Genomic DNA, 114,528 nt, shown 5'->3' with positions numbered 1-114,528 from the left:
AGTGGACCCGCCGGCGATATGCAACCAAAAGTTGCGGGTCGGAAGAACGGCGAGACCTGAAGTGTTGTGAAGGTTCACCAGTGGTGGGCGGAGAGGGTTGCGAATGTCGAACATGATGCGGATGGGTGGCGGCGCGAGTAGCTGGCGCCGGCAGGATTCGTCCGTCGTCGAGCAGAAACTGGCCAAGGGGACGCTGCGGCGGATCGTCACGTTCGCGAAGCCGTACCGGCTGCACATCACCGTGTTCCTGTTCCTGGTGATCGTGTCGGCGGTCCTGGTGATCGCGTCGCCGCTGCTGTTCAAGAAGATCGTGGACGACGGCATCATCAAGGGGAACGGCGGTCTGGTCACCGCACTGGCCTTGGTGGTCGCGGGGCTCGCCCTGGTCGAGGCGGTGCTCGGGCTGATGCAGCGCTGGTTCTCCGCGCGGATCGGTGAGGGACTGATCTTCGACCTGCGGACGAAGGTGTTCGCGCACGTGCAGCGGATGCCGGTCGCGTTCTTCACCCGCACCCAGACCGGCGCGCTGGTCTCCAGGCTGAACAACGACGTGATCGGCGCGCAGCAGGCCTTCACCTCGACGCTGTCCGGCGTGGTCTCGAATGTGATCAGCCTGATTCTGGTCGTCGGCGCGATGCTCGTCCTGAGCTGGCAGCTGACCCTGGTCGCGATCCTGATGCTGCCGATCTTCCTGATCCCGGCCCGCATCCTCGGCCGCCGACTGGCCTCGATGACCCGCGACCAGATGAATCTCAACGCGAGCATGTCCACCTCGATGACCGAGCGCTTCAGCGTCGGCGGCGCGCTCCTGGTGACGCTGTTCGGGCAGCCCGCGATCGAGAACCGTGACTTCGGCGAGCGTGCCGGTCAGGTGCGCGACCTGGGCATCCGGATCGCGATGCTCGGCCGAGTCTTCTTCACCGCCCTCACGCTGGTCGCTGCGCTGGCGACAGCTCTCGTGTACGGCGTCGGTGGCAACCTCGCGGTTCGCCAGACCCTGACCGTGGGGACGCTGCTGGCGTTGGTCGCGCTGCTCGGCCGGCTCTATGGTCCGCTGACCGCGCTGTCCAACGTCCGCGTCGATGTGATGACCGCGCTGGTCTCGTTCGAGCGCGTCTTCGAGGTCCTCGACCTGGAGCCGATGATCAAGAACGCGCCGGATGCCAAGGACCTGCCGAAGGACGCGGCGAGCGTCGAGTTCGACCATGTCGCGTTCGCGTATCCGACGGCTGAGCAGGTCTCACTCGCCAGCCTGGAGTCGGTCGCCGTACTGGACAAGCGCGTCTCCGCGCAGGTGCTCGAGGACGTGAACTTCGTCGTGCAGCCCGGCCAGATGGTCGCGCTCGTCGGCCCGTCCGGCGCGGGCAAGACCACGATCACGAACCTCGTCGCCCGCCTGTACGACGTGACTGGGGGAGCCGTGCGGATCGGGGGAACCGACGTACGGGAGGTGACGCTGCAGTCGCTGCATGACCGGATCGGCTACGTCACCCAGGACGCGCACATGTTCCACGACACGATCCGCGCGAACCTCGTCTATGCGAAGCCGGACGCGACCGAGGAAGAGATGATCGAGGCGCTGCGGTCGGCGCAGGTCTGGGACCTGGTCGAGTCGTTGCCGGACGGCCTGGACACTGTCGTCGGGGATCGCGGTCACAGGCTGTCCGGTGGTGAGCGGCAGCGGCTGGCGATCGCCCGGTTGTTGCTCAAGGCACCGCAGATCGTCGTACTGGATGAGGCCACGGCACACCTGGACTCCGAGTCCGAGGTGCATGTCCAGCAGGCGCTGGACACGGCCCTCGAAGGCCGGACGTCGTTGGTGATCGCGCACCGGTTGTCCACGGTCCGCAACGCCGACCTGATCCTGGTCGTTGACCACGGCAACATCGTGGAGCGCGGGACGCATGAGCAGTTGCTCGCGCGCAACGGCGAGTACGCCGATCTCTATCACACGCAGTTCGCGGAGACCGCGCTACCGTTGACCTGACACGTCAGTGAGGGAGGGCCGTCACGTGATCAAGCTCGCGCTGGTCCTCCTCGCGGGGTACACCGGCTACAAGGTTGCCTACCACTCCGAAGACGGCGAGCACTACGGCAAGGTCGGCGACCGCGTGCTGCGGACGTCGCTGTCCCTGCTGATCGGGCTGCTCGCCGCGGGCATCACCTACGCGGCGCTCCTAAGACACTAGGAGGCAGGCTCCTTCTGCGGATCCTGCTCGAGCAGATGCAGGACCGGGACCTTGAGGTGCCGGCGGGCCGAGTTCGTCCAGTCCAGGTGGAAGAACTCCGCGACGACGTGCGGCCGGGTCAGGATCACGACCTCCTGTCCCTGCGAAGCCTCGACCGTCGCGATCAGTGCGTCGATCGGCCGGTCGTGCGTGATCCCGCCCTCGGCGGTCTGCCCCAGATCGCGCAGCCGCTGCACACTCCGGCCGCTGCAACCCTTGGCCTCGCTGTCGATCGCCTTCTGCGCCTCAGCCAGATCCTCGCGTTGGGTGGCCAGGCCGGGCCCGTACAGATCCGCGGTTCCCAGCGCACTGATCGAGGCCTCCACGCCGGCCTCGGCGTTGTGGCACGGCACCAGCACGTGGTACTTCACCTCGTCGGGCATGTCCTCGTGCAGGTCGACCACACGCTTCGCGTCCGGCTCCGACAATTCCTGTTCCACGAGCAGTACGACGTCGTACATCCCGCACCTCCAGGTCGGTTACTACCCATAGTGCCTCAACTGGATCGATCGAGTACCCGCTGACCATACGTCCGAAGCGCCCGCAGCAAGTCGACCTCGCGGAAGGCCGGCCAATAGAGGTCGCAGAACTCGATGTCGGAGCGGGTCGCCTGCCAGAGCAGGAAGTCCGACATCCGGAGCTCACCGCTGGTGCGGATGACCAGGTCGGGATCGGGGAGGCCGGGCACGTACAAGTGCCTGCTGATGTCGTCCTCGGTCAGGTCGGCCGCGACGTCGGTCAAGTCGCGGCCGGCTTCGGCTGCCTCGTCCAGTACGCCGCGGATCGCGTCGAGCACCTCGAGGCGGCCGCTGTAGCCGATGGCAATGGTCAGATCGCCGGCGCCAACCCGGTCACGCGTGGCCTCGACGGCCTCCTTCAGGGCGTGGGCGGTCGAGTCCGGGAGCAGGTCCAGTTGCCCGGCGACATGCAGTCGCCAGCGGTGGTCCCGCCGTACATGGTCAGCGAGGACGGTCTCGGCGAGTTGCATGAGGTAGTCGACCTCGGCCGAGTCGCGGCGCCGGATGTTGTCGGCCGACGCGACCCACGCGGTCACGCAGTTCACGCCCGCGGCGGCGCACCAAGTCAGGAACTGCTCAAGGTGCTGCGCGCCGAAACGATGACCGAGCCGTACGTCGTCCAATCCGGCGCGGCGTGCCCACCGGCGGTTGCCGTCCATCACGATGGCGATGTGCTGGGGCTGGGGGAGCGTGGTGAGCTGACGGCGGAGCCGACGGGTGTAGAGACCGTAGAGAGGGTTCATCAGCTGGTCGCACTCGTCAGTACGTCGGCCAGGTCGAACTTCACCGGCTCTTCCAGCTGCTCATAGGTGCACGACTCCGGCGTACGGTCCGGGCGCCAGCGAACGAACTGAGCGGTATGGCGGAAGCGCACGCCCTCCATGTGGTCGTACCGCACCTCGACAACGCGCTCCGGACGCAGGGGAGTGAACGAGAGATCCTTCCCGGCCTGCCAACGACTGCCTTCGGCGTTGCGCGGCGTCCGCGTGCCCTCTTCTTGCTTCGCCCACGCCCAGGGGTGGTCGTCGAACGTGGTCACCAGCTCCTGCATCTCTTCGAACAGTTCCTTACGCCGCTCGAGAGGGAACGCGCCGATCACACCGACGCTGGCGAGCGTGCCGTCGGCGTTGTGGAGACCGAGCAGCAGCGAGCCGATCCGGTCGGGTCCGCTCTTGTGCAGGCGATAGCCGGCCACCACGCAGTCCGCCGTACGCTCCGGCTTGACCTTGAACATGGTCCGCTTGTCCGGGATGTACAGCCCGTCGAGCGGCTTCGCGATCAGCCCGTCCAGTCCGGCACCCTCGAACTGCTCGAACCACTGCTCGGCCGTGTCGTGGTCGCTCGTGGCCGGCGTGATGTGGATCGGCGCCTTCGCCTCCGCGAGCGCCCCCAGCAACGCCGTACGGCGCTCCGCGAACGGCCGCTCGGTGAAGTCCTCGTCGCCGAGCGCCAGCAGGTCGAACGCGACGAACCGGGCCGGCGTCTTCTCCGACAACATGTTCACCCGGCTCGCCGCCGGATGGATGCGCTGCTGCAGCGCCTCGAAGTCGAGCCGGTCACCGGACTCGCCGATCACGATGATCTCCCCGTCGATCGCGCAGCGCTCCGGCAGGTTCGCCTTGATCGCCTCCACCAGCTCCGGGAAGTACCGCGTCATCGGCTTCTCGTTCCGGCTCCCGATCTCCACCTCGTCCCCGTCCCGGAACACGATCGACCGGAACCCGTCCCACTTCGGCTCGTAGCTGAGCTCCCCGCGCGGAATCCCCTTCACAGGCTTCGCGAGCATCGGCTTCACCGGCGGCATCACAGGCAGGTCCATCCCGCCATTCTGTACCCACCGGGGCCCAGAGTCATTGAGGTGAGCTCGTGGCCCCGGTGCGGCTCACAGATAGGCGGCGAGCCAGCTCGAGCACTTGTCACGGGTCGGCAAGGACCTGTCCACGCAGACGCGCCAGTAGACGATCTCTCCATCGCCCATCGGCACGTACCCGCCGTCGGAGGACCCGCAGCCGTTGTTGTTCCGGATCCGCTGGACCTCGCCGGGGATCGTCTTCCACTGTGCATAGACGGAGTCGTCGTCGCAGAGCGTGTCGTACACGGTGATGTGCTTCTCGCCGATGTCGAACACGCCCTTGACACCGGGGACGTCGTCGATCGTCTGGGCGGAGGCCGGCAGGGCGACAGACAGCAGGAGGGCGGTCGCGATTCCGGTGCCGGCGAGAACTCGCTTGGTGCGCATGAGGGTCTCCCAGGTCGAGTGGATGGGGACTGCGGCGGCTGACGGTAGTCGAGGGTGCGAAGGCTCGGCCAGGTGTTCTGCAGCAACGTGCAAAAACCCACTACGGGTGGCTGAATCGCCTTATGCTGCTGGCGACCTGGCCGGGTCCGCTCGGGGGAGTTGACTGGTTAGCTGGGGGTCTCGTGCGCCGCTTCCGCACTGTCGTTCATCTTGTCCTGCTCGCTTTGATCGCCGCGCTGCTGGCGGTCGACACGTCTCCGCGTCCTGCTGCCGCGGTGCAACCGCCCAAGAGCCCAACGGCTGCTGTCGCGACGCCGGAGCTACAACCCGCTGCGGGGCAGTTCGTGCCTGTGCCCAGCGCCACGGTGGTGAACGCCGTCGCTGTCGCCGCCGGTGGCACAACGACCGTGACGGTGACCGGCGCCAACGGCGTACCGGCCGCTGGACAGGTGAGTTCCGTCGCGATCCAGATCAGCGCGATGGGCGCGACGACGCCCGGCTGGGTGCAGAGCTTCGCGGCCGGCACGACGCGTCCCGCGGACAGCACGAACAGCTTCGTGACGGGTAGATACACCGCGTCGTACGACGTGGTGCCCGTCTCGGCGAGCGGTCAGATCAGCCTGTACTCCAGCGCGGCCTCGACCGTGTATGTGCGCCTGCGTGGCTACTACACGTCAGCCGCCACGACGACAGCCGGTGCGACCTTCGTACCGCTCCCGTCGACGACGGTCGTCAACAACGTAGACCTCACCACGAACGGCGTGCACACGCAGACCATTGCCGGCGCCAACGGTGTTCCGGCGGTCGCCAACGTGGCCGCGGTCGCACTCGACGTCGTCGCCTCCGCGGCGACCGCGGCCGGCTACGTCCGCACGTACCCAGCTGGAGCCGCCGCTCCGGCCGATGCCACGGTCTACTACCCGCTCACGGTGAACCAGGGCAACTACGAGACCGTGAAGCTGTCAGCATCCGGGCAGGTCAGCTTCGCCGTGACCGGTGCGACCCACCTGATCGTCCGCCTGCGTGGCTACTACTTGATGCCCACAGCAAGCACTGCCGGTTCGTCGTACGTCCCGGTGGCCCGGGCCACCGTGGTGAACGGGACAGCCCTCGCGGCCGGCGGTACGACGCCGGCGGTGGCCCTCGCCGGAGCGAACGGCGTACCGGCCGCGGCAGCGGTCTCGGCTGTCGCCGTGAACGTGAACGCCTCCGCCCCGACCGCGGCGGGCTCCATCACCGGATACCCGACCGGCGCGACCCGTCCGTCGGACGCCTCGCTGTACTACGGCAACGGGCTGAGCACCGCGTCTCATGACACCTTGGGATTCTCGTCCGCGGGCCAGACAACCTTCTACGCCAGCGGTGCCACCAAGCTGTTCGTCCGGCTGCGGGGCTACTTTCTCAAGGCCACCGCACCGGCGGCACCGACCGCAGTGACGGCGACCGGTGCGGACCAGTCCGCGACCGTCGCGTGGGCCACGCCCAAGGACGGCGGCGCCGCGATCACCGGCTACACGGTGACCGCGAATCCCGGTGCGATCAAGATGACCGTCGGTGCGGTGAACACGGCAACCATCGGCGGATTGACCAACGGCATCCCGTACACCTTCACCGTGCAGGCGACCAACGCCGTCGGTACCGGCCCGAGCTCCGCCGCGTCGAAGGCGATCGTCCCGATGGGCAGCGAGGTGCTCTACGCCCACGACCTCGCGGGACGGGTCCGGGCCGCGTTCACCTCCGAGGGCACCGGCGTGGAGTACGTGTACGACGCCGTCGGCAACATCACCGCGACCAAGTCGCTGCCGGCCAACGTGCTGAAGATCGTCCAGACCGGCAACCCGGAGGTCGCGCCCGGCGACGAGTACGAGATCTACGGCACCGGGTTCGGCCTGGACCCGGCGCAGGTGAGCGTGTCGATCGGCGGCGTCAACGCACCGGTCAAGACGCTGCGCCGCAACCACCTCATCGTGACCATTCCCAGCGGTACGTCGGGCAGCGCGGTCACCGTCACCGTCGGCGGGACCACGATCGCCGCCGGCAGTGTCGGCGTACTGGTGACGCCGCAGATCAGTTCGTTCGGCCCGCTGGTCGTCAACCGCGGCGCGACGGTGACGATCACCGGCTCCAACTTCGCGCCGAGCACCCCGGGCAACACGGTGACGGTGAACGCGATGAAGCTCCAGGTCCTCACCGCGTCGCCGACCACCTTGACCGTCAAGGCGCCGACCTTCGGCCTGGCCGGGAAGGTGGTGGTCCGCACCAAGGGCGGTACGGCGACGTCGACCGGCCACCTGGCCGTCGTACCGGCGCCCTTCCTGGCGGCTGATGTGGCGGGTGCACCACACACCACGGTCGGTACGCCGGCCACGGTCAACCTGACCACCTCGAACCAGATCGCGCTCTTCACCACCGACGGAACCCCGGGCAAGCGGTTCGGGTACAAGATCGACGAGACGATCACCGGTTGCTACGAGGCACACATCTGGGCACCCGACCGAAGCGCGGTCTACGCCGAGGAGTCGTTGTGCGGGACCCAGTACATCGACCTGCCGCGAAGTGCGACCGCCGGCACCTATCTGCTCGAACTGGACCCACGTGATCCGACCACCGGCGGCTTCACCGTCACCGCTCAGGAGAGCACCGATGTCGCCGCGCCGCTGACGATCGATGGACCGGAGGCAAGCACCACCACGACCCAAGCAGGCTCACACCCGCTCTTCACCTTCACCGGCACCAAGGGCCAACTGGTCTTCACGACCCTCAGCGCCGCCGTACCGAGCCAGGTCGTCGACCATGCCGTCCTCTGGGGGCCGTCGGGTCAGAAGCTCAAGGAGACCAGCTTCGTCGGGACTTCGCCGAACAATTACCTGCCGGCCGTTTCGTTGCCCGAGACCGGTACTTACACCTTGGACTACGACCCGGCCAGGTTCGACGTCGGGACGTTCAAGGCCCGCGTGACCACCGTGCCGGCCCCGATCACCGCGACCACGACGATCGACGGTACGCCGGGGCGGTTGACGATCGCCAAGCCCGGTCAGAACGGATCGGTCAGCTTCACCGGCCAGCAAGGGCAGCTCGTTCACATCGACTTCCTCACCAGCACGATTCTGAACGGCCGGGTGTCGGTGCGGGGACCGGACGGTTCGTTCCTCTACCGGGACGAGTCCTGGGCGGTGTTCCTGCAATACCAGGCCGACCGCTACACCCTCCCGCAGACGGGTGAGTACATCGTGCTGCTCGAGCCGGGTGGCTCGACGACCGGCACGATCGACGTCAAGGTGAACACCATCCCGGCTGACGCGGTGTACACGACGACCGTCGACGGGCCGGCCAAAGCGGTCGCGAACACGGTCCCTGGTCAGTCCGCGCGCCTGACCTTCCCCGTCACCGAAGGCCAGCGGGTCATGGTCACCTGCGTTCGGGACAGCGCGCACGACAGCGACATCTTCTACCAGTTGCTGGATCCGGCAGGCCAGCGCGTCGAGTCCGTCACCTGCGCCGAGTTCGATCGCGGAATTCTCTTCGACACCCGGGTGATGACCGCCGGGACCTGGACGGTGGTGGTCGACCCGCAGGCGTCGGTCGTCTACGGCCCGACGCTGCGGGTGGTGTCGGTCCCGGCCGACACGGTGGTGAACTCCGCCCTCGGCTCGAACCCGGCCGTGAGCCTGGCCCCCGGCCAGAACGCGACGGTGACCTTCCCTGTTGCCGCAGGCAAGCGGTTCTTCATCGGCTGCACCCTCCCGGACCCGTCGCAGGACTTCGGTATCACTTTCGAACTGCGCCGTCCGGACGGGACCCGTGAGCGGTCGACGAACTGCCTTGCGGGCAACAAGGGGCAGCTGTTCGACACCACCACGTCCGCGACTGCCGGGACGTGGACGATCGTCGTCGATCCGACGCTGAACGCGACCGCCGCGGCCACCGTGCGGCTGATCGACGTACCGGCCGATGTCGTGAAGCCGGCGACCGTCGGCGGCGCCGGCGTGGCGGTCGCGACGACGACCGGGCAGTCCGGACGAATCACCTTCACGGGTGCGGCGAACCAGAAGATCAAGGGCACGATCACCGCGCAGAACTATCCGAACATCGGCGGCCGCCTCCTGTTGCTGGATGCCGCCGGTACGACGCTGACGTCGACGTCGTTGCTGACGAACAATTCGCTGACCTACACCCTGCCGACGGCCGCGACGTACACACTGCTGGTCGATCCCATCTACGCCGATACCGGGTCCGCGACCGTGACGGTGGCGACCACGACGCTGGCTGCGTCACCGCGGGCGGCGGACGCGCCTGATCGCCGTACAGTGCGCCCGGCAGCGGACGAGCCTGACGAACCCGAGCAGCCGCCGGTCTATCCGCGGCGCCGGGACGCCGCGCTGACCGGCAAGATCCTGCGCACCGACGGCAAGCCGATCGCCGGTGTCACTGTGCGGGTTGCCGATCGTTCCGTGAAGACGAAGCGAGACGGATCGTTCGTCCTGACCCGGCTGCCGCAGGGCACTTTCCTGTTCGTGATGGACGGCCGGACGGCCTCGACACCGACGACGAAGTACGGGTACTTCGACGTCCAGGTGAACCTGCGCAAGGGGACGCAGAAGCTCTTCTACCAGCCGTACCTGCCGATCCTGGACACCGCGAACGAGGTGCCGATCACGAGCCCGACCACCGCGCCGATCGTGATCAAGACGCCGAAGGTGAAGGGTCTCGAGCTGCATCTGCCGAAGGGCGTCACGATCACCGACGCCGACGGCAAGCCGGTCACCCGGGTGGGGCTCACGCCGATCCCGGTCGATCGCACGCCGATCCCGATGCCGAAGGGTGTGCAGGTCCCGGTCTACTTCACGATCCAGCCGGCCGGTGGCGAGATCCACGGTGGCGAGGGGCAGCTGTATTACCCGAACTATCTGAACCAGAAGCCCGGCACCGAGATGAACTTCTGGACCCACGAGAAGTACGCCGAGGGCTGGGAGATCTACGGACACGGGAACGTGACGCCGGACGGTTCGCAGGTCAAGCCGTCGTACGACACCGGGATCGAGAACTTCGACGGCGCGATGATCAACGTGCCGGGCTGGCTCGAGGCCCTGGTCAAGGGCGTCCTGGAGGGGCTTGGCTCGGCCGGCGATCCGGTCGACCTCGGTACCGGCAGGTTCACCTACACGCAGTCCGACCTGTCGCTGGGTGGCTTCATCCCGATCGAGGCGCAGCGCGCCTACAGCTCCGGCGACGGCCAGGCCACGAGACCGTTCGGCATGGGCACGATGGGGACCTATGACACCTTCCTGACCTCGAAGCGGCAGTGGGAGGAACTCGACCTCAACCTGATCGACGGCACCCAGGTGCACTATGTTCGGACCTCACCAGGCCGCGGCTACAGCGACGCGGCCTTCGCGGCCACCGGAACCTTCGGTCAGTTCGCCGGCTCCACCGTGGTCTGGAACGGCAACGGCTGGGACCTGCGGCTGCGTGACGGAACCACCCTCGTGTACGGCGACCTCGCGCCCCTGCAGTCGATCCGCGACCGGTTCGGGCACTCGGTCAAGATCCGCCGGATCGCCAAGAACAGCTGGGGCAGCCAGATCGGCGCCATCGTCTCGGTCACCTCGTCTGAGGGCTATTGGCTGAGCTACGACTACAACACCGCCGGCCAGATCACCGCCATCCACGACAACGCGGGACGAACCGTCTCCTACACCTACGACACCGGCCTGCTGAAGACCGTCACCGACGTCAACGGCGGCGTCACGACCTACGGCTGGGACGCGTCCAAGCGCCTGACCACCATCACCGACGCCAAGAACCAGCTCTTCCTCACCAACACCTACGACGCCAACAACCGCGTCATCCAGCAGAAGCAGGCCGACGGTGGCCTCTACAAGTTCGACTACGTCCTCGACAGCTCCGGAAAGAAGGTCGTCAAGGCAACGGTCACCGACCCGGCAGGCGCGGTCCGGGTGACCGAGTTCGACTCCTCCGGCTACCTGTCGAAGAGCACCAGCGCGGCCGGTACGACGGCCGAGAGCGGCTACAGCGTCGAGCGGGAACCGTCGAGCCATCTGCCGCTGAAGACCAGCGACTCCACCGGTCGGTCGATCGTCAGCATCTACAACGGCGATCAGCAGGCGACGTCGACGACCGTGAGCCTGGGCACGTCCCAGCAGCAGTCGACAGCGACGTACAACGGTCCGGAGGGTGCGATGGACTCGACGACCGATGCCCTCGGCAACACTTCGCGCTACACGTTCGATGCCGCCGGCAACGTTGCGACGTCGACGGACGCGGAAGGCCGCAAGACGTCGTACGAATGGAACAGCGACGGCATGCTGACCAAGCGGACGCCCGAGGGCGCCGGCCCGGTGAGCTACGAGTATCTGGACGACGTCGTCTCGGCGGTCACCGACGCGGGCGGCCGGCGGACGTCGTTCAACGTCGATGCCGCCGGGCGGGTCCAGGAGACGGTCGCACCCGATGGCGGGGTGTCCAGCGTCCAGTACGACGCGGCGAACCAGGTGCTGTCCGCCAAGGACGCGCTCGGGGTGGTCACGACGTACACCTATGACAAGAACGGCAACCGGGAGTCGCTGAAGGATGGCCGAGGAGGGACGAGCCGGTGGACGTATGACGCGATGGACCGGGTGCAGCAGGCGACCGACCAGGTTGGAGAGTCGAGCACCTACACCTACAACGCGCTCGGCCGGCCGGTGACGATGACGGACCGGCGCGGGCTCACCCTCGAGCTCCGGTACGACGACTTGCAGCGCAACGTGTTCACCGGGTTCGGCCGGACCGGGACGCCGGGCGCGTACCAGTACCAGTCGACGTTGATCTCGCTCTACGACGAGAAGGGACGGCTGAAGTCGCTCACCGACTCCACGCCGGGCGCGGGATCGGTCGCGTATACGTACGACGACAAGGATCGGCCCGTCACCGAAACCACGGCCCAGGGCACGATCACCCGGGAGTGGGACGAGGCGGACCGGCTGGCGAAGCTGAAGGTGCCGGGACTGCCGGATACGACGTACACATACGACAAGACCGATCTGCTCACTGAGGTACAGCGCGGGACGGTCAAGGCGTCGTACGGGTACGACTCGGTCGGTCGGTTGAAGACGTTGAATCAACCGGGCGGAGTGGTACGTACGGCTGCCTACGACCTCAGCAGCATGCTGACCGGCCTCACCTACGCGTCGGGTTCAGAGGTGCTGGGCGACGTGACCTACCACTACGACACGGGCGGCCGACTCGACCGGACAGGCGGTTCGTGGGCGCGTGCGGACCTCCCGCCGCCGGTCGCGTCCGCAGTGTTCGATCCGGCGAACCGGCTGACCGCACTGGACGGCGTGAGCCGGCACTACGATGCCGAGGGCAACCTCACGTCGGACGGCACGTCGACGTACACCTGGAATGCCCGCGGTGAGTTGACCGCGACCACCGGCGCCGCGGGTGACTCCCAACTGCGGTACGACGCTCTGGGACGCCGGATCGGGACGACCATCGGCGCCGACACCTGGAACCTTCGGTACGACGGTTCGGAGCTGATGGTCGAGGACGGTCCGGGGTCGACCGATGCGACCTACCTGGCCGGGTCGGGCACCGACTCGGCGGTCGCGCGGATCGACGGGCTCGCGGGAACCGGCGGCGCATCGTCACTGCTCACCGACCGGCAAGGATCGGTCCTCGCCCGGACAGATCCCGACGCGTCGACGCTGGCTGCCCAGTACACCTACAGTCCGTACGGCGAGGCGCGATCGAGCCTGCCGAACGACCCCAACCCGGTGCGCTACACCGGACGCGAGTCGGGGGCGGGCACCCCCGCGGGTCTGCAGTTCCAGCGCTCACGGTGGTACGAGCCGGGCACCGGCCGTTTCCTGTCCGAGGATCCGGCGGGCTTCGGGGCGGCAGGTCCCAACCTCTACTCGTACGTCGGCGGGAATCCGGCCGACCTGACCGATCCCAGCGGCGCGATCCCGGCGATCGTCGCGGCCTGTGTCGGCGACGCGCTCGTGAACACGGTGGCCGGTGCGCTGCTCGGCCGCAAACACACCGCCGGCGACTACCTGCGGGGCCTGGCCAAGGGCTGCGCCGACGGCGTGCTGATGTTCGGGGTCGGCAAGTTCCTGAGCATCGGTCTGCGCTCGGCCAAGCCGGCCGCCAAACTGCTGGACGATGTCGCCGAGCGAGTCGGGAAGGCCTGCCGGGTCGGTCCGCGCAGTTTCACCGGGGACACCCTGGTCCAGATGGCCGATGGGTCGGCCAAGCCCATCTCCGAGATCAAGGTCGGCGACGAAGTCCTTGCCGCCGATCCGCGAACCGGCGAACAGGGACCACACCGGGTCTCCGCGATCTTCGAGCATCCCGACGAGGTGACCGACCTCGACGTCGACGGCCACGTGGTCACCACCACCGAGGATCACCCGTTCTGGAATGCCACCGATCAGCGGTTCGAGGAGGCCCAGGAGCTCGACCGGGGCGATCAGCTGCAGTCACCCGACGGCAGCCGCCCGACGGTCGGAGGCCTGCGCGCCGGGACCAGTCGCACCGCGCAGGCCTACAACCTCACTGTCGACGGCGTGCACACCTACTTCGTGTTCGCGGGCGCCGAGGCAGTGCTGGTGCACAACGTCGGAGAGTGCTCGATCGACGGCATCCCGCACGGCGAGCTCGGTGAGTTCGCCACCCACCAGCTGTTGCAGGACTCCGGCTACTCCAACATCACCAAGGAGGTCTACTTCACCAACAGCAACGGTGATCTGTTCCGCGCGGACTTCGTCGCCCAGAACCCGGCCGGCGAGTGGGTCGCCTTCGAGGTGAAGACGAACAGTGGCGGACTGACACCGAACCAGGCCCTTGGATATCTTGACCTGGGCAGCGGCAATGGTGCTGTTGTCCGTGGCAATCGCCTGCCGGGTATCGCGAAGGGCACGTTGGTCAAGATGAAGGTCGCTGTAGAACTCTGGACCTGTGGACTGTGTTCGTAGGCGGCACCCTGACGAGTGACGAGGTTCCATGGGTTCGAGAGCAGCCGTGATCATGTTCGCCGACCAGGCTCCCCGGGAGGTGTTGCAGGCGGAGCCGGTCATCGACGAAGGGCGGTCGCGGCGGCTTGCCGAGAGCCTGCTCGGGGGTGCGGCCGAGCAGGTGGAGGCCTTGGGGCTCGACCTTGCGCTCTGGCCGGAGCGAGGGCTCGTCACCGCGGCCTCGGCGTCTGGTGTCGACATCGTCTGTTCGCGGGAGTTCGCCCGGAACCGGCCCAGCGAGTTGACCGCCGACGTGCTCAGGCTCAGCGGTGGGCGGGACGCCTACGGCGTGTTCCTGGAGAGCTCGGAGGACTGGACCGGATTCGCGACCTGGTCCGGTGGGACGTTGACCCGGTCGCTGAGCTTGGGGGTGGCGACCGGGGTGATCGAGGACATCGGTGAGCGGCTGGCGTTCGAGGAGGCCTTCTGGGCCGGCGGGCATCCGGTCAGCCATCTGCCGGACTACCCGTTGCCGTTCCATCCGATCGAGCTCGGCAACGAGGCGTTGAAGGCCTTCTTCGGATTCGTCATCGAGGGGAGTCTGCGGGGGACCTCGGTCGAGCCGGACGAGATCGAGGTCTCCACGTTCCGCCCGGTCGGCCGGGAACAGCGGGCGCCCGACACCTCCCGCCTGGTCCGGCGAGAAGTTCCGCGCAGCGAGTGGGCAGGCACGCTGGACGAGGGCTCCTGTTGAATCTGAACAGCTTCAGCCTGGCGGACTTCCTGCAGGATGTGAGTGCGGCCGGCGTGAAGATCATGATCAAGATCGATCACGAGCGGTCGCGGGCGCGGGGTAAGCCGTGGACGGTGCTGTTGGCGGCACCGCAGCTCGGGGGGTCCGGGATCGTTCACTGGGACCTCAGGACGCTGGAGGAATGCATCCGCGTCGTCGTCGCGCGATTGCAGGAGCTGCCCGGCGACTGGGATCTGCTGGGTCTGTACGTGGCGGCGGAGTGACGGGCGGGACCTCTTGATGGAGCTGACGGCGGCCGAGGTCGAGGAACTTTTCGAGAAACTGGGCCAGGCCGGCGTGAACCTGTCGATCCTTGTCGAGCCGCAGGTCCCGGTGCCGGTTGCGGGTTCGTGGCATGTGTACATGTCGGGACCCGGTGCTGGTGCTGAGGGGTTCCAGGCCCGGGGCTGCCACTCCTTCGCGGAGTGTCTGGACAAGGCGTTGGCGGCGCTGCGTCACGGGCCTGGAGACTGGCACTGGCTGGACCTCTATCTCGATGGTGAATAGCGCAAGGCCAACTAGTTCTGGTTGCGATGCGTCCTACCGGGTGAACAGATGTTGACCAACTCGGGAGGTTGATCATGCACATCAACGGTCAGAAGAAGATTCTCGGTACGGCGGCGGCACTCGCTGTGAGCGTGCCGTTCGTGCTCGGTAGTGCGGCGCCGGCGACGGCTGCCGTGTCGTGCGGGAAGTCCGTGGCGAACGTTGACGCGGTGACCTATGCGGACCGGCTCGTGCGGGCGTGGGGTAGTGGTGAGCAGGCGACTACGTCCTGTTACGCCAGTACGGCGGCCGCTCACGCGCTGACCGCGCAGGCGACACCGGGCGGGATCCACTGGCGTCGTACCGGCACTGAAGGTGCGGCCGGGACGATCTACGTGACGTATCACGACGACGCGCGGGGCGGGAACCTCACGGTCGGCGTTCAGAACGTGGGTCTGCGGGGTGCCGGCGGCTGGCATGCCGCGACGAGCGCCAAGTTCGTTGGTGAGCCGAAGGCCTACGGCGCGTTGGACTGGTCGGACAACCTGATCCGCGCCTGGGGCCGCGGGGACACGAAGTGGATGGCGTACTACGCCACCCCGGACGTGGCGAAGGCACTCACGAAGATCTCGAAGACCGGTGGCTCGCACTGGCGCCGGATCACGGCTGACGCGGGCGCAGGATCGACGTACGTGACCTACCGGAACGACGCCACCGGGCACCAGTTGGTCATCGGTGTGTCGAACGTCGGGCTGGCCCAGGGTGACGCGCACGCGGCCGATCGCGTGCAGTACAAGTAGGGCACGACCCGCGAGGTCTGTGGACAGTGAGCCGGTCCGCACCGACAATTTCGTTCATGAGTCCGCTCCCGCTCACGAACGCGCGTCCGTCCGACGCCGAGCGTGATCGCGCGCTCGCCGTGCTGCGTGACGGCGCCGGTTCGGGCCGGCTGTCGCACGACACGTTCATCCGCCGGATGAACTTCGTGCTGAAGGCGCAGAGCCGTGGCGAGCTCGACTCGGTCCTGACCGACCTGCCGCGCCCGGAACCGCGAATCGCCGTCTGGATGCGCACCGTGCGCACCCGGCTGGCGCGGGTCGACGTCTGGCGCCGCATCGAGGATCTGGTCGGGATCCCGCTGGCGCGGCGCGAGCTCATCGCCGTACCGGCTGCTCAGCTCGCACTACCACCGGCCGGCTCGCCGACCGTCCGGATCGGCCGCGGCGACGGCGCCACCCTCCGCCTCGCCGACGTCTCCGTCTCGCGCCACCACGCCGAACTCCGCCACGTCGGCGACGGCTGGATGGTCCGCGACCTCGGTTCCATGAACGGCACCCAACACAACGGCCGCCGCATCACCACCCCCGTACGCGTCCGCCCCGGCGACCAACTGAGCTTCGGCGCCGTCGCCTTCATCCTCACCTGGACCGAATAGTTGCATCCGGTACCGGGGTACGGGTTTACCGTCGAGGGATGAACTGGGTCCCCGACGCCTGCACCCTCCCGACCGCCGAGCAGCCCCTCCGAGTCGCTGAGTTCGACCAGCTCTTCGCCGATCACCTGGTGACCGCCGATCGGGTCGATCCGCTCACTCTGGACCTCGTCCTCACAGCCGACTCTCACGCCGTTGCCGCCGACCTGATTGCCCGAGAGAGCGCATGCTGCACGTTCTTCACGTTCACTCTCGATGCTCAGGCCCGCCTGCGCATCCAGGTCTCGGCGAACCGGACCGCCGTTCTGGATGCTCTCGCTGCGCGGTTACCCGAGTGAGCGCTCTCCGAGCCGGTCAGCTGGCGGCTGCGAGCGGCGTCAACCGGCAGACCCTCCGGTACTACGAACGCCGCGGCCTGCTTGATGAGCCTGAGCGGACGCCCGGTGGGCATCGCCTCTATCCGGAGGATGCGGTCACGACACTACGGATGATCAAGGCAGCGCAACGCCTCGGGTTCACGCTCTCCGAGGTCGCCGAGCTGCTGGACGGGGCTCGGCATCGGCATGGGTACGGCGAGGGAGCGGGGCTGCAGGCGAAGACGCGCGCGAAACTAGCCGACGTGGAAGCGAAACTCGCCGACCTGACCGAGATCGCCGCAACCTTGCGGACCGCGCTGGCCGCTGGTTGCGATGATCTCCAGACCTGCGCAGGCACTCCGGGCTGCCCGTTGCCGTTCACCGGATCGGGGCGCGGATGAACGTCGTACGGTCGATAGCGTTGTTCGTGCTGGCCGCGATCGCCGAGATCGGTGGGGCGTGGCTGATCTGGCAGGGGTGGCGTGAGCATCGGGGGTTGTGGTGGATCGCCGGGGGAGTGGTTGCCCTGGGCGCCTATGGTTTCGTGGCGACGTTCCAGCCGGACCCGAACTTCGGGCGCATCCTCGCCGCGTACGGCGGCGTCTTCGTCGCCGGGTCGCTGGCGTGGGGGATGGTCGTCGACAAGTTCCGCCCGGACCGCTGGGACGTGATCGGCGCCGCGATCTGCCTGGCCGGCGTGGTCGTGATCATGTACGCACCGCGACAGAACTGAAACTCAACCTTCGCGCCTGATCACGTCATCCCAACGATGTCGCCCGGTTTCGGGTGGTGTCTGGGGATGCGTGGAGGACGAGATGAAGCAGCGCTGGATGGCGGTCGCCGTGGCGGTGGCTGTTGCGGGGGCAACGGTCGGGGTGGTGGTGGCCGGGAGTGGCGCGGATGCCGCTCAGGAGGCCGGTACGACGAAGTTGTCGCTGCCGGTGGGTCCGAAGGACAAGGCGGTGACGTTGATCACGGGGGACAAGGTCGTCCTGCGCGACGGTGATCCGGCCAAGGTCCGGATCGAGCGCGGCCCGGGCCGGGACCACGTGGTGTTCTCGATCCAGCGCTCCGGTGGGAAGCTCGTCGTGATGCCGTCCGACGTGACCTCGGATGTTGCCGAGGGCAAGCTTGACCGGCGGCTCTTCGAGGTCTCGACGCTGCTGAAGTTCGGGTACGACGACGCCAAAACGCAGTCCACCCCGTTGATCATCTCGTACGGCGGTGCCCGGGCGACGTCGTTGCGCGCGGCAACCGTTCGTCAGGAGCTGCCGGCGATCGACGGCGCGGCGGTGTCCGCACCGAAGACCGGTGACTTCCTGCACCAGTTCGGAGCGCGGTCGGCGAATCCGGTCGCGAAGATCTGGCTCGACGGCAAGCGGCACATCACGCTCGACCAGAGCGTTCCGCAGATCGGTGCACCGGCGGCATGGAAGGCCGGCTACACCGGCAAGGGCATGACGGTCGCGGTTCTTGACACCGGGATCGACGCGACGCACCCAGACCTCAAGGGCAAGATCGTTGCCGAGAAAAACTTCACCACAGACAACGCTAACGACAACATCGGCCACGGCACCCACGTCGCCTCGACGATCGCCGGTACCGGCGCCGCGTCGAAGGGCAAGTACAAGGGCGTCGCGCCGGACGCGAAGCTGCTCGACGGCAAGGTCTGCTCCGGTGACGACTGCCCGGAGTCCGAGATGCTGGCCGGGATGCAGTGGGCCGCGGTCGACCAGAAGGCCAAGATCATCAACATGAGCATCGGTGGCCCGGACACCCCGGACATCGACCCGCTCGAAGAGGCCGTCAACCGGCTCTCCGCCCAGACCGGAGCCCTGTTCGTCATCTGCGCGGGCAACGAGGGCGAGGATGGCGGCAAGGTCGACTCACCAGGTAGCGCGGACTCGGCGCTCACGGTCGGCGCCGTCGACAAGAAAGATCAGTACGCGCCGTTCTCCAACCCTGGTCCGCGCGTCGGCGACGGCGCCCTCAAGCCCGACATCACCGCGCCGGGCGTCGACATCGTGGCCGCGAAGTCCAAGGACTCGACTATCGGCGACCCGGTCGGCAAGTACTACCTCAAGATGAGCGGTACGTCGATGGCGACGCCGCACGTGGCCGCGTCAGCTGCGCTCCTGCTGCAGCAGCACCCGGGATGGACGGGCCCGGAGCTCAAGTCGGCTCTGATGGGTTCGGCGAAGGCGCTGCCGAAGCAGACCGTGTTCCAGCAGGGCGCCGGCCGCGTCGACGTTGCCAAGGCGATCACGCAGACCGTAGTCGCGACGACGGGCAGCCTGTCGTTCGGCACCCAGTTCTGGCCGCACACCGACGACAAGCCCCTCGTGAAGGATCTCGAGTACAGCAACCTAGGTACCAAGCCCGTCACGCTGACGCTGACCAGCAGCGCCACCAAGACGTTCACGTTCAGCCCGACGACGCTGACGATCCCTGCGGGTGGTAGCGGCACGGTCAAGGTCACCGCGGACACGCGCAAGGCCGCGGTCGGCATGTACACCGGGCGCTTGGTGGCGACCGGCGGCGGTCAGACGGTCGGGACGCCGTACGCGATCGAGAAGGAGCAGGAGAAGTACGACGTCACGATCAAGCACCTGCTCCCGAACGGTCAGCCGTCGAACAACTACGTGACCGGGATCGTCAACGTCGCCAACGGCAAGATCACCGAGGTCTTCCACGGCGCGGACGGCGTCGCGAAGGTGCGGCTCCCGAAGGGCCGGTACGTCGTCGACGCGACCATCAACGGTGACGCGGACACGCAGTACCGGCTGGTCTGGCCGACGCTGAACCTCGACCACACCGCCAACCTGGTCGCGGACGCACGGCTGGCCAAGCCGTTCGGGATCAAGCTACCTAAGCAGGACGCCAAGCTGACCGAACTGCAGGTCGGCTACTCACTAACCTACCCGGGCGGCGTGTTCGAGAGCGCGGACAGCACCTCCGACCTGAGCAAGCTGTACGCCGCCTCGCTCGGCACACCCGCTGCGACGAAGGACTTCGTCGCCTACTCGTACTCCCGCTGGGGCAAGCAGGACAAGGACGGCCAGTTCGTCGACTCGCCGTACAGCTACAACTTGATGCAAGGCGTCCGCGGTCGCTACCTCACCGGCTACAACCGGATCGTCGACCAGAAAGCGCTGGCCACGGTGACCTCGCAGTACACCGCGGGTCAGCCGAGCGGTGTCGCGACCGATCTGCGCCTGGGCGGGCTGCCCGGCATGCAGCAGCCGACCGATCCAGAGCCCTTCTTCTACCACCTGCCGGCCAAGACCGTGCAGTACTTCGACGCCGGCGCCCGCTGGTCGGCCAACATCGACCAGGACCGGATCGAGAAGGGCGAGCTGGATCCCCTCGTGACCTGGCTGTCGGAGACCACCTACCGGCGCGGCAAGGCCTACCGGGAGCGGTGGGGTGCGTCCGTCGCGGCTCCGTCACTCAACGGCAGCGTCAGCCGGACCGGGAACGAGATGTTCATCGAGGTGAACCCCAACACCGATCAGGACGGGCACCCCGGTGAGTCGGCCAACGAGAGTGGTACCTACAGCACTCGGTTGTTCCGGAACGGCAAGCTCGTCTCGACCGATGACACGCAGGTCGACGTGCCGGCGGCCAAGGCGTCGTACCGGGTGGAGAACACGCAGAAGGTTCCGGCGATGCAGCTCTCCACGCAGCTGAGCAACGTCTGGACGTTCACCTCGGCCGGTACCGGCAAGAAGACGCTTTCGCTGCCCTTATGGGGTACACAGTTCAGGCCGGCTGTCGACCTGAACAACTCGGTCAAGCGGACGACGATCACCAAGCTGCCGTTCGTGGTCAAGTTCCAGCCGAAGGCACCCGTCGGCGCACTGAAGAGCGTGCAGGTCTGGATCTCCGGCGACGGCGGCAAGACCTGGACGAAGGCGACCGTCGTCTCCCAGCGGAAGGGGAACTACGTGGCGTCCTTCACGACGCCCGCGAAGACGATCGCGCTCAAGTCGGTCGTCACCGACAAGGCCGGCAACACCGCCACCCAGACGGTGACCAACGCCTACCGGCTGCGCTGATCAGTCCGGATCGATCACGGTGGGGTGGGCCTCGGGCCGCCCGCTCCACCAGGGGCGGGCGGTCGCGTGTTCCTCGATGGTCTCGCGGTAGGTGTCGACGAAGGTCTGGTGGATGGCGTTGACCGTCTCCTGGCTGACGTTGTCGACGCGCCAGCGCAGAGTACGGCGCCAGGACAGGGGCTGACCGGCCAGCGGCTTCACGACGGTGCGGGGCAGCTCCCGCACCGTCGGCGCGCACAGGCAGATGCCGCGCCCGGCGCCGATCAGCTGCTCGATCTCGGTGGTGTCGAGGTTGCCGTACCGGAACTGCGGCGTGAAGCCGGCGTCCTCGCAGACTTCGCGCAGATAGGCGAGCTCACCGTCCTCCTTGCCGGCCGGCGGGCAGATCCAGACGTCGTCGGCCAGCTCGACGAGCTTCACCTCGTCGGCACCGGCGAGGTGGTGATCGGCGGGGAGCGCGATCGAGAACGGTTCGGGGAAGACCATCGTCTGCTCGCGGATGCCTTGCGGGCACGGCGGCGCGTAGGCGTCGTCGGCGCGGCCGATCATCGCGATGTCGAGGACGTCGGCGGCCAGGAGCTCGGTCAGTACGGCGCTCGACGAGTCCACCTGGGTCGCGATCTCACGACCGGAGAGCGCTGTTTCGAGGCGCGCCAGCCAGGCGCCGAACATGACTGTGCGCGACGAGCCGAGCCGGAGCGTGCCGGAGCCAGAGGTATAACGCCGGCTCGAACCGATCAGTTCGTCCATGTCCGCGAGCATCGCCCGCGATCTGCTCAGCACGTGTTTGCCCAGCGGTGTCGGTACGACGCCCGTCGTGGCGCGTTCGAACAGAGCCCCGCCGACCGCCTCCTCGATGCGGTGCAGCTGGGCGGTCAGTGACGGCTGGGAGACGCCGAGCGCCGCCGCGGCCTTGGAAACGCTGCCCGTGTCCGCGAGCCGGCACACCACGCGGAGATGGCGAAGTTCGAGCTCCATAGCGGCGAGGTTATGCCCTGCTGGGATATCACAGCCATCACGTAGAGGTGTCAATGTCGTCGGACAGAGGATGCCGGACGTTCACCTGCCTGCCCTGCAAGGAGCCGGCGTCCTCGATCTTCCGCCACCGGCCGGACCGGACTGCAGCCCCAGCGGCCGGTGGCGGGATCTCCGCCCCCATCCAGTGAGGACGTGTCCCAGTGAAACGCACTGCCCTGCGTGCAGCGACAGTCGGAGGCGTGCTGAGTCTCGCGCTTCTGGCCACCGCTGTGGTCACCACCAAGCTCCCGGCGGCCACCGCCGACGAGAGCGCAGCACGAAAGCCCGATCCGCGGGCTGCCGCGATCCGTACCGCCGACCGTCTGGTCGAGGGACGGGCCGCCGAGTTGAAGGCCGGATCTGGGGACCGGTTCATCCGTCAGCAGGACATCAGTACGCCGTGGGGTCTGAACTACGTCGCCTACCAGCGCACGTACAACGACCTCGCCGTGGTCGGCGGCGACTTCGTCGTCACCACCGACAACGCCGGCAACGCGAAGAGCATCACCGTCGCGCAGCAGGCACCGATCTCCGTCGACCGCACACCCACGGTGACGAAGGCGGCCGCCCAGAAGGCGGCACAGAAGACGATCGCGCAGGCCGACCCCGTCCCAGGTCAGCCCACGCTCGTCGTGTACGCCGGTGGCGCCAAGCCCGTGCTCGCCTGGGAGGCCCGTGTCCAGGGCCGCGACCACGGTGAGCTCACCCGGCAGAAGGTGTACGTCGACGCCCACACCGGCAAGGTCGTGCACAAGATCGAGGAGAGCGCGGCCGGAACCGGCACCGGGATCTGGAACGGCTCCAACCTCACCATCGGTACGACGCAGTCCGGGTCGACGTACACGATGACCGACCCGGCGCGTCCGTCGCTGCGCTGTGGTGACTCCGCGAACGGCCAGACGTACTCCGGCTCCGACGACACGTGGGGGAGCACGTCGAAGACCGACAAGGAAGCCGGCTGCACCGACGTCATGTACGTCGCCGCCGGTGAGTGGGATCTGCTGAAGAACTGGTACGGGCGCAACGGCCTGGACAACCAGGGCAAGTGGGCCGACGCCCTGGTCGGGCTCGGTGACGTGAACGCCTACTGGGGTTCGCAGTACAACTCCGACGGCGTGATCTTCGGTTACAACAACGCCCGCCAGTGGATCACCGCGACCGACGTCGTCGCCCATGAGTACGGCCACGGACTGGACGCCTACACGCCGGGTGGCATCTCCGGCTACCCGTCACAAGAGGCGGTCGCGGACATCTGGGGAGCGCTCACCGAGGCGTACCTGAACAACCCGAACGACGCGCCGGACTACGAGGTCGGCGAGAAGATCGACCTGACCGGCAGCGGCCCGATCCGGGTGATGTACAAGCCGTCGAACGTCTCCGGACACCCCGACTGCAACTCGAGCAGCCTGCCGAACGAGATCCACGCCTCGGCCGGCCCGATGAACCACTGGTTCTACTTGCTTGCCGAGGGCACCAACCCCGGCAACGGCAAGCCGACCAGCCCGACGTGTAACAACACGACGCTGACCGGGATCGGCATCAAGGACGCCGGCAAGCTGTTCTACAACGCGATGCTCGGCAAGACGTCGAACATGTCGTATGGCAAGTGGCGTTCGACCACTCTGACCGCTGCCAAGAACCTGGACAGCAGCTGTGCGCTGTTCGGCAAGGTCAAGGCCGCCTGGGATGCGGTGACGGTCCCGGCCCAGTCCGGTGAGGCGACCTGCGCCCCGACCGGCAACGACTTCACGATGTCGGTCTCGCCCGCGAACGGCTCCGTGAAGCCCGGAGAGAGCGCTTCCGCGACCGTGAACACCGTGATCGGCAGTGGATCGGCGCAGTCGGTCCAGCTGTCCGCGAGCGGTCTGCCGTCCGGCGCGACCGCGTCGTTCGACCCGGCCTCGATCCAGTCCGGCAACTCGTCGACGCTGAAGATCAGCACCACCTCGAGTACGCCGGTCGGTGCGTACGACATCCAGATCACCGGCGACGGCGCCACTGTCGACCGGACGGCGACGTACCGGTTGACCGTCGGCGGCTCCACCCCGCCCGCCGACGTACCGAACATTGACGTCGAGAAGGTGAAGGCGCACCTGGCGGCGCTGCAGTCGGCGGCCGACAACAACGGTGGTAACCGGCGGGCCGGCAGCGCGGGCCACACCGCGTCGATCAGCTACATCGAGCAGAAGCTGCGCGACGCCGGGTACACGGTGGCCAAGCAGCGCTGCACGAACTGCCAGTACCCGTCGGACAACCTGATCGCCGACTTCCCGGGTGGGGACGCGAACCAGGCGATCATGCTCGGCGCGCACCTGGACAGCGTGAGCGCCGGTCCGGGCAGCAACGACAACGGTTCGGGATCGGCCAACATCCTCGAGGTCGCGCTCGCCCTGGCCCAGGCCAAGCCGTCGCTGGCCAAGCACGTGCGGTTCGCCTGGTGGACCGACGAGGAGCAGGGCCTGAACGGCTCGAAGTTCTACGTCGGCCAGCTGTCGTCGGCCGACAAGTCGAAGATCAAGGCCTACCTGAACTTCGACATGGTCGCGTCCACCAACGCGGGCTACTTCGTCAACAACATCACCACGGACACCGGCAAGGTGCTGAAGGCGTTCTACGACGGGCTGAACCTGGCTCCGGAGGAGAACACCGAAGGTGCGGGACGTTCGGACGACGCGTCCTTCAAGAATGCCGGGATCCCGACCAGCGGTGTCGCCGCCGGGGCAAGTGCCCGCAAGACCAGCGCGCAGGCACAGAAATGGGGCGGCACCGCTGGCTCGGCGTACGACTCCTGCTACCACTCGGCGTGTGACAAGTACCCGTCGAACATCGCGACGACGGTGCTCGACCGCAGTGCCGACGCCACGGCGTACGCGCTCTGGAAGCTGGCTGTCGGCGACCAGCCGCCGGCGGGCAACGACTTCAGCCTGAGCATCGACCCGGCCAGCGGATCGGTTGCCCCGGGCAACTCGGTGCAGACGTCGGTCAAGACGGCGACCACGAGCGGTGACCCGCAGTCGGTGCAGCTGGCCGCCTCTGGCCTGCCGACCGGCGCGACCGCGACGTTCTCGCCGACCAGCGTGACGTCGGGTTCGTCGGCAACGCTGACGATCGCCGCCTCGGCGTCCACGGCGGCCGGTACGTACGACATCGTGGTGAAGGGGACCGGTGCGGTCAGCCACGAGTCGACGTACCGGCTGACGGTGACCGGAACACAGTCCGGCACCGTGACCGTGCAGAACCCGGGTAGCCAGTTCGGGTTCGTCGGGTGGCAGAGCTTCCCGCTCCAGGTCCGGGCGACCTCGAGCGCGGGCCTGCCGGTCACCTTCAGCGCGACCGGTCTGCCGCCGGGCCTCGTGATCAGCTCGTCCGGGTCGATCACCGGCATGCCGACCACGCGTGGCACCTTCTCGGCGACCGTCACCGGGACCGACTCCGGTGGGGCCTCCGGCAAGGCGACCTTCAGCTACACCATCTATTAACCAGCGGGGCTGCGGAGGAACCCACCAGGTCCTCCGCAGCCCGTCCCCGCACCGCGGCCTTCTCCTGTTGAGGTGGGAGAAGGCCGCGGTGTGCGCGGGGTGATGCCCAGCGTCCGAAAACTCGCCGACCACGCACTACGGCTGTTCGGACGTTAGGGGAGGAGGACGACCTCGCCCACGGTTCGGCGTTCCTCGAGGGCCCGGTGAGCGGAGGGTGCCTCGGAGAGCGGGAACGTGGTCGAGAGCGCTCTCCAGCGGCCCTCGACAGTGTCGTCGAGGGCCGCGCCCTCGAATTCGCGGAGCCGGCTGCGAATGTCCCCGAGGGCGGCGGTGACCGTGACACCGCGGGAGGACAGTTCAGGGGAGTCCTCCGGCAGTGGATCGCCGCCCGACCACCCGAACGTACCGGCGAAGCTATGACCTCAACTTTACTTGAGGTCAAGCCAGTAGCGCGGGTCCGGCAGTAGCGCATCCAGCTCGTCGACGAGCTCCTGCGGCAGATCGGCCTCCAGTGCGGTGACGAGTGCGTCGACCCGGGCCGGCTTGGTGATACCGACGACCGTCCCGGTGATCCCAGGACTGTCCACCGAGTGCCGCAGCGCGGCCGTCGCCAGATCCGTCCCGTACGACCGGCACAGCGCATCCATCTCAGCGATCGCCCGCAGGACGGCGTCCGGTGCGTCGCGATACCCGTACTTGGTGGCGCCCTGCGGGTTGGCGAGGATCCCGCCGCCGTAGATCGCCGCGTTGACCACGGCGAGATCGTCGGAGAGCGCTCTCTGGATCAGCGCACCCGCGGAGTGGTCGACCAGACTCCAGCGGTTGTGCACGAGCAGCACCTCGAAGCCACCGAGATCGAGATACCTGCTGAGTTCGCGAGGGTTTCCGCCGGCCAGACCGACGTGCCCGATCTCACCGTCGGCGCGTAGTTGCATCAGCGTGTCGACCGCCTCGCGCATCGAGTCGAAGTCGTGGAACTCGGGATCGTGCAGATACACCAGCGGCAGGTCGTCCAGCCCGAGCCTTTCCTTGCTCTCGGCAACACTCGCCCGGACGCGAGCGCCCGAGTAGTCGGCGCCGAGCGCATCGACCTTGGTCGCGACCAGGAACCCGTCCGGCAGACCGCCGTACTCGCGGATCGCCTGGCCGATCCGGCGCTCGCTCTCGCCGTCGCTGTACCCGTTCGAGGTGTCGATCCACGTCAGCGGGCCGGCGAAGATCCGCAGCACGACCTCGATCGCCTGCTGCGCGGTGACGTCGTACCCGAAGACAGCCGGCATACTGCCCAGCCCACTGCCGCCGGCACAGACAGCAGAGACGGTCAGGCCGGTGGTGCCCAGTGGTCGCAGGTCCATGACGTCGACCCTACGACTAGGGTTGGCGGCATGGTGATTCGGCTGAGCGAGCGGTGGCCGGAGGTCAGCTCGGATCGGCTGCTCTCGGAGTGCGTGCCGCCACCCCGCTTCGCGGAGGCCCGGTTCGCGACGTACCGGCCGAACCCGGACGAGCCGTCCCAGGCCGCGGCGCTCGCCGTACTGACAGAGCGCGCCAAGCACTTGGCCCAGCCCCGGCAGGCGCCGTCGCTGTGGTCTCGTTTGCGCGGCGCCAAGGCGGAGGCCGGCAAGCCCGGCGTCTACCTGGATGGTGGGTTCGGGGTCGGGAAGACGCACCTGCTCGCCTCGCTCTGGCACGAGTCCGCGGGTCCGAAGATGTACTGCACGTTCGTCGAGCTCACCAACCTGGTCGGCGCTCTCGGGCTCCGCGCGGCCGTCGAGGCGCTCTCGTCGTACCGGCTGATCTGTATCGACGAGTTCGAGCTCGACGATCCCGGCGACACGATGCTGATCAGCCGGCTGCTCGGTCAGTTGGTTGCTGCCGGCGTCCAACTCGCCGCGACCTCGAACACGCTGCCCGACAAACTGGGGGAGGGCCGCTTCCAGGCCGTCGACTTCCTCCGCGAGATCCAGGCGCTGGCCGCCAACTTCGACGTCCGGCGGATCGACGGCCCGGACTACCGGCATCGCGGTCTGCCGGTCGCGCCCGAGCCGTTGACCGACGAGCAGGTCGAGCAGACCGCGGCCGAGCGGCCCGCGACCTCGTGTGACCACTTCGTCGATCTCCATCACCACCTGGCCCAACTGCATCCGAGCAGGTACGGCGCTCTGCTCGACGGCGTACAGACGGTCGCGATCACCGACCTCCGCCCACTCGACGACGAGAACGTGGCGCTGCGGATGGTGGTTCTCGCCGACCGCATGTACGACCGCGACCTGCCGTTGCTGGCCAGCGGCGTACCGCTGGACCAGCTGTTCTCCGCCGCGATGCTCAAGGGCGGCTACCGCAAGAAGTACCTCCGGGCCTTGTCACGACTGATCGCGCTGTCCCGATGAAGATCCTGCTGCGGTTCATCGGGTACGTCGGCGGCACAGCAGTCCTGGCGTACGTCGCGTTCCTCGTCGGTACGGCGTACTACGACCGGAACATGTGTGCAGGCGATGACACCACCGACTGCCTAGCCGCCCTCGGCGGATTCTTCTGGAGCATCGGGGCGATCGCCGTCTGCCTGATCGCGGTCGTCGTGACCGAGGTCGTCCTGTGGCGCCGGCGGCGGCGCGCCGCTGAATCCACACCGTCCTAAGGCGAGCCGTACTTTCGGCTGGTACGCCGGGCGCTTCCGCTGTCTACGCTGAGGCCATGGCGACGAATGCGGTGCGAGCCCTCTGGCGTGAGCCGCGTGCGCCGCAGCCACCGCGACGGGTCTGGCGGGACTGGGCGCTCGTCGGGCTGTTGCTGCCGACGGCAATCCTCGAAGGCCTACTGCGGGCCGATGTCGTATGGCGTCCCGTTGCGATCGTGCTCGCGGTGATCGTCATCGTGGCGCTGCTGTGGCGGCGTACCCATCCGTTGACCGTGGTGGTGATCGGGTTCGGGGTCGCCATCCTCGGATCGGTGGTCGCCCTGGTCTCAGACTTGCCGCCGGTGGGTCTGAACACGATGGTCGCCCTGGTGTTGTTGCCGTACTCGCTCGCACGGTGGGGCTCCGGCCGGGAGGTCGGGGTGGGGTTGGTCATCTTCCTGACCGCGCTGGTGACGGGGACGGCCGCGGAGTACACGGGGATCACCAACGCGATCTTCGCCGGGGTGTTTCTGCTCTCCCCGGCGGCGATCGGTGCCGCGGTCCGGTATTGGTCGGCCACGCGGTCTCGCGAACTCGACCGGATGAGATTGCAGGAGCGGGCCCAGCTCGCGCGCGAACTGCACGACACCGTCGCGCATCACGTCTCGGCCATCGCGGTCCGTGCGCAGGCCGGCCGGGTGGTCGCCGCGTCGCATCCCGAGGCGGCGCTGGAAGCCCTGGGCGTGATCGAGGCGGAGGCGTCGCGGACGCTCGCCGAGATGCGATTGATGGTCGGTGCACTCCGGGCCGAGGAGGTGGCGGCGCTCGCCCCGCAACAAGGAGTGGCCGACCTCGAGTCGCTGGCCGGCAGCGTTGGGGACGGGCCTCGGGTCCAGGTGGAGTTGGCAGGTGACCTGACCGACCTGAGATCACCGGTTGGCGCCGCGATCTATCGGATCGCTCAGGAGTCGATCACCAACGCGGCACGGCACGCGCGGCACGCGACCCGCATCGACGTGCGGGTCGTCGGAGACCAGGAATGGATCCGGGTGACTGTGGACGACGACGGCGATGGCGGCTCGGCAGAGCGGAACCCATCGGGGTACGGGCTGATCGGAATGACCGAGCGGGCGACCTTGCTGGGCGGCACGTTCGTCGCCGGCCCAGGGACCGAGCGGGGCTGGACCGTCGAAGCGGTGCTGCCGCGAACGGGGGTGGCCCGATGACCATTCGAGTCCTGGTCGCCGACGACCAGGAGATCATCCGGACCGGCCTGTCGATGATCCTCGGTGTACAGCCCGGGATCGAGGTGGTCGGCGAAGCGGCGGACGGCCACCAAGCGGTGGAGATGGCTCGCCGGTTGCGGCCGGACGTCTGCCTGTTCGACATCCGGATGCCCGGGCTGGACGGGATCGGCGCGACCCGTGCGCTCGCCGGACCGGGGGTGACCGATCCGTTGGCCGTGGTGGTGATCACCACCTTCGACTTGGACGAGTATGTGCACGGTGCGCTGAAGGCTGGTGCACGGGGGTTCTTGCTCAAGGATGCCGGGCCGGAGCTGCTGGTGCAGGCGATTCGGGCCGCGGCCGAGGGCGACGCGCTGATCGCGCCGAAGATCACCGCCCGCCTGCTTGCAGCGTTCTCCGACACGAGTCTCGGCCGGCCGGCTGTGCAGCCGACCGAGCCGCTCACGGGGCGCGAGGAGGAGGTGCTGATCACTGTGGCCCGAGGCCGGACCAACTCCGAGATCGCCGCGGACCTTCACATCAGCCTGAGCACGGTCAAGACCCATCTGGCCGCCGTGATGACCAAGCTCGGCGCCCGCAACCGGGTCGAGATCGTCATGTGGGCTTACGAAACCGGCCGGATCAGTCGCTGACCTCCGCGGTCCCGGTGGCGGCATAGGGCAGGATGGGCGGATGGCGAAGCAGAAGAAGCAGAAGGCGGAGGAGGCCGGGGGGCTGCTCGAGCAGTTGCGCGTCCCTGCGGGCCCGGTGGACCTGACGGCGTACGACACGCGGGCGACGACCGGGTTCGAGGGCGCCAAGGACGACGGCAAGCTCGCACTGGAGAGCCTCGGCGCCGAGGTGTCGGACTGGCAGGAGCGGCTGTTCGCCGAGGGCCGCAAGGGCGGCGAGCGCAGCATTCTGCTGGTGCTGCAGGGGATGGACACGTCCGGCAAGGGCGGCGTGATCCGCCACGGCGCCGGACTGATGGACCCGCAGGGGCTGAAGATCACCTCGTTCAAGGCGCCGACGCCGGCCGAGAAGCGCCGCGGGTTCCTGTGGCGGATCCGGCAGGCCGTCCCGGGGCACGGGATGATCGGCATCTTCGACCGCTCGCACTACGAGGACGTGCTGATCGCGCGCGTCCGCAACCTGGTGGCGCCGAACGTGTGGGACCGGCGCTACGACCAGATCAACGAGTTCGAGACCGAGCTGGCCGAGAGCGGCGTGACGATCCTGAAGTGCTACCTGCACATCTCGCACGACGAGCAGAAGGCACGGCTCGAGGAGCGCCTCGACAACCCGACCAAGTACTGGAAGTACAACCCGGGTGACGTCGACGAGCGCCAGCTCTGGCCTGACTACATGGACGCCTACCACGCGGCGATCGAGCGCTGTAACACCGATCAGGCGCCGTGGTTCGTGATCCCGAGCGACCGCAAGTGGTACCGCAACTGGGCCGTCACGACCCTTCTCCTGGAGACGCTGAAGAACCTCGACCCGCAGTGGCCGGCGGCCGACTTCGACGTCGACCAGGAGAAGAAGCGCCTGGCCGCGACCTAACCCTCCGGATCGATGTCGTGCTTGCGGAGCAGGTCGCGCAGCCTGGCGACCTGCTCGTGCAGCCGTTCGTTCTCGTCCAGTACGGCGTTGAGCTCGGCGATCAGGTGATGCCGCCGCCCGTACGACGTCCAGCCCGCATCGCCGGCGACCATCGCGGCGACCGCCTCCTGTGACCGTTGGCGGCGATCGATCCGCCGCTCGGCCTGACTCCGTAGGTCACTGACCTCGACGCCGAGCCGGGACAGCACCTGAGCCGCCACGCCGTCGGTGTCCTTGAGCAGACCGAGCAGGAGATGCTCGGTGTCGATGTTCTCGGAGTCGAGCCGCCGTGCTTCGGTGAACGAGTCTTCGAGGATCGACTTGGCCCTCGGTGTGAACGGGATGGGCCCTTCGGGGGCGTGCTGACCACGGCCGACGATCTCGATCACGAGCTCCCGTACTGCCGGTGCACCGACCGTGGACAGCAGCTTCCCGGCGCCACCTTCAGGAACATTGATCAGGCCGAGCAGCAGGTGCTCGGTGCCGATGTAGCTGTGGTCGAGTCCCCGTGCCTCATCCTGCGCGAGGATGACCACCTTGCGCGCCTGCTCCGTGAATCGTTCGTACATAGCGACTCGCCTCCCAATCCAGTCATCGATCGCTGATTCGAGCGCCGCGTCGAAGCCGAGCTGCTGCTCCAGCATGGCCTCGAACCCGGTGCGTTGCAGGCGTTCGCGGACGAAGTCGGCCACCCCGGTGGAGTCGCCGGCCGCGACTCGGTCGAGGAGTTCGTCGACCTCCTCGACCGGTTCGAGCCGGAGGTCGGCGTGGTTCAGCGCGGTGAACTGAAGGATCACCGCGACGGCGACCACTCGATTCGCGCCGCCGAACGGCCGGGCCCGGACCAGGCCGGCGAGCAGGACCGCGGTCGCCTCGGCCAGTCCGGCGGTACTGCGTACGTCGGCCAGCACGCGTTCGACCGCCTCGAGGTCGGTCCGACGGACCGCCTCAGCGGTGTCGCAACGCAACACGCGCGCGGCGACGGCCAGAACGTCGTACAGGTCGAGGTAACGCATCAGCCGTCCCCGCGGAGACGGCGCAGGGACTCCTCGTGCCGGGTCAGGTTCTCTTCGAGCAGACGGCTGAAGTCGGTGTCCGCACGACGGCGGTCGACCAGCTCGGCGATCGCTTCGCGGGCGACCTCCGACACCGATCGTCCTTCGACCGCAGCGATCGTCTGCAGCCGTTCGGCCAGCTCAGGGTCGAGCCGGAGCAGGATGTTCTTCGTCGCTTCTTTCGCCATGCCGACCAAGATAGCGTGATATCACGCTATCTTGGAAGGGCTGGGATCAGGCGGACTGGACCAGAACCGGGCGCGGAGCCGGGGCCAGGGTGAGGAGGTCGAGGCCGGCGACGCCGTACCGGAGCAGGACGAGGCGGGCGACCTCGGCGCTGACGCCGAGCGGGCGCGACACGGCGACGGCACCGGCCTTGCGGGCCATGGACTCCGCGCGGTCCGGCAGGACGCCGGGCGCGAGGAAGAGCGAGCCGACGGCGACGTGCCGACGACCCTCGAGCCGCCACTGCAGGACGGCCTCGGCCGGTGACGGCGTGGCGGCGCAGACGAACGCGGCGGTGACCGGCAGCTTGTGCCGCTGACCCCACAGGCGGGCCAGGCGGGTCACGCTGGCGTTGGCCTGGGAGTCGCTCGATCCGGCCGCGGCCAGGACGAGCGCGTCGAGTTCACGCACCCGGCCGTCCTTGAGTTCGGCGCGCATCCGCCGGTCCAGGACGTCGAGCAGCGAGTCGTCGTACCCGAGCACGTCGGAGGCGATGATCCGCAGGTTCGGGAACCGGCTGCGCGACTCGTCGATCACGGCCGGTACGTCGACCCGGGCGTGGAACGCGGACGACATCAGCAGCGGCAGGACGACGACTTCCTCCACACCCTCGGCGGCGAGCTTGCCGATCACCTGGTACGGCGTGGGCGGGCAGTGGTCGAGGAAGGAGGCTTCGATCCGCAGGTCGTCACGCATCTCGCGCAGGCACTTGACGAGCGAGTGGACGGTGGCAGCCGACCGCGGGTCGCGGCTGCCGTGGGCGAGGATCACGAGCGCTGGAGCAGTCACAGCAGTTCCCCTTCTTCGTCGTCGATCATGCCTGCCGCCAGCGTCCACCCGTCGTGGGCGTCGATCAGCAGGAAGGATCCAGTGATGTTGTTACTGGAGTACGGGTCGGCGGCCAGGGGTGCGGCGATTTTGAGCTGCACCTTGCCGATGTCGTTCAGGTCGAGCCCGGCGGCGTCGATGACGCCGAGCGTGGCCAGATCGAGCACCCCGGCGATCTTGGTGACGATCGCCTGGGCCGTGGTGGTGGTGTGCTTGACGAGCAGCCGGGCGCCCACGGTCAGTGGTCGTTCCGACAGCCAGCACACGGTGGCGGACAGTTCCCGGCGGGTGCCGGGGGAGGAGTCGGCCGCGACGATGACCGAGCCGCGGGCGACGTCGATGTCGTCGGCGAGCCGGACCGTGACCGCCTCCCCGGCGACCGCGCTCGGCCGTTCGGCGACCGCGGTGGCGGTGGCCGAGACGACCGCGCGGTCGATGCCGGAGACCGTCGTACGGCGTCCGGCCGGCAGCACGATCACCTGGTCGCCGACCGAGACGGTGCCGGAGGCAACGGTTCCGGAGTAGCCGCGGTAGTCGCGGTACTCGTCGTCGGTCTGCGGGCGGATCACGTACTGGACCGGGAACCGCAGCGGGCTGCCGGAGATGTCGGACCGGCCGGTCGCGTTCTCCAGGACCTCGAGCAGCGTCGGGCCGTCGTACCAGCTGGTCTCGGTGGAGTGCTGGACGATGTTGTCGCCGACGAGCGCGGAGACCGGAATGGTCGTGAGGTCGGCGATGCCGAGGCGGTCCGCGAGCTCCTGGATCTCCTTGGTGATCGCGGAGTAGACGGCCTCGTCGTAGTTGACCAGGTCGATCTTGTTGACCGCGAGGACGACGTGCGGGACCCGGAGCAGGCCCGCGACGGCGAGGTGCCGCCGGGTCTGTTCCAGTACGCCGTGCCGGGCGTCGACCAGGATGATCACGACATCCGCGGTCGAGGCGCCGGTGACGGTGTTGCGCGTGTACTGCACGTGTCCGGGGCAGTCGGCCAGGATGAACGAGCGCTTGTCGGTGGCGAAGTACCGGTAGGCGACGTCGATCGTGATGCCCTGTTCGCGTTCGGCGCGCAGGCCGTCGGTGAGCAGGGCGAAGTCGAAGTCACCACCGCGCGCTTCGGAGACCGTCTTCACGTGCGCGATCTGGTCGGCGAGGATCGCCTTGCAGTCGTGCAGCAGCCGGCCGACCAGCGTGGACTTGCCGTCGTCGACCGAACCGGCCGTGGCGAGCCGGAGCAGCTGGCGCTGGATCGGGGTGCTCATCAGAAGTACCCCTCTCGTTTGCGGTCTTCCATCGCGGCCTCGCTGGCCCGGTCGTCGGCGCGGGTGGCGCCGCGTTCGGTGATGGTGCTGGCGGCTACCTCGACGACGACCTCGGCCGGGGTGGCCGCGGTGGAGGCGACGGCGCCGGTGCAGGACATGTCGCCGACGGTGCGGTAGCGAACGGTGCGCTGGGCAACGGTCTCGCCGTCGCGCGGCTGCGAGTAGGGGCCGACGGCAAGCAACATGCCGTCGCGCTCGAACACGTCACGCTCGTGGGCGTAGTAGATGGACGGGAGTGGGATGTTCTCGCGGGCGATGTAGTTCCAGACGTCCAGCTCGGTCCAGTTGGACAGCGGGAACACCCGCACGTGTTCGCCCGGCTTGTGCTTGCCGTTGTAGAGCGACCACAGCTCGGGCCGCTGGTTACGCGGGTCCCACTGGCCGAACTCGTCGCGCAGGCTGAAGATGCGCTCCTTGGCCCGGGCCCGCTCCTCGTCGCGCCGGCCGCCGCCGAAGACCGCGTCGAAGCGGTGCTCGTTGATGGCGTCCAGCAGCGGCACGGTCTGGAGCTGGTTACGGGTCCCGTCGGAGCGCTCGCGCAGCCGGCCGTCGGCGATGTAATCCTCGACGCTGGCGACCTCGAGCCGCAGCCCCAACTGGGCGACGGCGTTGTCGCGGTAGTCGAGGACCTCGGTGAAGTTGTGTCCGGTGTCGACGTGCAGGAGCGTGAACGGCACCCCGGCCGGCGCGAACGCCTTGCGCGCCAGGTGCAGCATCACGATCGAGTCCTTGCCGCCGGAGAACAGGATCACCGGACGCTCGAACTCCGCCGCCACCTCACGGAAGACGAAGACGGACTCGCTCTCGAGGGCGTCCAGCTCGGTCACCGTCTGCGTGGTCAGGGGAGCCTCCGAGGGGGTTTCCAGAGATCGGGGCGGTGGGGTGGGGAAGGTATCCAGTACGGCGGTCATGTGTGGAGCCCGCATTCGACCTTGCCGGTGCCGGACCAGCGGCCCGAGCGGGGGTCTTCGCCCGGCGCGACGCGTTGGGTGCACGGTTCGCAGCCGATCGACGGATAACCGTCGTACTGGAGCAGGTTGACCAGTACGCCGTTGTCGCTGATGTAGGTGTCCAGGTCTTCCTGGGTCCACGGGGCGATCGGGTTCAGCTTCACCATGTCGCGCTTGGCGTCGTACTCGATGACGGGAGTGTTCGCGCGGGTCGGCGCCTCCTCGCGGCGGATGCCGGTGACCCACGCCTTGTAGTGCGACAGGTGCCGGTTCAGGGGTTCGACCTTGCGGAGTGCGCAGCACTGGTCCGGACGACGCTCGTACAGCTTCTCGCCGTACTCGGCGTTTTGCTCTTCGATAGTCTGCAACGGCGTGGCGTTGATCAGGTTGATCGGCAGCATCTGCGCGACCGCGTCCCGGGTGCCGATGGTCTCGATGAAGTGGTAGCCGGTGTCGAGGAACAGGACGTCGACGCCGGGAGCCGCCTCGGCCGCCAGGTGGGGGAGCGCCCCGTCTGCCATCGAAGCGGTCACCACGAGGTCGTCCCCGAAGGTCTCCCGCGCCCACGCCAGCACTTCCTGTGCCGAGGCGTCGGCCAGTCGAACGTTGGCCTCCTCGGCGAGCGACTTCAGGTCAGTACTCATTCGACGTTCACCCGCAACCCGATCATCTTGAGCGAGAACACCCGTGCACACGGCCGGCACTCCCACGCGCCATGCCCTTCCTCCGACGGCCGGAGGTCCTCATCCCCGCAGTACGGGCAGTACAACGGTGCGGCTCTCTCACTCATTGCAAAGCCCCTTCCTCGGCACGGACTGCCCACTGGGCGAAGCGCTCGCCCTCGGACCGCTCTTTCAGGTAGTTCTGGGTGATCCGCTCGACGTAGTCGGCCAGTCCGTCGGACGTGACCTTGTGACCGCGCAGCTTGCGGCCGAAGCCGGCGTCGAGGCCGAGGCCACCGCCGAGGTGGACCTGGTAGCCGGGGACCCGGTTGCCTTCGGCATCGAGTACCAGCTGGCCCTTGAGGCCGATGTCGGCGACCTGGATCCGGGCGCAGGAGTTCGGGCAGCCGTTGACGTTCACCGTGATCGGTACGTCGAGGTCGGGGATCCGCTCCTCGAGCTCGTCGATCAGTTTCGCGGCGCGGGCCTTCGTCTCGACGATGGCGAGCTTGCAGAACTCGATGCCGGTGCAGGCCATCGTGTTCCGCCGCCAGGCCGACGGCCGGGCCTGGTAGCCGAGGCCGTCCAAGGCCGCCACCAGCGACTCGACCTTGTCCTCCTCGACGTCCAGCACCAGGAACTTCTGCTGTGCCGTGGTTCGGATCCGGTCCGAGCCGTGCGCCGCGACGACCTCGGCCACCTTGGCCAGCGAGCTGCCCGACACCCGGCCCACGACCGGCGCGACACCGACGTAGTACCGGCCGTCCTGCTGCGGATAGATGCCGACGTGGTCGCCCTGGACCGCGGGGATCTCGGGCGCGGGGCCGTCGATCAGTTTCCGGCCGAGGTACTTGTCGCTCTCCAGGACCTCGCGGAACTTGTCCATCCCCCAGTCGGCGACCAGGTACTTCAGCCGGGCCCGGTTCCGCAGCCGGCGGTAGCCGTAGTCGCGGAAGATGCTGACGACACCCTTCCAGGCCAGGTGCACCTCGTCGAGCGGGATCCACGCGCCGACCCGCTGCGCGAGCATCGGCGTGGTGGAGAGTCCGCCGCCGACCCACAGGTCGAAGCCCGGACCGTGCTCGGGGTGCACGACACCGACGAAGCTGATGTCGTTCACTTCCGGTACGACGTCGTGCGACGGGTGACCGGTCATCGCGGTCTTGAACTTGCGCGGCAGGTTCGAGAACTCGGTGCTGCCGATGTACTTCTCGACGATCTCGTCGATGGCCGGCGTCGGGTCGATGATCTCGTCCGCGGCGATCCCGGCGACGGGGGAGGAGATGATGACGCGCGGGACGTCGCCACAGGCCTCGGTGGTGTAGAGCCCGACGGCCTCCAGCTTCTGCCAGATCGCGGGGACGTCCTCGACCCGGATCCAGTGCAGCTGGATGTTCTGCCGGTCGGTGATGTCCGCGGTGTCGCGGGCGTAGGTGGTGGAGATCTCGGCGATCACCCGGAGCTGCTCGGTGCTCAGCTGGCCGCCCTCGATGCGGACCCGGAGCATGAAGAACTTGTCGTCGAGCTCCTCGGGCTCCAGCGTCGCGGTCTTGCCGCCGTCGATCCCGGGCCTGCGCTGGGTGTAGAGACCCCACCAGCGGAAGCGGCCGCGCAGGTCGGCGGGGTCGATCGAGTCGAAGCCGCGGTGCGCGTAGACGTTCTCGATCCGGGCCCGGACGTTCAGGCCGTCGTCGTTCTTCTTGTTCTCCTCGTTCTTGTTCAGCGGCTCGCGGTAACCGAGGGCCCACTGACCCTCGCCCTTGCCCTTACGGGGGCGGGGCGCTTTGGCAGGGGCGGAGGTGACGCCAGTCATCCGGCAGGTGTCCTTGTCCTTGGGACAGGTGCGTCCGCCGCAGGGGGGATCGAAACGTCGTCGGTTCGATGCGTCTGCGCGGTGCGCACCCAGCGGTGATCGGGGAGATCAGGGGGCCTCGAGCAGGCCCGGCGGGGTGGCTGTCAGAACATCGAAGGACAACAGATGGCGCTGCGCATCCGCCCGAGGTCGACATGAATCCGACCTACGAGGTGAGTGGAGCGGGCAGCGAGCATGTTCACAAGAGTCAGCGGGAACGGCTGACAAATCAACCCATCATCCTGCATCGCGAGATGCGATCTCACGATGTGGCTATCTCCATCAGTCTGGTGGGAATTCTTCCACGCCTGAAATCGTGCAGGCAATGGGACTTGTACAAGCGATCTTGTCTAATTACCCTGGAAGGCATGTCACCCAAGAAGGCCCGCACTCCCGGAGCGTCCCGGGTCCAGGCCGTGGATCATCCGTTACGGCGCCGACTGCTGGACCTCCTGGCCGTCGACGGACCGTCCACAGTCTCGATCCTGGCGGCCACCACAGGGGAGATGGTCGGCAACATCAGTCATCACCTCAAGGTGCTCGCGACCGCCGGGGTGATCGAGGAGGTCCCCGAGCTGGCCAAGGACAAGCGCGAGCGGTGGTGGAAGAGCGTCTGGTCGTCGTACTCGTGGCGTCTCGGCGATGACGAGCCGGGCGCGGAGCTGATCGGTGGCGTGGCCGAGGAGAGCAATGTCACGTACCGCGCGGCCAAGGTTCGCGACTGGGTTGCGCGTCGCCCGGAGTACGGCACGGCGTGGGCCGAGGCGGAGTTGACGCTCGATGTCTGGCTGCGCCTGACGCCCGAGCGGCTCGCCGAGCTCCGCGGCCGGCTGCAGGACGTTCTCGAGGAGTACGTCGACCAGCCCTCGACCGAGCCGGATGCCGAGCCGGTGTATCTGTTCGCCCAAGGGGTGCCGGCGCAGCCCTGACCCCTGTACTTTTCCTCGGATCAACAGGAAACTTTCCTAACTGTTGATGGAGGAGGTCGTGGTGAAGGCGTTGCGGCGGGTGGGGTCGGTAGTGGTGGCGGCAGGGCTGGTGCTGGGGTTCGTCGGTCCGGTCTCGGCAGATGTCGGCGCCGGAGGCGCGGTCCGGGTCAATCAGCTCGGGTACGGCGCCTTCGACGGCAAGGCGGCGTATGTCCTGAGCCAGGGTGCTGTGACCGGCCGCGCCTTCCGGGTGGTGGACGGCCACGGCCGGAAGGTGCTCACCGGGCGCGTCGGCGCCGAACTGGGGGAGTGGAACGCGAAGTACCAGCACGTGTCCGCACTGGACCTCTCACGCTTGTGGGTGCCGGGGACGTATCGGGTCGAGGTGCCTGGGGTCGCGTCGTCACCTGCCTTTGTCGTCCGCGCTGATGGTGACGCGCTCGCGACGTCGGCGAAGGACAAGGCGGTGACGTTCTTCACCGAGCAGCGCGACGGAGCAAACGTCGTACCGGGGTCGCTCGGGCGCAAGCCGGCGCACCTGACGGATCGGTCGGCGTCGGTGTATGAGACGCCGACGTTCGTCGACCCGGATACCGATCAGACGGTGGGGGAGTTGCGCCGGATCGGTGGTCCGGTGGACGTCGAGGGCGGCTGGTACGACGCCGGGGACTACCTGAAGTTCACGCACATCGCGGCGTACTCGGAATCGTTGCTGTGGGCATCGACCCGGGACGCGCGGCAACCGGATCGCAAAGTACTGAACGAAGCTCGGCACGGGCTCACCTGGCTGGACAAGATGTGGGACGAGCGGTCGAAGACCCTCTACATCCAGGTCGGGGTCGGGACCGGGAACGCCGAAGAGACGTTCATCGGGGATCACGACATCTGGCGGCTGCCGGAGGCGGACGACCACCTGACCGCTCCGGCTGAACGTCATCTGCGCAACCGGCCGGTGTTCCGCGCCGCGGCTCCGGGCAAGCCGATCAGCCCGAACCTGGCCGGCCGGACGGCGGCCGCCTTCGCGCTCGCGGCCCAGGTCGAGGCGCGGACCGATCGCAAGCTGGCTCGCAAACACCTGGAGACCGCGGCGCAGATCTACGCAATGGCGAAGACCACTAATGTCGGCCAGTTGGTGACGTCGTTGCCGTTCGCGTTCTACCCAGAGTCGGCGTGGCGGGATGACCTCGAGTTGGGTGCGACTGAACTGGCGCTGGCGGCTCAGCGGTTGGGCGATCGACGGGCATCCGGTTGGGTACGGCAGGCGTCGTACTGGGCCGATCAGTATCTGCAGCACGAGGCGGGCGGCGACACGCTCAACCTGTACGACGTGAGCGCGCTGGCGCATGCGGACTTGATCCGCGCGGCGCGGTCGGACCGTCCGCTGGTTCGCAAGCTGACGGGTGATCTGCGGGTGCAGCTCGAGATCGGGGCCAAGCGTGCCGCCGGTGATCCCTTCCGGGCGGGGGCGGAGTACGCCAACTTTGACGCCGTACCGCACACCTTCGGCCTGTCCGCGACCGCACGCCTCTACCGCAAGGCGACCGGAGACCGCCGGTACGACGCCTTCGGGGCGCAGCAGCTCGACTGGGCCTTCGGGGCCAACGCGTGGGGTGTGTCGTTCATGGTCGGCGTCGGCGCGAACCCCGGCCGTTGCCCACACCACCAGATCGGCAACATCACCGGCCGCCAGGTCGTGGGTGCGGTGGTCAACGGGCCGAACTCGGCCGAGCTCTTCGAGGAAGGGCTTGGTGACAACCTCGACGGCATGAATCCGTGCCCGGCCAACGGCGTCGACGCCTACGCCGAGTTCACCGGCCACGGCTCGCGCTACGTCGACGACGTCCGCTCCTGGCAAGCCTCCGAACCCGCCGACGACTTCGCCGCCATCGCCGTCTACGCCCTCACCCGGTGATTACAGTTGCGGGGTGCTGAGTGCGGGGGAGATCGCGGCTGGGGTTCGGGCGGGTTCGCTGGATGCGGTTGAGGTTGTCGAGGAGGCGCTGGACGCGGCGCGCCGGCTCGATCCGGTGCTGCATTTCCTGGAGGAGCTTGATGCCGGTACGGCGATTCAGCTGGCTCGCGAGGTGGACACTTCCGGGGCCCTGGCCGGGGTGCCGTTTCTGGTGAAGGCGCGGACGCCGCCGGAGTCGCCGATCCTGGAGCGGTTGCTGGCGGCGGGGGCGATCCCGATCGGTACGGCGACGCGGGCGCGGCCGGGTCCCGGGTCGCAGACGTATGGGTGGAACGGGTCCGAGTACACGCGGAACCCGTGGGATGTCACGCGGTCGCCAGGCGGGTCGACGGCTGGGGGAGCGGCCGCGGTGGCGGCGGGCGTCGTACCGCTGGCGACTGGTGGGGACAGCGGTGGGTCGCTCAGGATTCCGGCGTCGTTCTGTGGGTTGGTGGGGTTCAAGGGGACGCTCGGGCGAGTGCCGCGCGCCGTCGGGCGGGCGCTCGGTGGGTTGACGACCGCCGGGGTGATCGGCGCGAACCTGGACGACGTGATGCTGGCGACGAGTCTGGTCAGTGGACCGCATCGGCTGGACCCGACCGCGTTGCCGCACTGGCCGGTGCCGATCCTTGCCGACGGCCCCTTTCGGGTCGCCTACCTGTCCAGCCTCAGTTCGTACGCCGTGGATCCGGGCGTCGATCGGGTTGTGCGTGGCTGTTTGTCAGCGGTTGAGGTGGTCGACGTACCGCTGGACCTGCTCCCGACTGATGACGCGTGGCAGGCGTTGTCCGCGCTGGACGCCGGACGCGGCGTCACCGCGGCAGAAGCCTCCCGCGCCCGCCAGGTGCGGGATCACAACAACACTGCGCTTGCCGATCTGTTCGACGTGGTCGACGCGCTGGTGACGCCGACGACGCTGACCGTTGCCCACGGCTACGACCAGTCCAACGAGAACATCGTCGTCGGTGACCCGTGCTGGGCCTTCAACGTAACCGGGCATCCGGCCGTGAGTGTGCCGGCCGGACTGCTCGACGGGCTTCCCGTCGGAGTGCAGGTGGTCGCGCCGCATGGCGACGACGCGACCGCGCTGGCGGTGGCCAAGCAACTGATGGTCAGCGTGGATGTTCGGCGCGCCAGTCCTTCATGGTCTGCTCGAGATCGGCGTGCACGAAGCTGAAGAAGTCGGCGGCCTCGGAGAGCCGGCGGCCGACGGTCGTGTCGGGGCCGAACAGGCTCGCGCCGTAGCTGCTGCTGGCGGCCCACTCGGTCAGCGCCTGGTTGCGGCGTTCGAGGATCGCGGCGAAGACGTCCTCGCGAATCCGGTAGTGGTCCTTGCGCGAACCGGGCATCCGCTCCCGCGAGATGAACGACATCTGGATCAGCTGCCGGACCGCGCCGGAGACCGCGGGCTGGCTGATCTTCAGGGTGTCGGCCAGCTCGGCCGCGGTCATGGTCCCGTCGGGACTGACCAGCATCCGGCCCATCACCCGGGCCGACATCGTCGGTACGCCGCTGTTCGCCATCACACCCGCGAAGCGTTCGACGTACTGACTGATCTCTTCAGGGGTGGGCGCCATGATTGAACCTTACACAAACGAGCACCCGTCCCGCGGCTGCGGAAACGGGTGCTCGTGAGGGTGATCAGCTGAGCTCGAGGCCCGGGTAGAGCGGGTGCTTGTCGAGGATCTCGGCCGACGCGGCGCGGGTCTTGTCGGCGACTCCGTCGGCCAGCACGTACTTGGCCTTCGAGGGCGCACCGGCGGCCGTGGTGGTCGGCGTGGTCGCGGACAGCACGTCCACGATCAGCTCGGCGACCTTGTCGAACTCGTCGGCACCGAACCCGCGCGTGGTCAGCGCCGGCGTACCGATCCGGACGCCCGAGGTGTACCAGGCGCCGTTCGGGTCGCGGGGGACCGCGTTGCGGTTGGTGACGATGCCCGCGTCGAGCAGTGCCGACTCGGCCTGGCGGCCGGTGATCCCGTACGACGAGACGTCGAGCAGGACCAGGTGGTTCTCCGTACCGTCGGTGACGAGCTTGACGCCACGCTTCATCAGACTCTCGGCGAGGGTGACCGCGTTGTCGGCGACGGCCTGCGCGTAGGTCTGGAACGACGGCTGGCGGGCCTCGGCCAGCGCGACCGCCTTGGCGGCCATCGTCTGGCTGAGCGGGCCACCGAGGACCATCGGGCAACCGCGGTCGACCGACTCGGCGTACTCGGGCTGGCAGAGCACCATGCCGCCGCGCGGTCCGCGCAGGGACTTGTGCGTGGTGGTCGTGGTGACGTGCGCGTGCGGTACCGGGTCGAAGTCGCCGGTGAAGACCTTGCCCGCGACCAGACCGGCGAAGTGCGCCATGTCGACCATCAGGGTCGCGCCGACCTCGTCGGCGATCTCGCGCATCTTGGCGAAGTTGACCTTGCGCGGGTAGGCCGAGTAGCCGGCGATCAGGATCAGCGGCTTGAACTCACGGGCCTTGCGGGCGACCTCGTCGTAGTCGAGCAGGCCGGTCTCGGCGTTGGTGCCGTAGGAGTGCTGGTTGAACATCTTGCCGGAGATGTTCGGGCGGAAGCCGTGGGTCAGGTGGCCGCCGGCGTCCAGCGACATGCCGAGCATCTTCTGGTCGCCGAGCGCCTTGCGGAGCTTGGTCCAGTCCTCGTCGGACAGGTCGTTGACGTGCTTGGCGCCGACCTCGGCCAGCGCCGGGGACTCGATCCGCTGGGCCAGGATCGCCCAGAAGGCGACCAGGTTGGCGTCGATCCCGGAGTGCGGCTGGACGTAGGCGTGCGGGGCGTCGAAGAGCGCCTTGGCGTGCTCGGCCGCGGCGGTCTCGACCGTGTCCACGTTCTGGCAGCCGGCGTAGAAGCGGTGCCCGACGGTGCCCTCGGCGTACTTGTCGGACAGCCAGTTGCCCATCGTCAGCAAGGTGGCGGGGGAGGCGTAGTTCTCACTCGCGATCAGCTTCAGCGAGGAGCGCTGGTCGGCCAGCTCGGCCTTGATCGCGCCCGCGATGGTCGGCTCGACCGAGGCGATCACCTGCAGGGCGTTGTTGTACGCGGCCGACGCAGCGGCGGCGTCGAAGGGTTGGTGAGTCATCGAAGTCTCTCCTGCGGTTGCAGTGGGTCGAAGGCACCCAGGCGCACGGTGCCGACGGGTTTCGCTCCCCGGTGGTTCTCCACCTTCAGCGCGCCAGTCGCGACAGCGGTCAGCCTATCGTGCGCTCGACGATGTCCCGGAACGGCGTCGTCCGCGGCAACGTCCCGAACACGCCGCCCCAGTCGCCGGCCAGTCGCGACGCCACGAACGCGTCTGCAACTGCTGGCGTCGAGTAGCGCACCAGCAGGGAGGCCTGCAGGCACAACGCCATTCGCGCCGCCAATCTCCGCGCTCCGGCCTCAGCACCTTCGATGTCGGACAGAGCCTGCAGTACGTCGCTCACTGCCGCGTCCAGGCGGTGATCAGCGCCCTGCGCCGCGCCGACCTCCAACAGCCAGGCCTCCAGGGACTCCGGTCGCCGGAGCGCGCGCAGTACGTCGAGCGCATTCACGTTGCCCGACCCCTCCCAGATCGAGTTCAACGGCGACTCCCGGAAGAGCAGCGGCAGTCCGGACTCCTCCACGAACCCGTTCCCGCCGAGGCACTCCAACGCCTCCGCCACCAGGAACGACGTCCGCTTGCACACCCAGAACTTCGCCAACGGCAACCCGATCCGCCGGAACGCCCGGGCGCGCTCGTCATCGGGTGCATCAACCGCCGCTGCCAGACGCATCGAGAGAGCGGTTGCTGCTTCGCTCTCGATCGCCAGGTCGGCCAGCACGTTGAGCATGGCGGGTTTGTCGATCAGGAGGCCGCCGAAGGCGCTTCGGTGCTGGGCGTGCCAGGTGGCTTCGACGAGGGCTCTTCTTTGCAGGGCCGCGGAGCCCAGGACGCAGTCGAGGCGGGTGGCCGCGACCATCTCGATGATGGTGCGGACGCCGGCGCCTTCATCGCCCAGGCGGTAGCCGATGGTGTTGTGGAACTCGACCTCGCTGGAGGCGTTGGAGCGGTTGCCGAGCTTGTCCTTCAGCCGCTGCAGGGCGAACGTGTTCCGGTTGCCATCAGCAAGGACTCGCGGTACGACGAAACAGCTCAACCCGTCCGGCGCCTGCGCGAGCACCAGGAACACGTCGACCTGCGGCGCGGAGCAGAACCACTTATGCCCGTTCAGCAGGTATTCCTCGCCGGTGGGCGTCGCCGTCGTCAGGTTGGCCCGGACATCGGATCCACCCTGCTTCTCGGTCATCCCCATCCCGGCCAGCACGCCACGCTTGGCTGCCCCGGGCAACCGGCGTACGTCGTACTGGGTCGCAGCCAACTGCGGAACCCACTCGGCTGCGAGCCGATCGTCAGCCCGCAACGCCGGTACGGCGGCGTACGTCATCGAGATCGGGCAGCCGTGGCCCGGTTCGACCTGCGACCAGACGTAGAACCCCGCGGCCCGCGTCAGATGCGGCGAAGGTCGGTCACTCGTCCACGGCGCGGCCTGCAGCCCGAAGCCGACGGCCTGCTCCATCAGCCAGTGCCACGACGGGTGGAACTCGACCTCGTCGACCCGGTTCCCGTACCGGTCGTGAGTCCGCAGAACGGGTGGGTACTGGTTCGCCGGGAGAGCATGAGAGAGCGCTTCCTGCGATCCCGCGAGCGCTCCGATCCGGACCAGACCGGGATCGTCGGAGAGGTCGGCGTACGGGCGCAAAGCGTCACCGAGAGCCGCGTCCCGGGTGAAGAAGTTCACCCCTTGCAGTGGGGGAGCCTGATTCGTTACAGCGTTTGGGTCCGCCATATCAGTACGGTAAGCGGTATGGCACGTTCAGGGGCAGGGCCCGCGAGTGGGAGCTCGGTCTCCTTGGCATGGGTCCGCAAGATCCCCTCGACGATCTGGAAGCTGCTCACCCAGACGGTCGGGGAGTGTCTGCGCTACCGGGTCACCGGGCTGGCCGCCGAGGGAGCGTTCTTCGCGATCCTCTCGCTGCCGCCGCTGATCTTCGGGCTGGCCGGAAGCCTCGGGTACATCAGCCGCTGGCTCGACGTCGTCCAGATCGCGAAGATCAAGCTCGAGATCGCGGAGCTCGCCGCGAGAGCGCTCACCGACGACTCCGTGAACAGCGTCATCGTGCCGACCCTGGACAAGGTCCTGAACGGCGGCCGCCCGGACGTCATCTCGATCGGGTTCGTGCTCGCCCTGTGGTCGGGCAGCCGGGCGCTGAACGTCTTCGTCGACACCATCACGATCATGTACGGGATGGGCGGCAAGCGCGGCATCGTCCGGACCCGCGCGCTGTCCTTCACCCTGTACAGCGTCGCCCTGGTCATCGGCGTGATCGTGCTCCCGCTGGTGCTGGCCGGGCCGGAGGCGGTCGACCAGATCCTGCCGGCCCGCCTGGACTTCCTGAACCAGCTGTACTGGCCGGTCGTCACGATCCTGTCGGCGGGCTTCCTGAACACGCTCTACCACGTCTCCGTACCGGTCCGGACGCCGTGGGTCTCCGACCTGCCGGGGGCGTTCCTGGCGCTGTCGATCTGGATCCTGGGCAGCTTCGTGCTGCGCTGGGTCCTGCAGAGCACGGTCGGCGGTACGTCGATCTACGGTCCGCTCGCGGCACCGATCGCCGTACTGATGTGGCTGTACATGACGACGATCGCCGTACTGATCGGTGCTGCGTTGAACGCGGTCGTGAACCGGCTGTGGCCGGCCCGGACGCAGGACCCGCCGCTGCCGAAGTTCGCGGACGACGACGAGGTCGAGCCGGTGATGAAGGCCGAGCCGGACCCGCACCACCACGACGGGCCGGACCACGCCGAGGTGCCGGACGGGCATGAGCGGCCCGAGCTGCAGATCGCGCGCAAGCTCGAGAAGCTGGCCGAGCCCTTGCCGGAGCCTTTGCCGGCGCCCTCGCCGGAGCCTGCGCCCGCTGCGGCCAAGGCTGAGGCCGAGCCGCCGAAGGCAGCCGTCGCCCCGGAGACGGCTCCCGCGGAAGAGCCGGCGACGGCGGGAACCGAAAACCCGGTGCGCACGACGAATCGGACGACATAGGCTGGTCGCGTCGCGATCACCGGTCCTCGATCAGGACCCGCAGGAACAGGAAGGGAGGCCCCCGCCATGAGCCATTACCAGGCCCAGCACCGGGCCGATGTCTCCCGTTTCGTCCGTCCGCTGAGCTGAGCTCGCGGCCGGACCTTCCGAAAGGTTCGTCATGTCCGTGACACTCGAGGCTCTGGGACTGGACAGCTCCACAGCCGAATTCTTGACAACTGTTCCGGCCGAGCTCGTGCCGGGACGCGTCGCCCGCGTCGACAAGGGCCTGGCGACAGTTCTGACCGAGGACGGTCCGGTCCGCGCCACGTGGTCCGGCGGGCTCCTCGGTGCGATCGCCGGTGATCCGCACGCAGCGCCCTGCACAGGGGACTGGGCGGTGCTCCGCCATTGGCCCGACGACCGCATCACGCTGGAGTCGCTGGCTCCACGCCGTACGGCGATCGTCCGCGCTGAGGTCAGCGGTACCTCGAAAGGCCAGATGCTGGCCGCGAACGTCGACGTGATCGCGATCGTGGTCGGCCTGCATCCGGAACCGAACATCGGCCGGATAGAGCGCTTTCTCGCGCTCGCGTGGGAGAGCGGTGCCCGGCCGGTCGTCGTACTGACGAAGGCAGACCTGGTTGGCGATGCGGTCGCCATCGCCGAGGATGTGGCAGCTGCCGCACCGGGAGCCGACGTACTGGTCTGTAGTACAGCCACAGGTGAAGGCCTGGACGCGGTCCGGGACCTGCTCGCGGATGACGCGACGCTGGCGCTGCTCGGGTCGAGTGGCGCGGGCAAGTCGTCGCTGGTGAACGCGCTCGCCGGCGTGGAACTGCTGGACGTGCAGGAGATCCGCGAGGATGGCAAGGGCCGTCATACGTCGGTACGGCGTGAGCTCGTCGTACTGCCCGGTGGTGGAGTGGTGATCGACACACCGGGGCTGCGGGGGATTGGTCTGCAGGAGCATGGTGAGGGGCTGGCTGCGGCGTTCCCTGATGTGACCGCGCTGGCGGAGTACTGCCGCTTCAAGGACTGCTCTCACGACGGTGAGCCGGGCTGCGCTGTGAAGGCGGCGCTGTCCGACGGCACGCTTCCGTACCGGCGGTACGAGAGCTGGGTGCAGCTGCGCAAGGAAGCGGCGTACATGGCGCGGCGCTCGGATGCGCGGGCGCGTGCGTTGGCGAAGAAGGAGTGGGTGCGGGCAAGCAAGTCGTACCGCCGCGACATCAAGCCGCGTTAAGTGATCGGGACGGTGGGGCGGGGAAGGAATCAAGTACTGACATGATCGGTGTATGGATCGCGCCGTACTGATCACTGGAGCTTCGCGCGGCATCGGTGCCGCAACCGCCCACGCCTTCGCCGCCGACGGCGACCGGGTCGCCGTCCACTACAGCTCGTCCCGCGAGTCCGCCGAGAAGGTCGTGGCGGCTCTCCCGGGCGACGGGCACGTGCTGGTTCACGCCGACCTCGCCGACGCGGACGCCGTACAAGCAATGGTGGACGAAGCAGCCGCCGGCCTGGGCCGCATCGACGTCCTCGTCAACAACGCCGGCGTCTACCACCCGCACCGCATCCGCGAAACGACGTACGCCGAATGGCAGCAAGCCTGGACCGACACCCTCGCCGTCAACCTCCTAGGCCCCGCCAACGCCACCTGGTGCGCCGTCCGCCACATGTCCCGCGGCGGCCGCATCATCAACGTCTCCTCCCGAGGCGCCTTCCGAGGCGAACCCAACCAACCCGCCTACGGCGCCTCCAAAGCCGCCATCGTCTCCCTCACCCAGTCCCTGGCCCGCGCCCTGGGCCCCGAAGGCATAGCCGTCACCGCCATCGCCCCCGGCTGGACCACCACCGACATGGCAGCACCAAACCTCGCCGGCGAAGGCCACAACCGCCGCCGCCTCGAAAGCCCCCTCGAACGAGTAGCCGCCCCACCCGAAGTAGCCGCCGCCATCCTCTACCTGGCCAGCCCCGCCGCCGAGTTCGCCACCGGCACCATCCTCGACTTCAACGGCGCCTCCCACCTCCGCATGTAGTAGCGGACCCCCATCACCCACCAACCGCCTCCACCACACCTCAAAACCAACAACCTGAGCGTCCACCCCCACCCACCCGTCGACTTACTGGGTGATGGCGGTCCGCCCGCGCCGGCGAACCGACCCACCGCCGCAACCTGCGAACCGGCAGTGAGCCGGCCCGAGCGCGCAACCGAACCACCGCGCCCGGCCCCACGCCGCCGACGCGAATCGAGCCCCGCCCAACTGCCCGCGAACACTGACCAGGCCCCACCTCGAGGCGGACCCGAACAAGCACGCCCCCACCCCCGCACCCCCGAAACGAAGCGAGCCCAAGCCCCAGCCCGTGAACCACAAACGAGCCCTGGGCGAGCACGTGAACGGGGAGCGAGCCCCGCAGCCAGTGAACCGCGAGCGAGCCCCGGCCGAGCGCGTGAACAGGGGAGCCAGGCTCAGCCCGAGCGCGGCACCGTATCAGCGGGCCCCGACCCCACGCTGCCAATGCGAAGCGAGCCCCGCCCCGAGCATGTGAACGGGTGCGAGCCCAGCCCGAGCGCGGAACCGAACGAGCGCGCCCCAGCCCCAAGCCGGCCGATGCGAAGCGAGGCCGTAGGGGGTGCGGGTGGCGAAGCCCCCGCCCGCGCCGAGCGAAGCGAAGGCGCACAAATGACGAAGGCGACCAGGTCCCCGCTTTCTGGGGACACAGGTCGCCTATCGGCTTCGTGGACGATACTGGGATCGAACCAGTGACCTCTTCCGTGTCAGGGAAGCGCGCTACCGCTGCGCCAATCGTCCAAGCAACTGCAAACCATCAGAGGTGGAGACGGGATTCGAACCCGTGTGGACGGCTTTGCAGGCCGCTGCCTAGCCTCTCGGCCACTCCACCAGGCGTGAAGCCTGGCTCGTACAACCAACTCCGAGCGGACGACCGGGCTCGAACCGGCGACCTTAACCTTGGCAAGGTTACGCTCTACCAACTGAGCTACGTCCGCACTACGACCGGTTTGGTGTTCTCCGGCGCGAGCAGAACAGTAGCGCACTTTCGGCGTCTTCCAAAACTGAGTTTTCACGCCTGAAAACAGCCTCATCTGTCCCACAAGTACCACGTGTGCTGTCCACTCAACACGCCGAGAATCCATCAGATTTCGGCCCCTCATCCGGCCCCCATCACCTCGATCGGAAGCCCGTCCGCGTGCACCAGGACGCGCCCTCCCAACGCCCTCGGCAACCGCACCACCGCCATCCGGCCGATCGCAGCCAGCGGCATCGGTGAGCCCGGCCGATACGGAACCTCCTCGATGTCGACCAGCACCGCCGTGGCCGACTCGTGCACCGCCCGCAGCCGCACTGCGGCGTACGACGGCAGACACCCCTGAAACAGCAGCCGGATCGTCCGCCCGCCATCCATCAGCGTCGACGCCGTCAGCCCCGGCAACCCACCCCGCCACCGAGTGCTCAACCTCTCGGGCCACCACACCCGCGACGCGACCCGTTCGTCCAGCGCGAGCAGAGCCGGGAATCCGCCACCCACTCGCGTCCTCGGCAACCGCTCAGAAAACTCAAGCCGGTACGCCGGTAGTGGCCGGTGCCCGGGGTCCGTCCGGAACTCGGGCCACACGAACTGCATCCTCGTCACGCGCACCGGCTCGGAGCCGTCGGGATGCGTCGGCTGCAATCGCTCGAGCATCCCTGACGGCAACTCGACGTCCGAAACCACCGGGCGTGCACCCAGTACGCGTTCTCGCTCCTCGATCCGCGGCAACTGGCCCGGACCGATCGCGGCGTCCATCAAGACGATCGGCCGCGGCTCCCGTCGTACCGGAAACTCGTCCCACAACGCCAGCGCCTCTTCGACCGGCATCGCGCCGCCCCCTTAGTCCAGGCAGAACTCGTTTCCCTCGACATCCAGCATCGTGATGCAGGACTCGTTGAACCCATCAGCCTCTTGGATCTGGAAGACCGTCGCCCCGAGTTTCTCCAGCCGCTCCTGCTCAGCCTTCAACGCGGCCAACCGCTCCGCGCCGACCATCCCTGTCCCCACCCGCACATCAAGGTGCACCCGGTTCTTCACCACCTTGCCCTCGGGCACCCGCTGGAAGAACAACCGGGGCCCCACACCATTCGGATCCACACAAGCAAACGCAGACCCTTGCACGTCAGCCGGCAAGGACACGTTGAACGCATCCCACGACTCGAACCCCGGCGGCGGCGGAGGGACGACGTACCCCAGCACCTCACACCAGAACCGAGCCACCCGCTCGGGCTCAGCACAATCAAAAGTCACCTGAACCTGCCTGACCGATGCCATCCCAACACCCTAGACACGTTCGTAGAATGCCGTCACATGAGTAAAACCCCGGAGACCATCCTCTGGCTCGGTGGACCGGCGGCAGCAGGTAAGACGACGGTGGCCCTGCTGCTCGCCCAGAAGCATGGGCTCCACTACTACAGCCTCGACGCGCACGCCCGCCCGCACGAAGAGCGCGCAGCCGCGGCCGGCCTCCACGTCCTCGGTACCGGTCCGGGCGACTTCGATCGCAAGCCGATGATCATGGACGATCTCGAGGCCCTGCGGGCAGGCGTTGTGGTCCTCGTCGAAGGCGCGGCCATCACCCCCACCATGGCGGGGACCGCCGACAACGCCCTCTGGCTCATGCCCTCCCAGGACGAACAATTGGCCAGGCTGCAACGCCGTCACCCCGAAGGCATCCACCACGGCTACGCCTGGGGCTGGACGCTCATCCAGTCCCAACTCGAAGGAACCTCCGCCATCGTCCTCACCGTTGACGGTCAGAGCATTGACCAAACCCTCGCCGCAGTAGAGCAACAGTTCAGCGCACTCCTGCCGACCGCAAAGGCCCGCCGATGAGATACGTCTACCTGGTCACCCATCCTGAAGCCCAGCATCACGTCGACGGGTTGGTGGGTGGTTGGTACGACTCGGCCCTCACGCCTAGGGGGCATCAACAGGCGGAACGGATAGCCGACGTACTGCAGGCCAAGATCGGCGCGAAGCCGGTCGAGGTTCACGCCTCAGACCTGCGCCGTACGACGCAGACCGCCGAAACCATCGCCGCTCGCTTCAACACCAAGGTGCACCTCGACCCTCGTCTCCGCGAACGCACCAACGGCGAAGCCGACGGCCGTCCCCAGTCCTGGCTGACAGAACGCCGCATCCCGCTGCCCGAGTACGGCGATCGCCTAGCCCATCATGACGGCCCTGAAGGCGCAGAGACCCGCCTGCACCTAGTCGAGCGTCTCTATCCAGCCCTCGAAGAAATCCTCAGCCGCGAAGCCGAGACCCAAATCATCGTGTCCCACGGCAACGCCACCAGCTACCTGATCTCAGCCTGGCTAGGCGTCCCCATGCAGAACACCGACCGAGGCTTCTTCCCCCTGACCTCAGGCGGCATCACCACCCTCCGCCGCAACGACACCCACTACAGCAACCAGGTCCTAGCCCTCAACGAAACCGACCACCTGGACGTCTAGCGTGTCCGAATGACTGCGACCGACCCGCGCCCCCTCGCCATCCGCAAACAAGACACCCTCCACCGCCTAGAGCACGACGTGGACGCCTGGGTAGCGACGGCCAGTCCCGACGGCACGCCGTACCTAATGCCCCTCTCCTTCCTCTGGACCGGCGAGCACCTCTTCCTGTCCACCACCGAAACGAACCCCACCGCCCGCAACCTCCGGACCAACCCAGTAGCCCAACTAACCCTCGGCGAGCTCCGCGACGTCATCCACATCACCGCCACCGCCGACCCCACCCAACCAACCCCCGCCCAAGCCCAAGCCTTCGTCACCAAAGCCGGCTTCGACCCCCGCCCCCTCCCCAACTACCCCTTCATCCGCCTAACCGCCACCAAAATCCAAGCCTGGCGCGAAGTGAACGAAATAAAAGACCGCCTCCTCATGCAAAACAACACCTGGCTGATCTGAACCAGCTGGATGTCAAGGCGCCCCAACCAGGTCCGACTGGGGAGTGTCATCAGCTCAGGCAACGAGGGAGTACGTCATGTCAGGCAACAGGATCGTGGTGTCGGTGCAGGTGTCGCTGGACGGCCGAACCGCAGGCCCCAGCGGTGAACTCGACTGGTTCACGGTCAAGGACGAACTGCACGCCCACTTCGTCACCGAACACGCCAAGGCCGGCACCTTCCTCTACGGCCGCCGCACCTACGAGGGCATGGCCGCCTACTGGCCCACCGCCGATCAAGACCCCACCAACGACCCATGGCTGATCAAGTACTCACAACTGTGGAAGTCCAAGCCCAAGGCAGTCTTGTCGAACACCCTCCAGTCCGCCGACCACAACACCACCGTCCTACCCAACCTGGACGCGCTCACCCACCTGCAACAACAAGCCCCCGGCGACCTCTACCTCATAGGCAGCCCCACCACCATCACCACCCTCGCCCACCACAACCTCATCGACGAGTACCAGATCTACATCCACCCCGTAGTCCTGGAATCCGGCCCAGCCCTCCTCCAACAACTACCCACCCGCCACCCCCTGACCCTGACCGAAACCCAAACCTTCGACCAATCAGTCACCAAACTCACCTACCACCACCCCGCCTAACAACCCGAACCCCGCCAAGCCGCAACGGCACCAGCGGAGAGGGACGGACGAGTCACAGCAACCGGCGAGCAAGAAGCCCAGCCCAGCCCCGAAACCGAACAGCGCGCCCAGCCCCATCGCGGAGCCGGACCGCGCACCCCAGCCCCAGCGCCGAACCGAACGAGCGCGCCCCAGCCCCAAGCCGGCCGATGCGAAGCGAGGCCGAAGGGGGTGCGGGTGGCGAAGCCCCCGCCCGCGGCAAGCGAAGCGCAGCCGCACAAAACGACGAAGGCGACCCGGTCCGCGCTTTCCGCGGACACGAGTCGCCTATCGACTTCGTGGGCGATACTGGGTTCGAACCAGTGACCTCTTCGGTGTGAACGAAGCGCGCTACCACTGCGCCAATCGCCCAGGCTGGTGGTGCTGGTGTTGCCTGGTGGGGTCTTGCGGGTGAAACCTTAGCGCATGATGCGGCGACGTTCTAATCGGGGCGGGCTACTCTTGGGCCAGGACGGAGACCCCGTCACGTTGGAGACGTGATTGTGACTTTCTCGCACGACACCGAGCAGGCGCTCGGCACGCTGGTCCGGCTGGTCAACACGCTGCCCGGGCCGAACAGCCAGGTCGACACGATGGGGACCTTGGAGGAGCTGGAGAAGTTCGTCCAGGAGCGGGAGTTCAGTGCGGTGGGGACGCTGACGGACAAGGACCTGGCCGATGTGCGGGATCTGCGGCCGTTGTTCTCGCCGGTGTTCACGACGGAGTCGGATGCGACGGCGGCGGCGATGATCAACGCGATCGTCGCGCGCGGTACGACGACGCCGCGGCTGACGAACCATGACGGGCACCCGTGGCACATCCATTACTCGCGGGACGGTTCGTCGCTGGCGTGCCGGATCACCGTGGAGTGTGGGATCGCGCTGGCGCAGGTGATCTCGGCGGGGGAGCGGGAGCGGCTGCGGCGGTGTGAGGCGCCGGACTGTGATGACGCCTTGATCGACCTGTCGCGCAACCGCTCGAAGCGCTACTGCGACGCGCGCACTTGTGGGAACCGTTTGCACGTCGCCGCCTACCGCGAACGCCGTAAGGCGTCGGGAGAGTAAGCAGCCCCGCTGGCGTGGGACGTTGACGTTTCGCCGGTGGGGCCCGGCTGGGGTTCCAAGGGTGTCCACGGTTGCCGTGGAGGTGGCGAAGTCTGTTCGCTGAGGGAACTGACGAAGGCGCTTCGGACCAAAGAGACATGGTTCGGGGCGCTTTCGTGCAGTTTCGCCTAGCCGGCTTCGATCACGTCGACGGCGCTGCGGCGGTCGGTGACGCCATCCGAACCGCGCCTGCCGACGCTGCGCGACTGATCCGCGTCGACCGGGCCACGGCACGTACGCCTAGGTCGAGGCGGGCCGCAACTGGGCAGCGTTCAAGCTCCGGTACGACGCTGTCGCCGACAAGGTCGAACCGATCGTCTATCGCAAATGGATGAGTCGACTGGCCGGCGTCGACGTCTTCATCCGCGAGAAGATCGTCATCGTGGCGACCTCGCAGATGCTCGATGCCTTGAAGGGCCTTTAGGGGTTGAGGTTTTCGAGTGAACGGTCCGCGAAGATCTTCATCACCTGCGCGGTGATGGAGCCCGGGGCGGACAGGTCGCGGTCGTCGACGCGGTGGATGCCCTGGACGTCGCGCGTGGTCGATGTGAGGAAGATCTCGTCGGCCTCGAAGAGCTGCGCCAGCGGTACGTCGCGCTCGGTCGCGCCGAACCATTCGACGACGAGCGCGCGCGTCACTCCGGCGAGTGCGCCCGACTCGAGAGTCGGGGTGACGAGCTCACCGTCGTACACGCAGAAGATGTTCGAGCCGGTGCCTTCGCAGAGGGCGCCGACGGTGTTCGCGAAGATCGCCTCGCTGCCGCCGCGCTCCTTGGCATGGGCGAGGGCGCGGACGTTTTCGGCGTACGACGTGGTCTTCAGGCCGGCGACTGCGCTGCGCTCGTTGCGGGTCCAAGGGACGGTCACGATGGCTGAGGTCGGCGCGGGCGGTTCGATCGCCTGGGTGGCGATCACGATCGTAGGGCCGGTCGTCCCGCGGTCCGACGAGAGCGGCGAGACGCCGCCGGTGAACGTGATCCGCAGCCGGCCGAACTTGATGCCCGGATCGGCCGCGAGCACCTCGGTGATGCCGCCCTCGATGCGTGACACGTCCGGCCCGGCCAGGCCGAGGCCGACTGCGGAGCGGACCAGCCGCTCCAGATGCCGCCGTACGGCGAACGGCTGTCCGTCGACGATCTTGATCGTCTCGAACACCCCGTCACCCGTGGTCAGCCCGTGGTCGAGCGCGGGAACCGTCGCCAGTTCACCGTCCAGCTCGCCGTTCACCCAGATCCGCATGTGCCGCTCCTTCCACCGAACACCTTAGTGCTAAGGCGAATCGCGTCCTGCTGGTGACCAGCAGGTGACGGTACGTCGTCCTGTGGGCGACCCCGATTTTTGCAGTCGGGCCAGGATGGGCTAATGTTCTTCTCGCACCGGGGAACACCAAACCGGAGCGCAGTGCGGACGTAGCTCAGTTGGTAGAGCGTAACCTTGCCAAGGTTAAGGTCGCCGGTTCGAGCCCGGTCGTCCGCTCGGAGATGGTTTTGACGGACCAAGCATTTGTGCTTGGTGGAGTGGCCGAGAGGCGAGGCAACGGCCTGCAAAGCCGTGTACACGGGTTCGAATCCCGTCTCCACCTCGAGAACCTTTTGTTCTTGAACGGACGATTGGCGCAGCGGTAGCGCGCTTCCCTGACACGGAAGAGGTCACTGGTTCGATCCCAGTATCGTCCACGAAGTCGATAGGCGACCTGTGTCCCCGGAAAGCGGGGACCTGGTCGCCTTCGTCATTTGTGCGCCTTCGCTTCGCTCGGCGCGTTGCGGGGGCTTCGCCACCCGCACCCCCTACGGCCTCGCTTCGCATCGGCCGGCTTGGGGCTGGGGCGCGCTCGTTCGGTTCCGCGCTTGGGTCGGGGCTCGCTGCGGGTTCACCGAGCGGCAGTAGCCGGCGGTCCCCATTCCACCCAACCGCCCCGTTCCCGCGCATCCGTCCGCCTCGTTTCCCGCTCCCCGCACCGATCCTCGCGTCTCGTTCCCACTCCACTCCGCACCGCCGTCCTCACGCCGCCGTGCCGTCTCGCACCGCACCGCACCGCACCGCACCGCGCCGACCGGCCGCATCGCCCGTCCACACCGCACCGCCTGGTCCCCACTGCGCCCCCGCTCGTCCCCTCGCTCTCACCGATCCTCGCGTCTCGTTCCCACTCCACTCCGCACCGCCGTCCTCACGCCGCCGCGCCATCTCGACCGCACCGCACCGCGCCGTCTCGGCCGCACGGCACCGCGCCGTACCGGCTGCACCGCGCCGTACCGGCCGCGCCGCCTGTCCTCAGCGCCGTCCACACCGCACCGCTTGGTCCCCACTGCGCCCCCGCTCGCCCCCTCGCTCTCACCGATCCTCGCGTCTCGTTGCCACTGCGCTCCGCCGCGCCGGCTCCGCCGCAGGCCGCCCCGCGTCGTTTCCGCGCGTCCGCCCCATCCATCCGGCTCGTTGCCACCGATTGGGCCGTCCCCGTTGCCCGCGCTACCGATTGCGGTTCGTCTGTCCCGACGGGACTGCGTGGCGTCGGGCCGTTCTGTTGCGGCTGGGTCTGTGTTCGGCCGCGGGGAGGGGCGGTGGAGTCGTGTTGGGCGATTTGGTGGGGTATTTGGTCGGGTTGACGGTTCTCTGGTCGTATTTCGGGGGGAGAAGGGGGCGATTTCAGGGGTTATCCGGTGAAATTGCCGCCGCGGTGGAGGGGGGTGCTGGTGCGTGCAATGGGGGTTGTACAAGAGGTCTTGAGTAACTGCGGGAGAGCGCCATGCGCGGGTGGGGAAAGCGAAGAGCCGGTGGGGTGGGGGCTAGTAGTAGCGGCGGAGGTGGGGCCAGAGGGTGGACCAGGGGGTGGTGGGGGCGTCGCAGAGGACTAGGGCGGCGCCGTTTTCGTCGTTGGGGACTTGGTTGGTGATGGTGGTTAGTTGGCGGCAGTTGGTGAAGGACTGTTCGAAGTTGAGGTTGCGGGTGAGTTCTACGAGGAGGACTGGGCCGGTTTGGGCGTCGGTGGGGTGTTCCCAGTCGGCGAAGCTCATGTGGCTGGAGTAGGCCGTGGGGAGGCCGTGTTGGGGGCCGAAGCGGCGGAGGGCGCCGGCTTCGCCGTAGTTGCCGGCGAAGAGGGTGGCGGTGGCGCGTCCGTCGGGTGGGATCTGGTTCCAGGCGTCGGCTACGGAGGCTGCTAGTTCGGGCCAGCCGATTTGCTCGCCTTGCTCTTTGTTGACCGGGATCACGAAGCTGACTGCGGATGCCGGGAGTACTGGGAGGGTGAAGACGAGGGAGGTGGCTGTGGTGAAGACCAACGCTGCCGCGCCCAAGGCGCGATGTCTGGTGATCCAGGCGAGAGCGGGTTCTGCGCCTGCGGCGATGAAGACGTACAGGAGTGGGAGGGCGTAGTAGGACTTGCCGCCTGCGGCCAGTACGACGACGCAGAGGATGGGGTAGGCGAGAGCTATCGCGCGGGGCCACTGCAGTTTCCAGAGTCGCCGGAAGCCTGCTACCCAGACGGGGAGGAGGAGTGGGGAGAGCTGGAGGATCTGCAGGGGGATGAACATGATGCGGTTCTCGGTGCCGTCGTCCTCGCTGATGCCGCCGGCGACGGTGAGTTGGGGCCAGCCGTGCTGGAACTGCCAGATGAGGTTCGGGAGTGCGATCAAGGCGGCGATCGCGATGCCTGCAGGCAGCCACCATGAACGCAGTACATGACGTGGTCCGACGACTAGCAGGGCCACAAGGAGTGCGGCGATCGGCAGGACGATCAGGTACTTGTTCTGGAGAGCGATGCCGGCGGTCAGGCCCAGCGCGAGCCACCAGCGGGTGTCGTTGGTGCGTAGGAGCTTGATTGCGAAGAGGGCGATCAGCATCCAGGCCAGCAGGTCGTAGGTCGCGGTCGAGACCAGGTGGCCGACGCCGGGGAGGAAGCCCGACACTGCGGCGCAGACCGCGGCTACTGTTTGGCCGGTTCGGCCGCTGCCGAACTCTCGGGCCAGGAGCGCGATCACGATCACGGTGGCGGCGCTGGCGAGGGTGGAGACGACGCGGAGGCCCATCGGGGTGTTGCCGAAGATGTCCGTAGAGACGCGGGCGAGCAGCGGAGTGAGGGGCGGCTGGTCGACGTAGCCCCACGCGAGTTTCTGGCCGGCGACCAGGAAGTAGAGCTCGTCGCGGTGGTAGCCGTAGCGGCCGGACAGGGCAGTCAGTACGGCGGCCAGCACCGCCGCGACCGTGATGACCGGGCGGGCCGCGAAGCGGTCGACGGGGCGTGGGGCGTTCATGGTGGGAATGCTGGCAGCCGGACCGGGCCATCGCCAGGGTCGAGCTTGGCCGTGGAGATGCTTTGATATGCCAACCGGACGGCGTGAGGGAGGACGGTCGGCATGCTGCTCTACGAGGAGATTTGCGCGCGGTTGCTCGACCAGATCCGGCGTGGCGTGCTTGGGCCGGGGGATCGGGTCGCTTCGGAGATGGAGCTGGCGGCGGAGTTCAACGTCAGTCGGATCACTTCGAAGCGGGCCTTGGAGGTGCTGCGCGAGGCCGGGCTGGTGGAGCGGGTCCGCGGCAAGGGCACGTTCGTGGTGCGGGCGCTGCCGGACCTGTCCGAGGTGACGATGCCGTTGCGAGGGCGGGTGGCGGCTCCCCGACGGGCGGCGCGGACGGTGGCGCTCGTCGTACCGGATCTGTCGGATTCGTACGGGCTCGAGTTGATGTGCGCGATCGAGGAGCGGTGCGCGGAGCACGAGACGCACTTGATCGTACGGCGGACGCACGGGCGGCAGGCCGACGAGGAGAAGGCCGTGGACTCGCTGGTGGCGACCGGTGAGGTCGACGGGCTGATCGTGTTCCCGGTGCATGGGGACTTCTACAACGCGAGTCTGTTGCGCCAGGTGCTCGACGGGTATCCGATCGTGCTGGTCGACCGGCATCTGTCGGGGATCCCGGTGGCCGCGGTTCACACCGACAACGTGGCGGCGGCGCGGGCGCTGACGTCGCGGTTGCTGGATCAGGGGCATCGGCATATCGCGTTCCTCTCGCCGCCGCCGGTGAACACGTCGTCCATCGAGGATCGGCTGGACGGATTCCGGTCCGCGTTCGAGGGTGGGCGTGGTTATGCGTACGAGCTGACCGACCTGAGGAGTACGTTGCCGGGGTCGACGACGCCGGAGGCGATCCGCGGTGATGTCGAGGTGATCCGGGCGTTCCGGGATCGGTTCCCGGAGGTGACGGCGTACTTCGCGTGTGAGTACAACCTGGCGCGGATGACGGATCGCGCGCTCGGCGGGGATCAGGTGGTCGTGTGCTTCGACTCGCCAGGTGACTCGATCGACGGTCCGCTGTTCCTGCATGTGCGGCAGAACCAGGCCGAGATGGGCCGGATGGCAGTCGATCTGCTGGTCGCTCGGCTTCGTGGCGAGACGGTGCCGAACCTCTCGTACGTGCCGTTCGAGCTTGTCGATGCCGACGGCAACGGATCGGCCACCTGACTTTCGGCAGTACTGCGGGGGACCGGCGGCTGTGTAGCGTCTCCGCCATGAAGTGGCGGCGCTGGGGTGATGTCGGCCTGTGGGTCGCGTTGAGTTTTCCTGTGCTCGCGGAGAGCGGTACCCGGCATGATCCGTGGTGGATGCAGGCGGCGTGCGTTCTGACGCTGGGTGCGGCGGTGGTGTTGCGGCGGAGCCGGCCACTGCTTGCGTTGGCGCTCGTTTCCTGGGCAGAGAGCGCTATCTTGGCGTTCTCGATCGGGACCCGGAGCGGCGTTCCGGTCGCCTTGGTGCCCGCGATGGTGTTGCTCAGCTATCTGGCCGGGCGTCGCGAGACACAGCTCCGGCACTTCGTGACGTTGTGCAGCTGGACGTTGCTCGGGGCGTTGGCGCTGTCACTGCTCGTGCGGCCGGAGGTGCCGATCACCGAGGCGGTGCTGACTTGGCTGATCGTGCTGTTGCTCGCGCTGCTGCTGGTGGTGTTGCCGTGGCTGGTCGGCCGGTACCGCGAACAGCAGTCCTTGCTCGCGTCTGCCGGTTGGGAACGGGCGGAGCGGATCGAGCGTGAGCAGCGGATGGCGGTCGCTCAAGAACGCCTCAGAGAGCGCTCTCGGATCGCTCAGGACATGCACGATTCGGTCGGGCATGAGCTCAGCCTGATCGCATTGCGGGCCGCGGCTCTTGAGCTGGATCCGGCGCTGGGCGATGAGCAGCGGTTGGCCGCCAGCTCATTGCGTGAGGCGGCCGCGACGGCGACCGAACGGTTGGGCGAGATCATCGGCGTACTGCGGGATGCAGAGGCAAGCACCGTCCCGCAGGATGAGTCGGTGGCGGCATTGGTCGACCGTGCGGCCGCGTCGGGTTTGTCGGTTGAGCTGATCGAGCAAGGCGATGCCGTGTTGTCACCGATGGTCGACCGAGCTGTGCATCGAGTCGTGCAGGAGTCGTTGACCAACGCGAGTAAGCACGCACCCGGGGGAGTGGTCACAGCGACCGTCGTGCGAGAGGGCGACCAGGTAATGGTGACCGTCACCGACACCGGTGCGCAGCGCCCGGTGCCGAAGGTGATGTCGTCGACCGGCCGCGGGCTGGACGGTCTGCGCGAGCGCGTCCGCCTGGTCGGTGGAAGTCTGCACGCGGCGCCGCGGCCTACCGGCGGATTCGAGGTCCGAGCGGTGATGCCACGCGAAGGTGGTCGCCCCGAACCGGAGGCCCCCGCAGGTAGCTCGATGGTGGAGCGAGATCGGGTACGGCGGAGCGCGCAGCGCGGTCTGGTCACCGCAGTGGTAGTGCCGCTGGTGCTGGGCGCGGTGATCGGAGTAGTTGCTTTGGGCTACTACCTGGTGGCCGGGTACAGCTCGATCCTGCGACCGCCCCAGTACGACGGACTCGCGATCGGGCAGGCGGAGAACGACGTACGGAGAGCGCTCCCTGCGATGGAGATGATCGATCCGCCGTCGGAGGCGTTCACTCCGCCGAATGGCTGGACGTGTGCTTACTACCGACCTGATGAGCCGTTCTCGATCACCTTCGCGTACCGGTTGTGCTTTGCCGGTGGGGTGTTGGTGGAGAAGGCAGTGGTACAGAGTGGTTCGGTTCCACCGACTCCGGAGAGCACGCGATGACGATCAGGGTTCTGCTGGCCGACGACGAGATGATGGTCCGGGCCGGCGTGAAGGCGATCCTCGGGACCGACGAGGCGATCGAGGTCGTTGCCGAGGCCTCCGATGGGTTCGAGGCCGTTGAGCTGGTACGACGGCATCGGCCGGACGTCGCCGTACTGGACATCCGGATGCCGCGGATGGACGGGCTGGCGGCCGGTGCGGAGATCCGGCGGACGGTCCCGGAGACGGCGGTGGTGATGCTGACGACGTTCTCCGAGGATGCGTATATCGCCCGGGCGTTGGGTGATGGGGCGAGTGGGTTTCTGCTGAAGTCGGGGGATCCGCGGGAGCTGATCGCCGGACTGAAAGCTGTCGCGGAAGGTGCTGCTTACCTGTCGCCGCGCGTTGCGCAACGGGTGATCGCCGAGCTGAGTGGTGGGTCGATGGCGCGCGCCGTTGCGGCGAAGGAACAGGTGGACGGGTTGAGTCCGCGCGAGCGCGAGGTGCTCGGCCTGGTCGGCGCCGGGATGTCGAATGCCGAGATCGCGCAGCGGCTGTTCCTGGTCGAGGGAACCGTGAAGGCGTACGTGAGCGCGATCCTGCTGCGACTCGCGGTGAAGAACCGGGTGCAGGCGGCGATCGTTGCCTACGAAGCCGGATTGGTGACGACCTGATCGCCGCCGATGGCAGGAACCTGCGACGCTCCGGGTCGTGACATGGCGTGGACACCGGGTCATGGGATAGTGGGACACCCGAGGACCTCACCCTCGGATCGACACACCAGCCTGTGGGGCGGCCACCGCCCCTTCTCACAGAAATCGGGGACCCAGGTCGTGACCGACTCGCACAACTCCGGACAGCACAAAGACCGGGAAGCGGCGGCGGCCGAGGTCCGGAGAATGTGGCAGCCGACGCCCTCCTGGACCCAGCCGGACCCGAACTCCGAGCCCGCCACCGACGAGGTGGAGGAGACGCCGGACGCACTGTCCGAGGACTTCCCGGGCGACTCGTGGTCCCGTCCCGCGGGTCAGCCGGCTCCGTGGGAGAAGGCGCCCCCGAGCCAGTCCCAGCCGGAGCCCCCGGCTCAGCCGACGCCGTCCTGGACCCAGCCGGCCTCGACCGAGCCCGCAGCGTCCTGGACGCAGCCCGCCGCCGAGAAGCCGGACTTCAAAGACGACGAGACGGTCGACGAGGTGGAAGAGCCCGAAGAGGCCGCGCACGGTAGCCACGCCGCCCCGGTCGAGGCATCAGCCGCATCCGAGGTGCCGAGTGCACCCGCCCACGACTCGGGTCCGGCCGGTGCTCCGGTGCCGCCGCAGACCCCGGTGTTCGGCGGACAGTCGTTCAACGTCTCCGGGCCGGCCTTCGGGCAGGGCACTCCGCCGGCGGCGCAGAGCCCTCAGCACCAAGGCCCCCAGCAGGGCCAGCAGGGCCAGCCCCTGTCCCCGGCGGCGCAGCACTTCTTCCCGCAGGGGATCCCAGGTCAGAACGTTCCGCAGCAGCGCGACGTCTCCTACCGCACGGACGAGCTGATGCAGGCGCTGCCGTTGCCGCGCGAGGCTCCGGCCGAGCGTGGTGTGCGCAGCGTCCTGCGGCTTCGCCCGGGTACGACGGAGCGCACCGAGCGGATCGCGCGAGCGACTGCCGCGACCGCGTTCCGTCGTCCGGTCACGATCGTGGTCGCGAACCCGAAGGGCGGCTCGGGCAAGACCCCGACCACGCTGCTGCTGGCGGGCGCGCTCGGCCAGGCGCGTGGTGGCGGTGTCGTGGCGTGGGACAACAACGAGCTGCGCGGCAACATGCACCTGCGCACGCACGACACGAACGCGCGCTCCACGGTCACCGACATGCTGCAGGCGATGGCGATGCTGACTCAGCCGGATGCCCGGCTGGGTGACGTCGCGGCGTACCTGCGGCACCAGGTCTCGGGCCAGTACGACGTGCTGACGTCGGCGACCACGACGTACGCGCAGATCGAGGCGAAGGACTTCGACCAGATCCACCGCCTGCTCAGCCGCTTCTACAAGGTGCTGGTGATCGACACCGGCAACAACGAGGGCTCCAGCAACTGGCGCGAGGCGATGAAGGCGGCCGACGCCCTTGTCATCCCGATCAAGTGGAAGAGCCTGTCCTGCGCGGCCGCCGTGCAGATGCTCGAGGAGCTGGACAACCAGGGTCCCGAGGCTCAGCGGCTGATCCGCCGCGCGGTCATCGCGGTCTCGAACGGTCCGGGTGACGTCAACCGCGAGGTGGAGAAGCAGCTCCGGCCGTACTTCGAGTCCCGCGCTGCGGCGGTGGTCGATATCCCGACCGACCAGCACATCGCTGCCGAAGGTCCGCTCGACCACTCGGCCCTCCAGCCGGCCACCCGCCGCGCCGGCCTCGAGCTGGCCGCCAAGGTGTCGGAGCAGATCACCATCGCGCTGAACGTCCCGCGCTAGTCACGACAACTCAACTGCACCCCAAGCTCACCTTGAGCCTGGGGTGCAGTGTTGTTTCAGCCGGCTTCGATCAGTTCGGGCTCAGGCTCGACCTGAGGTTGAGGGCCACGCTTGCGGAGGTAGTGGCGCACGACCTCGACGATCACGGTGACGCCGAGGGCCAGGCCGATGCCGAGGACGACGCCCTTGAGGGGGTTGTCCTCGAAGGCTTTGCCGCCGATGTAGCCGACCAGCGTGCAGTAGAGACCCCAGCTGATGGCGGCCAGGGCGGCGTACGGGGTGAAGCGGCGGAGGGGGTAGCGGACGCTGCCCATGGTGAGCGTGACCGCGGTGCGGCCGCCGGGGATGTAGCGGGCGACGATGAGGACGAGGCCGCCGCGGTCGGCGAGGGCGCGGCGGGCCCACAAGATGGCGGTATGGCGTTTGGTGCCGGGCTTGACGCGGTCGAGCATCCGGCCGCCGGCGCCGCGGCCCAGCCAGTAGGAGAGATGGTCGCCGATGAACGCGCCGAGGGCGGCGGCCACGATGACGCCGTACAGGTTGGGGTGGCCGATGGAGGCGGCGAAGACGCCGGCTGTCACGACCAGGGTCTCGCTGGGGATGGCGGGGAAGAAGCCGTCCAGGGCTGCGAACCCCCAGACCGTCACGTAGATCCACCAGGAGGACATCAGTTCTTCGGCGAAGTGGAGCAATGCGTCGGCCATGACACGACGGTATGAAGGACACACCCCTGCCCACATCGGACGAGAGACGGGAAGCACCCCCTACTTTCGTCAGGGATCCGCGTACGCCGATACCATGCGTGCGGGACCGGCAGTGGGCCGGTCGTAGGCGAGGAGTGCACCGTGTCGGAAGTCAAGGTCCATCTGGTCGGCGTCGAGGGCGAGGCTGAGCGGAGTGTGACCGAGACGACGACGATCGGGGAGCTGTTCGCCGAGATCTTCGGTCAGGACCGCTCCGCCATCGCCGCGCGCGTCAACGGTGAGCTGCGGGACCTGTCGAAGATGATCGAGGACGGCGACGAGATCGAGCCGGTCAAAGCCGGCTCCGACGACGGCCGCGCGATCATCCGGCACTCGACCGCGCACGTCCTGGCGCAGGCGGTGCAGGAGCTGTTCCCGGACGCCAAGCTGGGCATCGGCCCGCCGGTCGAGAACGGCTTCTATTACGACTTCGACGTCGAGACCCCGTTCACCCCGGACGATCTGGGCAAGCTCGAGAAGAAGATGCAGCAGATCATCAAGGAGCGGCAGCGGTTCAGCCGCCGGGTGGTCAGCGACGACGCCGCGCGCGAGGAGCTCAAGGCCGAGCCGTACAAGCTCGAGCTGATCGGCATCAAGGGTTCCGCGGCCGACGCCGCCGAGGGCGCGAGTGTCGAGGTGGGCGGCGGCGAGCTGACCATCTACGACAACATCCGCCGCGACGACACCGTCGCCTGGAAGGACCTGTGCCGTGGCCCGCACGTCCCGGCCACCGGGTACCTGGGCAACTTCAAGCTGATGCGGACGGCAGCGGCGTACTGGCGTGGTTCTGAGAAGAACCCGCAGCTGCAGCGCATCTACGGTACGGCGTGGGAGTCGCGCGACGAGCTGAAGGCGTACCTGACCCGCTTGGAGGAGGCCGCCAAGCGTGACCACCGCAAGCTGGGCAACGAGCTCGACCTGTTCAGCTTCCCCGACGAGATCGGCTCCGGCCTCGCGGTCTTCCACCCCAAGGGCGGTGTGCTGCGCAAGGTGATGGAGGACTACTCCCGCCAGCGCCACGTCGAGGACGGCTACGAGTTCGTCTACTCGCCGCACATCACCAAGGGCCAGCTGTTCGAGACCTCCGGCCACCTGGACTGGTACGCCGATGGCATGTACCCGCCCATGCACCTGGACGAGGAGCGGGGCGCGGACGGGCAGATCCGCAAGCAGGGTCAGGACTACTACCTGAAGCCGATGAACTGCCCGATGCACAACCTGATCTTCGCCGCGCGGGGTCGCTCGTACCGCGAGCTGCCGCTGCGGCTGTTCGAGTTCGGCACGGTCTACCGGCTGGAGAAGTCCGGCGTCATCCACGGCATGACCCGGGCCCGCGGCTTCACCCAGGACGACGCGCACATCTACTGCACCCGTGAGCAGATGCGCGACGAGCTGAAGAACCTGCTCACGTTCGTGCTCGGCCTGCTCGCCGACTACGGCCTGGACGACTTCTACCTCGAGCTGTCGACGAAGAACCCGGAGAAGTTCGTCGGGTCCGACGAGGTCTGGGAAGAGGCGACCAACACGCTGCGCGAGGTCGCCGAGGGCTCGGGCCTGGAGCTGGTCCCGGACCCGGGCGGCGCCGCGTTCTACGGCCCGAAGATCTCTGTCCAGGCCCGCGACGCGATCGGCCGGACCTGGCAGATGTCGACGATCCAGCTGGACTTCAACCTGCCGGAGCGGTTCGAGCTGGAGTACACGGCTCCGGACGGTTCGCGGCAGCGGCCGGTGATGATCCACCGCGCGCTGTTCGGTTCGATCGAGCGGTTCGTCGCGGTCCTGGTCGAGCACTACGCCGGCGTCTTCCCGCCGTGGCTCGCGCCGGTCCAGGTGGTCGGCATCCCGATCACCGACGGCCACGTCGACTACCTGTACGACGTCGCGCAGCAGCTGAAGGCGCAGGGGATCCGGATCGAGGTCGACGGTTCCGACGACCGGATGCAGAAGAAGATCCGCAACGCGCAGAAGTCCAAGGTCCCGTACATGCTGATCGCGGGTGACGAGGACATGGCGGCCGGGTCGGTGTCGTTCCGGTACCGCGACGGGTCGCAGAAGAACGGCGTACCGGTGGCGGATGCGATCGCCGAGATCGTCGAGGCCGTGCAGAAGCGCACCCAGGTATGACGGACACCCCGGAGTCGCCGTACCAGCCGGAGGAGCTGGTGCGGCAGGACGGGGTCGGGGCGGGCGATCCGTTCCTGCGGTTGTGGACGCCGCACCGGATGGCCTACATCGAGGGTGAGAACAAACCGACGAGCAACGACGCGGGGTCGGGCTGCCCGTTCTGCCGGTTGCCCGGCTTGCCGGATGCCGACGCGTTGATCGTGCATCGGGCCGAGGCGGCGTACGCCGTACTGAATCTGTACCCGTACAACCCGGGGCATCTGATGCTCGTCCCGTACCGGCACGTGGCCGACTACACCGAGCTGACCGCGCCTGAGGTTTCCGATATCTCGGCGTTGACGCAGCAGGCGATGCAGGCCGTGCGGGCGGTGTCGGACGCGCACGGGTTCAACATCGGCATGAACCAGGGCGAGATCGCCGGCGCCGGGATCGCGGGTCACCTGCACCAGCACGTCGTACCGCGCTGGTCCGGCGACGCGAATTTCATGCCGGTGATCGGGCAGACGAAGGTCCTGCCGCAGTTGCTCGCGGACACCCGCGCGCTGCTCGCGAAGTCCTGGCCCACGGCCTAGCGCAGGAACAGCGGCATCATCTGGTCGACGATCGCGGTCAGAGCGTCGAGGCTGACTTCGCGCGGTGGGGTGGTGAGGGCTGTGACCCGGACGACGCGGCGGCCGAGCCGGAAGACGAGCTCGCCGTCCTCGGGTAGGTAGTACCCGGGTCGGCCGACGGGCGCGTTCCGCGGTGGTGGGACGCGTTGGGACTCGGGGATGGTCGACTGGTCGAACGCCTCCACGATCGACACGGTCGCGTCGTACGTGCCCCAGATGCAGGTCAGCGCGCCGTGCACCCGATAGTCCCGCCGCAACTGAGCCGCAGCACCCATGAACTTCTCGGCCGCCGAGTTCGACAGCTGACACGTCGCGTCGGTCTGCCGGCCGTTTCGAAGCACACCCGGTACGGCGTCCCGCGCGGCCAGCGCGATCGTCACGGCCTTGGCGCGGTCGAGGCCGTCGGCGCGACCCTGGTCGATCCCGCCGGCCGGGGTGATGCGGACGGCGTGGTCCCCGGTGATGAACACGATCCGGGACTCGGTGATCTGCGCCTCCGGCCCGAGTTCGGTCAGCGGGGAGATGTGCCCGGCGCCGGTGAGCAGGCGGCTGAGTGCGTCGGGCTGACGGGGGAGCGCGGTCACGCCGACTGTGACCGAGCGGCCTTCGACGAGCAGGGTGCACAGGTCGAGAGCGGGGAGACCGCCGTCGTTCCAGGCGAAGGGCTTGGCGGTGACCGGGACGCTCAACCGCTTCGTGAGGTCGCCGGCGATCGTCGTACAGACCTGTGGTCCGGGAGCGCCCGACGTACCGTCGAGGCCGGAAGCTTGTGGGGGAGCGATCACGGTCGGTACGCCGGCCGGTACGGGCGGCTCGGACGGCCGGGCGCGATCGGCGTTCCGGGCCACCGAACAGCCGGGCACGACGAGTGCGACGAGGACGGCGAACAGGGCGATTCGCATGTCTCACCTCCCGGGCGGTTGAGTCCAGGATCACTTGTCGAAGGGTGGCTGTCATCCGATGGTGATCAGGAGCGGCTACGATCACCGACGCCATGCTTAACAGATTCCGGCATTTCTGGACCTTGGTGATCACGCCGATCGCCAACCTCCTGCTCAAGCTCGGCGTGAGCGCCGACATGGTCACGCTCGTCGGCACCGTTGGGGTGTCCGCCGGTGCGCTGATCTTCTTCCCCCGCGGTCACCTCTGGCTGGGTGCGGTGGTGATCACCTGTTTCGTCTTCTCGGACCTGATCGACGGGTACATGGCCCGGACGTCGGGGACGTCGTCGAAGTGGGGGTCCTACCTGGACTCGACGCTGGACCGGATCGCCGACGGCGCCATCTTCGGCGGCCTGGTGCTGTTCTACGCGAACTCGCACGCCGGCAACTCGACCCTGATGGCGTCGGTGACGCTGTGGGCGCTGGTGATGGGTGCGGTCACGTCGTACGCGCGGGCCAAGGCCGAGAGCCTCGGGTACAAGGCGAGCGGCGGTCTGGCCGAGCGCGCCGACCGGCTGGTGTTCACGCTGGTGGTCGCGTTCTTCTCCGATCTGTTCAACCTGCCGATCCTGCTCGAGATCGTGATCTGGTACATCGCGGTGGCGAGCACGATCACCGTCGTGCAGCGGTCGCTGTCGGTGCGCAAGCAGGTCCGGGAGAACCCGGAGAGCGCGGGTCTCGACACCCCGCCCCCGGCCGACCCGAAGAGCTGATCTGTGGAGGCACTCCGCCAGCGGGCCGTGGACCTGGCGTTCGCGCTCGCCTGGGCCGTCGTACGCCGCCTGCCGGAACGAGCCGTCACCTGGTTGTTCCGGCGCGCGGCGGATCGCACGTACCGCGCCAACGGTCGTGGCGTGCAGCGGCTGCGGAGCAACCTCGCGGTGGTCTGCCCGGAGGCGAGCGCGGCCGAGCTCGACGAGCTGACCCAGGCCGGGATGCGGTCGTACCTGCGGTACTGGCAGGAGGCGTTCCGGCTGCCGGACTGGACCGACGAGCAGATCGTCGGACGGGTCCGCACGGTCAACGAGAAGCTGCTCCGCGATGCGCATGCTGCGGGCAAGGGCGTGATCTGCGGCCTGCCGCACCTGGCGAATTACGACCACGCAGGCGCCTGGGCCGGCCGGACCGGGATGCCGGTGTGGACGGTCGCGGAGCGGCTGAAGCCCGAGTCGCTGTTCGACCGGTTCATTGCCTACCGCAAGCAGCTCGGTATGTCGGTGTTGCCGCTCACCGGCAGTGAGGTCGACGTCACGGGCGTCCTGGCCGAGCATTTGCAGGCCGGGCAGTTCGTCTGCCTGGTCGCTGATCGCGACCTGTCGGAGCGCGGCGTACCGGTCACGTTCTTCGGTCGTTCGTCGCGGATGCCGGTCGGCCCGGCCGCGCTGAGCCTGAAGACCGGAGCCCCGCTGATCCCCGCCACGCTGCATTACGACGGTCCGGACCTGGTGATCACCTTCCACGACCCGGTCGGCGCCGAAGGTGGGGCCGCCGCGATGACGCAGCGCTGTGCTGATGCCTACGCGCGGGGGATCGCTGCTCACCCCCAGGACTGGCACATGTTGCAGCGGATTTTCCTGGACGAGTGACAATCGTTTCGTGAGGATCGGCGTGGTGTGCCCGTACTCGCTGGGCATGCCCGGCGGTGTGCAGAACCATGTCCGCGACCTGGCGGAGGCGCTCCTCGACCTCGGTCACGAGGTCTCGGTCCTGGCGCCGGTCGACGACAACGAGGTCCCCCCGTACGTCGTTTCGTCCGGTCGCGCCGTCGGGGTCCCGTACAACGGGTCGGTGGCCCGGGTGACCTTCGGGCCGCGGACTGCCGCGCGGGTGAAGAGCTGGCTGGCCGAAGGCGACTTCGATGTCGTCCACGTACACGAGCCGACGACACCGAGTGCCTCCATCATCGCGCTCTGGTCGGCGGGCGGTCCGTTCGTGGCGACGTTCCACACCTGGCAGGTCCGGTCGCGGGCGATGAGCGCGGCCTCGAGTCTGCTGCGGCCGGCGCTGGAGAAGATCGATGCGCGGATCGCGGTCTCGGAGAATGCCCGCTCGATGATGGTGCAGCATGTCGGCGGCGAGGCCGTCGTGATCCCCAATGGTCTGTACACGGCTCGCTTCAAGGGCAGCCCGCGCCAGGAGTGGCAGGGTGACGGCACGATCAGCTTCCTCGGCCGGCTCGATGAGCCGCGCAAGGGGCTCGGCGTCCTGCTGAAGGCGGTCCCGGCGCTCGTCACCAAGCGGCCCGGCCTGAAGGTACTCGTGGCCGGCGCCGGACAGGCCGACGAGGCGTGGCGGTCGCTGCCGTTCTGGTGCCGCGACAACGTGCTCTTCCTCGGGATGGTCGACGACGAGGCCCGCGCCGACATGCTCGCCGGTTCGGACGTCTACATCGCGCCACACCTGGGCGGTGAGAGCTTCGGCATCGTCCTGCTCGAGGCGATGGCGGCCGGAGCGCCGGTGCTGGCCAGCGACCTGCCCGCGTTCAGGCAGGTCCTGGAGAACGGCCGGCTGGGCGACCTGTTCGAGCCCGGTGACGTCAGCACACTCACCGACCGCATCCTCCACCTGCTCGACTCACCAGCTGATCGCGAACGACTCCGGTCCGCCGGACTGACCGCCGTACAGGCTTATGACTGGTCGGTCCTGCTGCCCGACCTGATGGCCGTCTACGAACTCGTCGCCCGCCGCTAGGCCTAGGCCAGTTGGGCGCCGACCGCCCTGATCTCGTCGAGGTCGCCTTGGTGCGGGTGCCAGGGGAGGACCATCGGGTCGTTGGGGTAGCGGGGGATGACGTGCAGGTGGGTGTGGAACACGGTCTGCCAGGCGTCGGGACCGATACAGCTGAGCAGGTTCGCGCCGGTGGCGCCGTCGAGGCGGTCGATGACGCGGCTGATCAGCGACTGGGCCAGCAGGGTGATGGCGGTGAGGTCCTCGGGCGCGGTCTCGCGGAGGTCGGTGGAGTGTGCGCGCGGAATCACCAGCAGGTGACCGGGGGTCGCCGGGGCGATGTCCATGAAGGCGATCGCCCGCTCGTTCTCGCCGACCTGGGTCGACGGAATGGTTCCGGCCACGATCCCGCAGAAGAGACAGTTCTCGCTCATCGGGCCACAGTATCGAGTGTGCCGATCTCCCGTACGGCGGTTTGTGGCCGTGATGTCAGAATGACTGCACCACCCACGAAGTTGAGGAGCCCGATGCCGGACGAGGTACTGCGCCCGAGCGCGGGGACTGCGGTGAGCCCGTGGATGCTGACCCGGGTGATCTACATCGCGATCCTGGGCGGGGTGCTGCCGGTCACGTGGCTGGCGTTCGTGAACAGCGGGCGGCTCGGGGTCGCCGACTCCAAGCGTGGGCTGATCGTGACGGTCGGCCTGGCCGGGATGGTGATCGAGTTCTTCGCGGTCGGGTTGCTGATGCCCGACGGTGGAGCGTGGTGGAAGGCGCTGCTGCCGATGCGGGTCGTCGCGGCACTCTGTTACTACGTGCAGTACCGGATCCAGCGGCAGCCCGATCGGTTGTTCCGGTTGAGCGGCCGCGAGTACGCCGTACCGTTCGGAACCGGGAACCTGGCAATGGTGGCGATCGGTGTGTTCACCGAACTGATGATCGCGGTGGTGGCGAGCTCATGAGCGACGAACTGCTCCGGCCGACGATCAGTGCGGCCGTGGATCCGGCGGTGCGGCCGTGGCGGCTGACCACGCAGGCCTTCGTGGCGTTCTTCGGCGGCGTGATCGCCGGGACGATCATCGCCTGGCTGAACAGCGGCCGGCTCGGCGTCGAGCGCGGCAAGCGCTGGCTGATCGCGGGCACCGGCGTGGCCGGACTGGCCGCGGTGATCGCGATCTACGCGCTCGTGAACGGCGACGGTGAGCGGACGTCGAGTCTGCGGATCCTCGTCCGGGTGATCGCGGTGCTGTGCATCCTGGCGCAGATGCGCTGGCAGCGGCCGATGGACCGGGCGTTCCAGCTGCGCGGGACCGACTACCACTCGATGTGGGTGCTCGGTCCGATCCTGGTCGTGGTCTGCGCGGTGGCCGAGGCCCTCCTTCTCGCTCTGGTGGTGACGTTGTGAACGAGCCGACCGAGGCCCGCCTGCAGATGGCCGGTCACTGGCTGCAGATCGGTCATCCCGAGCGGACGCTGGACGAGCTCCAAGGTCTGTGGGGTGATGCGGCCGTCGACTTCCGCGCCTACCTGTTCTGCGGGGCCGCGCTCCACCAACTCGACCGGAACGCGGAGGCGATCGACGTACTGAAGGACGGCCTGGCGTTGCACGGGCCGTTCCTGCCGCTGCTGCAGGTGCTCGGGTCCGCGCTGCGCTCCGAAGGACGGTTGCCCGAGGCCGAGGCGGCGTACCTGCAAGGTCTGAGCCTGGACCCGAACGACCCGGACCTGCTGATCGGCTACGCCCGCGTCTGCCTGACGGCCGGCCAAGCCGAGAAGGCGAGTGCGCTGGTCGAGCGCGCCGCCTCGCATGCGCCGGAGAGCGCGGTCGTGTCGGCTGCCCGGGCCGAGGTCGCGTTCGCGCTCGGCAAGGATCGGGACATGCGCCGGCACAGCACCGAGGCGCTGTCCCACGATCCGGAGGATCCGCACGCTCGCGCATTGCACGGTACGGCGTCGATGCTGACCGGGGACGCGCGGTCGGGTTACGACTCGCTGGCCTCGGCCGCCGCCTCGCAGCCCGGTGACCAGGACCTGCGCGCGGCCGCCCGCGAGGCCAAGCTGATCAACCATCCGCTGATGCTGCCGCTGCGGCCGTTCCAGCGGTTCAACCCGCTGATCGTCTGGATCGGCGCGGTCGCGATCATCTACGGCCTGCGCGCCGCCGGTCTCGCGCCGCTGTCGTTCGTGTTCGCGATGGTCTGGCTGGGGTTCTGTATCTATTCCTGGGTGGTGCCGTCCCTGCTCCGCCGCTACCTGAACCGAAAGTGGGGCTCATGAGTACCGAGCGCATCGACGCACTCCGCAAGGCGGTCGACGCCAACCCGGACGACGTGCTGCTGCGGCTGGTCCTCGCCGAGTCGCTGGCCTCGGCTGAGCATGTCGAGGAAGCGCTCGACCAGTACGTCGTACTGCTCGACAAGGACGGTCTGCCCGAGGACCAGTTCGTGCCGGTCGGGGAGTTGGCCGCGACCAACGGACGACTCGCGCTGCTGCGCAGTCTGCTGGAGACGGCGCGGCAGAAGGGCGTGGTCGAGGGAACCGGGCGGCTGCAGCAGCTCGTCGACGAGATGATCTCCGAGCGCAGCGGCGTGAAGATCAAGGTCGGCCCGGAGGCGGAGACGCCGTTCGAGGCCGATACCCGCAAGGAGACCACGACCTTCGACCAGGTCGGCGGCATGGAGGAGATCAAGCGGGTCATCCACCGCATGGTCATCCTGCCGCTCAGCCGTCCCGAGCTGTACGAGAAGTACGGCCGCAAGTCCGGCGGCGGGGTGCTGCTCTACGGGCCGCCCGGTTGCGGCAAGACGCTGCTCGCTCGCGCGACAGCGGGGGAGTGCGGGCTGCCGTTCATCAACGTCCGCATCGAAGACGTGATGGACCCCTATCTCGGCGTCTCCGAACGCAACCTGCACGCCGCCTTCGAGCGGGCCCGCGCTAATGCACCGTGCGTGTTGTTCCTCGACGAGCTCGACGCGCTGGCCTTCGCCCGGCATAAGCACGGCGGGTCCGAGGCGCGCCGGCTGGTCGACGTACTGCTGCAGGAGCTGGATGCGATCGGCTCCGAGAACGACGGCCTTTTGGTGCTGGCGGCAACCAATGCGCCCTGGGACGTGGACGAGGCGATGCTTCGGCCGGGCCGGTTCGACCGGGTGATCTTCGTGCCGCCGCCGGACGAGCCGGCGCGCGCCGACATCCTGTCCGTCCTGGTGAAGGACGTGCCGGCCGACGGGCTCGACCTGAAGGCGATCGCCGGGCAGACGCCGATGTTCAGCGGCGCCGACCTGCGCGCGCTGATCGAGCGCGGCGTCGACCGGGTGATCGACGAGGCCCTGGCCAACGGCGGCGAACCACCCCTGGCCATGCGTCACCTCACGGACGTCCTGACTGCGGTGAAGCCGTCCACGCTGGACTGGCTGCACCGCGTCCGCTCCTACATCGAGTTCGCGAACCAGAGCGAGCGGTACGACGACGTCGCGTCGTACCTGAAGTCCCGCGACGTCCGCCGCCGCCTCAACCGCGACACCAAGAGCTAACGTCCGAACGATCGGAGGGCCCGTCTCCGGTTCTTCGGACGTTGTGACGGGCGCTGGGTTAACGTCCGAACGATCGGAGGGCCCGCTTCCGGTTCTTCGGACGTTAGGTGGATTTGACCTTGGAGGCGACGGCGTCGGGCATGGGTTCGTAGCGGGCGAAGGCGCGGCTGAAGCTGGCTGCGCCGTGGGACAGGGACCGCAGGTCGATGGTGTAGCGGGTGATCTCCACCTGCGGCACCTCGGCCTTCACCAGGGTGCGGTCGTCGCCGACCTTGTCGGTTCCGAGCAGCCGACCGCGCCGACCGGACAGGTCGCTCATCACCGAACCGACGAGCTCGTCCGGGACCAGCACCGAGACCAGGTCCACCGGCTCGAGCAGGCTGACCTTCGTCGCCGCCGCAGCTTCGCGCAACGCGAGCCCACCGGCCATCTGGAACGCCATGTCCGACGAGTCCACGCTGTGCGCCTTGCCGTCGAGCAACGTCACCCGGATGTTGACCATCGGGAACCCGGCCGAGCAGCCCTTCTCCATCTGCGCGCGTACGCCCTTCTCGACGCTCGGGATGAACTGCCGCGGTACGGCGCCGCCCACGACCTTGTCGACGAACTCGAACTCCGAACCGCCGGGGAGCGGCTCCACCTCGATGTCACACACGGCGTACTGACCGTGGCCGCCGGACTGCTTCACGTGGCGGCCGTGCCCCTTGGCCTTGCCACCGAACGTCTCCCGTAGCGGCACCCGCAACGCCACGGTGTCCACGGTCACGCCGTACCGGTTGCTGAGAGCATCCAGTACGACGTCCGAGTGCGCCTCGCCCATGCACCACAGCACGATCTGATGCGTCTCGGGGTTCTGTTCGATCCGCAGGGTGGGGTCCTCGGCGGCCAGTCGCTGCAGCCCGACGCCGAGCTTGTCCTCGTCGGTTTTGGCATGGGCCTGGATCGCGATCGGCAGCAAGGGTTCCGGCATCGTCCACGGCTTCAGGAGCAGCGGGTCGGCCTTGTCCGACAACGTGTCGCCGGTCTCGGCCCGCGTGAGCCGCCCGATCGCGCACAGATCGCCGGCGATCACCGTGCCGGCGGGGCGCTGCTGCTTGCCCTGCGGGAACGACAGCGTGCCGATCCGCTCGTCCTCGTCGTGGTCCTCGTGGGTGTTCAGCTCACCGAAGAAGGACGTGAAATGGCCCGACACGTGAACTGTCGTGTCGGGCCTGATGGTGCCGGAGAACACCCGCACCAGGCTCACCCTGCCGACGTACGGGTCCGAGGTCGTCTTCACCACCTCGGCGAGCAGCGGACCGCTCGGATCGCAGGCCAGGCCCTTGCGCGGTACGCCGTGCGGCGTGAAGACCTCCGGGAGCCGGTGCTCGGGCGGCGACGGGAACCCGCTGGTCGCGACCTCGAGCAGCTCGTGCATGCCGACCCCGGAGCCGCTGCAGACCGGCACCACCGGGAAGAACGAGCCGCGCGCGACCGCGCGCTCGAGGTCCTCGATCAGCACAGCCTTGGCGATCTCCTCGCCACCGAGGTACCGCTCCATCAACGACTCGTCCTCGGACTCCTCGATGATGCCCTCGATCAGGGAACCACGAAGCTCCTCGTACGACGGGTCTGTGGTGGATAGCAGCCCGACCAGTCCGTCGTCAGCCGGCAGGTAGATCGGCAGCACCTTGTCGCCGAAGGCGTCCTGCGCCGCGGCGAGCGCGTTGGCGTAGTTCGCCCGGGCGTGGTCGAGTTTGGTGATCACGACGGCGCGCGGCATCCCGACCTGGTCGCACTCCTGCCAGAGCGCCTTGGTCGGCTCGTCGACACCTTCGTTCGCCGTGATCACGAACAGCGCGCAATCGGCCGCTCGGAGTCCGGCCCGCAGTTCGCCGACGAAATCGGCGTACCCGGGGGTGTCGATCAGGTTCAGCTTGATGCCGTCGTAGGGGAGTGAGGCCAGCGCGAGCCCGACCGACCGCTGCTGACGCGCCTCGGCGTCGTCGTAGTCGCAGACCGTCGTGCCGTCCAGGACGGTGCCGGGTCTGGACAGGACGCCGGAGGCCACCAGCAGGGCCTCGACCAGCGTGGTCTTGCCGGAGCCTGACGGCCCGACGAGCACCACGTTGCGAAGGGCGGCCGGGCTGTCCACAGTGGGGGCGGCGCCAGCACCCGGGGCCGTCTGCGTTTTGTCTGCCATGACGTACCTCCTGGGTCATCCACCATTCCCCTAACGGTCGGTTTGCACAAGCCCATCGGGCGGCCTCCCACCGACCGACCCCGGCGGTCGATAGTGTCGCCGGCATGCGTAGGGCACTCGGGGTCGTCATCAGTCTGCTCGTCACCACACTGGCCATGGCCGGCTTCGCGCTGCCCGCGTCGGCAGCGTCCGGTGACGAGGTGCGGGCCTTCACCATCGACTACACGGTCACGCCGGACGGCGTGCTCCAGGTGAAGGAGACGATCGCCTACCACTTCGGCACCTACGGCCGGCACGGCATCTACCGGTTCCTGGTCACCCGGGAGCCGTGGGCCGACGACCGGTCGAAGGATCAGAAGTACGAAGTGTCGAACATCGAGGTCGACAGCCCGACCGGCGCTCCGGACAAGTTCGACACGACGACCGAGAAGAAGGACGGCGATCGCGACCAGACGGTCAAGATCACGATCGGCGACGAGAACCAGACGATCAGCGGCCAGGAGGCGACGTACGTGATCACGTACGACGTCCGCGGTGCGCTGCGGCACTTCGCCGATCACAGCGAGCTGTACTGGGACGCGACCGGCGGTTCCTGGGATGCGCCGATGAAGCAGGTCACGGTCAACGTCGCGGTGCCGCAGGGTGTGCAGCAGGTGGAGTGCTTCACCGGCACCCGCGGTGCCACGACGAACTGTCCGCAGAAGTCGGTCGTGGCAGGGAAGGGTGTCTTCAAGGCATCCGACCTCGCCCAGGGCGAGCAGTTGACCATCGTGGCCGGGATCAAGGCCGGCGCCGTACAGAACGACGCACCGATCGTGGTCGACCCGCCCAGCTGGCTGGAACGCAACGGGCTGAACATCCCGGCGCTGATCGGCTCCGGCATTGTCAGCCTGTTCGCGCTGGTCGTCGCCGTGATCTACGCGAAGACCGGCAACAAGGACCAGCGGTTCGCCGGGATGCCGCCGGGGACCTTCCCGCCGGACGGGATCGCCGCCGTACCGGAGAAGAACACCCTGGACGACGACCAGATCCCGGTCGCGTTCGCGCCGCCGCGGATCCCGGTCGCCGAGGCCGGGCTGCTGATCGACGCCAAGGCCAACACCACCGAGGTCGCCGCGACGCTGATCGACATGGCCGTCCGCGGCGGAGTCCGGATCCAGAACGACGGCAACGAGCGGCACGCGGTCCTCGTCGACGGCAGTGTGGCGACCGCGCCGCACGAGCAGGCGCTGTTGCAGGGCATGTTCCCCGGGCTGGTCCCGGGAGCGTCGGTCACGCTGGAACGACGCCCGGTCGGGGACACCTCGATGGCGGCGACGGCGACGGCGATGCTGAACGCGTTGCGGGACCAGGTCGCGGCGCGCCAGTGGTACACCCGGCTGCCGTCCAAGATCGGCACCCGCGGCGGCTCGGTCTTCAAGTCCGGCACGGGCTGCGCCTGTATGGCGATGATCGCCATCTGGATCGTCGGCGGTGGCATCTTCGGTACGGCGGCCGCCGCCACGAGCGGTGGATTCGGCCGGGCGGTCGTGATCGCCGTACCGGTGCTGGCCGTGATCATCGCGATCGCGACCTGGGTGCGGGTCCGCGGTCGCGGTCAGCGGACGCCGGCGGGGCGCGCGGTCAGCGACCAGGTGATCGGTTTCCGCAAGTACCTGGCCACTGCCGAGGCGGATCAGCTCCGCTTCGAGGAGGGCGAGGACATCTTCAGCAAGTACCTGCCCTGGGCGATTGCCTTCGACCTGGCCGACCGCTGGCAGAAGGTGTGCGAGCGCCTCGTTGAGGCGGGTCGCCTGACACCTGACCCGTACTGGTACGTCGGACCGTCGTACTACAGCTCCGGCTGGACCGCTGGTGCTGTGAGCTCGACGGTCGCGCAGACGTTCCAGCCGCCGCCCACGCCGTCCAGCAGCGGCGGTGGTGGCGGTAGCTCGTCCGGCTTCAGCGGTGGCTCGTCAGGTGGCGGTGGCGGTGGTGGCGGAGGCGGGTCCTGGTAGTGCGCCGGGCACTGGGGCTTCTGGCCTGCACACTGCTGTCCGTGGTCGCCGTCGCGGCACCTGCCGCGGCGGAACTCGGGGACCGGGTCACGCGGTTCGCGATCGACTACACGGTGACGCCGGACGGCGTACTGAAGGTGCAGGAGACGATCGACTACCACTTCGGTGAGACCGGCCGGCACGGCATCTACCGCGACCTGGTCGTCCGTGAGCCCTACGGCCCGGACAAGGACCAGCGGTACGACGTCTCGAACCTGCAGGTGTCCGAGCACTTCACCACCTCGACGCGGAAGACCAACGGCGACCGTAACGAGACGCTGCACATCCAGATCGGCTCATCGGGGAAGACGCTGCACACGCAGGATGCGACGTACCGGATCAGTTATGAGGTGCGTGGCGCGCTGCGGCACTTCGCGGACCACAGCGAGCTGTACTGGGATGCGACCGGCCGCGGCTGGGACGCCGTACTGAGTGAGGTCGCTATCAGCGCCACCGTGCCTGGTGGCGTGCGGCAGGTGCGGTGCCTGACTGGCCCGACCGGATCGACGCAGGCGTGTGAGACAGCGCGTGTTGCTGACGGCAAGGCCCTGTACGGCGAATCAGGGGTTGGGCGTGGTGACCAGGTCACGATCGTCGCGGCGATCCCGGCTGGTGCGGTGACCAATGACGGCCCGATCGTGGTCGATCCGCCAGGCTTCCTCGATCGCAACGGGCTCAACATCCCCGCGGTGATCGTGTCGGCGCTGATCACCGTCGCGGCCTTCGTCACCCGCCGGCTGTATAAGCGGCGTGGCAGGCCGGGCGTGGTCGCCGTGGCGTTCGCACCACCGCGGGTCCCGGTCGCCGAAGGCGGCCTGCTGCTGACCAGTAAGTCCGACGATGCCGCGATCGCCGCGACGCTCATCGACCTCGCCGTCCGCGGTGCGCTGCGGATCGACAACAGCGGCAAGAAGCGCAAGGCCGTCCTGGTCGATCCCGACCTCGCCACGACACCGCACGAGCTGCGCCTGCTGAAGGGGCTGTTTCCTTCCTTGAAGCCGGGCAAGGAGAGCCGGCTCGAGCGGCGCGATCCCGGCGACAGCTCGCTCGCTTTCGCTGCGAACGGGACCGTCGACGCGATCCGCAAACAGGTCACGGAACGCGGTTGGTACACGCGGATGCCGGCCCCGTCGAAGCTCGGCCACCCCTACGTAGGCGCCTGGCTGGTCACCGCCTTCTGCACGCTCATCGGGCTCGGCATCCTGATCGTCGGACTGGTACAGCACGGTCTGCCGTCGTGGACCGGGCCGTTCCTGGCGTTCGCTCTGCCGGTGATCGCGCTGCTGAGCCTCGGCATCACGGTGCTCCGCAAACGCCGCAAGGGCCAGTTGTCTGCGACCGGTCGCGAGGTCACCGATCAGGTGCTGGGCTTCCGGAAATACCTCACGACGGCCGAGGCGGATCAGTTGCGTTTCGAGGAGGGCGAGGACATCTTCAGCAAATACTTGCCCTGGGCCATCATCTTCGGCATCGCCGACCGTTGGCAGCAGCTCTGCAAGCAACTCGTCGACGCCGGCCGTCTCACTCCGGACCCCGGCTGGTACGTCGGTCCGTCGTACTACGACTCGGGCTGGTCCGCGAACCTCGTCACCAACACCGTGACCAGCACCTTCAGCGAACCGGCCACCCCGTCGACGAGCAGCGGCGACGGAGGCGGCTCGTCTTCGGGATTCTCCAGTAGCAGCTCGTCGGGAGGCGGCGGTGGAGGTGGCGGCGGCGGATCCTGGTAGCGGTCAGGACTCCTCGGCGACCCGCCTGAGCCACTCGCGGATCAGTCCGTCGAACAGTTCAGGCTGCTCGATCTGCAGGTTGTGCCCTGCCACATCCAGTACGGCGAACGTCGCGCGCGGGTAGTGGGGGAGCAGCACGTACTGATCCTCGAACCCGACCACAGCGTCCTGCCGCCCACAGATGATCAGCGTCGGCCGCGTGTAGGGCGGGCCGTCCTCCGGGTCGACCGTGAGTTCACGCTTCTTCAGGATCCGCTCGAGCGCCTTGATGTCGGCGAGCGCCAGCCCAGGCGCGACGTCTCGCCGGTACGCCGTCAGCGCGGCCGCCGTCTCGACCACCGCGAGGTCGGTGAAGTCCTCATCAGGACCCAACGACTCGCGGACACCGGCCTCGGACCGCAGGACGACGTGCTCGGGGAGATGACGATCGGCGTTCTCGACCACGGTTCCGATCGGGCAGATCATCGCCAGCCCCAGCACCTGCGTGGGCCGCGCACGGGCGATCGCGCGGCCGAGATAACCGCCGTACGACTCACCGATCAGCAGGAACGGCGTCGTACCGATCTGGTCGTCGATGAAGGTCTGGACGGCGCCGACGATCCCGTCGGAGCTGTTGATGCCGTCGACCGGACTCTGGCCCATCGCCGGGAGGTCGGGGTAGAGCCGGCGGTACCCGGGCAGGCCGGTGAAGATCGGCTCGAGGCAGCCGGTCATCAACCGGTGATCGGCAGTCCAGCCGTGCAGCGCGAGGACAGGGATACCTTCGCCGTGGGCAACGAAGTGCAGGGGCATGAAGGGGTCGCTTTCTGTCGGGGGCTCATGCCTATAGTCGCTGCATGTCGAGTCATTCGCTTGCTCCTGATGCAGATCTGCTGCGATCCCGCCTCGAGCGCGCCCGTGCGGCGGCCGCCGGCACCGGTCTGGTGATCGCGCCGGGCTCCGATCTGCGCTACCTGATCGGTCAGGGTGGTGGCTCGTTCGAGCGGCTCACCACGCTGGTGATCCCGGCCGACGGCGTACCGGTCTTAGTGGTTCCGAAGCTGGAGGCGCCGGGTTATGCGGGGTTGCCGCTGGAAGCACTCGGGATCGAGGTGCTGACGTGGGTGGATGGCGATGATCCTTATGCGCTGGCCGCTGCGCGCTTGTCGGGCGCCGAGCAGGTTGCGGTCAGCGACTTCATGCCCGCGTTGCATGTGCTCGCGCTGCGGACCGCATTGCCGAAGGCCGAGCAGGTGCTGGCCGGACCGATCGTGCGCGAGCTGCGGATGCGGAAGGACGCGGCGGAGCTTGAGGCGCTGCGCAAGGCGGGTGCTGCGATCGACCGCGTGCATGCGCGGGTCGGCGAGTGGCTGCGGCCCGGCCGGACTGAAGCTGAGGTCGGTGCGGACATTGCTGCGGCGATCGTCGAGGAGGGGCATGAGACAGCCGACTTCGTGATCGTCGGTAGCGGGCCGAACGGGGCGAGTCCGCATCACTCGCTGTCGGACCGGGTGATCGAGGCCGGTGATGTCGTGGTCGTCGATATCGGTGGGCCGGTGGCGGAGGGGTACAACTCGGACTCGACGCGCACGTATGCGCTGGGCGCTCCGCGGGATGCTGATGTCGCGGCGACGTACGCCGTACTGCAAGAGGCGCAGCAAGCGGCCGTGGACGCGGTGCGGCCGGGGGTGTCTGCCGAGTCGATCGACGCGGCGGCGCGTTCGGTGATTGCTGCGGCTGGGTTCGGTGAGTTCTTCATCCATCGGACCGGGCACGGGATCGGGCTCGATGTGCACGAGGAGCCGTACATCGTCGCGGGCAACTCGCTGGTGCTGGAGGAGGGGATGGCGTTCAGCATCGAGCCGGGCATCTATCAGCCGGGTCGCTGGGGTGCGCGGATCGAGGACATCGTCGTGGTGACCGCCGACGGCGTCGAGCCGATGAACCGCCGGCCGCACGAGTTGGTGGTGCTCTAGCTGGCGCGGAACGTCTTGCGGTAGGCGAGTGGCGAGACGCCGAGGTCGGACCGGAGGTGGTGCCGCAGGGAGGCCGCCGTACCGAGTCCGGCTGCCTCGGCGATCCGATCGACGGTCAGCCCGGTTGTCTCCAGCAGATGGCAGGCGTGCCGGACGCGCTGCTGCAGCAACCACGTGCCTGGCGACTGGCCGGTCTCGGCCTTGAAGCGGCGGCTGAAGGTCCGCACGCTCATGCGGGCGTGCTCGGCCATGGCTTGCAGGCTCAGCTCCCGGTCGAGGTGCTGCAGCGCCCAGGCTCGGGTCGGCGCGGTCCCGTCGGTGCCTTCAGCCGGTACGGCGCGCTCGATGAACTGGGATTGACCGCCGTCACGCCAGGGCGGGACCACGCACGCGCGGGCTGCGCGGTTGGCGATATCGCTGCCGAAGTCACGACGGATCAGATGCAGGCAGAGATCGACCCCAGCGGCGAGACCCGCCGAGGTGAGGATGTCGCCGTCGTCGATGAACAGTTGGTCCTCGCGCAGATCGACCTGTGGGTAGCGTTCACGGAACAGGTCGGCGCGCTTCCAGTGGGTGGTCGCCGGTCGCCCGTCGAGGAGGCCGGCCGCGCCGAGCACGAAGGCTCCGGTGCAGATCGATGCGATCCGCGTGCCGGGGCGGATCCTCGCGAGCGCATCGGCGACAGCGGTCGGAAGGATCCCTTCGTAGCGCGGCTGCGGGATGTAGGTGCCGGGGATGATCACCGTGTCCGCCTCGGCCAGCGCCTCCGGGCCGTAGTCGGGGATCAGGCTGAAGCCCGCCGCGGCTCGGACCGGACCACGATCGATGCCGCAGACGCGAACGTCGTACAGGTGGGTTCCGTCTGCCCTGGTCGCGGCGCCGAGGACGGTGGACGGGATGGTCAGGTCGAAGCCGACCACCGGTTCGAGGGCCAGGACGGCGACCACATGAGGCTTCATGGCCACATCTTGACACATGCTGGCGTTCTGGCCACTGGTACGGCGTGCGCGGGGACGGCACAGTAGTCGGGTGACACAGACTGTGGAGACGAAGAAGCCTGCCCGGGTGCACTTGGCCTGGGCAGTCGCCGGGGTGGGGTTCGTAACTTTGATCGGGGCGGCCGGGTTCCGGTCCGTGCCGAGTGTGCTGCTGGATCCGCTGCACGAGGAGTTCGGCTGGTCGCACGCGACGATCTCGTCGGCGGTGTCGATCAACCTGCTGCTGTACGGCCTGATCTCGCCGTTCGCGGCCGCGCTGATGGACCGGCTCGGTCTGCGCCGCGTGGTCAGCGGAGCGCTGGTGCTGATCGCGCTCGGCAGCGGTCTGACGATCTTCATGAACTCGTCCTGGCAGCTCCTACTCTGCTGGGGGCTGCTCGTCGGCGTCGGTACCGGCTCGATGTCGATGACCTTCGTCGCGACCATCACCGGCCGCTGGTTCGTCGAGCGGCGTGGTCTGGTCACCGGCCTGCTGACCGCGGCCGGCGCGACCGGGCAGCTGGTCTTCCTCCCGCTGATCGCTCACCTCGCCGCCGCTTACGGGTGGCGGACTCCGGCTTTGGTGGCCGCCGGTACGGCGTTGGCCGTCGTACCGCTGGTGTTGATCTTCCTGCGCGACTACCCGAGCGATGTGGGCCTGCGCGCGTACGGCGCTCCCGAGGGCAGCCTCGCCGGTCAGCGTGTGGCGACGACCGGCAGCTCGGCGCTGCGAGCGCTGAGCGCGCTGCGGACGGCCGCTCGGCGTCCGGCGTTCTGGATGCTGGCGGGTGGGTTCGCGATCTGTGGTGCCTCGACCAACGGGCTGATCGGTACGCACTTCGTCACCGCGGCACACGACCACGGGATGCCGATCACCACCGCGGCGTCATTGCTCGCACTGGTTGGTGTCTTCGATGTCGGCGGGACGATCTTGTCCGGCTGGCTCACCGACCGCTGGGATCCGCGCTACCTGCTGATCGCCTACTACTCGCTCCGCGGCCTGTCGCTGCTGGTGCTACCGTCACTGCTCGGTCCGACTGCGCAGCCGAGTGTCTGGGTCTTCATCATCTTCTACGGTCTCGACTGGGTCGCTACCGTTCCGCCGACCGTGGCGCTGTGCCGCGAATGGTTCGGAGTGGACGGCCCCATCGTCTTCGGCTGGGTCTTCGCCTCCCACCAGGTCGGCGCCGCCCTCGCCGCAACGGGCGCGGGCGCCATCCGGGACGCGCAGGGCAGCTACAACCTCGCCTGGTACCTGGCCGGCGGCCTGTGCGCAGCCGCTGCCCTGATGTCCGCCTGCATCGGCCGCCGCGTGCGGGCATCGGACGCCCTGACCGCCTGACCGTCCGCTAGCCTCGATCTAGGTTGAGGTTGGAGGGCAGAACGGTGGACATCGAACCAGGTGAGCTGACAGTGGGCCAGCTGTCGCAACGAAGTGGAGTGGCGATCTCCGCCCTCCACTTCTACGAACGCCAGCACCTCATCCTCAGCCGCCGTACCGCCGGCAACCAACGCCGCTACAAACGCGACACCCTCCGCCGAGTCGCCCTGATCCGCATCGCCCAACGCGTCGGCATCCCGCTGTCCGAAGTAGCCGCCATCCTCGCGTTGCTGCCGGAGAACCGCACCCCCACCCGCCAGGACTGGGAACACATCTCCGAATGCTGGCAAGCCGAACTAGACCGCCGCATCCTGCACCTCGAACAACTCCGCAACGACTTCAAAGACTGCATAGGCTGCGGCTGCCTCTCCCTAGACCGCTGCGCCCTAGCCAACCCCCACGACGCCCTAGCCACCACCGGCCCCGGCCCCCAACGCCTCCTAACCCCCACCGGCGACCCCACCCACCCCACCCCCAACTGCACGTAGTCCGTCCCGCGCCACGGCCCCACCCGTCGTACTCACCTGCCGCGCCCACCACCTGCAGTCCTACCGTCGCCGCGCCAGCTGACCCGTACGACGCTCTGCTCGCGACCACCACCACGTGGTCCCTGAACCCCGTGCCCCCGGGCCTGCGCGTAACCGACACGAACGACTGCAGTAGTCCGCGCCTCGGCGCCACGCCCGGGCCCCTGGTCGGCGCCCACCTGCAGTCCTTCGTGCTGCTGCGCCGGGCCCGACCGGTACGACGCTTTGGTCGCGAGGCGCGCTCCAGATCCCGAACCCGGCGTACCCAATCTCCTGCCTGCGCGCCATCGACACGGGCGACTGCAGGTAGTCCCGAGCCCTGCGCCTCTGTGCGCCCCGCCCCACCCCTTGTGCGCGCCCGCCGCACTGAACAGCCGCAGTCCTTCGTGCTGCTGCGCCGGGTGCCCGGTACGACGCTTTGGTCGCGAGGCGCTCCTGATCCCGAATCCCGAACCCGGCGTACCCAATCTCCTGCCTGCGCGCCATCGACACGGGCGACTGCAGGTAGTCCCGAGCCCTGCGCCTCCGCGTCCCGCCCACCCCTTGTCCGCGCCCGCCGCACTGAACAGCTGCAGTCCTTCGTGCTGCTGCGCCGGGGCCGGCCGGTACGGCGCTTTGGCCGCGAAGTGCGCTCCAGATCCCGAGCCCGGCGTACCTAATCGCCTGCCTGCGCGCCATCGGCACGGGCGACTGCAGGTAGTCCCGGGCCCTGCGCCTGCGCGCCCCGCCCCCATCCCTTGTGCGCGCCCGGCCGCACTCACCACGTGCAGTCCTTCGTGCTGCTGCGCCGGGGCCGGCCGGTACGACGCTTTGGTCGCGAGAGGCTCCTGATCCTGAACCCGGCGTACCTAATCGCCTGCCTGCGCGTGATCGACACGGGCGACTGCAGGTAGTCCCGGGCCCTGCGCCTGCGCGCCCCGCCCCCATCCCTTGTGCGCGCCCGGCCGCACTCACCACGTGCAGTCCTTCGTGCTGCTGCGCCGGGGCCGGCCGGTACGACGCTTTGGCCACGAAGTGCGCTCCAGATCCCGAACCCGGCGTACCCGATCGTCTGCCTGCGCGTGATCGACACGGGCGACTGCAGGTAGTCCCGGGCCCTGCGCCTCCGCGCCCCGCCCTCACCCCTTGTGCGCGAGCGCCGCCACCACCTGCAGTCCTTCGTGCTGCTCCGGATGACGGTCCGGTTGGCGACCGCCCGGCCGTCTGCGCATTTCAACGGATACCCACTCAGGTTGTCCCTTCTCCCCTCAAATTTCGGGAGGACAAGGGACAACGTCAGGGGTTATCCGTTCAAATTTCTCGTCGGGACGAGGGGCGGGAGGGGACAGGGTGGGGAGGGGGCGAGGGCGAGGGTGGGGAGGGGTCGAGGGGTGGGGGGACAAGGGTGGGGAGGGGGCGAGGGGCGGGGCGCGGAGAGACGGGTCCGGGAGTACCTGCAGTCGTTCGTGTTGGTGGGCGCGTTGGCTGGGACGGCGGAGGGGTGGGGCGGGGGCGAGGGGCGGGGCGCGGAGGGCCGGGCTCCGGGAGTACCTGCAGTCGTTGGTGTTGGTGGGGTGCGTTGGCGGGGATGGCGGAGGACTTGGGGGCGGAGGGGTAGGGGTGGGTGGGGAGTTATCCACAGGGGGTGGTGTGTGGACTGCGGTTGGGGGGTGGGGGCGTCTAGGGTCGGGGGCATGGCTGACAGCAATGCGAGTTTGACCCTGACTGAGGCGCGCGCGGGGATTGCGGGTGGCGTGATCGAGGCGATCGCGGGGGAGGGCGCGCGGCTGCGCGATGACCAGGAGACTGCGGTTGCGGCGCTGTGTGAGCCGGCGGCGCGGGTGCTCGTCGTACAGGCGACTGGGTGGGGGAAGTCGGCTGTTTATTGGGCTGCTACGGCGATCCGGCGGGCTGAGGGGGCTGGGCCTACGTTGGTGGTTTCGCCGTTGTTGTCGCTGATGCGGGACCAGGTTGGGGCCGCTGGGCGCGCGGGGCTGCGGGCGGCGACGCTGAACTCGAACAACGTGGACGAGTGGTCGGGGATCGAGCAGGACCTTCGGTCCGGGGCGATCGACGTACTGCTCGTGTCGCCTGAGCGGCTCGCCAACCCGGGCTTTGGCCGTCGGGTGCTGGACAGCCTGGCCGGTGAGGTTGGGCTGCTGGTGATTGACGAGGCGCATGCTGTTTCCGACTGGGGTCATGACTTCCGGCCGGACTACCGTCGGGTTTCCGACGTGCTGCAGCACCTGAACCCCAAGACACCGGTCCTGGCCACGACGGCCACCGCCAACGAGAGAGTGACCGACGACGTTGCTCGTCAGTTGGGCGAGTCGACGCTGGTACTGCGTGGGCCGCTGGCGAGGTCGAGTTTGCAGCTTGCGGTGGTGGACAGGTTGTCGCCGTTGCAGCGGTTCGCGTGGGTGGTCGAGCACCTGCCGAAGCTGCCGGGATCGGGCATCGTCTACGCGTTGACGGTCGCGGATGCGCAGCGGTTGGCCGCGACGATCCAGGAGATCCACGGCCGCGACGTACCGGTGGCGGCGTACACGGGTCAGTTGGAGGCGGGGGAGCGGCACAGCCTCGAGGACGCGCTGCGCGAGAACCGGTTGAAGGCGCTGATCGCGACGTCCGCTCTCGGGATGGGATACGACAAGCCTGACCTCGGGTTCGTCGTGCACGTCGGTTCACCGCCGTCGCCGGTCTCGTACTACCAGCAGGTCGGGCGCGCCGGTCGCGGCATCGACCACGCCATCGTCGCCCTGCTGCCCTCGGATGCCGACTCCGGCATCTGGGACTACTTCGCCACCGCGACCATCCCCGTGCCGGAGAATGTGAACCGCCTCCTGCACGCCATGCAGGCCTATGGTCCTGACCAGCCGGCGAGTGTGCCGGCGCTCGAAGCTGAGACCGGCCTGCGCCGGACCCGGGTCGAGTTGATGCTGAAGCAGCTCGCCGTCGACAGCGTCACCGAGCGGCTCGAGAAGGGCTGGATCCGGACCGGCAAGGACTGGACGTTCGACGCGGAGCACTACGACGGCATCGTTGCGGTACGGCGGCGCGAGGCCGACACCATGCGCGCCTACACCCGCGGCGAACGTTGCCTCATGCAACTTCTCCAGGAGTCCCTGGACGACGCATCCGCGGAGCCCTGTGGTCGTTGTTCGGTCTGCCTCGGCGCGCTGCCGGAGCCGTTGTCGGCAGCACCCGATGCCGACACCGTCGCCACCGTCACCGGTCTGCTTCGTGGTGAGGTGCATGTCCTCGAACCACGCAAGATGTGGCCGGGCGGTTCCTTCGGTCCGCGCGGGAAGATCCCCGCGAACCTGTCCGCCGACCACGGTCGCTCCCTCATCTACGCCGACGCCCCGGAATGGCGCGAGGTTCTCGCCGCCGCCTTCTCCGGAGCCGAGCCACCCGCCGATGCCATCGAGGCGCTCCAGACCGGGGCGGTCGCGGCGTTGTCCCGCTGGCGCAGCACGTGGTCCAGTCGACCCGAGGTCGTCGTACCGTTGGCCGCGGCCGGTCACACTGCGGTCACCAATGCGGTCGCCGACCGGATCGCCACCGTCGGCCGCCTCGATCGAGCCGACCTCACGGTGGATCGCTCGGGCTATACCGACGACCTTTCGTCGGCCGACGAGGCTCGGGTCTGGCGTGATGGCCTCTCGGTCGACCCCACCACCGCGCAGACGATCGCCGGTCGGACCGTGCTGCTCCTGGTCGACGCCAGCTCATCCCAGTGGCCGGTCACCGTCGCCGCGGCCAAACTCCGCGAGGCCGGAGCGGCCGCCGTACTGCCACTGCTTCTGCACAAGCGTCCCTGAAACTCGATTGACCTCGCAGGAAGGATGGTTGGGTGGAGATCAACAGCCTTGGCTACCGCACCGACCTGTTCCTGCTCGGGCTCAGCGGCAGCGAGATCAGCGACACCGGCCCGTACGTCGTCATCCGCACACCCGCCAACCCGACGTTCTGGTGGGGCAACTACCTGCTGCATCGCACCCCGCTGCAGCCGGGCGACCTGGAGCGGCGGATCGCCGAGTTCCGCACCGAGTTCCCCGAAGCGAAACATGTTGCCCTGGGCATCGACACCACCGACGGGGTGCTCGGGGTCGACCCGCAGGAGGTGATCGCCGCCGGCGGCCGGGTCGACCCGAGCGTGGTGATGACGGCGTCGAGCGTGAACGCGCCCAAGCGCCCGAACACGACCTCGACGTACCGGTTCCTCGACGGTGACGACGACTGGCAGCAGGTCGTCGACCTCAGCCTCGCCACCAGCACCATGACGGTCGACGACGGCTATCGCGAGTTCACCCGGCTGAAGGTGGCGCACGAGCGGAAGCTTGTCGAGGCCGGGCACGGGAAGTGGTTCGGCGCGTTCGACGGCGACCGGCTGCAGGCATCGCTCGGCCTGATGCTCGACGGCAAGGGCCTCGCTCGGTTCCAGACCGTGCAGACCCATCCCGACGACCGCAACCAGGGCATCGCCAGCACGCTCGTTCACCGCGCGTCGACGTACGGGTTCGAGCAAGGCGCGAAGACGCTCGTGATGGTCGCCGACCCGGACTACCTCGCGATCCGCATCTATCGCACCCTGGGCTTCAACGACTCCGAAACCCAGCTGGCGATCAGCATCCCGCCGGCCTGACGATTCAGGGAGACTGCCATGCGTCCGACCCACATCATCGCGAATCTCTCCGTCCCCGACATCGGCTCGGCGCGCGAGTTCTACGCCGACTACCTCGGGCTCAGCGACGAGGGGATCGCGATGGACTGGGTCTCCAGATTCCGCAGCCCAGACAGCGGCGCGGCGGTGCAGTTGGTGACGCATGACGCGACCGCTCCGGTGGATTCCGTGCTGTCGGTCGCGGTCGGCGACGAGGTCGAAGAGGCGTACGCGGAAGCCCAACGGCGCGGCTTCGAGATCGTCCATCCGCTCACCACCGAACCGTGGGGGTTGCGACGCTTCCTCGTGCGCGCACCTGACGGCAACGTGATCAACATCAACAGCCACCAGGACGAGTGAACAGGCCGTCTCCTAGGCTGAGCGGTATGACGGACTCTGGGGTCGTACTGGTGACCGGTGGCAGCCGGGGGATCGGCGCCGCGGCCGCGATCGCGTTGGCGTCGGACGGCTGGGATGTCGGTATCGGCTACCGCACTCGCGACGACGAGGCCGCCCGCGTGGTCGAGGCAGTCGAGAAGCTCGGTCGCCGCGCGATCGCCGTACAGGCGGATGTTGTCGAGACGGAAGACATCGAGCGCCTCTTCGACTCCGTGACCACCGCCCTCGGGCCGATCGCCGCGCTCATCAACAACGCCGGCGTGGTCTCGCCCGCAGGCAGGGTGGACCAGTACGACGTCGCCCGCCTCGACAACGTGTTCCGGATCAACGCGATTAGCGCCTTCCTCGTCGCAGGCGCTGCAGTGCGGCGGATGTCCACCCAGTACGGCGGCAGCGGCGGCGTGATCGTCAACGTGTCCTCGCGAGCCGCCGTCCTCGGATCGGCGGGGGAGTACGTCGACTACGCCGCCAGTAAGGCCGCGGTCGACGCCCTGACGACCGGCCTGGCCAACGAGGTCGCCAAGGAAGGCATCCGCATCCTTGGCGTCCGACCCGGCCTGATCGAGACCGACATCCACGAGCCCGGCCGGCTCGACCGACTCGGTACGACGCCGCCGCTCGGCCGACCCGGTACGCCGGAGGAGGTGGCCGAGCTGATCACCTTCCTCGCCTCGGATCGATCGTCGTACATGACCGGTACGACGATCGACGTCTCGGGCGGCCGCTGACGATGGGGTTGCGGCCGGTCGACCTGGCGCGACGGGCGGGCGTGTCGACGCAGCTCATCCGCAACTACGAGGCAGACGGGATCCTGCCGCCGGCACCGCGCACTGACAGCGGCTATCGCCAGTACGGCGAGGAACACGTGTCCGCGCTGCTCACCTACCGCGCGCTCGCTCCCGGCTTCGGCGCGGAGATCGCGCGGTACATCATGCAGGCGGTCCACGCGGGGGACGAGGAATCGGCGTACCGGCTGGTGGATCAAGCCCACGCGGGCCTTTACGAGCAACGCCTTGCAACCGACGCCGCGAGTGAAGCGCTCAACTCAGCCGCGGCCGAGTTTCGCGACGAGCCAGCACCGACCGGCCCGGCGTTGCTCGTCGGTGAGCTGGCGCACCGCCTCGGCGTACGGACTTCGGCGCTGCGGGTGTGGGAGGCGGCCGGTTTGCTGCTGCCGACCCGCGAGCGGACGACGAAGTACCGTCGCTACGAACCCGAGCAGATCCGCGACGCCCGCATCATCCACATGCTGCGCCAAGGGCGGTACTCGTTCGACCAGATCCGCCCGGTCCTCGACGGGCTCCGCCAGACCGGCAGCACCGAAGCGCTCCGGAACGCGATCGCCGAGCGCCGAGCCGCGCACGACCGGATCACGAAGGCGATGCTGTACGGCGCGGGTCTCCTCCATCAGCTGGTCGAGGAGAAGCGAGCTGCGTCGGCTCCGACCGCCCTCTGACCGTCACCTGATCACCGGGCTGCCAGTGCGTACCCTCGGTCGGTCCTGCGTCCTCGACCGCGGACATCGAGGCGATCAGTCGCGACGGTGTGCTCTTGGCCAGCTCGCTCAGCCGGGCCGCCTCGTTCACCGGATCACCGATCACCGTGTACTCGAGCCGCCGTACGTCGCCAACGGTCCCGGCCACCACGATCCCGGCGGTCACCCCGATCCCAGCCGTTGCCTCGGGCAACTCCGCAGCCAGCCGCTGGCTGAGCGCCCGCCCGGCCCGTAGCGCCGCTCCCGCTGGATCGATCAGCTCAGCCGGAGCGCCGAAGATCGCCAGCGAGGCATCACCGGCGAACTTGTTCACAAACCCGCCCTCGCGCACCACCTCGTCGACGACGATCGCGAAGAAGCGATTCAGTAACTGAACCACCTCGACCGGCGGCCGCTCGGCCGCGATCTTGGTCGAGCCGACCAGGTCGACGAACAGTACGGCGACGAACCGCTCCTCGCCACCGAGCCGATCACTGGTCAACGCCTCGCGGACGACCTCGGGACCGACGTACTTGCCGAAGACCTCACGGATCCGCTCGCGCTCACGCAGCTCGGCCGCCATCCGGTTGAACCCGGCCTGCAGCGAACCGAGCTCGGTCCCGTCGAAGACCGGGATCCGGATGTTCAGCTCGCCCTCGCCAATCAGCGTGAGCGCGTTGCGCACCGACCGGACCGGGGCGACCACCGAGCGTGCGGACAGCAGGATCAGCAGCCAACCCATGCCGATGGCAACGATGCCCAGGGCAAGGATCATCACCGAGAGTCGCGTCGCGGAGACCGTGCCGTCGATCAGCGCGAGGATCGCGGCGAGCATCAGACCCGCGACCGGCGTCGCCGAGCCGGCGGCCCAGAACAGCACCACCCGCGCCTTGAGGCCGAAGGCCAGCAGCCGTCGCGGGGGAGCGGAGTCGGCCAGCGCCCGCGCGGCGACCGGTCGCAGGGCGAACTCGGTCAGCAGGTAGGAGACCGCGCAGGTGACGATCATGCCGTCGAAGATGGTCACGGCGATCCGCAGCGCGTTCTCCGGCTGGATCACCACGGTGACCGCGGTAAAGGCGATGGTGGCAACCATCCACAGCACGACCTCGATCAGGGTCAGGCGCAGCGGGAGCCGGAGCGTGGAGATCTGCTCCTTGCGGGTGGCCGGGCGGTCCTCGTCGACCCAGGCGGTGTAGCGGAGCGCGACCCGGCTGCACCAGACCACGCCGACGATCAGGGCGAGCAGGAAGTACGCCGGTACGCCGATCGCCTCGATGTGCTGCAGTTCGTCGCTCAGCGGGGGACCGGGGAGCACGAACACGGCCAGCGCGAAGACCACGGCCGCGCCGATCAGGTTGGTACCGATCGAGAACGTTGTCAGCAGCACCCGGAGCCGGATCCGCAGCCTCCGGGTGCTCTGATCGGCCGGCCCGAGCAGCCAGGATCCGAACGGCCGCCGGTTCAGGACCAGCTCGGCATCACCGTGCGATGTCATGGTCACAGTCTGCTCCGGGGCCTGCAGCTTCGTGCAACAACGCGGCCGTTGAGGCGTGATGACACCGGGTATTTGGCACGGTGGTGCGGGTGGCCCAGATCGGCCGCCTGAGACGCCACGCCCGTGGGTAATGTTCCCCGGACGCACTCACTCGGGAGCTTTCCGTGACGCACGATCGCCACTCTTATGCCGAACCACTCCTGGTCCGGACCACCCACCTCGAGCTCGATCTCGAGCTGGATTTCACCGCGAAGGTGCTCACCGGCACCGCCACGCACTCCCTCCATTGGAGTGGGGCCGTCGACCGGCTCGTGCTCGACACGCGTGACTTGACCGTGCTCGCGGTCGAGGGCGAGACGCCGGACGGCTGGGAGCCGCTGGAGTACAGCCTCGCGGTGCCGGACAAGGAGCTGGGATCGGCGCTGACGATCCGGACCTCGCGGCAGGAACGGGTCCGGGTCAGCTACCGGACGGCACCGACCGCGACCGGGCTGCAGTGGCTGGAGCCGTCGATGACGGCCGGCGGCGTGATGCCGTTCATGTTCAGCCAGTCGCAGGCGATCCACGCGCGCAGCTGGGTACCGCTCCAGGACACCCCCGGAGTGCGGTTCAGCTACGCCGCGCACGTGACCGCGCCGCCCGAGCTGATGGTGCTGATGGGCGCCGACAACGGGACCGCCTCCCGCCGTACCGGCTCGTATGACGTCGTGATGCCCGAGCCGATCCCGTCGTACCTGCTGGCGATCGCGGCCGGCGATCTGGTGTTCGAGCCGCTCGGTGAACGATCGGGCATCTGGGCCGAGCCGACGATGGCCGGGCGGGCCGCGCAGGAGTTCGCCGACACCGAAGAGATGATGCGCGTCACCGAGGCGATGTTCGGCCCCTACCGCTGGGGCCGCTACGACATCCTCGTGCTGCCGCCGTCCTTCCCGTACGGCGGGATGGAGAACCCGCGGATGACGTTCGCGACGCCGACCGTGGTGATCGGGGACAAGTCGCTGGTCAGCCTGGTGGCTCACGAGCTCGCGCACAGCTGGTCGGGCAACCTGGTGACCCAGGACAGCTGGGACGACATCTGGCTGAACGAAGGCTTCACGGCGTACGTCGAGAACCGCATCGTCGAGGCGGTCTACGGGACCGAGTTCGCGATGATGGAGACCGCGATCAAGCAGCACGCGACCGTGGTCAAGCTCGACCCGCTCACCCCGGCCGAGCTCGCCGTCGAGCTGCCGGGCCTGAACCACCGCTCCGAGTACCACGGCACCACCTCGCTGGGGCCGTTGAAGGGCTCGTGGTTCCTGACCTGGCTGGAGGAGCGGTTCTCGAGGGACGTCTTCGACCCGTTCATCCGCGGTTACTTCGACCGCTTCGCCTTCCGCAGCATCAACTCCGACGACTTCGTCGGCCACCTGCAGGAGCACCTGCTCGACCCGCACCCCGGAGTCGTCACCGACGCCGAGCTCGCCGCCTGGCTCGAAGAGCCCGGCATCCCCGCCTTCGCCGAGCGCGCCGTCTCCGCCCGCTTCCAGGTCGTCGACGAGTCCCGCACCCAATGGTTCGCCTCCGGCGAGCTCCCGGCCGGCGCCGCGAGCTGGACCACCCAGGAGTGGCTCCGCTTCCTCGACGCCGCCCCCGACATGCTCAGCCCCAACCAGCTCCAGCAGCTCGACCGAGCCTTCGGCCTCACCGGCACCGCCAACGGCGAGATCGCCCGCCGCTGGTACCAGATCGTCGCCGCCAGCAGCTACGAACCTGCCTACGCCGAACTAGCCGCCTTCCTCACCGAAGTAGGCCGCATGAAACTCGTCCTCCCCGTCTACCGAGCCCTGGCCGGCAGCGACCGAGCCTTCGCCTCCGAAGTCTTCGCCAAAGCCCGCCCCGGCTACCACCCCATCACCACCGCCGCCGTCCAAAAGATCCTCGGCCAGTAGCCTCAGGGTCGCGGTGGCTGGGCTGGTGTGAGGTCCAGGATGCAGCGGTGGTTGGTGTGGGTGGGGATGTAGCCGAGCGCCGCGTTGACGCGGCGCATGGGCTCGTTGGTGTCGACGGTGTCGGTGAGAACGCCGGCTAGGTCGGGGAAGCGGGACTGGGCCCAACGGATCTGTTCGGTCTTGATCCAGCGGGCCAGGCCGTGGCCGCGGTGAGCTGGGCGGACGGCGGTGCCGTAGTTCTGGGCGTCGCTCTTGCCGTCTTCTGGGACGACGAGCTCGGTGAAGGCGACGATCTCGCCGGTGGACTCGTCGAGGGCGGCGACGGTCATCAGGTGCTCGCCGCGGCGGGCGACCGCGTCGGCGGCCTGGCGGGTGCGGGCGGTGTCCCACGAATCGGCGCCGTAGCTGATGGCGCCGGTCGGGGCGTCGTCCATGGCGGTGCGAGCGTCGGTGAAGGTCTGCAGGAGCTCGTCCGGTACGACGCCCGCCCAGGAGGCCAGCCGGTATCCGGCAGGCGGCGGCACCGGGGCGACGACGGTCCTGAGGTCGAGGCGGCTGTAGATCAGGGTCAGCCCGATCGTGAACCCGTGCCGCACCAGGAACTCGTACGCCGGTGAGTCCGCGCCGATCTCGGCGACAACCAGCTGCGCGTGCTGCTCACGGGCAGCGGCGACAGCGGCGTACAGGAGTTGGCTACCGACACCGCGGCGGCGTTCAGCCGGGTGCACGGTGATCTCGAGGTCGGCCAGGTGTGCGAGCGAGTCGCGGCTGTGCAGCCGGAGGAACGCGGAACCGACCGGGTTGCCGGCGGCGTCCGCGGCGAGCCAGGCGATCCGGCGGCTGAACGGCCGGTAGTCGGGATCGGTCAGCGGAGTCAGTTGAATGCTCAAACCGCGACCATAGCGCCCGAGCGGGCCACGTGCTCTGACACGGCGAATCGGCTACGGTGCTGCGGAGCTGACCGGGGTACTGACTCCGGACAAGCCACATGGGGAGAGGAGCACGGGGTGGAAGAGCTGAGTGCCGACGCGATCCGGACGATCGGGGCCGACCACATCGCACTACGCGAGCAGGTCCTGTCGGAGCTGCGCCGCCGGATCGTCGACGGTGACTACGCGCAGGGTGAGCGGCTGACCGAGACCCGGCTGGCCGACGACTTCGGCGTCTCCCGCAACCCGGTCCGTGAAGCGCTCCGCGTTGTCGAGGCCGAAGGCTTCGTGCAGATCCTGCCCCGCCGTGGTGCCGTCGTCGCCACGCTCGACGAGACCGCCGTCCGCGACCTCTTCTCGGTCCGCGTGCAGCTCGAGACCCTCGCTGCCGGCCTGGCCGCCGAACGGGCCAGCAAGGAAGACATCGCCCGGCTGCGGGACCTGTGCGACCAGGCTCGCCTCGCCACCGACGCGAAGGACTTCGACCGCGTCGCCGAGCTGAACAGCGACTTCCACCGCGCCGTCATCGAGGTCAGCGGCAACCGCTGGCTGCACTCGATCTCCGCCGCCATGTACCACCACGTGCACTGGGTCTTCCGCGTCGGCGCCGCCCAACGCGCTCCGCACTCGTCCGAGGAACACGTCCGCCTCGTCGACGCCATCGCCGCCGGCGACGCCCCCGCAGCGACCGAGGCAGCCCGCCTCCACGTCGAAGCCGCCGCCAAGGCCGCGCTGGGTACTCCGAGCTAGCGGACCTGCACCACTCACCAAACCTCCGCCTGGGCCTCCGGGCGGGTGCCGCTGAGCGTGGCGCGCGAAGTTGGTGAGTGGGGGCGGTCCGCTTTCCTCAGCGACCGACGGCGTAGCCCTGCATGCCTCGGGGGTTGGCCGCGGCGGACAGGACTCCATCCGGGTCCCGCCGTACGGCGCACAGCCGACCGAGGCTCCACGGATCGGACTCGGTCACCACGTGCCCGCGTCGTACCAGCTCATCTCGTACGGCGGCGCCTAGCCGGCTCTCGATGACTAGCCCGCCGGGCTCATTCGCGCGCGGGTAGAACGACGACGGGAACCCGGTCGTGTGCCAGGCCGGCGCGTCGATGGCCTCCTGCAGGTCCATCCCACTCCCGAGATGCCGCAGCAGGAACAGCAGTTGCCACTGATCCTGCTGATCCCCACCTGGCGAGCCACAGGCCAGTACCGGCCAACCCTCTCGCAGCACGAGTGTCGGCGTCAGCGTGGTCCGCGGACGCTTGCCCGGAGCAAGGGACGCGGGCAGCCCTTCCTCCAGCCAGAACATCTGCGCCCGGCTGCCCAGACAGAACCCGAGCGACGGAATCGTCGGCGACGACTGCAACCAGCCACCACTCGGCGTCGCCGAGATGATGTTGCCCCAGCGATCCACCACATCCACATGGCAGGTGTCGCCCCGCGTGACGCCGTCGCGAGCAACCGTCGGCTCACCGACACTCGCATCGGTCGCATGGTTGCCCTCAGCAATGGATGGCAGCCGCGGCGCACGCCCGTCCGGCGACCCCGGCCGCAGCTCGAACGTCGCGTCGGACCCGACCAGCCGCGCTCGCTCAGCGGCGTACTCGGGGGAGAGCAACGACTTCAGCGGTACGTCGCCATCGCCGTACCAGGCCTCGCGGTCCGCATACGACAGCTTCATCACCTCAACCGTCGTGTGCACCCCCTCCGCACTGGCCAGGTCAACATCACCCAACTCGGAGAGCACCGCCAGCGACTGCAGCAACGCGGGTCCCTGACCCCAGGCCCCGGTCTTCGCGACCGTGTGCCCGTTCCAGTCAAGGGTCGTCGCGTCTTCCCAGCTCGCTTCGAAGGACGCAACATCCTGCCCAGTGATCAACCCACCATGGTCCGAACCACTCGAATCCCGATGCGGCAGCCGCGAGAACTCATCGATCGCCTCAGCAACGAAACCCTCGCGCCAAGCCTTCCGCGCGCCCTCCACCTGTACGACGCGATCTGCCCCAGCCGCCTCGCCCTCACTCACGAGCCGTTCCAGCGTCGCCGCGTATGCCTCGTTCCGGAACATGCCGCGCGGCGGCTGCCCGTCGGCCAACCACAGCGCAGCCGACGTAGGCCAGTGCTCCGCAAACAACTGGTGAACCGTCGCCACGGTGTCGGTCACCCGCGGCACGAGCGGATGTCCATTGCGCGCGTAGTCGATCGCCGGCTCCAGTACGACGCGCAGCGGCAGCGTGCCGTGGTCACGCAGCAACAGCAACCACGCATCGACCGCCCCCGGCACAGTTGCGGCCAGCGGCCCCGACCCCGGCACCAGCGTCAGCCCGAGCGACGTGTAGTGCTCGATGGTCGCCCCAGCCGGCGCAACCCCCTGACCACACAGCACCCGCGGCGTCGGGTCGTCCGCCGTCGCCACGATCGCCGGCACCTCACCGCCAGGCCCGTTCAGATGCGGCTCCACCACATGCAGCACGAACCCCGCGGCCGCTGCCGCGTCGAACGCGTTCCCGCCGAGCTCCAGCATCCGCATCGCCGACTGCGACGCCAGCCAGTGCGTCGACGAGACCATGCCGAACGTGCCACGCAGCGTGGGCCGGGTGGTGAACGTCATCAGGCAACTCCTTCTGCTGTTCGTACGTCGGGACCGCTTCCGTCGGCCGCCACCAGGTGACACGCCACCTGGTGCTCACCCGATCCGATCACACGTCGCTCCGGCACGACAGTCCGGCACTTGTCGATCGCCACCGGACAGCGGGTGTGGAACCGGCAACCGTCCGGCGGATCAATGGCCGACGGCAGGTCATCACCCAGCAGCACCGGCTTGCGCTGCCGCTGCGTCACCGGGTCAGGAACAGGCGCGGCCGATAACAACGCCTGCGTGTACGGATGAGCCGGCGTACCGAAGATGCGTGCCCGCGGCCCCTGCTCAACCAGCTGACCCAGATACATCACTGCGACCTCATCAGCCAGGTACTCCACCGCCGACAGGTCATGCGTGATGAAGAGGCACGCGAACCCCAGGTCGCGCTGCAGGTCAGCCAGCAGATTCAGTACGGCGGCCTGCACCGACACGTCGAGTGCACTCGTCGGCTCGTCCGCCACGAGCAGCCGTGGCTCGGAGATGAGCGCCCGCGCGATGCTGACCCGCTGGCGCTGTCCGCCCGACAGCTCATGCGGAGAGCGCTGAGCGACCTCAGGGCGCAGCCCTACTCGCGTGAGCGCCTCAGACACCTGCCCGGCAATGTCCTTGCGGCGCATCAACCGCAGTGGTTCCCCAACGATGTCTCCGACCGACAGCCGCGGATCCAGCGAGCCCGCGGGGTCCTGGAAGACGATGGAGACGTCCCGGCGGTGTGAGCGAAGCTGGCGACGACTGAGATGCGTGATGTCCGCACCCGCGAGCCTGACCGTGCCTCCGGTCGGCTCGAGTAGTCGGACGATGCACCGGCCGACGGTGGACTTCCCTGAGCCGCTCTCACCGACCAGTGCGACCACTGAGCCTTCGCGGATCCGCAGAGTGACCCCGTCGACCGCACGGACCGGACCGAAGTGCATGACCAGGTCTTCGACCTCTAGCGCGTTCATCGGGCTCCCACCGGGTTCCAGCACGCCAGTCCGTGCGCATCACGTGTCAGCTCCGGCTGAGACGCCGTACAGGTGTCTAGTGCTTGTCCGCAGCGATCGGCGAACGTGCACGCGTCCGGCTGCTCAGCCAGCACCGGTACCAGCCCTGGGATCTCAGCGAGCCGATGTGAGCCCGCGTGGCGGCCTGCGGCGGGGGAGGCGCCCAGCAGCCCGGTCGTGTACGGGTGCTGCGGGTGCGCGAACAGCTCATGCACCTCGGCCGTCTCGACCACGCGACCGGCGTACATGACCGCGACCCGGTCCGCGAGGTCGGCCACCACCCCGAGGTCGTGCGTGATCAGCACGATGCTCGTCCCGAGCCGTTCGCGCAGACCGCGCAGTACGTCGAGGATGCCCGCCTGGATGGTGACGTCGAGGGCCGTAGTCGGCTCGTCGGCGATCAGCACCTTCGGATCGCAGGCGACCGCCATCGCGATCATCACCCGCTGCCGCATCCCGCCCGATAGTTGATGTGGGTAGTCGTCGACGCGGCGTTCGGCCGATGGGATCCCGACCAGCTTCAGCAGCTCGATCGACCGCGCCCGGGCTGCCTGCTTTCCCACGTTGAGATGCGTGCGCAGGACCTCGCCGATCTGTGAGCCGACCGTGAAGACCGGGTTCAGCGACGTCATCGGCTCCTGGAAGATGTAGGCGATCTCGCGGCCACGGATCGAGCGCAGCGTGCGCTTGTCCGCGCCGATCAGCTCAACGCCATCCAGCCGCACCGAGCCGTCGACACGCGCCGACCGGGGGAGTAGCCCGGCCAGACTCATCGCCGTCACGCTCTTCCCGCAGCCCGACTCGCCGACGATCGCGAGCACCTCACTCGCACCGACCTCCAGACCGACCCGGTCAACCGCTGACAGCTGACCATCCTCGGTCCGGAACGACACGGACAGATCCCGCACTTCCAGTACGGCGCTCATCGGCGACTCGCCTTCGGATCGAGGGCGTCACGCAGACTGTCGCCGACGATGTTGAACGCCAGCGTCAGCAGCATGATCGCCAGGCCCGGCATCACCGCCGCCCACGGCGCCCGCGCGGCGAACTGCTGCGCATCGGACAGCATCGTGCCGAGGCTCGGAGCCGGCGGCTGGATCCCGAGCCCGAGGAACGACAACACCGCCTCACCGAGGATCGCGGCCGGAATCGCGACCGTCGCCTGGACGATGATCACCGACGCCGCGTTCGGCAGGATGTGCCGCCCGAGCACCCAGGCATCACTGGCGCCCTCGACGATCGCGGCGGCCACGAAGTCCAGCGACTTGAGCCGCAGCGTCTCCGACCGCACGATCCGGATCACGCCCGGGATCTGCGCGATCCCGATCGCGATCGCCGCGTTCCCGAGACTCGCGCCACGGATCGCGGCCAGGCCGACCGCGAGGATCAGGAACGGAAAGGCCAGCACCAGATCGGTCATGCGGGAGATCAGCGCGTCGATCGCCCGGAAGTACCCGGCCATCAGTCCGAGCGGTACGCCGATCACGAGCGAGGTCGCGACCGCGAGCAGCCCGACATGGAGCGAGGCCCGCAGTCCGAACATGATCCGCGAGACCACGTCCCGGCCGAGATCATCGGTGCCGAGCAGATGGCCCGCCGTACCGGGTGGTGCGAAGGCTTGGTCCAGCGCGGTCTGCGTCGGTTCGTGCGGCGCGAGGAAGCTGGCGAAGACCGCGAGGATGATCGCGACCACGAGTACCACGAGCCCGGTGATCGCGAGCGGATTGCGCAGGACGCGCCGTACAACTTTGTGTCTCATGCTTCACCCCGGACGCGGATCCGCGGATCGATGACGGAGTACAGGAGGTCGACGAGCAGGTTGATCACGATGTACGCCGTTGCTGTCACCAGCACGACCGCCTGGATCACCGGATAGTCGCGCTGGAACACCGCGTCGACGGTCAGCTTGCCGAAGCCGGGGAGCGCGAAGATCCGCTCGGTCACCACCGCGCCCGAGATCAACGCACCCAGCTGCAGACCGACGATCGTCACCACCACGATCAGGCTGTTCCGCAGCGCATGCCGCCCGATCACCGCCCGCGGTGACAGTCCCTTGGCCTCGGCGGTGCGGATGTAGTCGGCCGAGAGCGCGTCGAGCATGGACGACCGGGTCTGCCGCATGATCACTGCGGCCAGGCCGGTGCCGAGGATCAGCGCGGGCAGGACGAGGTGGTGCAGGTTGGCGATCGGGTTGGTGAAGAACGGGACGAACCCGGAGGCCGGAAAGAGGCCGAGGGCAACGGACAGGTAGAGGATCGCCATCAGCCCGAGCCAGAAGTTCGGTACCGACAACCCGAGCAGCGCGAGCGCGTTCGCAGCCCATTCCGCCGGACGACCTCGCCGTACGGCGGCAACCACACCCGCGCCGATCCCGATCACCCCGGCCACGAGGAGAGCGAGCACCGACAGCTCGATCGTCACCGGCAGCGCACCGGCGATCATCCCGCCGACCGGCTCACCGGTCCGGATCGACCGACCGAGATCACCGCGCGCCGCGTGACTGATGAACTGCCAGAACTGCACCAGCCACGACTGGTCGAGCCCGTACTGCTCCCGGATCGCCCGCAGCGACTCCGGATCGCGGTCCTCACCGGCCAGCGCCAGCGCGGGATCGCCCGGGAGAGCGCGCACGCCGGCGAACACCACGATCGTCGCGAGCATCAGCGTCACCGCCGACTGCCAGAGACGATGCAGGAGGTACCGGCTCATTTCGCGAACCCGGCGAACGCCGTCCGGATCACCCCGTCCGGGTAGGTCTGCACGCCGAGCAGCTTCTTCGAGACGCCGGTCAGGTTGCGTTGCCGGTACAGGTAGATCAGCGGCTCGTCCTGCTGCAGCTTGGTGACGACATCGCCGTACAGCTTGATCCGCTGCGCCTGGTCGGTCGACTGCCGCGCGTCGGTGAGCAGCTTGTCCACCTCGGGGCTGCTGTACCCGGCGACGTTCTGGCTGCCCGTCGTACCGACGAAGTTGAAGATGTTCGCGTCGGGGTCGACGCGGCCCGACCAGCCGAGCTGGAGGATCTCGAAGTCGCCGCGGTCCTGCTGATCGAGCAGCGACGCGTACTCGACCGGCTTGATCACGAGGTCGAAGCCGCCGTCCTTCACCATCGCCTGCAGCGCCTGCGCGAGCCGCAGACTGTCCGGGTTGTTCGAAGTGATCATCGAGACCTTGTACGGCGTGCTCACGCCCGCCGCCGCGAGCAGTTCCTTCGCCTTGGCCGGGTCATGGGCCGGACACGCCTGCGCGGCCTCGGAGGTGAACTCGCTCTTCGGTGAGATCGGTGAGCAGGCGACCGTGTTGAGCCCGTTGAAGATCGTCTTCACCAGTGCGGCGCGGTCGATCGAGAGGTCGAACGCCTGCCGGACCCGCGGGTTCTTCGCGATCGGGGTGTCGAGCTGCTTGAGCGGATTGCCGACGCCGTTCGCGTTGGCGATGTTGATCGTGACGCCCTGGTAGCCGAGCGACTGCGACTGCAGGACGCTGACCGTGCTGTCCTTCTGCAGAGCGGGTGCGTCCTGGCTCGAGAGCGAGTCCGCGACCTGGGCGTCGCCGGATCGCAGGTTGGCCGAGCGGATGCTGGAGTCGGTGATGATGCGGTACTCGATCGCGTCCAGGTGCACCTTGGCGGCGTCGTAGTACTGGGGATCCTTGACGACCTTGATCGAGTTCTGCGCGACCCGGTTGGCGAACTTGAACGGGCCGACGCAGGCGGGCGCGGTGGAGAAGTTCGCGCCGAGCTTGGCGACCGCGGCCGGGCTGAGCACCATGCCGGCCCGGTCGGCCAGCGCCGCGGTGAGTGGGGCGAACGGCTTCGAGAGCTTGATCACTACGGTGTTCGGGTCAGGCGTCTCGACGCTGCTGATCGGGCCGAGCTCGCTCTTGCGCGCCGATCCCGCGAGCGTCAGACCGCGTTCGATCGTGGTCTTCACCGCGGCCGAGTCGAAGGTGCCGCCGTCGGAGAACTTCACGCCCTGACGCAGCGGGATCGTCAGGCTGAGCCCGTCGGCCGCGACCGTCGGAAGCGCTGTCGCGAGCTGCGGTACGACCTTGGCATCCGGGCCGAGGTCGTACAGCTTCTCGCACATGGTGTGGAAGACGTACCGCGAGTACAGGCTGCGCGACAGCGTCGGATCCAGCTTGTCCGGATCCGCGGAGAGCGCGACCGTCAGCGTCCCGCCCGCCTTGACCTGCGCCGGATCAGCCGGGTCACCGAACACGTCCTGTCCTGCTTGGCTGCTCGTCGCGCCCGGCGCGTCACCGGCCGGCTGCACCGGAGAGCAGCCGACGGTGACGAGCACGAGTGCGGTGGCAAGGACGACGGGAAGTCGAGGAGTCATCTGCTGCTCCCTGCGTAGGCGGTTCCCCGACTGTTTCATGTATACAAGCCACCTGCGCAAGGGATCCGGCGAGTTTTTTCCGACCTTTGCGCTCTGTGGTCAATCCTCCACGGGGTAGGTCAGCAGCCCGGCCGGTACGACGCGGTCACCGACCGCGAGCGCCATCAGATGCGGACCGTCGTGCTTCGGATGCCGGATCCCGAAGCCGGTCGCCGGCCGGAACCCGAACCGCGGGTAGTAGTCCGCGTGCCCCAGCACCACGACGGCCGGTACGTCGTACTGCGGCGCCAGCCTCAGCACAGCCCGCACCACCGCGTCGCCGGCCCCTTGCTGCTGGTACGCCGGTAGTACGGCGACCGGGCCGAGCGACAGCACCGGCGTGGACCCGATCGCGGCATGGGTCAACAGCGCGTAGGTGATCGGCTGGTCGTCGGAGGTCGCGACGTAGGCGAGTTCGGGAATCCAGGCAGTCGGTTCGGCACGCAGCGAGTCGAGATAGTCGACCTCGTACTGCCGGCCGAACGCCTCCCGGGTGATGTCACGCAGTACCGGCTCGTCGGCGGGCGTCGCGACACGGGTCTTCCAGGTCATGGACAACGTTCGAATGCCTCTCGAAGAAGCGATCCGCTGAGCGGATCAGGGGTGAGTTGAATGACCGTCCGGCTGTCGCGGCTACGCGACAGCGCCGGCGCGCGCGGTCATCAACCCACCTCCTCAGCTCTCCGAAGTCGCGATCACTTTATCCCTGCCCAGGCTTCTTCGGAATCGGTTTTGCCGGACTCGGAAAGCACTGGACGAGGTGATGCTGGGGCTTGTAGCTTGCGACCGCGACACTGTCCGAGGAGGTGGTACCCCATGACCGCAGTAGCTCAGTGGGTGCTCCCTGCCCAGACGCCGTCGGGCAACTGACGCGGGCGTCGCCGGGAGCGCTTCGACGACTCCCGAAAGGCAACACCTCATGGACTCTCCTCAGTTCGATGTAATCATCGCCGGCTGCGGGCCGACCGGCGCGATGCTGGCTGCCGAGTTGCGCCTGCACGACGTACGGGTGCTCGTCCTGGAGAAGGACACCGAGCCGGCATCGTCCGTGCGCATCGTCGGGCTGCACGTCCGCAGTCTCGAAGTGATGGCGATGCGCGGTCTGCTGGATCGCCTTCTGGAACAGGGCCGGCGGCGGCCGGCGGGCGGGTTCTTTGCCGCGATCAACAAGCCAGTGCCGCCGGATCTGGATTCCGCGCATGCCTATCTGTTGGGCATTCCACAGCCGGTGATCGTTCAGCTCCTCGAGGAGCATGCGGTCTCTGGCGGTGCGTCGGTACGACGCGGTTGCGCGGTGACCGGCGTCTCGCAGGACGCCACCGGCGTATCCGTCGAACTGTCCGACGGCTCGCAGTTGCGGTCGCGGTATCTCGTCGGCTGTGACGGTGGGCGCAGTACGGTGCGCAAGTTAGCCGGTATCGGCTTTCCGGGGGAGCCCGCACAGTCCGAGACGTTGATGGGTGAGCTCTCGCTGACCATGCCTGCGGATGAGCTTGCCGAGGTGGTGCGCTCGGTCCGCTCGTTGCGCAGATCCTTCAGCGTGACGCCCTTCGGAGACGGGGTCTATCGTGTCGTGATCCCGACCGGGGGAGTCAGCGGGCGGGACGAGCCGCCGACCCTCGAAGATTTCCGGCAGGCACTACGCGCTGTCGCCGGGACCGACTTCGGTGCGCACTCGCCGCGCTGGCTCTCCCGCTTCGGCGACGCGACCCGCCTGGCCGAACGCTACGTCGTCGGGCGGGTATTGCTGGCCGGCGACGCGGCCCACATCCACCCGCCCCTCGGCGGTCAGGGCCTCAACCTCGGACTCCAGGATGCCTTCAACCTCGGCTGGAAACTGGCCGCCGAGATCCGCGGCTGGGCCCCACCCGGCTTGCTCGACACCTATGAGATGGAACGCCATCCGGTCGCCGCGGACGTCCTCGACAACACCCGCGCCCAGATGGAACTGAACGCCATCGGACCCGGCCCGCAAGCCCTGCGCAGACTGTTCACCGACCTGATGGACTTCGGCGACGTCAACCGCTTCCTCATCGAGAAGATCACCGGCATCACCATCCGCTACGACTTCGGCGAAGGCCCCGACCTCCTCGGCCGCCGCCTCCGAGACCTCGACGTCAAGTCCGGCCGCCTCTACGACCTCCTCCACCGAGGCCGCGGCCTCCTCCTCAACCGCACCACCCACCTGACCGTCGGCCCCTGGTCAGACCAAGTCGACCACCTAGCCGACCCCACCGCCCCCATCGACGTACCAGCCCTCCTCCTTCGCCCCGACGGCCACATCGCCTGGCTCGGCGACAACCAACCCGCCCTGAACCACGCCCTGTCCCGCTGGTTCGGAGCCTCACCGACCACCTAACGTCCGAAGGATCGGAGACCCGCCCTCCGGTCTTTCGGACGTTATAGCGTTGGTACGGCGGACTCGGGGAGATCGCGTAGGTGGTTGCCGACGGCTGTGTTGATCGTTGCGGGGTCACCCATCCAGCGGGCTGCGGTGGTTTCGCCGAGGGAGGCACGGATCAGGTCGGTGAGGACCTGGAGGTGGTTTCTGGTCACGCTGGCGAAGAGATCCGGTCCGGGCCATTCGAGGTTGCCGCCGGCTTCGACGTACGCGGTGAGGATTCTGCTGACCCGCTCGGGCTGGCCGGCGCCGAAGAGGTACGCGACCCGGGCTGCCTCAAGGGCTGCGCTGTCGGTGCGCACGCTGTCCCAGTCCACCAGCACCGGGCCTGCGGCGGACCAGACGAGGTTGTGCGGCTTGAAGTCGCCGTGGGTGGTGACGATGTCGGGAGCGACCTCGCACAACGCGGCGAGGCGTTCGGTCGCGGCGAGAATCTCTGGCGTGGTGTCCCTGAGCAGGCTCGCCCAGGGCAGGTCGCGATCCTTGGCGTCGGCGTACCAACTCTCCCAGGTCGCCGGCGGGCGAATCGCACCGCGCCACCACTGCGGCAAGCCGGGCTGGGGGAGTGGCTGCAGTCGGTGTACCTGCAGCATCGTCCGGCCGAGCCAGGCCGAGACTTCATGCTCAGGGGGCTGCGGTCCCGAGATCCATCGGTACACGCGGAACAGCCGATCCCCGAGTCGCGTGAGCCAGCCGACATGGGGATCGATCGGGCGAACCGGCTCCGGCGTCGCGATCCCTGCCGCCCGGGCCTGGTCCTCGAACTCCATCACCCGCGCAAGCGGCTCGCCACCCTGGAGATACCCCTTCACGAAGTAGCTCCCACTGCTCGTCTCAAGCCGCCACGCATCAGCATCACCCCGCCGGACGTGCACCAGGCCACCCCTGGGATCACCCAGGCCGAACGCAAGAGCGACATCAGCCGCCGTCGGAGTGTGTAAGGTCCTCCTCCGCTCTGCAATACGCATTGTGCAAGAGCTCTTGTCTAACCGCTAGGGCGAAATCGCCCCTTGAGCAGAAAAGCAAAGGCAGCCAGCCGACGGGGTCGAACCCCCTGTGCGCCGTTACTGAGGCTGACTGACGGCCTCTTCCAGGGCCAGGAGTGGGTCGGGGGAGGCGTGGGCGGCTGGGGTCCAGGTGTTGTCGATCAGGCGGTAGGCGTGCCAGTTGCCGTGGTGATCCAGTCGGAGTTGGCGGTCGGGGTGCACGGTGAGCCGGTTGGCGGTGAGTTCGATGGCGTCGATCTCTTCGGCGAGGAGGTCCATCCGGGCTCTGGCCAGCTCCGCCGGCGTCGGCTCCCATGGGTGCTCGAGTACGTCGAGTCCGGCGAAGCCGCCGTACTGCCAGGCCTGGACGCCGAGGCCGAGGTCGGCCGGTCGGGCTGTCGCTTCGGCTAGGCCGTCGAGCAACTCGGGGAAGTCGGCGGCCAGTCGTACGGCGTCCTGCCACTCGTCGAGTGGTTGGGGTTCCGGAGTTCCGTTGAGGAGGGCGATGAGTAGTGCACGCGCTCGTCGGGAGGCGTCGAGGACGAGCATCGGCAGTACGCCGGGAGCCAGTGGCGGTGGTGGTTCGATCCCGCTGACCGCCAACTCCTCCAGGGACACCTTGCGGGTTACGTCGGGGAGGTCCGGCAATGAACCTCGACGCGAGGTGACCTGAACCTCAGGTTGAGCTTCAGCCTCGGCGACCGGACCGGCGGAGCGGGCGACGAGTTGGTTGAGCAGTACGTCGCGGGAGCGGCCTCGCAGGTGGAGTAGGACGAAGGGGTCGGAGTCGAGCAGCCAGGCGACCTGGTAGGACAAGCCGGCGGCGTGCTGGCATGGCAGCTCCCAGGCGTCACAGGTGCAGCTCGGGTCGAGGTCGCCGATACCGGGCAGCAGTTCGATGCCGGCGGACTCTGCGGCCTCGACCAGGTCGTGCGGCATCTCACCGTCAAGGAGAGCTGCAATGTGGCCGGCTCGCGCCGCGACCTGATCGAGGAAACGCTCCCACTCGGGCTCGGTCAGCTCGTCCACCCGGACGGCGACCTCGTAGGTGTCGTCGGGGGAGTAGACCGTCGCCCCGATCCGGCCCGGGCTGATCGTGATCGTCCCGACGTACCCGGAGTTCGCGTACCGGCGGCCCTTCTTCAGCTGCATGTTGTCCAGCGAGGTGTCCTCCAGGGCCTGGACCCACGCGCGCGCCCACCACGACTGGCCGCGGGTGCTCCGCCGCTGCGCCGGGAACGCCGGATATCCCTGCGCGGTGCTCATCGCAGACCTCCCCGCAGCTCGACGAGATCAGCCAGCTCGTCATTCGACAGTTCGGTGAGCGCCGCTTCGCCACCAGCCAGTACGGCGTCGGCCAGCTCGCGTTTGGCGGCGAGCATGGCCGCGATCCGGTCCTCGATGGTGCCTTCGGCAATCAAGCGGTGGACCTGCACGGGCTTGGTCTGCCCGATCCGGTACGCCCGGTCGGTCGCCTGATCCTCGACCGCCGGATTCCACCAGCGGTCGTAGTGCACGACGTGGTCTGCTCGCGTCAGGTTGAGCCCGGTCCCGGCTGCCTTGAGCGACAGCAAGAACACCGGTACGTCGCCTGCCTGGAACCGCTCGACCATCTCCTCGCGCGTCCGGACCGGCGTCCCACCGTGCAGCAGTTGGGTCGCGATCCCGCGGGCCGCCAGGTGACGCTCGAGCAGTCGCGCCATCGCGACGTACTGGGTGAAGACCAGGACCGCGCCGTCTTCGGCGACGATCGTCTCGAGCAGTTCGTCGAGGAGTTCGAGCTTGCCGGAGCGGCCGGTCAGGCGGGCGTCCTCGCCTTCCTTCAGGTACTGCGCGGGATGGTTGCAGATCTGCTTGAGGCCGGTCAGCAGCTTCACGATCGCGCCGCGGCGGGCCATCCGATCGCTGGCGGTGACGGCTGCCATGAGTTCGCGCACGGTCGCTTCGTAGAGGCTGGCCTGTTCGCGGGTGAGTGAGACGGTCTGATCCGTCTCGGTCTTCGGGGGCAGCTCGGGTGCGATCCCGGGGTCGGACTTCTTCCGCCGGAGCAGGAACGGCCGGACCAGTTTCGCGAGCCGCTCCGCGACCTCCTCGTCCTTGTCGGCCTCGATCGGCGTCGCCCATTGGGTGCGGAACGTGCTGAGCCGCCCGAGCAATCCGGGCGTCGTCCAGTCGAGGATCGCCCACAGCTCGGACAGGTTGTTCTCCACCGGTGTGCCGGTCAGCGCGACCCGCGCCTGGGAAGGCACGGTTCGCAGCGCCTTCGCCGTACCGGATGAGGGGTTCTTCACGTGTTGCGCCTCGTCCGCGACGACGAGACCCCAGCGATGAGCGCCGAGTCGGGCGGCGTCGCGTCGCAACGTCCCGTACGTCGTGAGCACGAACCCCTCCTCGGCTCCGTCGAGCGAACGAGCCGAACCGTGGAACCGCCGTACGGGAGTGCCGGGGGCGAAGCGGTTGACCTCGCGCTCCCAGTTACCGAGCAGGGAGGCCGGGCAGACCACAAGCGTCGGTCCGGCAGTCCCGGCGGACTCCTGCCGATGCAGGTGCAGCGAGATCAGCGTGATCGTCTTGCCGAGACCCATATCGTCGGCGAGGCAGCCGCCGAGCCCGAGCGACGTCATCCGGGCCAGCCATCGCAGACCGCGCAGCTGATAGTCGCGCAGCGTTGCCTGCAGACCAGCCGGTACGTCGATGAGCTCGTCCGCGTGCTCGGGATCGGCGATCCGGGTGCGCAGCTCGGACAGCCACTCGGTGGGCTCGACCTTGATCTGCTGGCCGTCCACCTCGGTGGTGCCGGTCAGGGCAGCGCTCAGGGCGTCGATCGGCGTGACCGGTTTGAGGATGCGATCGCGAGCCTTGCGGGCCAGCTCGGGGTCGATCAGCATCCACTGGTCGCGCAGCCGGACCACTGGCCGGGTGGCCTCGGCGAGCTTGTCGAGCTCGTCTTCGGTCAGTGGGTCGTCGCCGAGCGCGACCTGCCAGCGGAAGTCGAGGGTGGCGTCACCGCCGAAGAAGCTCGGCAGGTCGCTCGGCCGGCGCTGCGGTGCGGTGATCGCGGCCCGTGCCTTGAGGTCGCGTCCGAGGCTGCGTGGCCAATGAAGCTCAACGCCCGCAGCGGCCAGCCGTTGGGCTGTGCCGGTCAGGAGGTCGCCGATCTCGTAGTCGGCCAGCTCGATCTGATCGGGTACGACGGAATCCAGCAGCCGTGCCAACGGCGCCCAGACCCGCCCTGCCCGGCGAAGCGCGAGCGTCGCGTCGATCCGGGCGCGCGGCCCGAACCCCGGGACCACGGCGGCCCAGACGTCGTCCGCGTCGCGCACGAGCGTCGGGTCCTTGAGGCTGTGCAACTGGACGACCGCGTGAAAGGTCTGCGACTCCGACATCTCGATCCGCAGTGACACCCGGACCCCGCTGTCGAGTCCGACCGACACCTCGTCGGCCCAGCGCCGCAGCTTTTCGGCCCGCTGCGGAGCCTTGGCCGCGAACAGGCCTCCGCCTTGTGCCTTCGCGGCGGCGGGCGAGCGCGGCATCCCGTCGGCCACCGCGTCCCAGAACGCCCGGACCAGCGCTTCGGCCGCGAGCTCGCCAGGGATGGCGGCAGCTGGCATCGCCTCGGCGAGCGCGACCAGCCGGGTGACGTCAGCCGACTCCAGTGGCCCCATCCGCCAGGCGTCGTACCCGTCGGGGGAGACGCCGGGTAACAACTTGCCCCGGGCAACCAACTGCAGTGCCCCTACGGCCGCGGAACCCCAGAACACCGCCGACGGATGCGCCCCTGGCTCGCGCCGCATCCGTCCGAGCATCGGTACGGCGTCGGCCACGCTCACGCTGATCGCGCGCACCGACCCCGTCTCCAGCTCGAGCTGGACCTGCTCGCCGACACCGAGCGGGAGCGAGCCGCCCTCCGGATCCCAGAACAGCACCTTGCCGTTCCGCGGCGGATCCGAAGGCACGAACCCGACCGCACACCCCGACAACTCAGACAACCGCACTCCCCAACAGTCCCGACCGACCAGTCCCCGTTACGCACTCATAGCTCAGACCGTGAGCACCTCCGCGTCCGTCGGCCCGGCGCCGGGCTGCTCGAACTGTGTCCGGTAGAGCTCTTCGTAGCGGCCCTCGGCAGCCAGCAGGGCGGTGTGCGTGCCCTGCTCGACGATCCGGCCGTCCTCGATCACGAGGATCTGGTCGGCGGCGCGGATCGTGGAGAGCCGGTGCGCGATGACTACCGCCGTCCGGCCGGCCAGTGCCTCGGTGAGCGCAGCCTGCACGGCGGCCTCGTTGGTCGAGTCCAATGCGGCGGTTGCCTCGTCGAGGATGACGACGCGCGGTTGTGCCAGCAGCAGGCGCGCGATCGTCAGTCGCTGCCGCTCACCACCGGACAGCCGGTAGCCGCGCTCGCCGACGACCGTGTCGAGGTCATCCGGCAGCGACCGGATCAGGTCTTCGAGCCGGGCGCGCCGCAGTGAGTCCCACAGCTCTTCCTCGGTCGCCTCGGGCCGTGCCAGCAGCAGGTTCTCGCGGATCGAGTCGTGGAACAGGTGGCCGTCCTGCGTGACCATGCCGAGCGTTTCCCGCAGCGACTCGGCCGATACATCCCGTACGTCGACGCCCGCGAGCTGCACCGAGCCGGAATCGACGTCGTACAGCCGGGGGATGAGCTGGGCGATCGTGGATTTGCCGGCGCCGGAGGAGCCGACGAGCGCGACCATCTGTCCAGCCTCGGCCCGGAAGGACATGTCGTGCAGGACCTCGACGCCGCCGCGCGTGTCGAGCTTCGCGACCTCCTCGAGTGAGGCGAGCGAGACCTTGTCGGCCGACGGGTAGGCGAAGCGGACGTTGGTGAACTCGACCGAGACTGGTCCGGCCGGCACGGTTCCTGCGTCCGGCTTGTCCTGGATGAGGGGCTTGAGGTCGAGGACCTCGAAGACCCGCTCGAAGCTGACCAGCGCTGTCATCACCTCGAGCCGCGCACTCGCCAGCGCGGTGAGCGGTGCGTAGAGACGTGTAAGCAGTAGCGCCATCGAGACGACGGCGCCGGCGTCGAGCTGGTCGCGCAGCGCGTAGAACCCGCCGAGGCCGTAGACCACGGCCAGCGCGAGCGCCGACACGAGCGTCAGCGAGGTGACGAAGATCCACTGCACCATCGCCGTCCGGACGCCGATGTCGCGCACCCGCCGGGCCCGCGACGCGAACTCGGCGGACTCGCGCGCCGGTCGGCCGAAGAGCTTCACCAGCGTCGCGCCGGGCGCGGAGAACCGCTCGGTCATCTGTGTGCTCATCGTCGCGTTGTAGTTGGCGGCCTCGCGCTCGAGCGCGGCCAGCCGGCGTCCGACCCGCCGGGCCGGAATGACGAAGATTGGCAGGATCACCAGCGCGAGCAGCGTGATCTGCCAGGACACGCGCAGCATCACCACCAGGGTCAGTGCGAGCATGACGAGGTTGCTCACCACGCCGGACAACGTGTCGCTGAAGGCGCGCTGCGCGCCGATCACGTCGTTGTTCAGCCGGGAGACCAGCGCGCCGGTGCGCGTGCGGGTGAAGAACGCGATCGGCATCCGCTGGATGTGGTCGAAGACCGCGGTCCGCAGATCGAGGATCAGCCCTTCGCCGATCCGGGCCGACAGCCACCGGGTGAGCATGCTGATCCCAGCCTCGGCGACCGCGATCACTGCGATCAGGACGGCCAGGCGCACTACGGTGCCGACGGCTTTGTGGCCGACGATCGCGTCGACCACGCGGCCGGCCAGCACCGGCGTGGCCACGGCGAGCACCGCGGCGCCGATGCTGAGCACGAGGAACGAGATCAGCTGGCGTTTGTGCGGGCGCGCGAACGCGAGGATCCGGAGCAGGGTCGCCTTCGAGAACGGGCGTCGGTCGTCTGAGGCGTGCATCGCGTGGTACAGCGAGTTCCACGCGGTCATTTCCATACTCACAGCTGGCTCCACGGCGTCGGTCGATCGGGTGTGTCGATGATTCCCTACCTCACCGACAGTTTTTCCGACCGTAGAACCTCGACAATGCTTGAGGTCAATCCCCGATCGAACTGGGTACAGTGTACGAAGAATATCCGATCCGGCAGAATCGCGCACATGACGCAGGAGTACAGCGGTAGCGGGGACCCGGCGAAGAGCCTCGAGTTGCTCTGGCGCAAGCAGAAGCAGCCGACCCGGGGCCCGAAGCCGGCGCTGACCGTCGAGGGGATCGTCGAGGCCGCACTCCGGGTCGCCGACGCGGAGGGGATCGGCGCGATGTCGATGCGCCGGGTCGCCGACGAGGTCGGCGCCGGTGCGATGACGCTCTACCGCTACATCCCCGGCAAGGCCGAGCTCCTCGACGTCATGCTCGACACCGTGTACGGCGAGCTGCCGCGTCGCGTCGTATCGGGGGATTGGCGGGCGAAGCTGGATGAGGTGGCTCGGGAGAATCGTGAGCTCTACCTGCGGCACGCCTGGATGCTCCATGTGGCGGTGAGCCGCCCGCCGCTCGGTCCGCAGGTGATGGCGAAGTACGAGTACGAGCTGGCCGCGATCGAGGGGATCGGGCTGACCGATGTGGAGATGGACGCCACGGTCGCCCTCGTCAACGGGTACGTACACGGCGCCGTACGGGCGGTGGTCGAGGCGCGGCAGGTCATTCAGCATTCGGGGATGACCGACAAGGAGTGGTGGCTGGCCCATGTGCCGCATCTGGACCGGATCGCCGATGTCGAGAGCTTCCCGCTGTCGACCCGGGTCGGGAGTACCGTCGGCGAGGAGTTCGACGCGCCGTACGACTCGGATTATGCCTTCGAGTACGGCCTGGCGCG

The 114,528-nt window shown here is 68.3% G+C and carries 97 protein-coding genes, 7 tRNA genes and 1 riboswitch (1 of these 105 running past the window's edge); of the genes, 59 read left to right on the top strand and 45 right to left on the bottom strand.

What is annotated here, in order from left to right:
* Positions 1-112 precede the first annotated feature (112 nt).
* Together ACIA49_RS23770 and ACIA49_RS23765 are read left to right on the top strand one after the other, a co-directional pair.
* Complete coding sequence (locus tag ACIA49_RS23770) at positions 113-1,987, top strand: ABC transporter ATP-binding protein (RefSeq protein WP_396379590.1); 1,875 nt, start codon at positions 113-115, stop codon at positions 1,985-1,987.
* Between the two features lie 25 nt (positions 1,988-2,012).
* A complete protein-coding gene (locus ACIA49_RS23765) occupies positions 2,013-2,189 on the top strand; it encodes a hypothetical protein (protein WP_396379501.1) in 177 nt (58 codons plus the stop codon).
* Here the strand turns inward: ACIA49_RS23765 and ACIA49_RS23760 are convergent.
* From ACIA49_RS23760 to ACIA49_RS23745, 4 genes are all read right to left on the bottom strand, one after another.
* On the bottom strand, positions 2,186-2,689 hold the full coding sequence (locus tag ACIA49_RS23760; protein ID WP_396379500.1) for a hypothetical protein: 504 nt from the start codon (positions 2,687-2,689) through the stop codon (positions 2,186-2,188). The genes ACIA49_RS23765 and ACIA49_RS23760 overlap by 4 nt on opposite strands.
* Before the next feature lie 35 nt (positions 2,690-2,724).
* Complete coding sequence (gene uppS / locus ACIA49_RS23755; RefSeq protein WP_396379499.1) at positions 2,725-3,489, bottom strand: polyprenyl diphosphate synthase; 765 nt, start codon at positions 3,487-3,489, stop codon at positions 2,725-2,727.
* On the bottom strand, positions 3,489-4,565 hold the full coding sequence (locus tag ACIA49_RS23750) for an ATP-dependent DNA ligase (protein ID WP_396379498.1): 1,077 nt from the start codon (positions 4,563-4,565) through the stop codon (positions 3,489-3,491). Before ACIA49_RS23750 ends, uppS begins: the two co-directional genes overlap by 1 nt.
* A gap of 63 nt (positions 4,566-4,628) precedes the next feature.
* A complete protein-coding gene (locus ACIA49_RS23745) occupies positions 4,629-4,985 on the bottom strand; it encodes a hypothetical protein (RefSeq protein WP_396379497.1) in 357 nt (118 codons plus the stop codon).
* Positions 4,986-5,167: 182 nt separating this feature from the next.
* Between ACIA49_RS23745 and ACIA49_RS23740 the strand changes: the two genes are divergently transcribed.
* The 10 genes from ACIA49_RS23740 (at position 5,168) to ACIA49_RS23695 (ending at position 21,070) form a co-directional block, all read left to right on the top strand.
* Positions 5,168-13,966: a polymorphic toxin-type HINT domain-containing protein gene (locus ACIA49_RS23740; RefSeq protein WP_396379496.1), complete on the top strand. Its 8,799-nt coding sequence runs from the start codon at positions 5,168-5,170 to the stop codon at positions 13,964-13,966.
* Between the two features lie 28 nt (positions 13,967-13,994).
* Entirely contained in the window at positions 13,995-14,699 is a 705-nt protein-coding gene (locus tag ACIA49_RS23735) for a DUF6928 family protein (protein WP_396379495.1), read from the top strand.
* The gene (locus ACIA49_RS23730) at positions 14,696-14,962 is read left to right on the top strand and encodes a hypothetical protein (RefSeq protein ID WP_396379494.1); all 267 of its coding nucleotides are present in this window, start codon (positions 14,696-14,698) and stop codon (positions 14,960-14,962) included. Before ACIA49_RS23735 ends, ACIA49_RS23730 begins: the two co-directional genes overlap by 4 nt.
* 16 nt (positions 14,963-14,978) lie before the next feature.
* Positions 14,979-15,245, top strand: a complete 267-nt coding sequence (locus tag ACIA49_RS23725; protein WP_396379493.1) for a hypothetical protein — start codon at positions 14,979-14,981, stop codon at positions 15,243-15,245.
* Positions 15,246-15,319: 74 nt separating this feature from the next.
* Positions 15,320-16,024, top strand: a complete 705-nt coding sequence (locus tag ACIA49_RS23720) for a hypothetical protein (RefSeq protein WP_396379492.1) — start codon at positions 15,320-15,322, stop codon at positions 16,022-16,024.
* Between the two features lie 56 nt (positions 16,025-16,080).
* Complete coding sequence (locus tag ACIA49_RS23715) at positions 16,081-16,659, top strand: FHA domain-containing protein (protein ID WP_396379491.1); 579 nt, start codon at positions 16,081-16,083, stop codon at positions 16,657-16,659.
* 38 nt (positions 16,660-16,697) lie between these two features.
* Positions 16,698-16,994 carry a hypothetical protein gene (locus ACIA49_RS23710; protein ID WP_396379489.1) on the top strand — a complete coding sequence of 99 codons (297 nt, stop codon included), beginning with the start codon at positions 16,698-16,700 and terminating at the stop codon, positions 16,992-16,994.
* The gene (locus ACIA49_RS23705) at positions 16,991-17,413 is read left to right on the top strand and encodes a MerR family transcriptional regulator (protein WP_396379488.1); all 423 of its coding nucleotides are present in this window, start codon (positions 16,991-16,993) and stop codon (positions 17,411-17,413) included. The genes ACIA49_RS23710 and ACIA49_RS23705 overlap by 4 nt, the downstream gene beginning before the upstream one ends.
* The gene (locus ACIA49_RS23700; RefSeq protein ID WP_396379487.1) at positions 17,410-17,745 is read left to right on the top strand and encodes a YnfA family protein; all 336 of its coding nucleotides are present in this window, start codon (positions 17,410-17,412) and stop codon (positions 17,743-17,745) included. Before ACIA49_RS23705 ends, ACIA49_RS23700 begins: the two co-directional genes overlap by 4 nt.
* A gap of 82 nt (positions 17,746-17,827) precedes the next feature.
* Positions 17,828-21,070 carry a S8 family peptidase gene (locus ACIA49_RS23695; RefSeq protein WP_396379485.1) on the top strand — a complete coding sequence of 1,081 codons (3,243 nt, stop codon included), beginning with the start codon at positions 17,828-17,830 and terminating at the stop codon, positions 21,068-21,070.
* Here ACIA49_RS23695 and ACIA49_RS23690 read toward each other — a convergent pair whose 3' ends face one another.
* Positions 21,071-22,048, bottom strand: a complete 978-nt coding sequence (locus ACIA49_RS23690) for a LysR family transcriptional regulator (protein ID WP_396379484.1) — start codon at positions 22,046-22,048, stop codon at positions 21,071-21,073.
* Positions 22,049-22,287: 239 nt separating this feature from the next.
* On the opposite strand from ACIA49_RS23690, the gene ACIA49_RS23685 reads away from it, so the two are divergent.
* Positions 22,288-25,566, top strand: a complete 3,279-nt coding sequence (locus ACIA49_RS23685; RefSeq protein WP_396379483.1) for a M28 family peptidase — start codon at positions 22,288-22,290, stop codon at positions 25,564-25,566.
* Positions 25,567-25,718: 152 nt separating this feature from the next.
* Here the strand turns inward: ACIA49_RS23685 and ACIA49_RS23680 are convergent, their stop codons facing one another.
* Entirely contained in the window at positions 25,719-25,880 is a 162-nt protein-coding gene (locus tag ACIA49_RS23680; RefSeq protein WP_396379589.1) for a zinc-binding dehydrogenase, read from the bottom strand.
* A 114-nt stretch (positions 25,881-25,994) separates the two neighbouring features.
* Positions 25,995-26,921, bottom strand: a complete 927-nt coding sequence (locus tag ACIA49_RS23675) for an aldo/keto reductase (RefSeq protein ID WP_396379482.1) — start codon at positions 26,919-26,921, stop codon at positions 25,995-25,997.
* Positions 26,922-26,951: 30 nt separating this feature from the next.
* Between ACIA49_RS23675 and zapE the strand changes: the two genes are divergently transcribed.
* From zapE to ACIA49_RS23650, 5 genes are read left to right on the top strand one after another with little or no spacing between them, the layout of a single operon-like run.
* On the top strand, positions 26,952-27,956 hold the full coding sequence (zapE, locus tag ACIA49_RS23670; protein ID WP_396379481.1) for a cell division protein ZapE: 1,005 nt from the start codon (positions 26,952-26,954) through the stop codon (positions 27,954-27,956).
* On the top strand, positions 27,953-28,204 hold the full coding sequence (locus ACIA49_RS23665) for a hypothetical protein (protein WP_396379480.1): 252 nt from the start codon (positions 27,953-27,955) through the stop codon (positions 28,202-28,204). Before zapE ends, ACIA49_RS23665 begins: the two co-directional genes overlap by 4 nt.
* 56 nt (positions 28,205-28,260) lie before the next feature.
* A complete protein-coding gene (locus ACIA49_RS23660) occupies positions 28,261-29,409 on the top strand; it encodes a sensor histidine kinase (RefSeq protein WP_396379478.1) in 1,149 nt (382 codons plus the stop codon).
* Positions 29,406-30,062 (top strand): response regulator, encoded by a 657-nt coding sequence (locus ACIA49_RS23655; RefSeq protein ID WP_396379477.1) that lies wholly within the window; start codon positions 29,406-29,408, stop codon positions 30,060-30,062. The genes ACIA49_RS23660 and ACIA49_RS23655 overlap by 4 nt, the downstream gene beginning before the upstream one ends.
* Positions 30,063-30,102: 40 nt before the next feature.
* A complete protein-coding gene (locus ACIA49_RS23650; RefSeq protein ID WP_396379476.1) occupies positions 30,103-30,972 on the top strand; it encodes a PPK2 family polyphosphate kinase in 870 nt (289 codons plus the stop codon).
* Here the strand turns inward: ACIA49_RS23650 and ACIA49_RS23645 are convergent.
* From ACIA49_RS23645 to ACIA49_RS23610, 8 genes are read right to left on the bottom strand one after another with little or no spacing between them, the layout of a single operon-like run.
* A complete protein-coding gene (locus tag ACIA49_RS23645) occupies positions 30,969-32,027 on the bottom strand; it encodes a Clp protease N-terminal domain-containing protein (RefSeq protein ID WP_396379475.1) in 1,059 nt (352 codons plus the stop codon). The two genes, ACIA49_RS23650 and ACIA49_RS23645, sit on opposite strands and share 4 nt — an antisense overlap.
* Positions 32,027-32,254 (bottom strand): CopG family ribbon-helix-helix protein, encoded by a 228-nt coding sequence (locus ACIA49_RS23640; protein ID WP_396379474.1) that lies wholly within the window; start codon positions 32,252-32,254, stop codon positions 32,027-32,029. The genes ACIA49_RS23645 and ACIA49_RS23640 overlap by 1 nt, the downstream gene beginning before the upstream one ends.
* 46 nt (positions 32,255-32,300) lie before the next feature.
* Positions 32,301-33,080 (bottom strand): sirohydrochlorin chelatase, encoded by a 780-nt coding sequence (locus tag ACIA49_RS23635; RefSeq protein ID WP_396379473.1) that lies wholly within the window; start codon positions 33,078-33,080, stop codon positions 32,301-32,303.
* Positions 33,077-34,378 carry a sulfate adenylyltransferase subunit 1 gene (locus ACIA49_RS23630; RefSeq protein ID WP_396379472.1) on the bottom strand — a complete coding sequence of 434 codons (1,302 nt, stop codon included), beginning with the start codon at positions 34,376-34,378 and terminating at the stop codon, positions 33,077-33,079. The genes ACIA49_RS23635 and ACIA49_RS23630 overlap by 4 nt, the downstream gene beginning before the upstream one ends.
* On the bottom strand, positions 34,378-35,364 hold the full coding sequence (gene cysD / locus ACIA49_RS23625) for a sulfate adenylyltransferase subunit CysD (protein WP_396379471.1): 987 nt from the start codon (positions 35,362-35,364) through the stop codon (positions 34,378-34,380). The genes ACIA49_RS23630 and cysD overlap by 1 nt, the downstream gene beginning before the upstream one ends.
* The gene (locus ACIA49_RS23620; protein WP_396379470.1) at positions 35,346-36,032 is read right to left on the bottom strand and encodes a phosphoadenylyl-sulfate reductase; all 687 of its coding nucleotides are present in this window, start codon (positions 36,030-36,032) and stop codon (positions 35,346-35,348) included. The genes cysD and ACIA49_RS23620 overlap by 19 nt, the downstream gene beginning before the upstream one ends.
* Positions 36,029-36,178 carry a hypothetical protein gene (locus tag ACIA49_RS23615; protein ID WP_396379468.1) on the bottom strand — a complete coding sequence of 50 codons (150 nt, stop codon included), beginning with the start codon at positions 36,176-36,178 and terminating at the stop codon, positions 36,029-36,031. Before ACIA49_RS23615 ends, ACIA49_RS23620 begins: the two co-directional genes overlap by 4 nt.
* The gene (locus ACIA49_RS23610) at positions 36,175-37,863 is read right to left on the bottom strand and encodes a nitrite/sulfite reductase (protein ID WP_396379467.1); all 1,689 of its coding nucleotides are present in this window, start codon (positions 37,861-37,863) and stop codon (positions 36,175-36,177) included. The genes ACIA49_RS23615 and ACIA49_RS23610 overlap by 4 nt, the downstream gene beginning before the upstream one ends.
* A 407-nt stretch (positions 37,864-38,270) precedes the next feature.
* On the opposite strand from ACIA49_RS23610, the gene ACIA49_RS23605 reads away from it, so the two are divergent.
* Genes ACIA49_RS23605 through ACIA49_RS23595 form a run of 3 tightly spaced genes read left to right on the top strand, consistent with a single transcriptional unit; the run spans position 38,271 to position 41,959 of the window.
* Entirely contained in the window at positions 38,271-38,831 is a 561-nt protein-coding gene (locus tag ACIA49_RS23605) for a winged helix-turn-helix domain-containing protein (protein WP_396379466.1), read from the top strand.
* A gap of 46 nt (positions 38,832-38,877) precedes the next feature.
* A complete protein-coding gene (locus ACIA49_RS23600; RefSeq protein ID WP_396379465.1) occupies positions 38,878-40,743 on the top strand; it encodes a glycoside hydrolase family 9 protein in 1,866 nt (621 codons plus the stop codon).
* Between the two features lie 13 nt (positions 40,744-40,756).
* The gene (locus tag ACIA49_RS23595) at positions 40,757-41,959 is read left to right on the top strand and encodes an amidase (RefSeq protein ID WP_396379464.1); all 1,203 of its coding nucleotides are present in this window, start codon (positions 40,757-40,759) and stop codon (positions 41,957-41,959) included.
* Here the strand turns inward: ACIA49_RS23595 and ACIA49_RS23590 are convergent.
* The 3 genes from ACIA49_RS23590 to ACIA49_RS23580 all read right to left on the bottom strand — a co-directional run bounded on the left by ACIA49_RS23590 (position 41,895) and on the right by ACIA49_RS23580 (position 45,601).
* Positions 41,895-42,359 (bottom strand): GbsR/MarR family transcriptional regulator, encoded by a 465-nt coding sequence (locus ACIA49_RS23590; protein WP_396379463.1) that lies wholly within the window; start codon positions 42,357-42,359, stop codon positions 41,895-41,897. The two genes, ACIA49_RS23595 and ACIA49_RS23590, sit on opposite strands and share 65 nt — an antisense overlap.
* Positions 42,360-42,423: 64 nt before the next feature.
* Positions 42,424-43,875, bottom strand: coding sequence for a glycine hydroxymethyltransferase (locus ACIA49_RS23585; RefSeq protein ID WP_396379462.1), 1,452 nt, complete (start codon positions 43,873-43,875; stop codon positions 42,424-42,426).
* 28 nt (positions 43,876-43,903) lie between these two features.
* A riboswitch (ZMP/ZTP riboswitch) is annotated at positions 43,904-43,986 on the bottom strand.
* Complete coding sequence (locus ACIA49_RS23580) at positions 43,985-45,601, bottom strand: acyl-CoA dehydrogenase family protein (protein WP_396379461.1); 1,617 nt, start codon at positions 45,599-45,601, stop codon at positions 43,985-43,987. (Overlaps the previous riboswitch by 2 nt.)
* 18 nt (positions 45,602-45,619) lie before the next feature.
* On the opposite strand from ACIA49_RS23580, the gene ACIA49_RS23575 reads away from it, so the two are divergent.
* The 3 genes from ACIA49_RS23575 to ACIA49_RS23565 all read left to right on the top strand — a co-directional run bounded on the left by ACIA49_RS23575 (position 45,620) and on the right by ACIA49_RS23565 (position 48,873).
* A complete protein-coding gene (locus ACIA49_RS23575) occupies positions 45,620-46,852 on the top strand; it encodes a YihY/virulence factor BrkB family protein (RefSeq protein WP_396379460.1) in 1,233 nt (410 codons plus the stop codon).
* A gap of 160 nt (positions 46,853-47,012) precedes the next feature.
* A complete protein-coding gene (gene rsgA, locus ACIA49_RS23570; RefSeq protein ID WP_396379459.1) occupies positions 47,013-48,077 on the top strand; it encodes a ribosome small subunit-dependent GTPase A in 1,065 nt (354 codons plus the stop codon).
* A gap of 52 nt (positions 48,078-48,129) precedes the next feature.
* Positions 48,130-48,873 carry an SDR family NAD(P)-dependent oxidoreductase gene (locus tag ACIA49_RS23565; protein WP_396379458.1) on the top strand — a complete coding sequence of 248 codons (744 nt, stop codon included), beginning with the start codon at positions 48,130-48,132 and terminating at the stop codon, positions 48,871-48,873.
* A 702-nt stretch (positions 48,874-49,575) separates the two neighbouring features.
* On the opposite strand, the gene ACIA49_RS23560 is transcribed toward ACIA49_RS23565, so the two are convergent.
* The 5 genes from ACIA49_RS23560 to ACIA49_RS23540 all read right to left on the bottom strand — a co-directional run bounded on the left by ACIA49_RS23560 (position 49,576) and on the right by ACIA49_RS23540 (position 51,160).
* Positions 49,576-49,647: transfer RNA gene (locus tag ACIA49_RS23560), tRNA-Val, on the bottom strand.
* A gap of 20 nt (positions 49,648-49,667) precedes the next feature.
* Positions 49,668-49,738: transfer RNA gene (locus tag ACIA49_RS23555), tRNA-Cys, on the bottom strand.
* Between the two features lie 33 nt (positions 49,739-49,771).
* A tRNA-Gly gene (locus ACIA49_RS23550) sits at positions 49,772-49,844 on the bottom strand.
* Between the two features lie 161 nt (positions 49,845-50,005).
* The gene (locus ACIA49_RS23545; RefSeq protein ID WP_396379457.1) at positions 50,006-50,713 is read right to left on the bottom strand and encodes a hypothetical protein; all 708 of its coding nucleotides are present in this window, start codon (positions 50,711-50,713) and stop codon (positions 50,006-50,008) included.
* A gap of 12 nt (positions 50,714-50,725) precedes the next feature.
* Entirely contained in the window at positions 50,726-51,160 is a 435-nt protein-coding gene (locus ACIA49_RS23540) for a VOC family protein (RefSeq protein ID WP_396379456.1), read from the bottom strand.
* A gap of 36 nt (positions 51,161-51,196) precedes the next feature.
* Between ACIA49_RS23540 and ACIA49_RS23535 the strand changes: the two genes are divergently transcribed.
* The 4 genes from ACIA49_RS23535 (at position 51,197) to ACIA49_RS23520 (ending at position 53,440) form a co-directional block, all read left to right on the top strand.
* A complete protein-coding gene (locus ACIA49_RS23535) occupies positions 51,197-51,721 on the top strand; it encodes a hypothetical protein (protein ID WP_396379455.1) in 525 nt (174 codons plus the stop codon).
* On the top strand, positions 51,718-52,344 hold the full coding sequence (locus ACIA49_RS23530; protein WP_396379453.1) for a histidine phosphatase family protein: 627 nt from the start codon (positions 51,718-51,720) through the stop codon (positions 52,342-52,344). Before ACIA49_RS23535 ends, ACIA49_RS23530 begins: the two co-directional genes overlap by 4 nt.
* Positions 52,345-52,353: 9 nt before the next feature.
* The gene (locus ACIA49_RS23525) at positions 52,354-52,797 is read left to right on the top strand and encodes a pyridoxamine 5'-phosphate oxidase family protein (protein WP_396379451.1); all 444 of its coding nucleotides are present in this window, start codon (positions 52,354-52,356) and stop codon (positions 52,795-52,797) included.
* A 76-nt stretch (positions 52,798-52,873) separates the two neighbouring features.
* On the top strand, positions 52,874-53,440 hold the full coding sequence (locus ACIA49_RS23520; protein WP_396379449.1) for a dihydrofolate reductase family protein: 567 nt from the start codon (positions 52,874-52,876) through the stop codon (positions 53,438-53,440).
* Between the two features lie 318 nt (positions 53,441-53,758).
* Here the strand turns inward: ACIA49_RS23520 and ACIA49_RS23515 are convergent.
* Positions 53,759-53,830 (bottom strand) — tRNA-Val (locus ACIA49_RS23515).
* Between the two features lie 125 nt (positions 53,831-53,955).
* Here ACIA49_RS23515 and ACIA49_RS23510 point away from each other — a divergent pair.
* The gene (locus ACIA49_RS23510) at positions 53,956-54,522 is read left to right on the top strand and encodes a CGNR zinc finger domain-containing protein (RefSeq protein ID WP_396379448.1); all 567 of its coding nucleotides are present in this window, start codon (positions 53,956-53,958) and stop codon (positions 54,520-54,522) included.
* 459 nt (positions 54,523-54,981) lie between these two features.
* On the opposite strand, the gene ACIA49_RS23505 is transcribed toward ACIA49_RS23510, so the two are convergent.
* Complete coding sequence (locus ACIA49_RS23505; protein WP_396379447.1) at positions 54,982-55,800, bottom strand: aminotransferase class IV; 819 nt, start codon at positions 55,798-55,800, stop codon at positions 54,982-54,984.
* Between the two features lie 164 nt (positions 55,801-55,964).
* Between ACIA49_RS23505 and ACIA49_RS23500 the strand changes: the two genes are divergently transcribed.
* From ACIA49_RS23500 to ACIA49_RS23490, 3 genes are all read left to right on the top strand, one after another.
* Positions 55,965-56,037 (top strand) — tRNA-Gly (locus tag ACIA49_RS23500).
* 35 nt (positions 56,038-56,072) lie between these two features.
* Positions 56,073-56,143, top strand: a tRNA-Cys gene (locus tag ACIA49_RS23495).
* Positions 56,144-56,165: 22 nt separating this feature from the next.
* A tRNA-Val gene (locus tag ACIA49_RS23490) sits at positions 56,166-56,237 on the top strand.
* 1,107 nt (positions 56,238-57,344) lie between these two features.
* Here the strand turns inward: ACIA49_RS23490 and ACIA49_RS23485 are convergent.
* Entirely contained in the window at positions 57,345-58,808 is a 1,464-nt protein-coding gene (locus tag ACIA49_RS23485) for a glycosyltransferase family 39 protein (RefSeq protein WP_396379446.1), read from the bottom strand.
* A gap of 102 nt (positions 58,809-58,910) precedes the next feature.
* Here ACIA49_RS23485 and ACIA49_RS23480 point away from each other — a divergent pair, with 102 nt between their 5' ends.
* The 4 genes from ACIA49_RS23480 to ACIA49_RS23465 all read left to right on the top strand — a co-directional run bounded on the left by ACIA49_RS23480 (position 58,911) and on the right by ACIA49_RS23465 (position 64,056).
* A complete protein-coding gene (locus tag ACIA49_RS23480) occupies positions 58,911-60,014 on the top strand; it encodes a GntR family transcriptional regulator (protein WP_396379445.1) in 1,104 nt (367 codons plus the stop codon).
* Positions 60,015-60,061: 47 nt separating this feature from the next.
* The gene (locus ACIA49_RS23475) at positions 60,062-61,636 is read left to right on the top strand and encodes a sensor histidine kinase (RefSeq protein WP_396379444.1); all 1,575 of its coding nucleotides are present in this window, start codon (positions 60,062-60,064) and stop codon (positions 61,634-61,636) included.
* On the top strand, positions 61,633-62,289 hold the full coding sequence (locus ACIA49_RS23470; protein ID WP_396379443.1) for a response regulator: 657 nt from the start codon (positions 61,633-61,635) through the stop codon (positions 62,287-62,289). Before ACIA49_RS23475 ends, ACIA49_RS23470 begins: the two co-directional genes overlap by 4 nt.
* Before the next feature lie 159 nt (positions 62,290-62,448).
* Positions 62,449-64,056: an AAA family ATPase gene (locus ACIA49_RS23465; RefSeq protein ID WP_396379442.1), complete on the top strand. Its 1,608-nt coding sequence runs from the start codon at positions 62,449-62,451 to the stop codon at positions 64,054-64,056.
* Positions 64,057-64,112: 56 nt separating this feature from the next.
* Here the strand turns inward: ACIA49_RS23465 and ACIA49_RS23460 are convergent, their stop codons facing one another.
* Entirely contained in the window at positions 64,113-64,760 is a 648-nt protein-coding gene (locus ACIA49_RS23460) for a DedA family protein (protein ID WP_396379441.1), read from the bottom strand.
* A gap of 141 nt (positions 64,761-64,901) precedes the next feature.
* On the opposite strand from ACIA49_RS23460, the gene thrS reads away from it, so the two are divergent.
* A complete protein-coding gene (gene thrS / locus ACIA49_RS23455; protein ID WP_396379439.1) occupies positions 64,902-66,923 on the top strand; it encodes a threonine--tRNA ligase in 2,022 nt (673 codons plus the stop codon).
* Positions 66,920-67,495 carry an HIT family protein gene (locus ACIA49_RS23450; RefSeq protein ID WP_396379438.1) on the top strand — a complete coding sequence of 192 codons (576 nt, stop codon included), beginning with the start codon at positions 66,920-66,922 and terminating at the stop codon, positions 67,493-67,495. Before thrS ends, ACIA49_RS23450 begins: the two co-directional genes overlap by 4 nt.
* On the opposite strand, the gene ACIA49_RS23445 is transcribed toward ACIA49_RS23450, so the two are convergent.
* Positions 67,492-68,436: a hypothetical protein gene (locus ACIA49_RS23445; RefSeq protein WP_396379437.1), complete on the bottom strand. Its 945-nt coding sequence runs from the start codon at positions 68,434-68,436 to the stop codon at positions 67,492-67,494. The two genes, ACIA49_RS23450 and ACIA49_RS23445, sit on opposite strands and share 4 nt — an antisense overlap.
* A 92-nt stretch (positions 68,437-68,528) precedes the next feature.
* On the opposite strand from ACIA49_RS23445, the gene pgsA reads away from it, so the two are divergent.
* From pgsA to ACIA49_RS23430, 3 genes are read left to right on the top strand one after another with little or no spacing between them, the layout of a single operon-like run.
* Positions 68,529-69,188 (top strand): phosphatidylinositol phosphate synthase, encoded by a 660-nt coding sequence (gene pgsA / locus ACIA49_RS23440; protein ID WP_396379436.1) that lies wholly within the window; start codon positions 68,529-68,531, stop codon positions 69,186-69,188.
* A 3-nt stretch (positions 69,189-69,191) separates the two neighbouring features.
* Entirely contained in the window at positions 69,192-70,061 is an 870-nt protein-coding gene (locus ACIA49_RS23435) for a phosphatidylinositol mannoside acyltransferase (protein WP_396379435.1), read from the top strand.
* Positions 70,062-70,071: 10 nt separating this feature from the next.
* Positions 70,072-71,166 carry a glycosyltransferase family 4 protein gene (locus ACIA49_RS23430; protein ID WP_396379434.1) on the top strand — a complete coding sequence of 365 codons (1,095 nt, stop codon included), beginning with the start codon at positions 70,072-70,074 and terminating at the stop codon, positions 71,164-71,166.
* A 2-nt stretch (positions 71,167-71,168) separates the two neighbouring features.
* On the opposite strand, the gene ACIA49_RS23425 is transcribed toward ACIA49_RS23430, so the two are convergent.
* A complete protein-coding gene (locus ACIA49_RS23425) occupies positions 71,169-71,576 on the bottom strand; it encodes an HIT family protein (RefSeq protein ID WP_396379433.1) in 408 nt (135 codons plus the stop codon).
* 93 nt (positions 71,577-71,669) lie between these two features.
* Here ACIA49_RS23425 and ACIA49_RS23420 point away from each other — a divergent pair, with 93 nt between their 5' ends.
* Genes ACIA49_RS23420 through ACIA49_RS23405 form a run of 4 tightly spaced genes read left to right on the top strand, consistent with a single transcriptional unit; the run spans position 71,670 to position 74,675 of the window.
* The gene (locus tag ACIA49_RS23420; RefSeq protein ID WP_396379432.1) at positions 71,670-72,104 is read left to right on the top strand and encodes a hypothetical protein; all 435 of its coding nucleotides are present in this window, start codon (positions 71,670-71,672) and stop codon (positions 72,102-72,104) included.
* Positions 72,101-72,547 carry a hypothetical protein gene (locus ACIA49_RS23415; protein ID WP_396379430.1) on the top strand — a complete coding sequence of 149 codons (447 nt, stop codon included), beginning with the start codon at positions 72,101-72,103 and terminating at the stop codon, positions 72,545-72,547. Before ACIA49_RS23420 ends, ACIA49_RS23415 begins: the two co-directional genes overlap by 4 nt.
* Complete coding sequence (locus ACIA49_RS23410; RefSeq protein WP_396379428.1) at positions 72,544-73,419, top strand: tetratricopeptide repeat protein; 876 nt, start codon at positions 72,544-72,546, stop codon at positions 73,417-73,419. The genes ACIA49_RS23415 and ACIA49_RS23410 overlap by 4 nt, the downstream gene beginning before the upstream one ends.
* A complete protein-coding gene (locus ACIA49_RS23405) occupies positions 73,416-74,675 on the top strand; it encodes a tetratricopeptide repeat protein (protein ID WP_396379427.1) in 1,260 nt (419 codons plus the stop codon). The genes ACIA49_RS23410 and ACIA49_RS23405 overlap by 4 nt, the downstream gene beginning before the upstream one ends.
* 103 nt (positions 74,676-74,778) lie before the next feature.
* On the opposite strand, the gene ACIA49_RS23400 is transcribed toward ACIA49_RS23405, so the two are convergent.
* On the bottom strand, positions 74,779-76,857 hold the full coding sequence (locus tag ACIA49_RS23400; protein ID WP_396379426.1) for an elongation factor G-like protein EF-G2: 2,079 nt from the start codon (positions 76,855-76,857) through the stop codon (positions 74,779-74,781).
* 104 nt (positions 76,858-76,961) lie between these two features.
* Here ACIA49_RS23400 and ACIA49_RS23395 point away from each other — a divergent pair, with 104 nt between their 5' ends.
* Positions 76,962-78,854 carry a DUF2207 domain-containing protein gene (locus tag ACIA49_RS23395; protein WP_396379425.1) on the top strand — a complete coding sequence of 631 codons (1,893 nt, stop codon included), beginning with the start codon at positions 76,962-76,964 and terminating at the stop codon, positions 78,852-78,854.
* On the top strand, positions 78,854-80,623 hold the full coding sequence (locus ACIA49_RS23390) for a DUF2207 domain-containing protein (RefSeq protein ID WP_396379424.1): 1,770 nt from the start codon (positions 78,854-78,856) through the stop codon (positions 80,621-80,623). Before ACIA49_RS23395 ends, ACIA49_RS23390 begins: the two co-directional genes overlap by 1 nt.
* 3 nt (positions 80,624-80,626) lie before the next feature.
* Here ACIA49_RS23390 and ACIA49_RS23385 read toward each other — a convergent pair whose 3' ends face one another.
* Positions 80,627-81,415, bottom strand: a complete 789-nt coding sequence (locus tag ACIA49_RS23385; protein WP_396379423.1) for an alpha/beta fold hydrolase — start codon at positions 81,413-81,415, stop codon at positions 80,627-80,629.
* 44 nt (positions 81,416-81,459) lie between these two features.
* Between ACIA49_RS23385 and ACIA49_RS23380 the strand changes: the two genes are divergently transcribed.
* On the top strand, positions 81,460-82,578 hold the full coding sequence (locus ACIA49_RS23380) for a M24 family metallopeptidase (RefSeq protein WP_396379422.1): 1,119 nt from the start codon (positions 81,460-81,462) through the stop codon (positions 82,576-82,578).
* Here ACIA49_RS23380 and ACIA49_RS23375 read toward each other — a convergent pair.
* Positions 82,575-83,537 (bottom strand): GlxA family transcriptional regulator, encoded by a 963-nt coding sequence (locus ACIA49_RS23375; protein ID WP_396379421.1) that lies wholly within the window; start codon positions 83,535-83,537, stop codon positions 82,575-82,577. The two genes, ACIA49_RS23380 and ACIA49_RS23375, sit on opposite strands and share 4 nt — an antisense overlap.
* Before the next feature lie 70 nt (positions 83,538-83,607).
* Between ACIA49_RS23375 and ACIA49_RS23370 the strand changes: the two genes are divergently transcribed.
* The 7 genes from ACIA49_RS23370 to ACIA49_RS23340 all read left to right on the top strand — a co-directional run bounded on the left by ACIA49_RS23370 (position 83,608) and on the right by ACIA49_RS23340 (position 91,963).
* Entirely contained in the window at positions 83,608-84,897 is a 1,290-nt protein-coding gene (locus ACIA49_RS23370) for an MFS transporter (protein WP_396379420.1), read from the top strand.
* 44 nt (positions 84,898-84,941) lie between these two features.
* A complete protein-coding gene (soxR, locus tag ACIA49_RS23365) occupies positions 84,942-85,424 on the top strand; it encodes a redox-sensitive transcriptional activator SoxR (protein WP_396379419.1) in 483 nt (160 codons plus the stop codon).
* Between the two features lie 1,712 nt (positions 85,425-87,136).
* On the top strand, positions 87,137-89,266 hold the full coding sequence (locus ACIA49_RS23360) for a RecQ family ATP-dependent DNA helicase (RefSeq protein WP_396379418.1): 2,130 nt from the start codon (positions 87,137-87,139) through the stop codon (positions 89,264-89,266).
* 32 nt (positions 89,267-89,298) lie between these two features.
* Positions 89,299-90,090, top strand: coding sequence for a GNAT family N-acetyltransferase (locus tag ACIA49_RS23355; RefSeq protein ID WP_396379417.1), 792 nt, complete (start codon positions 89,299-89,301; stop codon positions 90,088-90,090).
* 18 nt (positions 90,091-90,108) lie between these two features.
* The gene (locus ACIA49_RS23350; RefSeq protein ID WP_396379416.1) at positions 90,109-90,468 is read left to right on the top strand and encodes a VOC family protein; all 360 of its coding nucleotides are present in this window, start codon (positions 90,109-90,111) and stop codon (positions 90,466-90,468) included.
* A 26-nt stretch (positions 90,469-90,494) separates the two neighbouring features.
* Complete coding sequence (locus tag ACIA49_RS23345; RefSeq protein WP_396379415.1) at positions 90,495-91,235, top strand: SDR family oxidoreductase; 741 nt, start codon at positions 90,495-90,497, stop codon at positions 91,233-91,235.
* A 2-nt stretch (positions 91,236-91,237) separates the two neighbouring features.
* Complete coding sequence (locus ACIA49_RS23340; RefSeq protein ID WP_396379414.1) at positions 91,238-91,963, top strand: MerR family transcriptional regulator; 726 nt, start codon at positions 91,238-91,240, stop codon at positions 91,961-91,963.
* Here ACIA49_RS23340 and ACIA49_RS23335 read toward each other — a convergent pair.
* Positions 91,878-93,476 carry an adenylate/guanylate cyclase domain-containing protein gene (locus ACIA49_RS23335; RefSeq protein WP_396379413.1) on the bottom strand — a complete coding sequence of 533 codons (1,599 nt, stop codon included), beginning with the start codon at positions 93,474-93,476 and terminating at the stop codon, positions 91,878-91,880. The genes ACIA49_RS23340 and ACIA49_RS23335 overlap by 86 nt on opposite strands.
* A gap of 164 nt (positions 93,477-93,640) precedes the next feature.
* On the opposite strand from ACIA49_RS23335, the gene ACIA49_RS23330 reads away from it, so the two are divergent.
* The gene (locus ACIA49_RS23330) at positions 93,641-95,407 is read left to right on the top strand and encodes a M1 family metallopeptidase (RefSeq protein WP_396379412.1); all 1,767 of its coding nucleotides are present in this window, start codon (positions 93,641-93,643) and stop codon (positions 95,405-95,407) included.
* A gap of 2 nt (positions 95,408-95,409) precedes the next feature.
* Here ACIA49_RS23330 and ACIA49_RS23325 read toward each other — a convergent pair whose 3' ends face one another.
* Positions 95,410-96,297 carry a GNAT family N-acetyltransferase gene (locus tag ACIA49_RS23325; protein ID WP_396379411.1) on the bottom strand — a complete coding sequence of 296 codons (888 nt, stop codon included), beginning with the start codon at positions 96,295-96,297 and terminating at the stop codon, positions 95,410-95,412.
* Between the two features lie 117 nt (positions 96,298-96,414).
* On the opposite strand from ACIA49_RS23325, the gene ACIA49_RS23320 reads away from it, so the two are divergent.
* On the top strand, positions 96,415-97,086 hold the full coding sequence (locus ACIA49_RS23320; RefSeq protein ID WP_396379409.1) for a GntR family transcriptional regulator: 672 nt from the start codon (positions 96,415-96,417) through the stop codon (positions 97,084-97,086).
* A 97-nt stretch (positions 97,087-97,183) separates the two neighbouring features.
* Here ACIA49_RS23320 and ACIA49_RS23315 read toward each other — a convergent pair whose 3' ends face one another.
* The 7 genes from ACIA49_RS23315 to ACIA49_RS23285 all read right to left on the bottom strand — a co-directional run bounded on the left by ACIA49_RS23315 (position 97,184) and on the right by ACIA49_RS23285 (position 104,882).
* Positions 97,184-98,938 carry a gamma-glutamyltransferase family protein gene (locus tag ACIA49_RS23315; RefSeq protein ID WP_396379408.1) on the bottom strand — a complete coding sequence of 585 codons (1,755 nt, stop codon included), beginning with the start codon at positions 98,936-98,938 and terminating at the stop codon, positions 97,184-97,186.
* Entirely contained in the window at positions 98,938-99,912 is a 975-nt protein-coding gene (locus tag ACIA49_RS23310; RefSeq protein WP_396379407.1) for an ABC transporter ATP-binding protein, read from the bottom strand. Before ACIA49_RS23310 ends, ACIA49_RS23315 begins: the two co-directional genes overlap by 1 nt.
* Entirely contained in the window at positions 99,909-100,877 is a 969-nt protein-coding gene (locus tag ACIA49_RS23305; protein WP_396379406.1) for an ABC transporter ATP-binding protein, read from the bottom strand. The genes ACIA49_RS23310 and ACIA49_RS23305 overlap by 4 nt, the downstream gene beginning before the upstream one ends.
* Entirely contained in the window at positions 100,874-101,710 is an 837-nt protein-coding gene (locus ACIA49_RS23300) for an ABC transporter permease (RefSeq protein ID WP_396379405.1), read from the bottom strand. Before ACIA49_RS23300 ends, ACIA49_RS23305 begins: the two co-directional genes overlap by 4 nt.
* Complete coding sequence (locus ACIA49_RS23295) at positions 101,707-102,660, bottom strand: ABC transporter permease (RefSeq protein WP_396379404.1); 954 nt, start codon at positions 102,658-102,660, stop codon at positions 101,707-101,709. The genes ACIA49_RS23300 and ACIA49_RS23295 overlap by 4 nt, the downstream gene beginning before the upstream one ends.
* Positions 102,657-104,291 (bottom strand): ABC transporter substrate-binding protein, encoded by a 1,635-nt coding sequence (locus ACIA49_RS23290; RefSeq protein ID WP_396379403.1) that lies wholly within the window; start codon positions 104,289-104,291, stop codon positions 102,657-102,659. Before ACIA49_RS23290 ends, ACIA49_RS23295 begins: the two co-directional genes overlap by 4 nt.
* 99 nt (positions 104,292-104,390) lie before the next feature.
* Positions 104,391-104,882 (bottom strand): GNAT family N-acetyltransferase, encoded by a 492-nt coding sequence (locus tag ACIA49_RS23285; RefSeq protein ID WP_396379402.1) that lies wholly within the window; start codon positions 104,880-104,882, stop codon positions 104,391-104,393.
* A 367-nt stretch (positions 104,883-105,249) separates the two neighbouring features.
* On the opposite strand from ACIA49_RS23285, the gene ACIA49_RS23280 reads away from it, so the two are divergent.
* Complete coding sequence (locus tag ACIA49_RS23280; RefSeq protein ID WP_396379400.1) at positions 105,250-106,689, top strand: FAD-dependent monooxygenase; 1,440 nt, start codon at positions 105,250-105,252, stop codon at positions 106,687-106,689.
* 41 nt (positions 106,690-106,730) lie between these two features.
* Here the strand turns inward: ACIA49_RS23280 and ACIA49_RS23275 are convergent, their stop codons facing one another.
* The 4 genes from ACIA49_RS23275 to ACIA49_RS23260 form a co-directional block, all read right to left on the bottom strand.
* Positions 106,731-107,606: a phosphotransferase enzyme family protein gene (locus tag ACIA49_RS23275; protein WP_396379398.1), complete on the bottom strand. Its 876-nt coding sequence runs from the start codon at positions 107,604-107,606 to the stop codon at positions 106,731-106,733.
* Positions 107,607-107,795: 189 nt separating this feature from the next.
* Positions 107,796-108,983 carry a hypothetical protein gene (locus ACIA49_RS23270; RefSeq protein WP_396379397.1) on the bottom strand — a complete coding sequence of 396 codons (1,188 nt, stop codon included), beginning with the start codon at positions 108,981-108,983 and terminating at the stop codon, positions 107,796-107,798.
* Complete coding sequence (locus tag ACIA49_RS23265; protein WP_396379588.1) at positions 108,980-111,328, bottom strand: DEAD/DEAH box helicase; 2,349 nt, start codon at positions 111,326-111,328, stop codon at positions 108,980-108,982. The genes ACIA49_RS23270 and ACIA49_RS23265 overlap by 4 nt, the downstream gene beginning before the upstream one ends.
* 429 nt (positions 111,329-111,757) lie before the next feature.
* Positions 111,758-113,644, bottom strand: a complete 1,887-nt coding sequence (locus ACIA49_RS23260; protein ID WP_396379587.1) for an ABC transporter ATP-binding protein — start codon at positions 113,642-113,644, stop codon at positions 111,758-111,760.
* Between the two features lie 168 nt (positions 113,645-113,812).
* Here ACIA49_RS23260 and ACIA49_RS23255 point away from each other — a divergent pair, with 168 nt between their 5' ends.
* A protein-coding gene (locus ACIA49_RS23255) for a TetR/AcrR family transcriptional regulator (protein ID WP_396379396.1) crosses the window boundary here: on the top strand, positions 113,813-114,528 show its 5' portion. The gene runs 43 nt beyond the window's last position; the window shows 716 of its 759 coding nt (coding positions 1-716); the start codon lies at positions 113,813-113,815; its stop codon lies beyond the right edge, outside the window.

Origin of the sequence: Kribbella sp. NPDC051587 (assembly GCF_044453945.1) — a bacterium.
In the GTDB taxonomy this organism is placed as follows: Bacteria; Actinomycetota; Actinomycetes; order Propionibacteriales; family Kribbellaceae; genus Kribbella.
This window is presented reverse-complemented; position numbering and strand designations above follow the sequence as displayed.

What these genes read in the sequence shown, in the direction of transcription:
- ACIA49_RS23745 (WP_396379497.1), bottom strand. Translation starts at nt 4,985, where the DNA reads ATGCGCACCAAGCGAGTTCTCGCCGGCACCGGAATCGCGACCGCCCTC.
- ACIA49_RS23640 (WP_396379474.1), bottom strand. Translation starts at nt 32,254, where the DNA reads ATGGCGAAAGAAGCGACGAAGAACATCCTGCTCCGGCTCGACCCTGAG.
- ACIA49_RS23295 (WP_396379404.1), bottom strand. Translation starts at nt 102,660, where the DNA reads ATGAGCCGGTACCTCCTGCATCGTCTCTGGCAGTCGGCGGTGACGCTG.
- ACIA49_RS23655 (WP_396379477.1), top strand. Translation starts at nt 29,406, where the DNA reads ATGACCATTCGAGTCCTGGTCGCCGACGACCAGGAGATCATCCGGACC.
- ACIA49_RS23420 (WP_396379432.1), top strand. Translation starts at nt 71,670, where the DNA reads ATGCCGGACGAGGTACTGCGCCCGAGCGCGGGGACTGCGGTGAGCCCG.
- ACIA49_RS23695 (WP_396379485.1), top strand. Translation starts at nt 17,828, where the DNA reads ATGAAGCAGCGCTGGATGGCGGTCGCCGTGGCGGTGGCTGTTGCGGGG.
- ACIA49_RS23270 (WP_396379397.1), bottom strand. Translation starts at nt 108,983, where the DNA reads ATGAGCACCGCGCAGGGATATCCGGCGTTCCCGGCGCAGCGGCGGAGC.
- ACIA49_RS23305 (WP_396379406.1), bottom strand. Translation starts at nt 100,877, where the DNA reads ATGAGCGCCGTACTGGAAGTGCGGGATCTGTCCGTGTCGTTCCGGACC.
- ACIA49_RS23575 (WP_396379460.1), top strand. Translation starts at nt 45,620, where the DNA reads ATGGCACGTTCAGGGGCAGGGCCCGCGAGTGGGAGCTCGGTCTCCTTG.
- ACIA49_RS23415 (WP_396379430.1), top strand. Translation starts at nt 72,101, where the DNA reads ATGAGCGACGAACTGCTCCGGCCGACGATCAGTGCGGCCGTGGATCCG.
- ACIA49_RS23750 (WP_396379498.1), bottom strand. Translation starts at nt 4,565, where the DNA reads ATGGACCTGCCTGTGATGCCGCCGGTGAAGCCGATGCTCGCGAAGCCT.
- ACIA49_RS23260 (WP_396379587.1), bottom strand. Translation starts at nt 113,644, where the DNA reads ATGACCGCGTGGAACTCGCTGTACCACGCGATGCACGCCTCAGACGAC.
- ACIA49_RS23545 (WP_396379457.1), bottom strand. Translation starts at nt 50,713, where the DNA reads ATGCCGGTCGAAGAGGCGCTGGCGTTGTGGGACGAGTTTCCGGTACGA.
- ACIA49_RS23540 (WP_396379456.1), bottom strand. Translation starts at nt 51,160, where the DNA reads ATGGCATCGGTCAGGCAGGTTCAGGTGACTTTTGATTGTGCTGAGCCC.
- ACIA49_RS23710 (WP_396379489.1), top strand. Translation starts at nt 16,698, where the DNA reads ATGAACTGGGTCCCCGACGCCTGCACCCTCCCGACCGCCGAGCAGCCC.
- ACIA49_RS23285 (WP_396379402.1), bottom strand. Translation starts at nt 104,882, where the DNA reads ATGACCTGGAAGACCCGTGTCGCGACGCCCGCCGACGAGCCGGTACTG.
- ACIA49_RS23620 (WP_396379470.1), bottom strand. Translation starts at nt 36,032, where the DNA reads ATGAGTACTGACCTGAAGTCGCTCGCCGAGGAGGCCAACGTTCGACTG.
- ACIA49_RS23300 (WP_396379405.1), bottom strand. Translation starts at nt 101,710, where the DNA reads ATGAGACACAAAGTTGTACGGCGCGTCCTGCGCAATCCGCTCGCGATC.
- ACIA49_RS23650 (WP_396379476.1), top strand. Translation starts at nt 30,103, where the DNA reads ATGGCGAAGCAGAAGAAGCAGAAGGCGGAGGAGGCCGGGGGGCTGCTC.
- ACIA49_RS23505 (WP_396379447.1), bottom strand. Translation starts at nt 55,800, where the DNA reads ATGCGGATCTGGGTGAACGGCGAGCTGGACGGTGAACTGGCGACGGTT.
- pgsA (WP_396379436.1), top strand. Translation starts at nt 68,529, where the DNA reads ATGCTTAACAGATTCCGGCATTTCTGGACCTTGGTGATCACGCCGATC.
- ACIA49_RS23405 (WP_396379427.1), top strand. Translation starts at nt 73,416, where the DNA reads ATGAGTACCGAGCGCATCGACGCACTCCGCAAGGCGGTCGACGCCAAC.
- ACIA49_RS23760 (WP_396379500.1), bottom strand. Translation starts at nt 2,689, where the DNA reads ATGTACGACGTCGTACTGCTCGTGGAACAGGAATTGTCGGAGCCGGAC.
- ACIA49_RS23665 (WP_396379480.1), top strand. Translation starts at nt 27,953, where the DNA reads ATGAAGATCCTGCTGCGGTTCATCGGGTACGTCGGCGGCACAGCAGTC.
- ACIA49_RS23645 (WP_396379475.1), bottom strand. Translation starts at nt 32,027, where the DNA reads ATGCGTTACCTCGACCTGTACGACGTTCTGGCCGTCGCCGCGCGCGTG.
- ACIA49_RS23770 (WP_396379590.1), top strand. Translation starts at nt 113, where the DNA reads ATGATGCGGATGGGTGGCGGCGCGAGTAGCTGGCGCCGGCAGGATTCG.
- ACIA49_RS23675 (WP_396379482.1), bottom strand. Translation starts at nt 26,921, where the DNA reads ATGGACCTGCGACCACTGGGCACCACCGGCCTGACCGTCTCTGCTGTC.
- rsgA (WP_396379459.1), top strand. Translation starts at nt 47,013, where the DNA reads ATGTCCGTGACACTCGAGGCTCTGGGACTGGACAGCTCCACAGCCGAA.
- ACIA49_RS23735 (WP_396379495.1), top strand. Translation starts at nt 13,995, where the DNA reads ATGGGTTCGAGAGCAGCCGTGATCATGTTCGCCGACCAGGCTCCCCGG.
- ACIA49_RS23580 (WP_396379461.1), bottom strand. Translation starts at nt 45,601, where the DNA reads ATGGCGGACCCAAACGCTGTAACGAATCAGGCTCCCCCACTGCAAGGG.
- ACIA49_RS23280 (WP_396379400.1), top strand. Translation starts at nt 105,250, where the DNA reads ATGGACTCTCCTCAGTTCGATGTAATCATCGCCGGCTGCGGGCCGACC.
- ACIA49_RS23375 (WP_396379421.1), bottom strand. Translation starts at nt 83,537, where the DNA reads ATGAAGCCTCATGTGGTCGCCGTCCTGGCCCTCGAACCGGTGGTCGGC.
- ACIA49_RS23715 (WP_396379491.1), top strand. Translation starts at nt 16,081, where the DNA reads ATGAGTCCGCTCCCGCTCACGAACGCGCGTCCGTCCGACGCCGAGCGT.
- ACIA49_RS23450 (WP_396379438.1), top strand. Translation starts at nt 66,920, where the DNA reads ATGACGGACACCCCGGAGTCGCCGTACCAGCCGGAGGAGCTGGTGCGG.
- ACIA49_RS23535 (WP_396379455.1), top strand. Translation starts at nt 51,197, where the DNA reads ATGAGTAAAACCCCGGAGACCATCCTCTGGCTCGGTGGACCGGCGGCA.
- ACIA49_RS23600 (WP_396379465.1), top strand. Translation starts at nt 38,878, where the DNA reads ATGGAGGAGGTCGTGGTGAAGGCGTTGCGGCGGGTGGGGTCGGTAGTG.
- ACIA49_RS23335 (WP_396379413.1), bottom strand. Translation starts at nt 93,476, where the DNA reads ATGACATCGCACGGTGATGCCGAGCTGGTCCTGAACCGGCGGCCGTTC.
- ACIA49_RS23395 (WP_396379425.1), top strand. Translation starts at nt 76,962, where the DNA reads ATGCGTAGGGCACTCGGGGTCGTCATCAGTCTGCTCGTCACCACACTG.
- ACIA49_RS23445 (WP_396379437.1), bottom strand. Translation starts at nt 68,436, where the DNA reads ATGCGAATCGCCCTGTTCGCCGTCCTCGTCGCACTCGTCGTGCCCGGC.
- ACIA49_RS23720 (WP_396379492.1), top strand. Translation starts at nt 15,320, where the DNA reads ATGCACATCAACGGTCAGAAGAAGATTCTCGGTACGGCGGCGGCACTC.
- cysD (WP_396379471.1), bottom strand. Translation starts at nt 35,364, where the DNA reads ATGCGGGCTCCACACATGACCGCCGTACTGGATACCTTCCCCACCCCA.
- ACIA49_RS23310 (WP_396379407.1), bottom strand. Translation starts at nt 99,912, where the DNA reads ATGAACGCGCTAGAGGTCGAAGACCTGGTCATGCACTTCGGTCCGGTC.
- ACIA49_RS23340 (WP_396379414.1), top strand. Translation starts at nt 91,238, where the DNA reads ATGGGGTTGCGGCCGGTCGACCTGGCGCGACGGGCGGGCGTGTCGACG.
- ACIA49_RS23630 (WP_396379472.1), bottom strand. Translation starts at nt 34,378, where the DNA reads ATGAGCACCCCGATCCAGCGCCAGCTGCTCCGGCTCGCCACGGCCGGT.
- ACIA49_RS23475 (WP_396379444.1), top strand. Translation starts at nt 60,062, where the DNA reads ATGAAGTGGCGGCGCTGGGGTGATGTCGGCCTGTGGGTCGCGTTGAGT.
- ACIA49_RS23520 (WP_396379449.1), top strand. Translation starts at nt 52,874, where the DNA reads ATGTCAGGCAACAGGATCGTGGTGTCGGTGCAGGTGTCGCTGGACGGC.
- ACIA49_RS23380 (WP_396379422.1), top strand. Translation starts at nt 81,460, where the DNA reads ATGTCGAGTCATTCGCTTGCTCCTGATGCAGATCTGCTGCGATCCCGC.
- ACIA49_RS23565 (WP_396379458.1), top strand. Translation starts at nt 48,130, where the DNA reads ATGGATCGCGCCGTACTGATCACTGGAGCTTCGCGCGGCATCGGTGCC.
- ACIA49_RS23530 (WP_396379453.1), top strand. Translation starts at nt 51,718, where the DNA reads ATGAGATACGTCTACCTGGTCACCCATCCTGAAGCCCAGCATCACGTC.
- ACIA49_RS23615 (WP_396379468.1), bottom strand. Translation starts at nt 36,178, where the DNA reads ATGAGTGAGAGAGCCGCACCGTTGTACTGCCCGTACTGCGGGGATGAG.
- ACIA49_RS23360 (WP_396379418.1), top strand. Translation starts at nt 87,137, where the DNA reads ATGGCTGACAGCAATGCGAGTTTGACCCTGACTGAGGCGCGCGCGGGG.
- uppS (WP_396379499.1), bottom strand. Translation starts at nt 3,489, where the DNA reads ATGAACCCTCTCTACGGTCTCTACACCCGTCGGCTCCGCCGTCAGCTC.
- ACIA49_RS23385 (WP_396379423.1), bottom strand. Translation starts at nt 81,415, where the DNA reads ATGCCCCTGCACTTCGTTGCCCACGGCGAAGGTATCCCTGTCCTCGCG.
- ACIA49_RS23605 (WP_396379466.1), top strand. Translation starts at nt 38,271, where the DNA reads ATGTCACCCAAGAAGGCCCGCACTCCCGGAGCGTCCCGGGTCCAGGCC.
- ACIA49_RS23610 (WP_396379467.1), bottom strand. Translation starts at nt 37,863, where the DNA reads ATGACTGGCGTCACCTCCGCCCCTGCCAAAGCGCCCCGCCCCCGTAAG.
- ACIA49_RS23585 (WP_396379462.1), bottom strand. Translation starts at nt 43,875, where the DNA reads ATGACTCACCAACCCTTCGACGCCGCCGCTGCGTCGGCCGCGTACAAC.
- ACIA49_RS23425 (WP_396379433.1), bottom strand. Translation starts at nt 71,576, where the DNA reads ATGAGCGAGAACTGTCTCTTCTGCGGGATCGTGGCCGGAACCATTCCG.
- ACIA49_RS23460 (WP_396379441.1), bottom strand. Translation starts at nt 64,760, where the DNA reads ATGGCCGACGCATTGCTCCACTTCGCCGAAGAACTGATGTCCTCCTGG.
- ACIA49_RS23480 (WP_396379445.1), top strand. Translation starts at nt 58,911, where the DNA reads ATGCTGCTCTACGAGGAGATTTGCGCGCGGTTGCTCGACCAGATCCGG.
- ACIA49_RS23725 (WP_396379493.1), top strand. Translation starts at nt 14,979, where the DNA reads ATGGAGCTGACGGCGGCCGAGGTCGAGGAACTTTTCGAGAAACTGGGC.
- ACIA49_RS23690 (WP_396379484.1), bottom strand. Translation starts at nt 22,048, where the DNA reads ATGGAGCTCGAACTTCGCCATCTCCGCGTGGTGTGCCGGCTCGCGGAC.
- ACIA49_RS23290 (WP_396379403.1), bottom strand. Translation starts at nt 104,291, where the DNA reads ATGACTCCTCGACTTCCCGTCGTCCTTGCCACCGCACTCGTGCTCGTC.
- ACIA49_RS23700 (WP_396379487.1), top strand. Translation starts at nt 17,410, where the DNA reads ATGAACGTCGTACGGTCGATAGCGTTGTTCGTGCTGGCCGCGATCGCC.
- ACIA49_RS23350 (WP_396379416.1), top strand. Translation starts at nt 90,109, where the DNA reads ATGCGTCCGACCCACATCATCGCGAATCTCTCCGTCCCCGACATCGGC.
- ACIA49_RS23315 (WP_396379408.1), bottom strand. Translation starts at nt 98,938, where the DNA reads ATGACGTTCACCACCCGGCCCACGCTGCGTGGCACGTTCGGCATGGTC.
- ACIA49_RS23525 (WP_396379451.1), top strand. Translation starts at nt 52,354, where the DNA reads ATGACTGCGACCGACCCGCGCCCCCTCGCCATCCGCAAACAAGACACC.
- ACIA49_RS23265 (WP_396379588.1), bottom strand. Translation starts at nt 111,328, where the DNA reads ATGCCAGCTGCCGCCATCCCTGGCGAGCTCGCGGCCGAAGCGCTGGTC.
- ACIA49_RS23400 (WP_396379426.1), bottom strand. Translation starts at nt 76,857, where the DNA reads ATGGCAGACAAAACGCAGACGGCCCCGGGTGCTGGCGCCGCCCCCACT.
- ACIA49_RS23470 (WP_396379443.1), top strand. Translation starts at nt 61,633, where the DNA reads ATGACGATCAGGGTTCTGCTGGCCGACGACGAGATGATGGTCCGGGCC.
- ACIA49_RS23345 (WP_396379415.1), top strand. Translation starts at nt 90,495, where the DNA reads ATGACGGACTCTGGGGTCGTACTGGTGACCGGTGGCAGCCGGGGGATC.
- zapE (WP_396379481.1), top strand. Translation starts at nt 26,952, where the DNA reads ATGGTGATTCGGCTGAGCGAGCGGTGGCCGGAGGTCAGCTCGGATCGG.
- ACIA49_RS23590 (WP_396379463.1), bottom strand. Translation starts at nt 42,359, where the DNA reads ATGGCGCCCACCCCTGAAGAGATCAGTCAGTACGTCGAACGCTTCGCG.
- ACIA49_RS23660 (WP_396379478.1), top strand. Translation starts at nt 28,261, where the DNA reads ATGGCGACGAATGCGGTGCGAGCCCTCTGGCGTGAGCCGCGTGCGCCG.
- ACIA49_RS23485 (WP_396379446.1), bottom strand. Translation starts at nt 58,808, where the DNA reads ATGAACGCCCCACGCCCCGTCGACCGCTTCGCGGCCCGCCCGGTCATC.